At 63.7% G+C, this 113185-nt stretch carries 104 protein-coding genes, 5 tRNA genes, 1 other RNA gene and 4 pseudogenes (1 of these 114 cut by a window edge); 59 read left to right on the top strand and 55 right to left on the bottom strand.

The annotated features are described in order from the left end of the window. Positions 1-1703, bottom strand: partial view of a sensor histidine kinase gene (locus YP76_RS06480; RefSeq protein WP_046762797.1) — the 5' portion only. The gene continues 10 nt to the left of window position 1, outside the view; 1703 of the gene's 1713 nt are visible here — the first part of the coding sequence; the start codon lies at positions 1701-1703; its stop codon lies off the left edge, out of view. 203 nt (positions 1704-1906) lie between these two features. Between YP76_RS06480 and YP76_RS06475 the strand changes: the two genes are divergently transcribed. Then, positions 1907-2380, top strand: coding sequence for an Lrp/AsnC family transcriptional regulator (locus YP76_RS06475; protein ID WP_046762796.1), 474 nt, complete (start codon positions 1907-1909; stop codon positions 2378-2380). Between the two features lie 161 nt (positions 2381-2541). Here YP76_RS06475 and YP76_RS06470 read toward each other — a convergent pair whose 3' ends face one another. Together YP76_RS06470 and YP76_RS06465 are read right to left on the bottom strand one after the other, a co-directional pair. Next, positions 2542-3813, bottom strand: coding sequence for a tetratricopeptide repeat protein (locus YP76_RS06470; RefSeq protein ID WP_046762795.1), 1272 nt, complete (start codon positions 3811-3813; stop codon positions 2542-2544). A 106-nt stretch (positions 3814-3919) separates the two neighbouring features. Further along, positions 3920-5200, bottom strand: coding sequence for a hypothetical protein (locus YP76_RS06465; RefSeq protein WP_046762794.1), 1281 nt, complete (start codon positions 5198-5200; stop codon positions 3920-3922). 275 nt (positions 5201-5475) lie between these two features. Here YP76_RS06465 and gyrA point away from each other — a divergent pair, with 275 nt between their 5' ends. After that, positions 5476-8172 carry a DNA gyrase subunit A gene (gene gyrA, locus YP76_RS06460; RefSeq protein ID WP_046762793.1) on the top strand — a complete coding sequence of 899 codons (2697 nt, stop codon included), beginning with the start codon at positions 5476-5478 and terminating at the stop codon, positions 8170-8172. Continuing rightward, entirely contained in the window at positions 8169-8516 is a 348-nt protein-coding gene (locus tag YP76_RS06455) for a DUF952 domain-containing protein (protein ID WP_046762792.1), read from the top strand. The genes gyrA and YP76_RS06455 overlap by 4 nt, the downstream gene beginning before the upstream one ends. Positions 8517-8543: 27 nt before the next feature. On the opposite strand, the gene YP76_RS06450 is transcribed toward YP76_RS06455, so the two are convergent. Continuing rightward, positions 8544-9035, bottom strand: coding sequence for a hypothetical protein (locus YP76_RS06450; RefSeq protein ID WP_046762791.1), 492 nt, complete (start codon positions 9033-9035; stop codon positions 8544-8546). A 97-nt stretch (positions 9036-9132) separates the two neighbouring features. After that, positions 9133-10241, bottom strand: a pseudogene (locus YP76_RS06445) (glycosyltransferase). A 55-nt stretch (positions 10242-10296) separates the two neighbouring features. On the opposite strand from YP76_RS06445, the gene YP76_RS06440 reads away from it, so the two are divergent. From YP76_RS06440 to YP76_RS06410, 7 genes are all read left to right on the top strand, one after another. Then, positions 10297-11151, top strand: a complete 855-nt coding sequence (locus YP76_RS06440) for a lysophospholipid acyltransferase family protein (RefSeq protein ID WP_046763251.1) — start codon at positions 10297-10299, stop codon at positions 11149-11151. 10 nt (positions 11152-11161) lie between these two features. Next, complete coding sequence (locus YP76_RS06435; protein ID WP_046762790.1) at positions 11162-11815, top strand: phosphoribosylanthranilate isomerase; 654 nt, start codon at positions 11162-11164, stop codon at positions 11813-11815. Between the two features lie 81 nt (positions 11816-11896). Then, positions 11897-13165, top strand: a complete 1269-nt coding sequence (trpB, locus tag YP76_RS06430; protein ID WP_046762789.1) for a tryptophan synthase subunit beta — start codon at positions 11897-11899, stop codon at positions 13163-13165. Next, complete coding sequence (gene trpA, locus YP76_RS06425) at positions 13162-13992, top strand: tryptophan synthase subunit alpha (protein WP_046762788.1); 831 nt, start codon at positions 13162-13164, stop codon at positions 13990-13992. The genes trpB and trpA overlap by 4 nt, the downstream gene beginning before the upstream one ends. Further along, a complete protein-coding gene (gene accD, locus YP76_RS06420; protein ID WP_046762787.1) occupies positions 13989-14840 on the top strand; it encodes an acetyl-CoA carboxylase, carboxyltransferase subunit beta in 852 nt (283 codons plus the stop codon). The genes trpA and accD overlap by 4 nt, the downstream gene beginning before the upstream one ends. A gap of 19 nt (positions 14841-14859) precedes the next feature. Further along, complete coding sequence (locus tag YP76_RS06415) at positions 14860-16182, top strand: bifunctional folylpolyglutamate synthase/dihydrofolate synthase (protein ID WP_046762786.1); 1323 nt, start codon at positions 14860-14862, stop codon at positions 16180-16182. Positions 16183-16250: 68 nt separating this feature from the next. Next, on the top strand, positions 16251-16691 hold the full coding sequence (locus YP76_RS06410; RefSeq protein WP_046762785.1) for a DUF6628 family protein: 441 nt from the start codon (positions 16251-16253) through the stop codon (positions 16689-16691). Here YP76_RS06410 and YP76_RS06405 read toward each other — a convergent pair. Continuing rightward, on the bottom strand, positions 16676-17992 hold the full coding sequence (locus YP76_RS06405) for an AmpG family muropeptide MFS transporter (RefSeq protein ID WP_046762784.1): 1317 nt from the start codon (positions 17990-17992) through the stop codon (positions 16676-16678). The genes YP76_RS06410 and YP76_RS06405 overlap by 16 nt on opposite strands. 170 nt (positions 17993-18162) lie before the next feature. After that, a complete protein-coding gene (locus YP76_RS06400) occupies positions 18163-18621 on the bottom strand; it encodes a response regulator (protein WP_046762783.1) in 459 nt (152 codons plus the stop codon). A gap of 161 nt (positions 18622-18782) precedes the next feature. On the opposite strand from YP76_RS06400, the gene YP76_RS06395 reads away from it, so the two are divergent. After that, positions 18783-19697 (top strand): pseudouridine synthase, encoded by a 915-nt coding sequence (locus YP76_RS06395; RefSeq protein WP_046762782.1) that lies wholly within the window; start codon positions 18783-18785, stop codon positions 19695-19697. 88 nt (positions 19698-19785) lie between these two features. Continuing rightward, positions 19786-20331, top strand: a pseudogene (rsmD, locus tag YP76_RS06390) (16S rRNA (guanine(966)-N(2))-methyltransferase RsmD); the annotation flags it as partial. A gap of 90 nt (positions 20332-20421) precedes the next feature. On the opposite strand, the gene YP76_RS06385 reads toward rsmD, so the two are convergent. Then, positions 20422-20871, bottom strand: coding sequence for a globin domain-containing protein (locus YP76_RS06385; protein ID WP_046762780.1), 450 nt, complete (start codon positions 20869-20871; stop codon positions 20422-20424). A gap of 164 nt (positions 20872-21035) precedes the next feature. Between YP76_RS06385 and YP76_RS06380 the strand changes: the two genes are divergently transcribed. After that, positions 21036-21500 carry an RrF2 family transcriptional regulator gene (locus YP76_RS06380; protein WP_046762779.1) on the top strand — a complete coding sequence of 155 codons (465 nt, stop codon included), beginning with the start codon at positions 21036-21038 and terminating at the stop codon, positions 21498-21500. Here the strand turns inward: YP76_RS06380 and YP76_RS06375 are convergent. Both YP76_RS06375 and YP76_RS06370 read right to left on the bottom strand, forming a co-directional pair. Further along, entirely contained in the window at positions 21481-21921 is a 441-nt protein-coding gene (locus YP76_RS06375; protein WP_084733088.1) for a Fe-S oxidoreductase, read from the bottom strand. The two genes, YP76_RS06380 and YP76_RS06375, sit on opposite strands and share 20 nt — an antisense overlap. A gap of 133 nt (positions 21922-22054) precedes the next feature. Continuing rightward, a complete protein-coding gene (locus YP76_RS06370) occupies positions 22055-22450 on the bottom strand; it encodes a GFA family protein (protein WP_046762778.1) in 396 nt (131 codons plus the stop codon). A gap of 103 nt (positions 22451-22553) precedes the next feature. Between YP76_RS06370 and YP76_RS06365 the strand changes: the two genes are divergently transcribed. Both YP76_RS06365 and YP76_RS06360 read left to right on the top strand, forming a co-directional pair. Further along, on the top strand, positions 22554-24830 hold the full coding sequence (locus YP76_RS06365; RefSeq protein WP_046762777.1) for an ATP-dependent helicase: 2277 nt from the start codon (positions 22554-22556) through the stop codon (positions 24828-24830). After that, the gene (locus YP76_RS06360; RefSeq protein ID WP_046762776.1) at positions 24827-25306 is read left to right on the top strand and encodes a GNAT family N-acetyltransferase; all 480 of its coding nucleotides are present in this window, start codon (positions 24827-24829) and stop codon (positions 25304-25306) included. Before YP76_RS06365 ends, YP76_RS06360 begins: the two co-directional genes overlap by 4 nt. A 141-nt stretch (positions 25307-25447) precedes the next feature. On the opposite strand, the gene YP76_RS06355 is transcribed toward YP76_RS06360, so the two are convergent. The 3 genes from YP76_RS06355 to YP76_RS06345 form a co-directional block, all read right to left on the bottom strand. Next, positions 25448-25523, bottom strand: a tRNA-Ala gene (locus tag YP76_RS06355). A 99-nt stretch (positions 25524-25622) separates the two neighbouring features. Beyond that, positions 25623-25698 (bottom strand) — tRNA-Ala (locus YP76_RS06350). Between the two features lie 89 nt (positions 25699-25787). Continuing rightward, positions 25788-26123: a TIGR02300 family protein gene (locus tag YP76_RS06345; protein ID WP_046762775.1), complete on the bottom strand. Its 336-nt coding sequence runs from the start codon at positions 26121-26123 to the stop codon at positions 25788-25790. A gap of 149 nt (positions 26124-26272) precedes the next feature. Here YP76_RS06345 and aroA point away from each other — a divergent pair, with 149 nt between their 5' ends. From aroA to YP76_RS06310, 7 genes are all read left to right on the top strand, one after another. Beyond that, positions 26273-27613, top strand: a complete 1341-nt coding sequence (gene aroA / locus YP76_RS06340) for a 3-phosphoshikimate 1-carboxyvinyltransferase (protein WP_046762774.1) — start codon at positions 26273-26275, stop codon at positions 27611-27613. Then, the gene (locus YP76_RS06335; protein WP_046762773.1) at positions 27610-27861 is read left to right on the top strand and encodes a CBU_0592 family membrane protein; all 252 of its coding nucleotides are present in this window, start codon (positions 27610-27612) and stop codon (positions 27859-27861) included. Before aroA ends, YP76_RS06335 begins: the two co-directional genes overlap by 4 nt. Then, complete coding sequence (locus tag YP76_RS06330) at positions 27858-28493, top strand: (d)CMP kinase (protein ID WP_046762772.1); 636 nt, start codon at positions 27858-27860, stop codon at positions 28491-28493. Before YP76_RS06335 ends, YP76_RS06330 begins: the two co-directional genes overlap by 4 nt. 171 nt (positions 28494-28664) lie before the next feature. Continuing rightward, a complete protein-coding gene (gene rpsA / locus YP76_RS06325; protein ID WP_046762771.1) occupies positions 28665-30377 on the top strand; it encodes a 30S ribosomal protein S1 in 1713 nt (570 codons plus the stop codon). A gap of 166 nt (positions 30378-30543) precedes the next feature. Then, entirely contained in the window at positions 30544-30831 is a 288-nt protein-coding gene (locus YP76_RS06320) for an integration host factor subunit beta (protein ID WP_046762770.1), read from the top strand. Positions 30832-31125: 294 nt separating this feature from the next. Then, positions 31126-31211: transfer RNA gene (locus YP76_RS06315), tRNA-Leu, on the top strand. Positions 31212-31266: 55 nt separating this feature from the next. Continuing rightward, positions 31267-33051: a cation:proton antiporter domain-containing protein gene (locus YP76_RS06310; RefSeq protein WP_046762769.1), complete on the top strand. Its 1785-nt coding sequence runs from the start codon at positions 31267-31269 to the stop codon at positions 33049-33051. Here YP76_RS06310 and YP76_RS06305 read toward each other — a convergent pair. After that, positions 33048-33983, bottom strand: coding sequence for a glutaminase (locus tag YP76_RS06305; protein ID WP_046762768.1), 936 nt, complete (start codon positions 33981-33983; stop codon positions 33048-33050). The two genes, YP76_RS06310 and YP76_RS06305, sit on opposite strands and share 4 nt — an antisense overlap. Positions 33984-34425: 442 nt before the next feature. On the opposite strand from YP76_RS06305, the gene YP76_RS27630 reads away from it, so the two are divergent. After that, a complete protein-coding gene (locus YP76_RS27630) occupies positions 34426-34797 on the top strand; it encodes a hypothetical protein (protein ID WP_157035686.1) in 372 nt (123 codons plus the stop codon). Between the two features lie 144 nt (positions 34798-34941). Here the strand turns inward: YP76_RS27630 and alaS are convergent, their stop codons facing one another. The 3 genes from alaS to YP76_RS06285 all read right to left on the bottom strand — a co-directional run bounded on the left by alaS (position 34942) and on the right by YP76_RS06285 (position 41131). Beyond that, positions 34942-37608 carry an alanine--tRNA ligase gene (alaS, locus tag YP76_RS06295; protein ID WP_046762766.1) on the bottom strand — a complete coding sequence of 889 codons (2667 nt, stop codon included), beginning with the start codon at positions 37606-37608 and terminating at the stop codon, positions 34942-34944. Between the two features lie 63 nt (positions 37609-37671). Further along, positions 37672-38931, bottom strand: coding sequence for a M24 family metallopeptidase (locus tag YP76_RS06290; RefSeq protein WP_046762765.1), 1260 nt, complete (start codon positions 38929-38931; stop codon positions 37672-37674). 37 nt (positions 38932-38968) lie between these two features. After that, on the bottom strand, positions 38969-41131 hold the full coding sequence (locus YP76_RS06285; RefSeq protein ID WP_046762764.1) for a malate synthase G: 2163 nt from the start codon (positions 41129-41131) through the stop codon (positions 38969-38971). A gap of 93 nt (positions 41132-41224) precedes the next feature. Here YP76_RS06285 and YP76_RS06280 point away from each other — a divergent pair, with 93 nt between their 5' ends. From YP76_RS06280 to YP76_RS06265, 4 genes are all read left to right on the top strand, one after another. After that, positions 41225-42148, top strand: a complete 924-nt coding sequence (locus tag YP76_RS06280; RefSeq protein WP_046762763.1) for a LysR family transcriptional regulator — start codon at positions 41225-41227, stop codon at positions 42146-42148. 10 nt (positions 42149-42158) lie between these two features. Continuing rightward, positions 42159-44426, top strand: a complete 2268-nt coding sequence (locus YP76_RS06275; protein WP_046762762.1) for an NADP-dependent malic enzyme — start codon at positions 42159-42161, stop codon at positions 44424-44426. A 52-nt stretch (positions 44427-44478) separates the two neighbouring features. Continuing rightward, the gene (locus tag YP76_RS06270) at positions 44479-45156 is read left to right on the top strand and encodes a L,D-transpeptidase family protein (RefSeq protein ID WP_046762761.1); all 678 of its coding nucleotides are present in this window, start codon (positions 44479-44481) and stop codon (positions 45154-45156) included. A gap of 118 nt (positions 45157-45274) precedes the next feature. Continuing rightward, on the top strand, positions 45275-46471 hold the full coding sequence (locus tag YP76_RS06265; protein ID WP_084733060.1) for an MFS transporter: 1197 nt from the start codon (positions 45275-45277) through the stop codon (positions 46469-46471). Between the two features lie 18 nt (positions 46472-46489). On the opposite strand, the gene YP76_RS06260 is transcribed toward YP76_RS06265, so the two are convergent. The 12 genes and pseudogenes from YP76_RS06260 to YP76_RS06210 all read right to left on the bottom strand — a co-directional run bounded on the left by YP76_RS06260 (position 46490) and on the right by YP76_RS06210 (position 56396). Further along, positions 46490-47020, bottom strand: a complete 531-nt coding sequence (locus tag YP76_RS06260) for a hypothetical protein (protein WP_046762759.1) — start codon at positions 47018-47020, stop codon at positions 46490-46492. Further along, on the bottom strand, positions 47007-47390 hold the full coding sequence (gene hisI, locus YP76_RS06255; RefSeq protein WP_046763249.1) for a phosphoribosyl-AMP cyclohydrolase: 384 nt from the start codon (positions 47388-47390) through the stop codon (positions 47007-47009). The genes YP76_RS06260 and hisI overlap by 14 nt, the downstream gene beginning before the upstream one ends. A gap of 65 nt (positions 47391-47455) precedes the next feature. After that, a tRNA-His gene (locus YP76_RS06250) sits at positions 47456-47532 on the bottom strand. A 278-nt stretch (positions 47533-47810) separates the two neighbouring features. Next, complete coding sequence (locus tag YP76_RS06245) at positions 47811-48083, bottom strand: HU family DNA-binding protein (RefSeq protein ID WP_013846598.1); 273 nt, start codon at positions 48081-48083, stop codon at positions 47811-47813. Positions 48084-48260: 177 nt separating this feature from the next. Then, the gene (gene lon / locus YP76_RS06240) at positions 48261-50657 is read right to left on the bottom strand and encodes an endopeptidase La (RefSeq protein ID WP_046762758.1); all 2397 of its coding nucleotides are present in this window, start codon (positions 50655-50657) and stop codon (positions 48261-48263) included. 129 nt (positions 50658-50786) lie between these two features. Beyond that, positions 50787-51110 carry a YbaB/EbfC family nucleoid-associated protein gene (locus tag YP76_RS06235; RefSeq protein ID WP_046762757.1) on the bottom strand — a complete coding sequence of 108 codons (324 nt, stop codon included), beginning with the start codon at positions 51108-51110 and terminating at the stop codon, positions 50787-50789. Next, positions 51107-52716 (bottom strand): annotated as a pseudogene (locus YP76_RS06230) (DNA polymerase III subunit gamma/tau). The gene YP76_RS06235 and the pseudogene YP76_RS06230 overlap by 4 nt, the downstream one beginning before the upstream one ends. 105 nt (positions 52717-52821) lie before the next feature. After that, positions 52822-52919, bottom strand: an RNA gene (ffs, locus tag YP76_RS26915) — signal recognition particle sRNA small type. Between the two features lie 67 nt (positions 52920-52986). Then, entirely contained in the window at positions 52987-53889 is a 903-nt protein-coding gene (gene blaSGM / locus YP76_RS06225; RefSeq protein WP_408640431.1) for an SGM family class A beta-lactamase, read from the bottom strand. A gap of 30 nt (positions 53890-53919) precedes the next feature. After that, positions 53920-54255: a 2Fe-2S iron-sulfur cluster-binding protein gene (locus YP76_RS06220; protein ID WP_046762755.1), complete on the bottom strand. Its 336-nt coding sequence runs from the start codon at positions 54253-54255 to the stop codon at positions 53920-53922. An 18-nt stretch (positions 54256-54273) separates the two neighbouring features. Next, positions 54274-55362, bottom strand: a complete 1089-nt coding sequence (locus tag YP76_RS06215; protein WP_157035685.1) for a cysteine desulfurase family protein — start codon at positions 55360-55362, stop codon at positions 54274-54276. Further along, positions 55359-56396 carry a cysteine desulfurase family protein gene (locus tag YP76_RS06210; protein WP_046762753.1) on the bottom strand — a complete coding sequence of 346 codons (1038 nt, stop codon included), beginning with the start codon at positions 56394-56396 and terminating at the stop codon, positions 55359-55361. Before YP76_RS06210 ends, YP76_RS06215 begins: the two co-directional genes overlap by 4 nt. Before the next feature lie 141 nt (positions 56397-56537). On the opposite strand from YP76_RS06210, the gene YP76_RS06205 reads away from it, so the two are divergent. Next, positions 56538-57194 (top strand): alpha/beta hydrolase, encoded by a 657-nt coding sequence (locus YP76_RS06205; protein ID WP_046762752.1) that lies wholly within the window; start codon positions 56538-56540, stop codon positions 57192-57194. 135 nt (positions 57195-57329) lie between these two features. After that, on the top strand, positions 57330-58415 hold the full coding sequence (locus YP76_RS06200; RefSeq protein ID WP_046762751.1) for an HPP family protein: 1086 nt from the start codon (positions 57330-57332) through the stop codon (positions 58413-58415). On the opposite strand, the gene YP76_RS06195 is transcribed toward YP76_RS06200, so the two are convergent. Continuing rightward, complete coding sequence (locus tag YP76_RS06195; RefSeq protein ID WP_046763248.1) at positions 58412-58609, bottom strand: hypothetical protein; 198 nt, start codon at positions 58607-58609, stop codon at positions 58412-58414. The two genes, YP76_RS06200 and YP76_RS06195, sit on opposite strands and share 4 nt — an antisense overlap. A gap of 102 nt (positions 58610-58711) precedes the next feature. On the opposite strand from YP76_RS06195, the gene rpiB reads away from it, so the two are divergent. From rpiB to YP76_RS06175, 4 genes and pseudogenes are all read left to right on the top strand, one after another. Beyond that, the gene (gene rpiB / locus YP76_RS06190) at positions 58712-59149 is read left to right on the top strand and encodes a ribose 5-phosphate isomerase B (protein WP_046762750.1); all 438 of its coding nucleotides are present in this window, start codon (positions 58712-58714) and stop codon (positions 59147-59149) included. Between the two features lie 11 nt (positions 59150-59160). Then, entirely contained in the window at positions 59161-60474 is a 1314-nt protein-coding gene (gene glyA / locus YP76_RS06185) for a serine hydroxymethyltransferase (RefSeq protein ID WP_046762749.1), read from the top strand. 6 nt (positions 60475-60480) lie between these two features. Beyond that, positions 60481-60942, top strand: a complete 462-nt coding sequence (nrdR, locus tag YP76_RS06180) for a transcriptional regulator NrdR (RefSeq protein ID WP_013040447.1) — start codon at positions 60481-60483, stop codon at positions 60940-60942. Positions 60943-60949: 7 nt separating this feature from the next. Further along, positions 60950-61662, top strand: a pseudogene (locus YP76_RS06175) (RNA methyltransferase); the annotation flags it as partial. 39 nt (positions 61663-61701) lie between these two features. On the opposite strand, the gene YP76_RS06170 reads toward YP76_RS06175, so the two are convergent. Further along, complete coding sequence (locus YP76_RS06170; RefSeq protein WP_046762748.1) at positions 61702-61998, bottom strand: chorismate mutase; 297 nt, start codon at positions 61996-61998, stop codon at positions 61702-61704. A gap of 177 nt (positions 61999-62175) precedes the next feature. Here YP76_RS06170 and rpsD point away from each other — a divergent pair, with 177 nt between their 5' ends. Next, entirely contained in the window at positions 62176-62790 is a 615-nt protein-coding gene (gene rpsD, locus YP76_RS06165; protein WP_046762747.1) for a 30S ribosomal protein S4, read from the top strand. 68 nt (positions 62791-62858) lie between these two features. Here the strand turns inward: rpsD and YP76_RS06160 are convergent, their stop codons facing one another. Then, on the bottom strand, positions 62859-64841 hold the full coding sequence (locus YP76_RS06160; RefSeq protein WP_046762746.1) for an alpha/beta hydrolase family protein: 1983 nt from the start codon (positions 64839-64841) through the stop codon (positions 62859-62861). Positions 64842-64962: 121 nt separating this feature from the next. On the opposite strand from YP76_RS06160, the gene YP76_RS06155 reads away from it, so the two are divergent. Further along, the gene (locus YP76_RS06155) at positions 64963-66618 is read left to right on the top strand and encodes a M28 family metallopeptidase (protein ID WP_046762745.1); all 1656 of its coding nucleotides are present in this window, start codon (positions 64963-64965) and stop codon (positions 66616-66618) included. A gap of 516 nt (positions 66619-67134) precedes the next feature. Here the strand turns inward: YP76_RS06155 and YP76_RS06150 are convergent. Then, on the bottom strand, positions 67135-68358 hold the full coding sequence (locus YP76_RS06150; RefSeq protein WP_014082638.1) for an IS256-like element ISSpwi2 family transposase: 1224 nt from the start codon (positions 68356-68358) through the stop codon (positions 67135-67137). 567 nt (positions 68359-68925) lie between these two features. Between YP76_RS06150 and YP76_RS06145 the strand changes: the two genes are divergently transcribed. From YP76_RS06145 to YP76_RS06130, 4 genes are read left to right on the top strand one after another with little or no spacing between them, the layout of a single operon-like run. Then, on the top strand, positions 68926-69909 hold the full coding sequence (locus YP76_RS06145; RefSeq protein WP_046762744.1) for an agmatine deiminase family protein: 984 nt from the start codon (positions 68926-68928) through the stop codon (positions 69907-69909). 9 nt (positions 69910-69918) lie between these two features. Beyond that, the gene (locus tag YP76_RS06140; protein ID WP_084733087.1) at positions 69919-70263 is read left to right on the top strand and encodes a DUF3147 family protein; all 345 of its coding nucleotides are present in this window, start codon (positions 69919-69921) and stop codon (positions 70261-70263) included. Between the two features lie 10 nt (positions 70264-70273). Further along, a complete protein-coding gene (gene aguB, locus YP76_RS06135; RefSeq protein WP_046762742.1) occupies positions 70274-71122 on the top strand; it encodes an N-carbamoylputrescine amidase in 849 nt (282 codons plus the stop codon). A gap of 48 nt (positions 71123-71170) precedes the next feature. Further along, positions 71171-71461 (top strand): putative quinol monooxygenase, encoded by a 291-nt coding sequence (locus YP76_RS06130; RefSeq protein ID WP_046762741.1) that lies wholly within the window; start codon positions 71171-71173, stop codon positions 71459-71461. On the opposite strand, the gene YP76_RS06125 is transcribed toward YP76_RS06130, so the two are convergent. Further along, positions 71451-72104, bottom strand: coding sequence for a uracil-DNA glycosylase (locus tag YP76_RS06125; RefSeq protein WP_046762740.1), 654 nt, complete (start codon positions 72102-72104; stop codon positions 71451-71453). The genes YP76_RS06130 and YP76_RS06125 overlap by 11 nt on opposite strands. A 23-nt stretch (positions 72105-72127) precedes the next feature. On the opposite strand from YP76_RS06125, the gene folK reads away from it, so the two are divergent. The 7 genes from folK (at position 72128) to YP76_RS26515 (ending at position 81066) form a co-directional block, all read left to right on the top strand. Further along, positions 72128-72640, top strand: a complete 513-nt coding sequence (folK, locus tag YP76_RS06120) for a 2-amino-4-hydroxy-6-hydroxymethyldihydropteridine diphosphokinase (RefSeq protein ID WP_046763247.1) — start codon at positions 72128-72130, stop codon at positions 72638-72640. Between the two features lie 45 nt (positions 72641-72685). Then, a tRNA-Lys gene (locus tag YP76_RS06115) sits at positions 72686-72761 on the top strand. A gap of 208 nt (positions 72762-72969) precedes the next feature. Next, on the top strand, positions 72970-74223 hold the full coding sequence (locus tag YP76_RS06110) for a tyrosine-type recombinase/integrase (protein WP_046762739.1): 1254 nt from the start codon (positions 72970-72972) through the stop codon (positions 74221-74223). Between the two features lie 525 nt (positions 74224-74748). Beyond that, positions 74749-76515, top strand: a complete 1767-nt coding sequence (locus YP76_RS06100) for an SIR2 family protein (RefSeq protein WP_046762737.1) — start codon at positions 74749-74751, stop codon at positions 76513-76515. Then, a complete protein-coding gene (locus YP76_RS06095) occupies positions 76512-77171 on the top strand; it encodes a hypothetical protein (RefSeq protein ID WP_046762736.1) in 660 nt (219 codons plus the stop codon). The genes YP76_RS06100 and YP76_RS06095 overlap by 4 nt, the downstream gene beginning before the upstream one ends. Continuing rightward, entirely contained in the window at positions 77168-79600 is a 2433-nt protein-coding gene (locus YP76_RS06090) for an AAA family ATPase (protein ID WP_046762735.1), read from the top strand. Before YP76_RS06095 ends, YP76_RS06090 begins: the two co-directional genes overlap by 4 nt. A 125-nt stretch (positions 79601-79725) precedes the next feature. Continuing rightward, positions 79726-81066 carry a hypothetical protein gene (locus YP76_RS26515; RefSeq protein WP_052757330.1) on the top strand — a complete coding sequence of 447 codons (1341 nt, stop codon included), beginning with the start codon at positions 79726-79728 and terminating at the stop codon, positions 81064-81066. Between the two features lie 96 nt (positions 81067-81162). On the opposite strand, the gene YP76_RS06080 is transcribed toward YP76_RS26515, so the two are convergent. Further along, positions 81163-82386 (bottom strand): DUF7674 family protein, encoded by a 1224-nt coding sequence (locus YP76_RS06080; RefSeq protein ID WP_046762734.1) that lies wholly within the window; start codon positions 82384-82386, stop codon positions 81163-81165. 601 nt (positions 82387-82987) lie between these two features. On the opposite strand from YP76_RS06080, the gene YP76_RS26510 reads away from it, so the two are divergent. Continuing rightward, entirely contained in the window at positions 82988-83662 is a 675-nt protein-coding gene (locus YP76_RS26510; RefSeq protein WP_198147438.1) for an FRG domain-containing protein, read from the top strand. A gap of 9 nt (positions 83663-83671) precedes the next feature. Then, positions 83672-84295 (top strand): hypothetical protein, encoded by a 624-nt coding sequence (locus tag YP76_RS26505; RefSeq protein ID WP_157035684.1) that lies wholly within the window; start codon positions 83672-83674, stop codon positions 84293-84295. A 51-nt stretch (positions 84296-84346) separates the two neighbouring features. On the opposite strand, the gene YP76_RS06070 is transcribed toward YP76_RS26505, so the two are convergent. From YP76_RS06070 to YP76_RS06060, 3 genes are read right to left on the bottom strand one after another with little or no spacing between them, the layout of a single operon-like run. Continuing rightward, positions 84347-87676: an error-prone DNA polymerase gene (locus YP76_RS06070; protein WP_046762733.1), complete on the bottom strand. Its 3330-nt coding sequence runs from the start codon at positions 87674-87676 to the stop codon at positions 84347-84349. Beyond that, a complete protein-coding gene (locus YP76_RS06065; protein ID WP_084733058.1) occupies positions 87673-89214 on the bottom strand; it encodes a DUF6504 family protein in 1542 nt (513 codons plus the stop codon). The genes YP76_RS06070 and YP76_RS06065 overlap by 4 nt, the downstream gene beginning before the upstream one ends. Beyond that, entirely contained in the window at positions 89138-89866 is a 729-nt protein-coding gene (locus YP76_RS06060) for an ImuA family protein (protein ID WP_046762732.1), read from the bottom strand. The genes YP76_RS06065 and YP76_RS06060 overlap by 77 nt, the downstream gene beginning before the upstream one ends. Positions 89867-90005: 139 nt before the next feature. On the opposite strand from YP76_RS06060, the gene YP76_RS06055 reads away from it, so the two are divergent. Next, positions 90006-90665, top strand: a complete 660-nt coding sequence (locus YP76_RS06055) for an SOS response-associated peptidase family protein (RefSeq protein ID WP_046762731.1) — start codon at positions 90006-90008, stop codon at positions 90663-90665. A 34-nt stretch (positions 90666-90699) separates the two neighbouring features. Here the strand turns inward: YP76_RS06055 and YP76_RS06050 are convergent, their stop codons facing one another. Next, a complete protein-coding gene (locus YP76_RS06050; RefSeq protein ID WP_046762730.1) occupies positions 90700-91242 on the bottom strand; it encodes a TetR/AcrR family transcriptional regulator in 543 nt (180 codons plus the stop codon). A gap of 85 nt (positions 91243-91327) precedes the next feature. On the opposite strand from YP76_RS06050, the gene YP76_RS06045 reads away from it, so the two are divergent. Further along, positions 91328-92083, top strand: a complete 756-nt coding sequence (locus YP76_RS06045) for an oxidoreductase (protein WP_046762729.1) — start codon at positions 91328-91330, stop codon at positions 92081-92083. 112 nt (positions 92084-92195) lie between these two features. On the opposite strand, the gene YP76_RS06040 is transcribed toward YP76_RS06045, so the two are convergent. Further along, positions 92196-92822, bottom strand: a complete 627-nt coding sequence (locus tag YP76_RS06040) for a hypothetical protein (protein WP_046762728.1) — start codon at positions 92820-92822, stop codon at positions 92196-92198. Positions 92823-92932: 110 nt separating this feature from the next. Between YP76_RS06040 and YP76_RS06035 the strand changes: the two genes are divergently transcribed. The 3 genes from YP76_RS06035 to YP76_RS06025 all read left to right on the top strand — a co-directional run bounded on the left by YP76_RS06035 (position 92933) and on the right by YP76_RS06025 (position 95635). Further along, positions 92933-93931, top strand: coding sequence for a hypothetical protein (locus YP76_RS06035; RefSeq protein WP_232307467.1), 999 nt, complete (start codon positions 92933-92935; stop codon positions 93929-93931). A 128-nt stretch (positions 93932-94059) separates the two neighbouring features. Then, on the top strand, positions 94060-94980 hold the full coding sequence (locus YP76_RS06030; protein WP_046762727.1) for a DUF4238 domain-containing protein: 921 nt from the start codon (positions 94060-94062) through the stop codon (positions 94978-94980). Positions 94981-94990: 10 nt separating this feature from the next. Then, entirely contained in the window at positions 94991-95635 is a 645-nt protein-coding gene (locus YP76_RS06025; protein ID WP_046762726.1) for an SOS response-associated peptidase, read from the top strand. A gap of 13 nt (positions 95636-95648) precedes the next feature. Here YP76_RS06025 and YP76_RS06020 read toward each other — a convergent pair whose 3' ends face one another. After that, positions 95649-95876, bottom strand: a complete 228-nt coding sequence (locus YP76_RS06020; RefSeq protein WP_046762725.1) for a hypothetical protein — start codon at positions 95874-95876, stop codon at positions 95649-95651. A 133-nt stretch (positions 95877-96009) separates the two neighbouring features. On the opposite strand from YP76_RS06020, the gene tnpA reads away from it, so the two are divergent. The 3 genes from tnpA (at position 96010) to tnpC (ending at position 98406) form a co-directional block, all read left to right on the top strand. Further along, a complete protein-coding gene (gene tnpA / locus YP76_RS28595) occupies positions 96010-96375 on the top strand; it encodes an IS66-like element accessory protein TnpA (protein WP_046763243.1) in 366 nt (121 codons plus the stop codon). Further along, positions 96372-96725, top strand: coding sequence for an IS66 family insertion sequence element accessory protein TnpB (gene tnpB, locus YP76_RS28590; RefSeq protein WP_046762724.1), 354 nt, complete (start codon positions 96372-96374; stop codon positions 96723-96725). Before tnpA ends, tnpB begins: the two co-directional genes overlap by 4 nt. 154 nt (positions 96726-96879) lie before the next feature. Continuing rightward, a complete protein-coding gene (tnpC, locus tag YP76_RS06005) occupies positions 96880-98406 on the top strand; it encodes an IS66 family transposase (protein ID WP_046763242.1) in 1527 nt (508 codons plus the stop codon). Positions 98407-98415: 9 nt separating this feature from the next. Here tnpC and YP76_RS26910 read toward each other — a convergent pair whose 3' ends face one another. The 6 genes from YP76_RS26910 to YP76_RS05970 all read right to left on the bottom strand — a co-directional run bounded on the left by YP76_RS26910 (position 98416) and on the right by YP76_RS05970 (position 106521). After that, positions 98416-99234: a DarT ssDNA thymidine ADP-ribosyltransferase family protein gene (locus tag YP76_RS26910; protein ID WP_084733057.1), complete on the bottom strand. Its 819-nt coding sequence runs from the start codon at positions 99232-99234 to the stop codon at positions 98416-98418. Beyond that, positions 99225-100217 carry a macro domain-containing protein gene (locus YP76_RS26500; RefSeq protein ID WP_232307466.1) on the bottom strand — a complete coding sequence of 331 codons (993 nt, stop codon included), beginning with the start codon at positions 100215-100217 and terminating at the stop codon, positions 99225-99227. The genes YP76_RS26910 and YP76_RS26500 overlap by 10 nt, the downstream gene beginning before the upstream one ends. A 433-nt stretch (positions 100218-100650) precedes the next feature. Continuing rightward, positions 100651-101136 carry a lytic transglycosylase domain-containing protein gene (locus tag YP76_RS05985; protein ID WP_046763240.1) on the bottom strand — a complete coding sequence of 162 codons (486 nt, stop codon included), beginning with the start codon at positions 101134-101136 and terminating at the stop codon, positions 100651-100653. A gap of 56 nt (positions 101137-101192) precedes the next feature. After that, on the bottom strand, positions 101193-104135 hold the full coding sequence (mobF, locus tag YP76_RS05980; protein ID WP_046762721.1) for a MobF family relaxase: 2943 nt from the start codon (positions 104133-104135) through the stop codon (positions 101193-101195). After that, the gene (locus YP76_RS05975; RefSeq protein ID WP_046762720.1) at positions 104132-106222 is read right to left on the bottom strand and encodes a type IV secretion system DNA-binding domain-containing protein; all 2091 of its coding nucleotides are present in this window, start codon (positions 106220-106222) and stop codon (positions 104132-104134) included. Before YP76_RS05975 ends, mobF begins: the two co-directional genes overlap by 4 nt. Then, positions 106219-106521, bottom strand: a complete 303-nt coding sequence (locus tag YP76_RS05970; RefSeq protein ID WP_046762719.1) for a hypothetical protein — start codon at positions 106519-106521, stop codon at positions 106219-106221. Before YP76_RS05970 ends, YP76_RS05975 begins: the two co-directional genes overlap by 4 nt. A gap of 457 nt (positions 106522-106978) precedes the next feature. Here YP76_RS05970 and YP76_RS05965 point away from each other — a divergent pair, with 457 nt between their 5' ends. Further along, positions 106979-107218, top strand: a complete 240-nt coding sequence (locus YP76_RS05965; RefSeq protein ID WP_046763239.1) for a hypothetical protein — start codon at positions 106979-106981, stop codon at positions 107216-107218. Between the two features lie 94 nt (positions 107219-107312). On the opposite strand, the gene YP76_RS05960 is transcribed toward YP76_RS05965, so the two are convergent. The 3 genes from YP76_RS05960 to YP76_RS05950 form a co-directional block, all read right to left on the bottom strand. After that, positions 107313-107528, bottom strand: coding sequence for a hypothetical protein (locus YP76_RS05960; protein WP_046762718.1), 216 nt, complete (start codon positions 107526-107528; stop codon positions 107313-107315). Positions 107529-107834: 306 nt separating this feature from the next. Next, positions 107835-108122, bottom strand: a complete 288-nt coding sequence (locus YP76_RS05955; protein WP_046762717.1) for a hypothetical protein — start codon at positions 108120-108122, stop codon at positions 107835-107837. A gap of 65 nt (positions 108123-108187) precedes the next feature. Continuing rightward, on the bottom strand, positions 108188-108508 hold the full coding sequence (locus YP76_RS05950; protein WP_046762716.1) for a DUF736 domain-containing protein: 321 nt from the start codon (positions 108506-108508) through the stop codon (positions 108188-108190). A gap of 362 nt (positions 108509-108870) precedes the next feature. Between YP76_RS05950 and YP76_RS05945 the strand changes: the two genes are divergently transcribed. Beyond that, on the top strand, positions 108871-109101 hold the full coding sequence (locus tag YP76_RS05945; RefSeq protein WP_046762715.1) for a hypothetical protein: 231 nt from the start codon (positions 108871-108873) through the stop codon (positions 109099-109101). Then, entirely contained in the window at positions 109098-109499 is a 402-nt protein-coding gene (locus tag YP76_RS05940; RefSeq protein WP_046762714.1) for a thermonuclease family protein, read from the top strand. Before YP76_RS05945 ends, YP76_RS05940 begins: the two co-directional genes overlap by 4 nt. Here the strand turns inward: YP76_RS05940 and YP76_RS05935 are convergent. The 5 genes from YP76_RS05935 to YP76_RS05915 all read right to left on the bottom strand — a co-directional run. Beyond that, positions 109496-109957 carry a MucR family transcriptional regulator gene (locus YP76_RS05935; RefSeq protein WP_046762713.1) on the bottom strand — a complete coding sequence of 154 codons (462 nt, stop codon included), beginning with the start codon at positions 109955-109957 and terminating at the stop codon, positions 109496-109498. The genes YP76_RS05940 and YP76_RS05935 overlap by 4 nt on opposite strands. 126 nt (positions 109958-110083) lie before the next feature. Beyond that, positions 110084-110548, bottom strand: coding sequence for a hypothetical protein (locus tag YP76_RS05930; RefSeq protein WP_046762712.1), 465 nt, complete (start codon positions 110546-110548; stop codon positions 110084-110086). A 65-nt stretch (positions 110549-110613) separates the two neighbouring features. Continuing rightward, on the bottom strand, positions 110614-112437 hold the full coding sequence (locus tag YP76_RS05925; protein WP_084733056.1) for a ParB/RepB/Spo0J family partition protein: 1824 nt from the start codon (positions 112435-112437) through the stop codon (positions 110614-110616). An 86-nt stretch (positions 112438-112523) separates the two neighbouring features. After that, on the bottom strand, positions 112524-112985 hold the full coding sequence (locus tag YP76_RS05920) for a DUF2958 domain-containing protein (RefSeq protein ID WP_046762711.1): 462 nt from the start codon (positions 112983-112985) through the stop codon (positions 112524-112526). Further along, the coding region (locus YP76_RS05915) for a zincin-like metallopeptidase domain-containing protein (protein ID WP_269748619.1) at positions 112982-113185 on the bottom strand (204 nt) is incomplete at its 5' end. The genes YP76_RS05920 and YP76_RS05915, both read right to left, overlap by 4 nt.

The following is a 113185-nucleotide window of genomic DNA, read 5'->3' as shown; positions in this document are numbered from 1 at the left end:
CCCACTGCATCACCGGTTTCGGCCATGGCAGGCACGGCAAGCAGGAACCGCCCCGGCTCGATCTCAAGCGCCCCGCCGCATCCCGCAGCCAGGCTTCGGATCAGCCGCAGGGAAAAACCCAGTCCCAGCAAAGGGCCATCCGCCCAGTTTCCATCCGGCATATAGCCCGGATCGAGCAGCCGCTCCTCCTCCATCCCCGCCAGGCTGGACGGCCTGTCGATCGCCAGCACGACCCGTCCGTCGCCCCCGTCGGGCTGATACCAGCACGTCCCGGTCAGCGCCTCACCGGCCGGCGACACCGAAATGACGGTGCGCAGCAGATGCTGGACCATGCGCTCGCCCTGCACCGGGTCGATCCGGACCATCGGCAGGCCGCGTGCCATGGCGATGTCGATCTGCGCGCCATCCCCCTGTTCGCGGAAGCGCGTCGAGACCTGCGTCACCAGCAGCGCCGGATCGACGGCCCGCGGTGCTGACGTCCCCTCGCCGCGCGACACGCGCGCCGCCAGATCGAGATCGTCGAAGGCCGACAGCAAATGCCGTGCGTCCACGGCGATCTTGCCCGCCATGTCGCGATAGGCTTCGCCGGCGGGACCGAAAAGCTCCTGCTCGATGATCTCGGCAAAACCCAATATCGCGTTCAACGGCGTGCGCAGTTCATGCACCAGTTGCCGGATCGAGTCGGCAGAAAGGCCGGCAATCGACACCGGCTCCACTTTCGGCTCGGCTGCCACTTCATGTAGATAGGGCCGCCGCGCCTGCCCGCGATAGCCCTGGAAACGGCCCGAACGCGGATCGAAAAAGGGCGTGGCCGACAAACGCCATTCGCCCGCCATGGTGCCGCCGACGATCATGTATCGGCCGTTCTGGAATCCGCTGCGCCGCATGAAGGCGCCCGCGACATGGCCATCCGGCCCGCTGCCGCCCTCCAGCGCCGTTTCGTTGAGGGCCAGCCCGATCAGCGCCGCGCGCGGCCCTTGATCCACCCATATGATCGTACCGGCCGCATCCGTTTCGAAAGCGAAGGCGCGCGGTCCCACGGCTTCCTCGCGCCGCGGCGCCTCGGTCGGTTCTCCGGCCCGGCGCGCACTGGTGAAACGTGCGATCCGGTCGACCAGATTGCGAATCTGGCTCTGATCCTCTCCCGCTTCCTCTGTCTGGACGCTCGCCCGCGCTTCCTCCGCTGCGATGGGCGAAGGCGCGATCATCGCCTCCGTCAGCAGCATATCCTCCTGCTGCTCCACCTCGACCGCGCTGGTCAGCACCAGGTCGGTCGCGCCAAAGGCCTCCAGCCCCTGAAGCGTCGCCGCGCCCAGATCGCGCCGCGCGCGCAGCACCCCGCGCGCCGTCGGGGTCAGTCGCGGCAGCATCTCCACCCATGCCTCGTCCGGCAGTTTTGCGCGGGACATGGCCGCCGCCGCAATGGCCGGCCGGTCGCTCGCGAAGAATTCGACCAGCGTAGGCGACCGCAGCCGCCCGCCCAGTTCCACCACCGTCGCGATGCGCTGCGTTTCCGACAGTTTCGGCAGCAGCGCGGTCATGCGCTCCAGCAGCGCCGTCCGCTCGGCCGGGGACATGATTTCCCGGCCATGACGGTCATTTTGCGCCAGCAGATCCACGCATTGCCGCCACAGCGTCACGGCGCCAAGGCCGCTCCTGCTTTCCGCGGCGAGAACCGTCTGCATGAGATCGTTGAAGCGCACCCATATTCCCCATATTGGCCCCCGGCGCAGCGCTGAAAAACCATTCGCCGAAGGGATCGTTACACAGGGATAATGCTTCCCGGCCCAAAGGGGAAGGGGCGCGAACGGGTTCTTATCTGAACGTCGCATAGTGGGACAATTGCATTGTCCTGAAATATTATTATGGTAACGCCATATTAACAGGCAAGGAAATAAGCGGAATAATGGCCGGCCCTAATATCGACGATATCGACCTCCAGATCCTGGGTGAATTGCAGGGCGACGGCAGGATGACCAATGTGGAGTTGGCCCGAAAGGTGGGGCTGACCGCTCCTCCCTGCCTGCGTCGTGTCCGCGCGTTGGAGGAAAGCGGCGCCATCAATTCCTATCACGCCGTCGTGAACCCCTCGATGCTGGGATATACCATCACGGTCTTCGCCATGGTCAGCCTGAAAAGCCAGGCCGAAGCCGACCTCAAGGCGTTCGAGGATCATATCGCCACCCTGCCCGAAGTCCGGGAATGCTACATGCTGAACGGCGAAATCGACTTCATCCTGAAGGTCGTGGCGAAGGATCTTCAGAGCTTCCAGCAATTCCTGACATCGAAACTGACCCCCGCGCCCAATGTGGTGAGCGTGAAGACATCCCTGACGATCCGCACGTCAAAAAGCCTGCCGGGCGTGCCGCTTCCGGTCTGAAAATGACGCCAAGGCTGGATCAGTCGAACGTTGGCGTGCGATCAATCACGCCAACGGAGGCCGGAGCCTCAGGATCGCATGTCATCTCCTGAGATACCGGCTTTCGCTGACGTGACGAAAAATCGCCCAAGGCCCTCCAGGACCATTGGCATGCCTTGCCTTCAGCTCGCTGGCACGGCAATCGGCTTGAACGCCGTCTTCCGGCTCTGCTGATCGACCCAGACCGACCAGAAACCCGCGACATTCGCCCAGTTGCCCGTCGTCACCTGGCCCAGCGCCGCTTTGGCTCCGGCCAGATCGCCCGAACGCGCCAGCGCCACGCCCAGACGCGCATTGCCCTTGGCCGTGTCGACCCCGCCCTTGGCCAAAGCCAGCCGATATTGCTCGACCGCCTGCGGATATTGCCCCAGCGAGACATAGATATCCCCCACCGTCATCGCGGCAGAGCCATCCTTGGCCGATGCCGCCTTCTTCGCCGCAGCCGGCAGGCCAGCGATCTCCTTGACCGCCTTGGGCGTCGCGGTCTTCATGAGACCCGCCGTGACCGCCTGTGTCGGGGTGAGCTTGCCCGCCGAGCGTCCGGCCACGATGATCGCCTTGGTCTCGGCGCTATATCCCGTCTTGTCCGCCAATTGCGCATAGGCCTGGTAATCGCGCTCGCTCGCCATGGCGCCATTGGCCGCCTGCAAGCGATAGAGGTCGAGCTGCACCTGGGCGTCCATGCCCGGCGCCGTCAGGTAATTGGCGAGCGCCGTCCGCCATTCTCCGGCCGAATCATAATGGCCCAAACGTTCGCGATAGAGCGCACCGACCTCGCTCCAGTCCCCCGCCTGATAAGCCATGGAGATCGCCCGGTCATACCAGGCCGCCGGGACCGGCTGTCCCGCCGCCCGCTGCCGAGCCAGCGCCTCCTGTACGAAGCTGCGCGCCTCCTTCGCCTTGTTCCTTCGCAGTGCGATGTCCGCGCGCAACATGGTCGCATCCATCGGGTCGTAACCCAGCGTCTTGGCGTAATCGAGCTGGGCATTGGCGTCGTCATAATTGCCGACGATGAAGGACAGATAGCCCGCGACATAGCGCAGACGCGGCATGTCCGTCTTGGGCACGGAGGCGGTCTTGAACATGTCGTTCAGCGCCACCCGCTGCGCCTGCCGGTCGACCTTCAGCACCGCCAGCTCGAACCGGAGCCCGGCCGCCACATAATTTTCGAAATCGCTGACCGGCATCAGCCCGGAGATCTGCGACTGCGCGGCCGCGACATTACCCGCCTTGATCGCACTGTCCGCCGCCTGCGTCGCCGCGCGGAAACCGTCCGACATCTCGATCGCCGGCCCCACCGCGACCGGTTTCTTGGCAAAGGCCGGCGTCGCAGCGAACAGCGCCGCCCCCGCCAATAGGCCACAGGTCAAAATTGAATGTCGCATCATGGCCATGTCAGCCATCCCCCTTGTCGACCGGTGCGGACCGGCGCGTCATCATGTTCAAAACAGGAAAAGGCGCGCCATCCCCATGGACGGCGCGCCATAACCAACTGAAAAATCAGGCCTTGGTGGCGAGATAGGCAAGCCACAGGTCGGCGATCTGCTTGCGCGAACCGGCCTGCACCGACTGGAACGCCGCCTTGGCCGATACATTGTCGCCACCCAGCGCCTTGGCGATGCCCATGCGGGTGTTGATCTCATCGGCATCGACACCACCCTTCTGCTTGGCGAGTTCGAACATCGCCGACGCCTTGGCATAGTCGCCATAGCCCAGATAGGCATCCGCCGTCGCCGCCGCGATCTTGCCATTGGCGGCCTTCTTGGCGTCAGCCTCCGCCGAACCCAGCGAGCCCTTGTCGCCCGCGATCTTCGCCACGGCCGGCTGATACAGGTCGCCGCCCTGGCTGGCGTTCAGCACGCCTTTGCTGCGGCCCGCGTCGATCGCGGACTTCACTTCGCCGTAAATGCCGGTCTTCGACGCCATTTCGGCATATTCCAGATAATCCTGCGCCAGCACCAACCCGCCGGAGGTCGCCATCAGGCGCAGCACATCCAGATTTTCACGGTTGGAGATGTTCGGATTGGCCTGCTGGAACAGGCGGACCAGCGTCCGGAGGTTTTCGCCATTGGGGGCCGCCTGATAGGCCTGCTTCGCCCATTCGGTGACTTCCGGCAGCTTGGCGGTCGCGGCGCGGCTGACGCCGATCTGATACCATTGCGCCGGCACCTGTCCACCCGCCGCCTTGGTCGCGTCCGCCGCGGCCTTCAGCGCGGCCAGCCCCTGCTGGTTCAGGCTGCGCTGCGGTTCGACGGAGGGATTGGCCGTGCCCGCCTTGCCGAAATAGGCCTGGGCCAACGTCACATTCACCGCCTCGGCCTTGTAACCGGCGGCGGCCGCCGCCTTGGCGCGCGTAATCGCCAGATCGTAATTCTTCGCCTGCAACGCCTGGTCGGCGGCCACGGCGTTGAACTGGCCGGCCTGTTCCGGCGGGGTCAGGCCGCTGTCCAGCATCTGGGTCAGCGCCTCGCTCTGCATCGCCGCATCCTTGCTGGTGATGGAGGTGTTCAGCTTGATCGCGCCGATCTGATATTTGTCGTCATTCGACTTCGCCTTGCTGTCGGCATCCGCCAGCGCCGCCTTGGCGCCTGCGAAATCCTGCTTCTCGGCAGCCTGCTGCGCGGTCTGGAGCGCCTTCACCACGTCGGGCGACACGTTCAGCTTGGGCGCGCTGCCCTTCTTCTCTTCCTTCTTGGCCGCGAAGGCCGGAGCCGAAACGGCGCCGCCGGCCAGCGCGAGAGTCAGCGCGAGCGCCACGGGTGTAACAAAACGCATGTTCATCTTCTCCTCTGCGCCCTGGGGACAGGCGGCCCTTGTGTAACGCCGATTAGGGGGCGGCGCGTGAATAACGTTTGAACAGCCTATATGCACCAGTTGACCGCCTGTCAGCCCCAAGGAACGGATCACACGAAACAATCTGGCGCACCGATCATGCGCTTCATGGCCCATACCGTTCGTTTTCGTCGCGTGCGCGCGTGCGCGCGAGGGGTGACAATATTGTTTCGCTCCGCTAGTGCATGGTCGACAACATACACTCACCAAAAAAGAGAATCGATTTGACCGACGAGACTGCCCTCGCCGACCCCTCGGACATCAGCCCCATCTCCATCGTCGACGAGATGAAGGCGAGCTATCTCGACTATGCCATGTCGGTCATCGTCGCCCGCGCCCTGCCGGACGTGCGCGACGGGTTGAAGCCGGTGCACCGCCGCATTCTCTTCTCGGCCCATGAATCGGGCTTCACCCACAACAAGCCCTATCGCAAATCGGCGCGCATCGTCGGTGACGTGATCGGTAAATATCACCCCCATGGCGACAGCGCGATCTATGACGCATTGGCGCGCATGACCCAGGACTGGTCGATGCGCGTGCCGCTGATCGACGGCCAGGGGAACTTCGGTTCCATGGACCCCGATCCGCCGGCCGCCATGCGCTACACCGAAGCGCGCCTCGCCAAGGTCACGAACGCGCTGCTGGACGATCTCGACAAGGACACCGTCGACTTCCAGCCCAATTACGACGCCTCGGAAAGCGAGCCGCAGGTCCTGCCCGCGCGCTTCCCCAACCTGCTGGTCAACGGCGCGGGCGGCATCGCGGTCGGCATGGCGACCAACATCCCGCCGCACAATCTGGGCGAAGTGATCCGCGCCTGCCTCGCCTATATCGACAATACGGGCATCACCATTGACGAGCTGATCCAGATCGTCCCCGGTCCCGATTTCCCGACCGCCCCGCTGATCCTCGGCCAGTCCGGTGCGCGCAGCGCCTATCATACCGGCCGCGGCTCGATCATGATGCGCTCGCGCCACGAGATCGAGGAAGGACGCGGCGACCGCCGCTCCATCGTCCTGACCGCCATCCCCTATCAGGTCGGCAAGAACGGCCTGGTCGAAAAGATCGCCGAAGCCGCCAAGGACAAGCGGATCGAGGGCATCAGCGACATCCGCGACGAATCGAGCCGCGAAGGCGTGCGCATCGTCATGGACCTGAAGCGCGACGCCACCCCCGAAGTCGTCCTGAACCAGCTCTGGCGCAATACCCCCGCCCAGTCGAGCTTCCCGGCCAACATGCTCGCCATTCGCGGCGGCCGCCCGGAACTGCTCAACATCCGCGACATCATCGAGGCGTTCGTCCGCTTCCGCGAAGAGGTCATCACCCGCCGCACCAAATATGAGCTCAACAAGGCCCGCGACCGCGCGCATATCTTGCTGGGCCTCGTCATCGCGGTCACCAACCTCGACGAAGTCGTCCGCATCATCCGTGGCTCGGCCAGCCCGGCCGAAGCCCGCGAAACCCTGCTCGCCCGCGAATGGCCGGTGGCGGAGATCGCGCCTTACTTGAAGCTGGTCGAAGCCATCGAGACCGAGGCGTCCGGCGACACCTATCGCCTGAGCGACACGCAGGTCCGCGCCATACTCGACCTGCGCCTGCACCGCCTGACCGCGCTGGGCCGCGACGAAATCGGCAATGAACTGGCGGAACTCGCCGCCGCCATCGCCGAATATCTCGCCATCCTGGGCGACCGCGTGAAGCTCTACGCGGTGATGCGCGAGGAGTTCGAGGCGATCGAACGCGACTTCGCCACCCCGCGCCTGTCGGAAATCACCGCCGCCGCCGACGGCATCGATGACGAAGACCTGATCGAGCGCGAGGAGATGGTCGTCACCGTCACCGTGCAGGGCTATATCAAGCGCACCCCGCTCGAAAGCTTCCGCGCCCAGGCACGCGGCGGCAAGGGCCGCTCCGGCATGGCGACCAAGGATGAGGACGCCGTCACCGAACTGTTCGTGACCTCCACCCACACGCCGGTCCTGTTCTTCTCCACCGCTGGCAAGGTCTATCGCCTCAAGGTCTGGCGCCTGCCCGAAGGCGGCCCGGCCACGCGCGGCCGCCCGATGGTGAACCTGCTCCCCTTAAGCCCTGGCGAGACGATTCAGACCGTCCTGCCGCTGCCGGAGGATGAGGAAAGCTGGAAGGACCTGCACGTCATGTTCGCGACCGCGAACGGCACGGTCCGCCGCAACAGCATGGACGCCTTCGCCAACATCCCGTCGAACGGCAAGATCGCCATGCGCTTCGACGATGAAAGCACCGACCGGCTGATCGGCGTGGCGCTGCTGACCGAAGAGGATGACGTCCTGCTCGCCACCCGCCAAGGCAAGGCGATCCGCTTCCAGGCGACCGACGTGCGCGAATTTCAGAGCCGCACCTCGACCGGCGTGCGCGGCATGACGCTCAAGGGCGATGATGAAGTGATCTCGCTCTCCGTCCTGCACCGTGCTGGCATCAGGGATCAGGAAGAACGCGACGACTATCTCCGCTTCGCCCCATGGAAGGCGGAGAAGGAAGGTTCGCCGCAGATGAGCGAGGAACGCTTCGCCGAACTACAGGCGAAGGAGCAGTTCATCCTCACCGTCTGCGCCAATGGCTATGGCAAGCTGTCCTCGGCCTATGACTATCGCCGCACCGGTCGCGGTGGTCAGGGTATCACGAACATCGACAATATCGGCCGCAACGGCCCGGTCGTCGCCAGCTTCCCCGCGACACAGGCGGACCAGTTGATGCTCGTCACCGATCAGGCGAAACTGATCCGCATGGGCCTCGACAGCCTGCGCGTCATCGGCCGCAGCTCGGCCGGCGTGCGCCTGTTCAACGTGTCCGACGACGAACATGTCGTCAGCGCCGCGAAGATCGAGGAAAGCGACGAAGCCGAAGAGGCAGGGGAAGCTGGTTTGGATATTGGGGAAGCGTGACCGACCTCTTCGCCTACAAGATCCTGACCAAGGATCAGTATGACCAGCTCAAGACCGACGGCGTGTTCAAGGGCGCGCCCGTCGATCTGGCCGACGGCTACATCCACATGTCGACCCGCGAGCAGGCGGCTGAAACCGCCGCCAGGCATTTCGCGGGACAGGACAATCTGGTGATGGTGATGGTCGACCTCGCCCCCTTCGGCGACGCGATCAAATGGGAGGAGTCACGCGGCGGCGCCCTCTTCCCCCATCTTTATGGCGATCTCCCCCTCAGCGCTGTGGCGGGCAAGGTCGTCCTGCGGCTGGACGAACAGGGCGAACATCTCTTCCCCGCGGGTTTCTGACCCGACAGGACGCCGCAAAAAGGCCGGTCAGCCAGCCAGAAGCGTCGCGGTACAGGCCGAACTGCGCCGCCGGAGGATCAACAGAACGTCATCGAGCAACCGGCCCGGCGCAGACCGCGCTTCGGGCGCGGCATTGTTGAGAAACATCCGGGCGGATCGATGGGACAGCGGCGGCGCCCATCCCTGCTCCGTGCGCTCGACATAGACATTCTTGACGACGTACAAAGCCTCGATCAGACGACGCTCATATTGCGGAAAAAGACGCCGGTCCCCAGCGATGGCCAATGCCCTGATCTTGCGCTTGTGCAGCCAGAACAGCACGCTTCGCGTCAGGCCAGGACGCATATTCATCAACCCGATATGCACGGACCACAGGATGAAGAGAAAGCATTCACGGCTCGTCTCCTCCGACACCGCCCATCCCTCGCGATCGAGAATGCTCCGGATTTCCTTTCGAAGCAGATCGACCTGATCTTCGACCAGTGGCGGCATGCGTCGCCACAAGCGCACAATGTTCATGGTTACTCCCGGCGTCGCGTCGAGCCATCGCACGTACAAAAATGCCGGGCGAATGCAAGCGCTCCGGCGTTCTGGCACGACGAACCGCCGAAATCCGCTATTCCACCTTCATCATCCGCACGACCTTCCCGCCCCTCACCCAATAATCAAACCCACCCCACCTGATCCGCCGCGATCCAGCCGCCACCAGTTGCATCCCCCAATGCGCCCAGCATACCGCAAAGGGCGCCAGCACATCCCACCATAGCGACCGCCGTGCTGCCCGCGCCTGCCCCGGCTCCACAACGCCCGCGATAATCCGCCACCGCACCAGCGCCCGCCCCACGGCCGCACCATAACCCACGGCCACAGCGACCCAGCCACCCCAGCCCAGGGCCCAGACCCAACCGAGCGCCTGCACCCCCACCACAACACAAGCCACCTTCCACATGCCCGCACTGTTGGTCAGGATATGCCGATACTGCCGCACGCCGAAGGCCATCGCCCCGCGCCCCGCCAGCGGCGAAGCCACCAGCAAGTCCCGCACGGGCCGCAACCGCAGCTTCGCCCGCCATCCGGCCAGCCCCATCGCCATGTCGTCGGACAAGCGCCCCGCCAGAGCCGCATCCAGATCCAGCCGCTCCGCCACCTCCCGCGTCAGCGCCATGGCACCGCCCCAGGGCATCGTCGCACTCGCAGCCCGCGGCAGGGTCGCAAGCTGCATCTCCACCGCCCCACCAGCGCGGCCATCGCGCTCGCCTCGGGCAGGAGCAACCGATATCCGGTCACGATATCCGCCTTCCCTCGCACCAGAGGAAAGAGCAATCGCCCAACCAGCCTTGCCGGAGGCTCGATATCCGCGTCCACGAACACCAGATAGCGGTCCCCTTCGCGCAAGGCCCGCAACGCCGCCCGCAATTTATGGACCTTCTGCCCTTCATCGCTGGCCACCCCGGCACGAACGATCTGCGCCCACTCCCCCTCGCGCGCGGCCAGAGCCTCTGCCGCCGCGCATTCGCCCGAGGTTGCGATCAGCAGCCGGAATCGCGCCGTCTGCGCCTTCATCCGGGCGATCAACGCCGCCCCGCCGTCCCAATCGTCCCGCACCGACAACAGCATGACGACGCCCTCGGGTGCTTCCTCCTGCCGGTCCACCGGCAGATGCCGCCAATAATTCAGCACCCCCAGCAACGTCAGCGCCTGAAGGACCAGCCACAACCAGATCATCGCCAATTTCCAAGCCCTTTACCGCCCCGCCCGCTGCTGTATGACGGCAGGCGCGATGCTCTCCAACCCCTTTCTCTTCACCCTGCTCCGCATCCTTCCCGCATCCCTCGCCTCATGGCTGGGCGGCTGGCTATCGGCGAATGTCGCCCGCAAGACCATGAAATTGCGCGACCGGCGGGCCCGCGCCAATCTTGCCCTGCTCCGCCCCGATCTGGACGAACCCACCCGAGAAGCGATGCTCACCCGCCGCTGGCTCAACCTCGGCCGCACGATGGCGGAACTGACCAATATCGACCGGCTGATCGACAACGGCCATGTCACGGTGGAGGATGCGGAGGGCTATCGGCAAGTTCTCGATGGTCCTGGACCGATGATCGCACTGGCGGTGCATCTGGGAAATTGGGACCTGCTCGCCGCCCATATCAAGGCATCCACCGATCGCCCCGGCCTCGGCATCTACGACCCGCCCGAAAACCCGGATCAGGCCGCCATGCTCAAGCGCGCCCGCTCCAGCTACATGGGCGAAGCGATCACCGGCGAAGGTGCCGCCCGAGGCATCCTCAAGCATCTCACGACCAAAGACCGCGCCACCCTCTACATCCTGCTGGACGAGCGCCGCGACCGGCAGGTCTGGTTCCCCCGCTTCGGCCGCGATCTGCCGCCATCGGGCAATCTTTCCGTCGCGCTCCGCCTCGCGCGCAAGGTCGGCGCAACGTTCCTTCCCTTCTACATGGTTCGCACCCAGGGGCCGCACTTCCGCGTCCACTGGCACCCGCCGCTCGACCCTGCGGCATTGACCGACGATCAGATCCTGGATCAGATCGACGTCTTCCTCGGCAAGGCCTGCATCGATCATGCCGACCAATGGCTGGCGCTCCACGACATGGACCTCAGCGCGCCAACCGCCTAAAGCGCCCGCCATGCTTCAATCGACGTCCCGACTCGCCATCAAGATTTGCGGCCTTTCGACGCCGGACACCGTGGGTGCCGCCATGCGCGGGGGCGCCACGCATCTGGGCTTCGTCCATTTCCCCAAAAGCCCGCGCCATGTCGAAGCGGACCAGTTGCGCGCCCTCGCCGCGCCGGTGCCTGCGCATATCGAGCGTGTCGCCGTCCTCGTCGATCCAAGCGATGAAATCCTGACCGAACTCTCGGCTACCCAAGCCCTCACCGCGCTCCAACTGCACGGCAAGGAAAGCCCCGAACGCGCGGCCGCCATCCGTCAGCGCTTCACCATCCCGGTCTGGAAAGCCATTTCCGTCAAGACCCGCGCCGACATAGACGCCGCCAAGGCCTATAATGGCGCCGCCGACTTCCTCCTCTTCGACGCCAAGACCCCGGAAGGCGCGGCGCTTCCCGGCGGCATGGGCCTGCGTTTCGACTGGACGCTGCTACGCGGCGCACCCCTTTCCACGCCCTGGGGCCTCTCGGGCGGCCTTGGCATCGACAATGTGGCCGAGGCCATCCGCATCACCGGCGCTCCGCTGGTCGATGTTTCCTCCGGCGTCGAAAGCGCGCCGGGCATCAAGAGTGTGGACAAGATCATGGCCTTCTGCAATGCGGCGTCCTCATGAGGCAGCACAGCAGCACACGATGGCGTTGATCACTTCCCTACCCTTGAGAAGTGACCCATATTGCCTGACGAGATTGATCCGATGACCGATAGCATAACGCCGCCTACCACCTTGGCCAACAGCCTGCGCTCGCAACCCGACGCTTCCGGCCATTTCGGCCCGTTCGGCGGCCGCTATGTCGCCGAAACCCTGATGCCGCTCATCCTGGAGCTGGAGAAGGTCTATAAGGAAGCCCGCCAGGACCCGGCCTTCGACGCCGAATTCACTGAATTGCTGCGCTCCTATGTCGGCCGCCCCAACCCGCTTTACTATGCCGAGCGGCTGACCGAAGCCCTGCGCGCCGACGCCGCGCCGGGCCCAAATGGTCAGAAAAGGGGCGCGAAAATCTACCTGAAGCGCGAAGAACTGAACCACACCGGCGCACACAAGATCAACAATTGCATCGGCCAGGCGCTGCTCGCCCGCCGCATGGGCAAGAAGAAGGTGATCGCCGAAACCGGCGCCGGCCAGCATGGCGTCGCCACCGCGACCGTCGCCGCCCTGTTCGGCATGGAATGCAAGATCTTCATGGGCGCGAAGGACGTGGAGCGGCAGAAGCCCAACGTCTTCCGCATGAAGCTGCTGGGTGCGGAGGTGATCCCGGTCGTCTCCGGCTCCCAGACGCTCAAGGACGCGATGAACGACGCCCTGCGCCATTGGGTGTCGAACGTCCACGACACTTTCTACATCATCGGCACCGCGGCGGGCCCGCATCCCTATCCGGAACTGGTCCGTGATTTCCAGTCGATCATCGGCCGGGAAGCGCGCGAGCAGATACTGGAGATCGAAGGCCGCCTGCCCGACATGCTGATCGCCCCGGTCGGCGGCGGCTCCAACGCCATCGGCCTGTTCCACCCCTTCCTCGACGATGCCGAGGTCAAGATGATCGGCGTCGAAGCGGCGGGCGAAGGTTTGGCTGGCAAGCACGCCGCCTCCCTCGCGGGCGGCAAGTCCGGCATCCTGCACGGCAACCGCACCTATCTGCTTCAGGATGAGGACGGCCAGATCACCGAAGCGCACAGCATCTCCGCTGGCCTCGACTATCCCGGCATCGGCCCCGAGCATAGCTGGCTGCACGAGATCGGCCGCGTCGACTATATGCCGATCACCGACGATGAGGCGCTGGCCAGCTTCCAGAAACTCTCGGCGCTCGAAGGCATCATCCCCGCGCTCGAATCCGCCCATGCGGTCGCCAGCGCGGAAAAGGTCGCGCCCACGCTCGACGCGGACCAGATCATCATCGTCAATCTCTCCGGCCGTGGTGACAAGGACATCTTCACCGTCGCCAGCGCCCTGGGTGTGGAAATATGACAACTGACCGCCTTTCCGCCCGTTTCGCCGCCTGCAAGAGCGCAGGCCGCGCCGCCCTCGTCACCTTCGTGACGGCGGGCGACCCGACCGTGGCCGATACCCCGCTTATTCTCGACGCACTGGTAGAGGGCGGCGCGGACATCATCGAGCTGGGCATGCCCTTCACCGATCCGATGGCCGACGGCCCGGCGATCGAACTCGCCAACCTGCGCAGCCTCGGTTCCGGTACGAAAACGAAGGATATCTTCGCCCTCGCCACCGCCTTCCGCACCAAGCACCCGGACACACCGCTGGTCCTGATGGGCTACGCCAACCCCATGCTGGTGCGCGGTTCCGAATGGTTTGCCGACCAGTGCAAGGCCGCAGGCGTCGACGGCGTGATCTGCGTCGACGTGCCCCCAGAGGAAGATGCCGAAATCGGCCCGGCCCTGCGAGCAGCGGGCATCCACCTGATCCGCCTCGCCACCCCGACCACCGACGCAGCCCGCCTGCCCGCCGTGCTGAACGGCGCCAGCGGCTTCCTCTACCATGTCGCCGTCGCAGGCATCACCGGCAAGCAACAGGCCGCCCAGGCCGCCGTCGAACAGGCCGTAGCCAGGCTCAAGGCCGCCACCGACCTGCCCATCGCGGTCGGCTTCGGCGTGCGCTCCGCCGAACAGGCCGCCGCCATCGGCCGCGTCGCCGACGGCGTGGTCGTAGGGTCCGCCATAGTCGACATCATCGGCTCGCACGGCGACGCCGCCGCGCCCTTCGTCAAGGATTTCGTCGCCGCCCTGCGCGGCGCGCTCAACGCCAACAGCCCTCATTTCCGGGAGACCGCAGCATGAGCTGGATCAACCGCGTCCGCAAAGCCATCCCCTTCATCGCCAAGAAGGAAACCACGGTCGAGACGCTCTGGCACAAATGCCCCTCCTGCGCCGAGATGATCTTCATCAAGGAGTGGGAAGACAATCTCTCGGTCTGCCCCCGCTGCGACCATCACGGCCGCATCGGCCCGTCCGAACGCTTCGAACATATACTCGACGCCGGATTCATCCTGCTGCCGACCCCGCATGTGCAGGAAGACCCGCTCAAATTCCGCGACTCCAAGCGCTATCCCGACCGCATCAAGGCCGCCCGCGCCTCGACCGGCGATCAGGATGCCCTCATCAACGCGCGCGGCGCGATCGATGACGTGCCGCTGGTCATGGGCGTGCAGAATTTCGCCTATATGGGCGGCTCCATGGGCATGGGCGTCGGCGCCGCCTTCATCCAGGGCGTCAACGAAGCCATCGCCCATAAATGCCCCTATGTGATCTTCACCGCAGCGGGCGGCGCGCGCATGCAGGAGGGCATCCTCTCCCTCATGCAGATGCCCCGTTCCACCGTGGCCATCCAGAAGCTGCACGCGGCGGGCCTGCCCTATATCGTGGTCCTGACCGACCCTACCACCGGCGGCGTCACGGCGAGCTATGCGATGCTGGGCGACATCCAGATCGCCGAACCCAACGCCCTGATCGGTTTCGCCGGCCAGCGCGTCATTGAAAGCACGATCCGCGAAAAGCTGCCCGACGGCTTCCAGCGCGCCGAATATCTGCTGGAGCATGGCATGCTCGACATGGTCGTCCACCGCAGCGAGTTGCGCGACACGCTGGCGAGGGTGATAGGCTACCTCGCCCCGCGCGCCGCCGCCTAAACTCGCCAGGAAAGCGCCGATGGCCGACCACGCCGTCTCCGACGATCCGGGTGTCCAGACCCAGCTCGATCGCCTCGCGACCCTGTCGCCGGGCGCCGACATATTGGGCCTGGAGCGCATTACCTCGCTCCTCGACCGCCTGGGGAACCCGCACCGCGCGCTCCCCCCCGTCTTCCACGTCGCGGGCACCAACGGCAAGGGATCGACCTGCGCCTTCCTGCGCGCCGCGCTCGAAGCCGACGGCAAGAGCGTCCACGTCTTCACCTCGCCCCACCTCGTGCGCTTCAACGAACGCATCCGCATCAACGGCAAGCTGATCGCCGACGAAGCCCTCGCCGATTATCTCTCCCGCGTCCTCGATGTGGCGGAGGGGATCGGTGCCAGCTTCTTCGAGGTCACTACCGCTGCGGCCTTCCTCGCCTTCTCCGAGCATCCCGCCGACGCCTGCATCATCGAAGTGGGCCTTGGCGGCCGCCTCGACGCCACCAACGTCATCGAAAAACCGGCGATCTGCGGCATCGCCCAACTCGGCCTCGACCACCAAAGTTTCCTGGGCAACACCCTCAAGGAAATCGCCGCCGAAAAGACCGGCATCGCCAAGCCCGGCGCCCCGCTGGTGACGCAGCGCTATGCCGACTCGCTTTTCCCCGTGATGCTGAACGCCGCCGCGCGCAACCGCACCCAATGGCTGGCCATGGGCGAAAATTGGGACGCGGTGGCTTATCGGGACCGTCTCCATTATCGCGACGATCTCGGCCGCCTCGAAACCCCGCTGCCCCGCCTTTCCGGCGCGCATCAGGTGCAGAACGCCGGCCTGGCCTTCGCCATGCTCCGCCATCAGAGCGTCCTCCCCGTCAGCGAAGCGGCGCTGAAAGCCGCTCCGCTCTGGGCGCATTGGCCCGCCCGCCTGCAACGGCTCGACCACGGCCCGCTGCTCACCCCGCTGCCGCAATCCGCCGAAGCCTGGCTGGACGGCGGCCATAATGCCGGGGCGGGCGAGGCCATCGCCGCCTTCTTCACGCCCGAGCGTCTGGAAGGCCAAAAGCTCCAGCTCATTATCGGCATGCTGTCGAACAAGGATATGGACGCCTATCTCGTCCCTTTCGCGGGCCGGATCGCCCATATCCACGCCTTGCCCGTACCCGGCCACGACCATCACCCGCCGGAACGCTTCGCCGCCATCGCCGACCTGTGGGGCATCCCCTGCAACGCACACGACAATGCAACCGAAGCCGTGGCCGCCATCGCCGCGCAGTCCCATCCCGCGCCCAAGCTGCTGATCGCGGGATCGCTTTACCTAGCGGGCGAAATTTTGCGGTTGAACGGGCAATATCCCGACTGAAACAACTTGCGATTGACTCGCAATAGCGTATCCTTGCCTTCCAACGACAAAGGCAAAGGTATCCGCGCATGGCCATTGGAGAGCCCGTTTTCCTCGATCAGCCCCGCCCGATCCCCGGCGGCTATGGCAACCGGCTGTTCCTCTATGTCATGCGCCGCATGGCGATGGCGGGCGTCGACGATGCCCATGCCGCCAATGCGATGCTGGGCGCTTTCGGCCGCAGCTATCGCCGCCCGCTGGTGCTGATGCGCGCGATGATGCTGGAACTCGCCCGCACCTCCAGCCGCAAGATATTGATCGCCCCCTGCTGCTGTTCGCGCATGACGACCGATGAAGCGTTGATGATGAAGGCCATCGGCACGGCCCGGCGCAGCCCGCGCACCGCCTATGACGATGTCGCATCCCTGCTCGGCAACGATCACGCTTTGGGCGCCCTCACCTGCCTGCAAGCCGTCGCGCAGGCCCATAGCGACCTCGGCCGCCCGCTCGACCTCTACGCGGCGGGCTGATCGCTCGCCGCGCTGCCGACGCTGGCGTCGATCAGACCCGCCCGCATCATCAGCCAGAACAGGATGATACCTGGCAGGGAAATCACCGTGGTCAGCAGATAGAAATCGACATAGCCGAACCGCTCGATCATCGCACCCGCCGTCGTCCCGGTCAGGAACCGCCCGACGATGCTCGCCGCCGCCGAGATCAGCGCATATTGCGCGGCGGTGAAGCGCAGGTCGCACAGGGCCGAGAAATAGGCCACCACGGTCACGCCACCAATGCCGCTGGCGAAATTCTCGAAACCGATGGCTCCCGCCATGCCCCAATTGCTCTTGCCCAACGCGGCGAGCAGCGCGAAACTGAAATTGGACACGCCCATCAGCAGCAGGCTGACCAGCACCGACCGCTTCATCCCCATTCGCGCGTACAGCACGCCGCCGACGAAAATCCCGATCAGATAGGCCCAGAAACCGATCCCCACGTCATAGATGGCGATCTCGTCATTGGTGTAGCCCATATCGTCGAACAGCAGGCGGAAGGTCAGGTTCGCCAGCGTATCGCCGATCTTGTGCAGCAGGATGAACAACAGCACCAGCCACGCCCCGCGCCGCCGGAAAAACTCCACCAGCGGCCCGGCGATCGACTGCCACACCTCCCCCATGCCGCGCCGCGCCGTCGGTTCCCGGTGCCGCTCCGGCTCGCCCAGCACCAGCCCGGTCAGCATCGCGGGCAGAGCGAAGACCGCACAGGCCAGATAGGCGCCATGCCATCCGATCCGCGCCGCCAGCACCAGCGCCAGCGCCCCCGCCGCCACCGACCCGATGCGCCAGCCATATTGCGACATGCCCGATCCGACACCCAATTGCTCCGGCTTCAGGGTCTCGATCCGATAGGCATCGATCACGATGTCGAAGGTCGCGCCCGCCACCCCGACCAGGATCGCCGCATAGGCCGTCTGCAACAGGCCCGTGGCCGGATCGACCAGCGCCAGATTGGCCACCGCCGCCATCACGAACAGCCCCGCGACGATCAGCCAGGAAACCCGCTGCCCCAACCGGCCGATGATGGGCAGGTGCACGCCGTCGACCACCCAGGCCCACAGAAATTTCAGATTATAGACGAGAAAGGCCAGGGTGAAGGCCGTCACCGCCTTCTTGTCGATCCCGTCCTGCGCCAGCCGCGTCGTCAGCGTCGCGCCGATCATCGCATAGGGAAAGCCTGACGATATGCCGAGAAAAAAGGCCCCCAAGGGCGCCTTCTGAACATAGGGCTTCACCGCATCCAGCCAGCCCGCCGAACCCTCTGCGATCTCAGTCATAAATGCGGCAAGCCCCCGATGGTCATTCCCGCATCATATGACCAAAGCCCACCCAAACAACCACCCCAAAAAACCTTCTCCCTTGAGGGAGAAGGATAGGCAGGCTCATTCGCGCAGCGAGTTGGGCGGAGTTGGATGAGGAGGATCGCCCCTCTCGGCCAATATCACCCTCACCCCACATCCCCGAACAGATGCAATCCTTCCGGAAACCGCGGCAGCGTCTTGCCGCGCAACAGGGCATCCACAACGGCAACCGCCGCCAGCAGGTCGCGCGGCGCATAGGGCTTTGCCAGACAGCCCAGGGCCACCTCCTGCGCATCAACGGGGCAGGCGCCGGTCACGAAGAGTACCGAAACCCCTCTTCCGCTGGCGAAGCGGGCCAGATCGATGCCCGTCCTCTCGCCGTGCAGCGTCACATCCGCGATCACCAGATCGACATTTTCGTCCTCGATGACGCTGACGGCATGGGTATATTCGTCGACGGTCGCGGCCACGCGATAACCCGCCATCTCCAGCACATGCTCATTGTCGAAAGCGACCAGCGGCTCATCCTCGACCACCAGCACGCTGCGAATGGCCTTCCGGCGTCCCTTCGCCCCGACTTCCCCTTTGACCAGTCCGAAAAACATTTGCCGATCCGCCCCATTTGCGCCATTCAGCCGACCAACGTGCAACCCCCGAAACGGGTTTCTTATCGTCCCGGCACACAGGCGCAGGGACAGCACTATTCGTCAATTATCTGGCTCCCCGCATATGGGAATGCCATCCCGTTTTGAAAAGGAACGCTTCCGTGGAACCGCCGAAAAAATCTGGACCGCCGCGACGGTCAGGCCCCGGCGGCCCCAGGCGCCCGACCGGCACTCAAACCGCTCCCGGTTCCCGCCCCGCCCGTCCGCCTTTCAGGAAGGCGAAACCGGCCTCCGCGAAAGCCGCAAACCCGCATCCGGCCCGCGCCGCCGCAGCCGCCAGCGGCAAGAACGAGCCGCAGCGCATCGCGAAACTTCTCGCCCGCGCCGGTGTCGCATCCCGCCGCGAGATAGAGCGGATGATCGAGGAAGGCCGCATCACGCTGAACGGAGAGGCAGTCACGACCCCGGCGACACTGCTCGCCTCGCTCCATGGCGTGGCGGTGGACGGCACCCCCGTCGCGGCCCCTGCTCCGACGCGCCTCTTCCTCTTCCACAAACCCACGGGCTTTCTCACCACGGAGCGCGACCCGCGCGGCCGCCCGACCATCTATGACAAGCTGCCCGCCGACCTGCCGCGCGTCATGCCGATCGGCCGGCTCGACATGACGACCGAAGGGCTGCTGCTGCTCACCACCGATGGCGAATTCAAGCGTCAGATGGAATTGCCCTCGACCGGCGTGCCGCGCACCTACCGCGCCCGCGCCTTCGGTGAAGTCAGCCAGAACCAGCTTGAAGACCTGTTCGACGGGCTCGAGATCGACGGCATCCGCTATGGCCGGATCGAGGCCAATCTGGAACGCCGCACCGGCCGCAACCAGTGGATCGAAATGACCCTGACCGAGGGGAAGAATCGCGAGGTCCGCCGCGTGCTGGAACATCTGGGGCTCCAGGTGAACCGCCTGATCCGCACCAGCTACGGCCCATTCCATCTGGGCGAACTGGCGTCGGGTGCGGTGGAGGAAGTGCGCCAGCACGACCTCATCGTCTTCCGCAAGAGTTTGGGAAAGGCTAGTTAGGAAGCCCTATCCCCTGTTGGCGCTGAGCGTCCCTCACCTCCGTTCGCCCTGAGCCTGTCGAAGGGCTTTTCTTCTTTCCAAGACGAGCCAACCCATGAGAATCATCGCAGGCCAATGGCGCGGCCGCCCCCTCACCGCCCCGAAGGGCGATACCACCCGTCCCACGGCGGACCGCACCCGCGAAACGCTCTTCTCCATGCTGCTGAGCCGCATCGGCTCGTTCGAAGGGCTCAGCGTAGGCGATTTCTTCGCCGGTTCCGGCGCGCTCGGTTTCGAGGCCCTCTCGCGCGGCGCGGCAAGCTGCATCTTCGTGGAACAGGACCGCACCGCCCTCGACGCGATCCGGGCGAACGGCGACAAGCTCGGCCTTCGCCCCGACATCCGCCAGAGCAGCGTCCTTTCCCTCGGCCCGGCAGCCAAGCCGCTGGACCTCATCTTCATGGACCCGCCCTACAATAGCGGCGCGGGCATGGTGGCGCTCGACAAGCTCAGCCGCCTGGGCTGGACCGGCCCGGCCACCTGGATCAGCATCGAAACCGGCCGCCGCGAGGATGTGGAAGTCAAAGGCTTCACCACGCAAGCCACCCGCGACGTCGGCAAGGCCCGCCTGACCCTCCTGAGAGAAACGGCCTGACTTGAGGAACCCGTGCTCCTGCGAAGGCAGGAGCCCAGTTCCAAAGCCCGATCCCTGCTCCTGTCCTTGCAGAAGCAGGCTCCACTGCCATCACGCCGCCTCAGCATCCTCATAGGCCTGCGCTTCCTTGCCGATCAGGATATTGGCAAGAAACCAATAGGCCTGCCCCCAGGCGTTCAGCACGGCATCGGTCGCCACCTCCGCGCCCAGCACGTCGCGGATCGCGGGCAGCAATGCCTCGGCCACCTTGGGATAATGTTCCGCCTTCACCCCGGTTTCGACATGGCGCTGCACCATCCGCGCGACCGCGCCGTCCAGCGCCTGCAACTTGTCGATATTCTCGGCATAGCCCAGGATCGCCGCCGCCAGCCGCTTGGGCTGCTCGCCGCTTTCCTGCGCGGCCTGGTCGAACATGTCCTTGATCGATGCATCCTGAAACAGCCGCGCATACATGGCCGTCGTGATCTCCACCCCATGCTTGCGCAGAGCGGGGGCGGTCGCCTTGACGATGGCAATGGTGTCTGCGGTCAACTGGGTCATTTATGCACCTTTCCTCAATGGTTTCGGGCCGCGCCAGACCCGCCGGCCAAAAAGCCGCGCCGGACAAGGGGGACTCGATAAAGATGCATTTACTTTGCATGTTTAAAGATGTAAATAGAATGAATGTTTGAAAATCAACCGCCGCGCAATTAACGATTACATTCATGCAATTGACCCGCCACACCGACTATGCCCTGCGCGTCCTGATCCATCTCGCGGTCGCTCCCACCGGCCGGGCGACCATCCCCGAAATCGCGGATGCCTACGGCCTCTCGCGCAATCATCTGATGAAGGTCGTTCATCATCTCGGCCAAGGCGGTTTCCTGGACACCCAGCGTGGGCGCGGCGGCGGGTTCGTCCTCGCCCGTCCCAGCGACGCGATCAAATTGGGCGAGGTCATCCGCCACACGGAACCCGACATGAACATGGCCGATTGCGGCTCCTGCGCCATCCGCGCAGCCTGCGGCCTGTCCGGCATATTGCGGGAAGCGACCGCCGCGTTCCTGGCCGTACTGGATCGCCACAGCCTGGCTGACGCGGCGCGCGACAGAGCCGGGCTGGCGGCGCTCATCGCCGCCTTGCCCGGCCCAGGTTCGGGACCCGGCGCGGTTACCGGCGCTTGCGCATAGCCCTCGGCGCTTCATTCCGGTTCATGCAGCTATCCTGCACGGTCTTGCTGCACAGTGGATAGTCCTTCTGCTCGGTTGGCGGCGGCGTCATATTGCCGCCCACCGTCGCAGGGTTGGCGGACGTTCCCACCGGCGCCGACGGATCGCGCGGAACGCCGGCCGGCGCCGGCTGCATCCCCGTATCCGGCGGCACCGCACCCGTGGGCTGCCCAGCGTTGGGATCGGCACCGGAGGGCGGCGTTGCGGGAGTCGCCGGGGCGGCCGGCGTTGCCGGGGTCGCGCCCTGCTCCGGCGGCGGCGTATCGGTAGCGGGAGGCTGTTGCGATGCCGGCATGTCCTGCGCCATCGCTATTCCGCCAGCACCGGTGCCAAAACACAGCAAGGCCGCGCCCGCCAATAGGATCGATTTCATCGGGATCATCCTTTCCTTGTTCTTCACCCCGTTCTGCCGCTTGGGCCAGGGGGAGAACCGGACTCGTGACGCCAGCGTTCCGGCCACGGAGACGAACCGTGGCGCACGCGCCGTCAGACGAACCCGAACGACCCGTGCTCCGTCAAACCTCTGGATAGCGATCGAATTTCGGCAGTTCATGCGCCGCCGCCATCCAGGGCGCAGCTTCCGCATATTGGACATGAATGGCTGGCGGCAGCGCGGCCTGGTCGTCCAGGGTTGCGGTCTGGATATCCACCATGCCAGGAAAGACCTCGGAATTGCGATAGAACAAGCTCGTTCCGCATGTTCCGCAAAATTGCCGCATCACATTTTTCGATGACTGATAGGTCACCGGCTTGCCCCGTACCATCACCATATTCTCCGGAAACAATGCCCAACCGACCATATGCGCACCCGTACTCTTCCTGCAGTCGGAACAATGGCAAAGCGCGCTATAGGCTGGCTCGCCCTGCGCTTCATAGTGAATCGCCCCGCATCGGCACCGCCCCGTGACCATGGCCTTTCTCCTTGCATGATTCCCTTTTTGTTCTCATAAACGACCGCCTGATGCAAGGCCGACCACCCTTGCTCCTCCCGTCCCCAGACCTTAGTTGATGACCATGACCCTGCCCGCTCCCTCGCCCGATGATCCCGCCTATCTCCAGGGTCTCAACGAACCCCAGCGGGAGGCCGTGCTGACCACCGAAGGCCCGGTATTGGTCCTCGCGGGTGCGGGCACGGGCAAGACCGCCGCGCTCACCGCCCGTCTCGCCCATCTCATCGCCACCCGCCGCGCCTATCCGTCGGAAATCCTCGCCGTCACCTTCACCAACAAGGCGGCGCGGGAAATGCGCGAACGTGTCGGCCGCATGATCGGCCCGGCCGTGGAGGGCATGCCCTGGCTTGGCACCTTCCACGCGATCGCCGCCAAGATGCTGCGCCGCCACGCCGAGCTGGTCGGCCTGCAATCCAATTTCACCATCCTCGACACCGACGACCAGCTTCGCCTGCTGAAGCAACTCATCCAGGCTGAAGGGATCGACGAAAAGCGCTGGCCTGCGCGTCAGCTCGCAGGCCTGATCGATCAATGGAAGAACCGCGGCTGGACTCCGGAGGAAATCGGCGCGGGCGAAAGCGAAGGCTATGCCAATGGCCGCGGGCAGAAGCTCTACGCCGCTTACCAAGCCCGCCTGCGCGATGTTAATGCCTGTGATTTCGGTGACTTGCTACTGCATATTCTGACGATATTGAAGCGCCACCGGGACGTTCTGGAAAGCTATCAACAGCGCTTCCGCTATATCATGGTGGACGAATATCAGGACACGAACAGCAGCCAGTATCTCTGGCTCCGCCTGCTCGCCCAGCAGCGCAAGAACATCTGCTGCGTGGGCGATGACGACCAGTCCATCTATTCATGGCGCGGTGCCGAAGTCGCCAATATCCTGCGTTTCGAAAAGGATTTTCCCGGCGCGAAGATCGTCCGCCTCGAACAGAATTACCGCTCGAATCCGCACATACTCGGCGCCGCCTCCGGCGTGATCGCGGAAAATGGCAACCGCCTCGGCAAGACTCTCTGGACCGAGATCGACGTGGGCGAGAAGGTCCGCATCATCGGCGTCTGGGACGGCCCTGAGGAAGCCCGCCGGGTGGGCGATGAGATCGAATCGATCGAACGCAGCGGCCAGTCGCTGGACGAGGTCGCCATCCTCGTCCGCGCCCAGCACCAGACCCGCGAATTCGAGGACCGCTTCATCCAGATCGGCCTGCCCTATCGCATCGTCGGCGGCTTCCGCTTCTACGAACGCGCCGAAATCCGCGATGCGCTGGCCTATCTGCGCCTCGTCAACCAGCCCGCCGACGACCTCGCCTTCGAACGGATCGTCAACGTCCCCAAGCGCGGCCTGGGCGACAAGGCGGTCGAAAAACTCCACCGCCTCGCCCGCGCGGAAGCTATCCCGCTGGCGCTCGCCGCCGCGCGCATCCTCGACACCGATGAGATGACGCCGCAGGCCCGGCGGTCACTGGGCGCCTTCATCGGCGACCTCGCCCGCTGGCGCGACCGCGCGGCGCAGCTTCCCCATGCGGAACTCGCCCGGCAGATATTGGACGAAAGCGGCTATACCGCCATGCTCCAGGCCGAACGCACCACCGAAAGCGCGGGGCGGCTGGAAAATTTGAACGAACTCACCCGCGCCATGGAGGAATATGAGACGCTGGGCGCATTCCTCGAACATGTGTCGCTGGTCATGGACAATGAGGCGCAGGCGGACGAACGCAAGATCACGATCATGACCATTCACGCCGCCAAGGGGCTGGAATTCGACACGGTGTTCCTGGCGGGCTGGGAAGAAGGCATTTTCCCCTCCCAGCGCGCGCTCGACGAAGGCGGGTTGAACAGCCTGGAGGAAGAACGCCGCCTCGCCTATGTCGCGCTCACCCGCGCGCGGAAGCGCTGTATCATACTCCACGCCGCCAACCGCCGCATCTATGGCCAATGGACCAGTTCCATCCCTTCCCGCTTCGTGGGCGAACTCCCGCCCGAACATGTCGAGGAGGAAAACAGCATGTCCGGCGGCGCCTCGCTCTGGCGCGCCAACTGGTCGGAACGTGCCGACCCCTTCGCCAATGTCCAGCGCGGCAGCGGTCGCGGCCCGGGCTGGCAACGCGCCCAGCAAAGCGGCCAGTTCGTAAAAGAACCTGTCCGGATCGTGGAAGCCCGCGCATCGGCGGTGTCGCTCGGCAACAAGGGCCGCGACGACATGAGCATAGGCCTGCGCGTCTTCCACCAGAAATTCGGCTACGGCACCATCGCGGAAATCGAAGGCAACAAGCTGGAGATCGATTTCGAAACGGCGGGACGGAAACGGGTGATGGACAGCTTCGTCCAGCCTGCATGAGCGACGGCTGGATGCCGATGCGCGAGGCCGACCTTCCGACGGTAAAGGTCATTTCGGATGCTGTCCACGGCGCTTATACCGAAGATGAAGCCATATATGCGGAACGGCTGGCGCTTTATCCGTCCGGCTGCCTGATCCTGCGAAGCGAGGGCCAGCCCCTCGGCTATCTCATCGCCCACCCCTGGCGCAGCGAGCAGCCTCCCACGCTCAACATGCGGTTGGGCGGCATCCCCGCCGATGCCGACGTCTATTATCTTCACGACATCGCCCTTCTTCCTTCGGCCCGTGGAACGGGCGCGGGAAAGAGCGCCATGGCCAAGGTGGTGGAGCAGGCCAGGACAGAAGGCTTTGCGGCGATTCGCCTGATGTCGGTCAACGGCGCGGACAGCTTCTGGTCGTCGCGGGGCTTCGTGCGCCTGCCGGATGCGTCGGCATCCTATGGCGACGCATCCGTCTTCATGGAACGCAGGCTGTAGGGCACACCCCGCCTTCGTCGGACCGGAAGGGTAAGATTCGGCGGGCCGACGACAGGAAGATTGCGGCAACATGCCAGTCGCCACTCGCTACAAGGGCATCTTCCACGAAAGTCCGTGCCCACATTCTCGATTTTGGACAATTGGTGGAGCCTAGCGGGATCGAACCGCTGACCTCCTGCATGCCATGCAGGCGCTCTCCCAGCTGAGCTAAGGCCCCATCATGTTGCGGCGTGATGCCGCATCCCAATGGATCAGACCATGTCCGGTGTGACACCGCCGGCCGAATGACGGGAGTTTTCCGGTAAAACCGAAAAACTGGTGGAGCCTAGCGGGATCGAACCGCTGACCTCCTGCATGCCATGCAGGCGCTCTCCCAGCTGAGCTAAGGCCCCGTTTTCCAGTGTCGGCGCCGTTGGGGCGGCGCCTTGCGAGGTCGCTGCCATTAGGTGGCGGCGACCTCCTTGGCAAGCACAAAATTCAATTAATTGTCGTCCTCGCCATCGTCGCCGCCGGCATCGACGCCCAGGTCGTCGTCACCGCCCAGATCGACGTCATTATCCGGCGAATCGCCGTCATCATCCACGTCCAGATCCAGGTCCAGATCGTCGTCAGCCGTTTCGATCTCGCCATCGGCGGTTTCGATGACCTTCTTGGGCGCTTCCTCATAGGGCAACGGCTGCTTCGACTTCAGCACCGGCTCGGGCTCCCAGGCCGTACCGCAGTTGATGCATGTGACAGGGTCATCCTTGCCCAGATCGTAGAAGCGCGTGGCGCATTTCGGGCAGGTACGCTTCGTGCCCCATTCAGCCTTGACCATGTCCGGCCTTTTCCTTCTCTTGCGAGTGCTCAGAACAGATATTACGCGGCACGACTGGGTCGCCCGCGAAGAGACGGCGCCTTGCCATAGCGAAACCGCCCTGTCAAAAGCCGGGCGCATTTTTTCAAGTCTTACAGACGGATTTCCCCGTGACCGCTTCTTCCGACCAGCCGCACCCCAAGACCTTCACCGCTGCCCCGGCCCTTTCCGGATCGATCACGGTGCCGGGCGACAAGAGCATTTCGCACCGATCGTTGATGCTCTCCGCGCTGGCCGTGGGCGAAAGCCGCGTCGAAGGCCTGCTGGAAGGAGAGGATGTCCTCGCCACCGCCGCAGCGATGCGGGCGATGGGCGCCGAAATCCGCAGGGATGAGGGAGGCATCTGGCACATCCACGGCGTCGGCGTCGGCGGCCTGCTCCAGCCCCAAAGCGCGCTCGACATGGGCAATAGCGGTACGTCGACCCGCCTGCTCATGGGCCTTGTCGCCAGTCATGCGATCACCGCGACCTTCGTGGGGGACGCCTCGCTCAGCAAGCGCCCCATGGCCCGCGTCACAGAGCCCCTGTCCCGCATGGGCGCCAGCTTCACGACCAGCCCCGGCGATCGCCTGCCGCTTACCATGCGCGGCGTCTGCCCGGCGGTGCCGCTCGACTACCGCCTGCCCGTCGCCTCGGCGCAGGTGAAATCCGCGATCCTGCTGGCAGGCCTCAACGCCCCCGGCATCACCCGCATCGTCGAACCGATCCCGACCCGCGACCATAGCGAACGCATGCTCAAGGGCTTCGGCGCCGACCTCGACATAGAGGTGGAGGCCGACGGCACCCGTATCATTACACTCAGGGGCGAAGCCGAACTCCGCCCGCAATCGATCACTGTGCCGGGCGACCCATCCTCCGCGGCCTTCCCGATGGTCGCTGCGCTGCTGGTGCCGGCCTCGAAGGTGACGATCGCCAATGTCGGCCTCAACGCGACCCGCGCCGGTCTTGTCGACCTGCTCCGCGAGATGGGCGGCGACATCGCCATCGAAAATCCCCGCGAGGTCGGTGGCGAGCCGGTGGGCGACCTCGTCATCACCGCCTCCGCGCTCAAGGGCATCGAGCCCGATCCGGCCAACGCCCCCTCGATGATAGACGAATATCCCGTCGCCTTCATCGCGGCAGCCTTTGCGGCAGGGCGCAGCGTCTTCCGCGGCCTTGAAGAACTGCGCGTCAAGGAATCGGACCGTATCGCCACCATGGCGACGGGCCTGCGCGCCATCGGCGTCACCGTAGAGGAACTGGAGGACGGTATCGTCATAGAGGGCAGCGGCGGCGCGCTGCTGACCGGCGGCGGACCGATCGCGACCAAGCTCGACCACCGCATCGCCATGAGCTTTGCGATCGCCGGCCTGGTGTCGAAAAACGGCGTCACCATCGATGACATGCGCCCGGTCGCGACGAGCTTCCCCGGCTTCACCGCCCTGCTCGAATCGCTGGGGGCCATGGCATGACCTTCGACTTCGCCAATGCCATAGGCCTGGTCGGCAGCGGCCTGATGGTCGTTGCCTATGCCTATAGCAACATGGCGAAGACGTTGAATTTCACCCTCTTCAACCTGCTGAATCTGGTCGGCGCGCTGCTGCTGATCTACTCGCTGACCGTTCATTTCAACGTGGCGTCGATGGCGCTGGAAATCGTCTGGGCGTTCATTGCCCTGATCGGTCTCGCCAAGGCGCTGCGGAAAGGCAAAGCATCATGATCATCGCCGTCGATGGCCCCGCCGCATCGGGCAAGGGCACGATCGCCAAGGCGCTGGGCCGCCATTATGGCCTCCCCGTCCTCGACACCGGACTGCTTTATCGCGCGGTCGGCCTTGCCGTCCTGAAAACCGGCGGCGATCCCGATCATGAAGCGGACGCCCTGGCCGCCTGCTCCTTCAACGATGGCGTCCTCGCCGACCCCGCGCTCCGCAGCGAGGCGGTCGGCTCCCTCGCCTCCCGCGTCTCGATCCACCCAAGCGTCCGGCAGGCGCTGGTGAAACGACAGCGCGACTTCGCCACCCAACCCGGCGGTGCCATCCTGGACGGGCGCGATATCGCGACGGTCATCGCCCCCGATGCCGACGCCAAGATCTTCGTCACCGCCAGCGTCCACGTCCGTGCCCAGCGGCGCTATGACGACGCCCTGTCTCATGGCGGCCATCCCGACATGGACAGCCTGATCGCGGACATCCAGGCCCGCGACACCCGCGACATGAGCCGCGACCATGCTCCATTGCGTGTGGCCGATGGCGCGGACTTGCTCGACACCAGCAATTTGACTATAGACGCCGCCGTCCAGCAAGCCATTGCATTGGTGGATGCCCAGTTGGAACGTCGGCGCAACGCCTGACGCGATGCCGGGCGCCGGGGTTTCCCAGGCGCCCTTTTCGCTTATCCACGGGTGTCGACTCGCCATGGCCGAAAGGATGTTCGTGCGGCAATCCGGCCGTGCGGACTGTTTGGCCTCAAAGACCACCGGACACAACCGGTAGGCCAGCAATGACGAGTGAAGGACTACAACATGGCCTCTACGGCATTCCCCTCGCGCGACGATTTCGCCGCGCTTCTCAATGATTCCCTCGGTGGCGAGGATGGCGGCTTCGAAGGTCGCGTCGTCAAGGGCACCGTGACCGGCATCGAAAACGATATGGCGCTGATCGACGTCGGCCTGAAGTCGGAAGGCCGCGTGCCGCTGCGCGAATTCGCCGCGCCCGGTCAGAAGGCTGACCTCAAGGTCGGCGACGAAGTCGAAGTCTATGTCGACCGCGTCGAAAACGCCCATGGCGAAGCCATGCTGTCACGCGACCGCGCTCGCCGCGAAGCCGCCTGGGACAAGCTGGAATCCGAATTCACCGAAAACGCCCGCGTCGAAGGCGTCATCTTCGGCCGCGTCAAGGGCGGCTTCACCGTCGACCTGGACGGCGCCGTGGCATTCCTCCCTGGCTCGCAGGTCGATATCCGCCCCGTGCGCGATGTCACCCCGCTGATGGACATCCCGCAGCCTTTCCAGATCCTGAAGATGGATCGCCGCCGCGGCAACATCGTCGTGTCGCGCCGCGCCATCCTGGAAGAAACCCGCGCCGAACAGCGCAGCGGCCTGATCCAGACGCTGGCCGAAGGTCAGATCATCGAGGGCGTCGTCAAGAACATCACCGACTATGGCGCGTTCGTTGACCTGGGCGGCATCGATGGCCTGCTGCACGTCACCGACCTGTCGTACAAGCGCATCAACCACCCGAACGAGATGATCAACATCGGCGACACCGTCCGCGTGCAGATCATCCGCATCAACCGCGACACTCAGCGCATCAGCCTGGGCATGAAGCAGCTGGAAAGCGATCCGTGGGAAGGCGCCAGCGCCAAGTACCCCGTCGGCGCCAAGCTGTCGGGCCGCGTCACGAACATCACCGAATATGGTGCGTTCGTCGAACTGGAGCCGGGCATCGAGGGTCTCGTCCACGTTTCGGAAATGTCCTGGACCAAGAAGAACGTCCACCCCGGCAAGATCGTTTCGACCAGCCAGGAAGTCGACGTCATCATCCTGGAAGTCGATCCCGAGAAGCGTCGCATCTCGCTCGGCCTCAAGCAGGCTCAGAACAACCCCTGGGACAGCTTCGCCGAACGTCACCCGATCGGTTCTACCGTTGAGGGCGAAGTCAAGAATGCAACCGAATTCGGTCTGTTCATCGGTCTGGATGGTGACGTGGACGGCATGGTCCACATGTCCGACATCGCCTGGGGTATTTCGGGCGAGGACGCGCTGGCTCTGCACCGCAAGGGCGAGACGGTTCAGGCCGTCGTTCTCGACATCGACATTGAGAAGGAGCGTATCAGCCTCGGCATGAAGCAGCTCGAGCGTGGTGGCCCGGCCGCTGGCGGCACGGCTGCTGCGGCTGCCGGCCTCAACAAGAATGCGATCGTCACCGTGACGGTTCTGGAAGTGCGCGACGGCGGCCTGGAAGTCCAGGCTGGCGAAGACGGAGCCGCCGGCTTCATCAAGCGCAGCGACCTCGGCCGCGACCGCGACGAACAGCGTCCGGAACGCTTCCAGGTTGGCCAGAAGTTCGACGCGATGGTCACCGGTTTCGACCGCGCCAAGAAGCCGACCTTCTCGGTCAAGGCGATGCAGATCGCCGAAGAGAAGCAGGCTGTCGCACAATATGGCTCGTCCGACAGCGGTGCTTCGCTGGGCGACATTCTGGGTGAAGCCCTGAAAGCCAAGAGCGAAGGTTAATCTCCTTCGGTATCTAACTTAAGTAATAGAGCCCGCCGGAACTTGTCTCTGGCGGGCTTTTTCTATTCCCAAAATGAGAAAGACCTACCGATATTGGCTGATTGTCAGCAGCTTTGGGATTCATTATAAATAAACCGGGAACCAGAAGGGGGAGTCTGGAGGACCAATGATACGCTCGGAACTGATACAGAGACTGGCTGAGGAAAATCCAACCCTCAACCTCCAGGAAGTCGAAAGGATCGTCGATCTCTTCTTCAAGGAGATTGTCGACCGCCTTTCCAACGGCGGACGTGTGGAACTGCGCGGCTTCGGCGCGTTCACCACGCGCGCCCGCGACGCGCGCACCGGTCGCAACCCGCGGACCGGTGAGCAAGTCCCGGTCGACGCCAAGCGCGTTCCCTATTTCAAGCCCGGCAAGGAAATGCGGGAACGGCTGAACGTCAAGGCCATCTAGACCGTTGACGGACCTTGATGGAGGGTAAGGAGGAAATGTCCGGATCGAAAGGAGGCGGACGCCTCGTTTCGAGACGCCTCATCTTGCTGAAAGACCATTTTGAACCCGTTCCTATCACTGGGCGACGATCTTGGCTGAGCCGCCCTCGGCGAGATTTGCGCGATGTTCCAGCGGTTTCGAATCGCATGCACCAGCATCTCGGGGCCTTGGCACAGGGGGTCGATCGGCGCCGTCGTTCAACTTCAACCATATCTTGACCTGTGCCCTATTAGCCTTCAGGGGATGTCTGCCCAAGCGGACGTGGCGAAATCGGTATACGCAGCGGACTTAAAATCCGCCTCCCCCTGGGAATGCGGGTTCAAGTCCCGCCGTCCGCACCAACGCATTCCTCGCCTTAACGCTGGATATCGGCGGCGATTGCCGCAATGATCGGTCATGGCCGACGCGATCAATCCACAAAGCTTCAGTGATTCCCTGGTCATCCTGGGTGCGGCGGGACTGGTCATTCCCGGCTTTGCCCGGTTCCGGATCAGCCCCGTCATCGGTTTCATCCTGGTAGGACTGGCGGTCGGTCCATCCGGACTGGGCGCGTTGGTCAGCCAATATCCGTGGCTCTATCATGTCACCATTTCCAACAGGGCAGCCATTGAACCCTTTGCGGAACTCGGCGTCATATTGCTGTTGTTCTCCATTGGACTGGAACTCAGCTTCCGGCGCCTCTGGACCATGCGGACGCAAGTATTCGGAGTAGGTGCCGCAGAATTGATCGGCGGCGGTACATTGATCGCCGCCGGGCTTTACATATTGGGCCAATCCCCCGCGGGAGCATTTGGCCTGGGGCTCGCGCTCGCCCTGTCATCAACGGCGGTGGTGCTTCCTATGGTCGGGACGCAAAGCGCGGTCGGCCGTGCCGCCTTTTCCATGCTGCTTTTCGAGGACCTCGCGCTCGTCCCCATCATCTTCATGCTGGGCGCGCTTGCACCATCGGTGGCGGCCAGCCCCGATGGTCCGTGGAGCGAACTGGCCGATACATTGCTCAAGAGCGGCATCACCATTGCCGTCATGCTGGTTCTGGGGCGCCTGTGCCTGCCGCACATCTTCCGCCAGGCCGCACGCACCAAAAGTCCCGAAGTCTTTCTCGCCGCCAGCCTGCTGGTGGTCATCGTCTCCAGCCTCGCTACATCGATCGCAGGTCTGTCCCCGATCGTCGGCGCCCTCCTTGCCGGCCTGCTGATCGCCGAAACCGACTATCATGGTGAGGTTGAAGTGATGACCGCCCCGTTCAAGGGCCTTGCTCTCGGGGTGTTCCTGATCACCGTCGGCATGGGGCTCGATGTGCGGGTCATCCTCGCCAATTGGCCGAGCCTCATATTGGCTGTGGCGGGCGTCGTGCTCGCCAAGACGATCGTCACCGCCGCGCTGCTCTACATTTCCGGGGCGCGAAAGGGTGTTGCCCTCGAGGTCGGCGTGCTGATGGCCAGTCCGTCGGAAACCACGCTGATCGTGCTTTCCGCGGCGGCCGCCGCGCAATTGATCCTGCCCTCGACGGCCACATTCTGGCAGATCGTGACCGCAATCGGCCTCACCATAACCCCGCTTCTGGCGCGACTGGGGCATGATATCGCCCGCCGGCTGGAAATGGCGCTGGGCGAAGAGGCCGTGGAAGTCAGCGAGGACCATGCCGAAGCCGCCGCCGTGGTCATCGGCTTCGGCCGGGTCGGGCGGATGGTCTGCGACCTGCTGGTCCTGCACAAGCAGCGGTTCATCGTCGTCGAATCGGACCCCGATGTCGTCGCGGAGGCGCGGCGTGACGGATACCCGATCCTGTTCGGCGACGTATCGCGAACCGAAATGCTGGACAAGCTGAGGCTGGGCCACGCCCGTGCGCTGATCCTGACCATGGACGATCCCGTGCTGTCCGTACGTGTCACCAAGCGGGTGCGGGGTTGGGTGCCGGATCTGCCCGTCATCGCCCGAGCGCGCGACACCGATCATGCAGCCCAGCTCTACAAGGCCGGGGCGAGCGATGCGGTGCCGGAAACACTGGAAAGTTCGCTCCAGCTTGCCGAGACGGCGCTCGTCGACCTGGGGGTCGCGATGGGACCGGTGATCGCTTCCATCCACCAGACTCGCGAAGACTTGCGGATGGGGATCAAGGAGGCCGCCCAACTGGAAACCGCGCCGAAGCTGCGGCGGTTGCGGCCGGATGAGGTGCCTTAAAGTTCATTCGGCGGGCTGAAGACGGACCAGCCGGTACGGCGCGCCAGTTCTTCCAGCGCCAGCGTTCCAAGCTGGCTGTTGCCATTTTCATTGAGGCCGGGCGCCCACACCGCGATCGAGGCACGGCCGGGCACGATCGCCAATATGCCGCCACCGACTCCGGATTTGCCCGGAATGCCCACGCGGAAGGCGAAATCGCCGGATGCGTCATAATGACCGCAGGTCAGCATCAGTGCATTGATGCGCTTGGCGCGGCTGGAGGAAACGACCCGGCCACCTTCGGGGTGCCGGCCGTCGAGCATCAGATAACGGCCCGCCAGAGCAAGCTGACGGCAGCTCATCTCGATCGCGCATTGATGGAAATAGCTGCCCAGCACCAGATCGGCCGCATGGCGGACATTGCCGAAGGCGCGCATATAATTGGCAAGCGCCATGTTGCGGAAACCGGTCGCGGTTTCGGAAGCCGCGACGGTTTCATTGATGGCGATGCTGTCATCGCCCGCCAGATAGCGCACGAACCGAAGCATTTCGCCAATCGCCACGCGCGGTTGATGACCGCCCAGATTGACGTCGGCAACGACGATGGCGCCCGCATTGATGAACGGGTTGCGCGGGATGCCCTGTTCCTGCTCCAGTTGGACGATGGAGTTGAAGGCATTGCCGGAGGGCTCCCGCCCCACCCGCTCCCAGAGTTGGTCGCCGACCTTGCCGAGAGCAAGGGTCAGGGCGAAAACCTTGGAAATGGACTGGATCGAAAAGCCTGTGTCGGCGTCGCCGCCGGCGATCAGGCGGCCATCGGCGGTGGCGACGGCGATACCGAACTGGCCGGGATCGATCTTGGCCAATTCAGGAATGTAACTGGCGACCGTGCCGCGATCCTCCCGGTCCGCTGCATGAGCGACGATTTCGGAGAGTATGGCGGGCAGGTCCATGGGGGTATGATCAGCTTTTCCGGACAGGATCGGGCATCATCAATGACACGGTTAGCGGCATAGCGCATGGCCGGTCCCGTAGGACAGGCTTTTATATCATGAAGGCCCGGCGGTTGGGACGAGCTTCCGTTCCGAGCAGCTTCATTGCCGTTTTTCCGGCCGTTTTACGCCAAAGTTCACAGTGTATGCGCGCGCGTGCCCGCGCGCGCGTATGCATGGTGGTGCGTTTTTTTTAAAGAGCGATGCGGCATAATCCTGTGGGTATGGAATAGGACAGACAAAATGCTGTCCTCCTGAAGAAAATAGGATGCTTTTCGAGAATGCTGTAGCTTTAGGGCCACGGATGATCCCTAGCCCATCATCTAGGCACCGATCCGATCATTAAAGCGAGGTCTGAAAACGACCACTTGCAGACTTTTAGGCATGGTGTGAAAATGCCTAGATGCGGACATTCCTTTTACCCTTCATCGCTTTAACATCTTGCGGATCAGGACCGATAAAAATCGCTGCGGATCGGTGCTGGACTGTATCGGCCGGCGATCAGGTGGAAGGCACAGCGATACTTCATGCCTATGCTGAGCAGGGTTGCATCGAATGCGGCGCCTATCTCACCTCCGATCAGTGCCCCGGAACAACCGATTTTGCCACAGCCAATGAAGCCGTCGATGGGGCGTATGACAGAATTGTTCATACCTCTCGCCCTGACAAAAACGGGTTTATCGAGCAAAAGGTGCGTTTGTCTGGTCAGGTCATCGCAAACGGTGCGACGGGAAAACCAATGATCCAAGCTGAGCGCTTAGAATTGCTTGAATAGCGCCATTCGCCTCCAAAACCGGACTATCGCCAAACCACCCCATTGCAGCGTTCCCTATATTCGCTTCGCTCACAGCGCTGCCCTGCGCCCTGAGAGAGTGGTGAGTGCCTCTCTTCCAGAGCCAGAGGAAAGTTATGGTATGACTTATGCCGGAACGTTGGCGAGGGTGGCCTTGACCGCTTCGATCGCGGCATGCGCCTTGTCACCTTCGGGCCCGCCGCCCTGGGCCATGTCGGGACGGCCGCCGCCGCCCTTGCCGCCAAGGGCCTCGACGCCTGCGCGGACGAGGTCGACGGCACTGATGGTTCCCACCAGGTCGTCGGTAACGCCGACCGCAATGCTCGCGCGGCCATCGACCACGGCGAGCACGGCAGAGACGCCGCTGCCGAGCGTCGTCTTGTTCTGGTCGACCAGGCCGCGCAGTTCCTTGGGGTCGAGGCCTTCGATCACCTGACCGATGAAGTTGATCGCGCCGACCTTTTCCGGGCCAGCGGCCTGAGCGGAACCGCCGCCGCCGAGCGCCAATGCCTTCTTCGCTTCAGCCAGTTCGCGTTCGAGCTTGCGGCTCTGTTCGACCAGTGCGGCGATGCGGGCGGGGACCTCTTCCGGCGTCGTCTTGAGCGCGGCGGCCGACTGGCGCAGGCGCTCTTCGCGGTCGGAGAGCCAGAGGCGCGCCGCTTCGCCGGTCAGTGCTTCGATACGGCGGACGCCGGACGAGACGGCACTTTCCGAGATGATCTTGAGGATCGCGATGTCGCCGGTAGCGCGGACATGGGTGCCGCCGCACAGTTCCACCGAATAATTGTGCCCATTATCCTGACCGTCGCCCTTGCCCATCGACAGGACGCGGACTTCATCGCCATATTTTTCGCCGAAGAGGGCCATGGCGCCTGCGGCGATCGCGTCGTCCGGGGTCATCAGGCGCGTGGTGACCGCTTCATTGTGGCGGATCTGCTCATTGACCTGGCTTTCGACCGCGGCGATCTGGCTATGGGTCAGCGCCTCCGGGTGCGAGAAATCGAAACGCAGGCGTTCCGGCGCGACGAGGCTGCCCTTCTGCGTCACATGCGCGCCCAGTTCGTTGCGCAGCGCGGCGTGCAAAAGATGCGTGGCGCTGTGGTTGGCGCGGATGCGGTCGCGGCGGTGGGTGTCGACGCTGAGATGCACCGTGTCGCCGACCTTGATCTTGCCCGCGCCGACCTTTGCCTTGTGGGCGTGGAGGCGGCCCAAGGGCTTGGCGGTATCTTCGACGTCTGCGACAAGGCCAGCCTGCGAACTGATCGTGCCGGCGTCGCCCATCTGGCCACCGCTTTCGCCGTAGAAGGGCGTCTGGTTGGTGATGATGGTGACTTCATCGCCCGGCCCGGCGGCGTCGATGCGGGCGCCGTCCTTCACCAGCGCGAGCACTTCACCCTCGCCCACGGTCGCGGTGTAGCCGATAAACTCGGTGCTGCCGGTGCTTTCTGCGATGTCGAACCAGATTTCGTCCGACGCCTTTTCGCCCGATCCCTTCCATGCGGCACGGGCGGCGGCCTTCTGCTCGGCCATCGCCTTGTCGAAGCCGGTCCGGTCGACGCCGAGGCCACGCGAGCGCAGCGCGTCTTCGGTCAGGTCATAGGGGAAGCCGTAAGTGTCGTAGAGCTTGAAAGCGGTTTCGCCCGGCAGCGTGCCGCCTTCCGACAGGTCGGTGGTGGCTTCGTCGAGCAGCTTCAGGCCGTTTTCCAGCGTCTTGCGGAAACGGGTTTCCTCGCGCAGCAGCGTTTCCTCGATCAGCGGCTGAGCGCGGACCAGTTCCTGATAGGCGCCGCCCATTTCTGAGACGAGGCTGCCGACGAGGCGGTGCATCAACGGTTCCTTCGCGCCGATGATGTGCGCGTGGCGCATGGCGCGGCGCATGATGCGGCGCAGCACATAGCCGCGGCCTTCATTGGCGGGAAGCACGCCGTCCGCGATCAGAAAGCTGGTCGAACGGAGGTGGTCCGCAATGACGCGGTGGCTGGCCTTGAACTCGCCATCGATGGCGGTTTTCGTGAGCGCGCCCGATTCCTCGATCAGCGCCTTGAAAGTGTCGGTGTCGTAATTGTCATGGACGCCTTGCAGCACCGCCGCGATGCGCTCCAGACCCATGCCGGTGTCGATGCTGGGTTTGGGCAGTTCGCTGACGATCTCATTCGCTTCCTGCTCATATTGCATGAAGACGAGGTTCCAGATCTCGACGAAGCGGTCGCCATCCTCCTCCGGACTTCCCGGAGGGCCGCCCCAGATATGATCGCCATGGTCGTAGAAGATTTCCGAGCAGGGACCGCAGGGGCCGCTGTCACCCATCGCCCAGAAATTATCCTTGGTGGGGATGCGGATGATCCTGTGCTCAGGGAGCCCGGCGATCTTCTTCCAGAGGTCGAAGGCTTCGTCGTCGGTGTGATAGACGGTGGCGGTGAGTTTCTCCGCCGGAATGCCCCATTCCTTGGTCAGCAGGGTCCAGGCGTGGGTGATCGCCTGTTCCTTGAAATAGTCGCCGAAGCTGAAATTGCCCAGCATTTCGAAGAAAGTGTGGTGGCGCGCAGTGTAGCCGACATTGTCGAGGTCGTTATGCTTGCCGCCGGCGCGGACCGACTTCTGGCTCGACGTCGCCTTGTTGTAGGGGCGGGATTCGAGGCCGGTGAAGACATTCTTGAACGGCACCATGCCCGCATTGACGAACATCAGCGTCGGGTCGTTGTGCGGCACCAGAGGCGCGGACGGAACGATGGTGTGGCCGTTGGCCCCGAAATAGTCGAGGAAGGAGCGGCGAATGTCGTTGGTCGAGGTCATGCGGGCGATTTAGTGGGAAGCGCTCCAACGCACAAGCGGGGCTTTTCGTCGTTTATGGGAATATCAGTCGATGGGGTTCTCGATTGAGGCAGGCGGCCGGGAAAACCAGATGGGGCCGGTGGCGCCCATGTGGAAGCAATCCTCCAGTCGGATGCCCATGACGCCGGGCAGGTAAAGGCCCGGTTCGTTCGAGAAGCACATGCCTTCGCCGAGCGGCATTTTCTCGTCATGGACGAGGTTGACGGGCTCGTGGCCCTCCATGCCGATGCCATGGCCGGTGCGGTGGGACAGGCCCGGCAGTTGGTAGCCGGGGCCGTAGCCGAGGCTCTCATAATAAGCGCGGACGGCATCATCGACCGTGCCCGCGGGCGCACCGATTCTGGCGGCGGCGAAGGCGATTTTCTGGCCCTGGGCGACTTCGTTCCAGACCTTGCGTTGCTGGGGCGTGGGGGCGGCGGCGTGGATGAAGCTGCGGCTGATGTCGGATTGATAATCCTCGACCGTGCAGCCGCAATCCATGAGGACGACTGCGCCGGGCGTGACCTTCTGGGGCTTGCCGCTGCCATGGGGATAGGCGGCCGCTTCACCGAGCAGGATGAGGTTGAATTCGGTCTTGCCGCCCAGCGCCGTGGTCGCGGCGTCCATCAGCGCGGCAATGTCCTGGCGGGACATGCCGGTCTTGATCCGCGGATAGGTCCAGCGATAGGCGGCGAGCGTGACGTCGGCGGCCTTTTGCATCAGGGCGATTTCGGCGGGCGTCTTGCGCATGCGCAGGGCGCGGGTAACGGGATCCTTTTCGATCCGGGCCTGCGGGAGCGCGGATTGAAGGCCGTCGACGGCGAAATAGCGGACGCTTTCCTCTATGCCGATACGGGATTGGGCGAGGCCTTTTTCTTTCAGATAGGCGGCGATGACGGCATAGGGGCTTTCATGTTCCTGCCAGACGCGGGTTTCCGCTTCGATGCCGAGCGATTCGTCGACCGAGGGGCGTTCGAAAAAGGGGCAGACGATGATCGGCGCGCCCTCCGCCGGGATGATGGCGGCGGTCAGGCGCTCGCTGCGCCACCAGCGCACGCCGGTATAGTAGATGAGGCTCGCGCCGGGTTCGACGATGAGGGCCCCGATATTCCGGGCGCGCATGGCTTGCTGCGCACGGGCGAGGCGGGCGGCGCGTTCTTCGCGGCCGATCGGGATGACATCGGTCGTGAGGGGCTTGAGCGATTCGGCAGCGCGTTCCTGCGCGAAGAGACGCGGGCTGGCGAGGAGCAGGCCGGTGAGCGCTGCGCCCTGCTGGAGAAGGTGACGGCGGTGGAGAAGAGGCATGGGCTTTTGGTGCCTCTTCCCCACCGGATTGGCAAGATCAGGCCGCCGCCTTGGCCAGTGCTCGATATTTGTGGAGCAACGGTTCGGTATAGCCGTTGGGCTGCGCGACCCCTTCGAACACCAGGGCGCGGGCGGCCTGCCAGGCGAGGCTTTCCGGATGGCCGCTCATCGGCCGGTAGAGCGGATCGCCCGCATTCTGGGCATCGACCTTGGCGGCCATGCGGGTGAAGGCGGCGTCGACCTGTTCGCTCGTGCAGACGCCGTGGAGCAGCCAGTTCGCGATATGCTGCGAGGAAATACGCAACGTGGCGCGGTCTTCCATCAGGCCGATGTCGTGGATGTCGGGAACCTTCGAGCAGCCGACGCCCTGGTCGATCCAGCGGACGACATAGCCGAGGATGCCCTGCGCGTTATTGTCCAGTTCCTGCGCGATCTCCTCCTCCGACCAGTTGCGGCCCTGCGCGACCGGGATGGTCAGGAGCTTGTCCAGAGGCGCGATCGCTTCCATCTTCCGCTCGGCCTGGCGGGCGAAAACGTCGATGCCGTGATAATGGGTCGCGTGCAGCGTGGCCGCCGTCGGGGACGGAACCCAGGCGGTGTTGGCGCCGCTCTTGGGATGGCCGACCTTCTGGTCCAGCATGTCGGCCATGCGGTCGGGCGCGGCCCACATGCCCTTGCCGATCTGGGCGCGGCCCGAAAGCCCGCAGGCAAGGCCGATCTGGACGTTGCGGTCTTCATAGGCCGTGATCCAGTCGCTGCTCTTCATCTCGCCCTTGCGGATCATCGGACCGGCGCGCATCGACGTGTGCATTTCATCGCCGGTGCGGTCGAGGAAGCCGGTGTTGATGAAGACGATGCGGTCCTTCACCGCCTCTATGCAGGCGGCGAGGTTGGCCGAGGTGCGGCGTTCCTCGTCCATGACGCCGACCTTCAGCGTGTGGCGGCCGAGGCCGAGCAGGTCCTCGATCGCATCGAACAGCCGGTTGGTGAAGCCGACCTCTTCGGGGCCGTGCATCTTGGGCTTGACGATATAGATGCTGCCGGCGCGGCTGTTGCCGCCTTCGCGCTTCAGGTCGTGCAGGGCGATCAGCGTGGTGACGATGCCGTCCAGAATGCCTTCGGGCGCTTCCTGACCGTTGGCGAGCAGGACGGCGGGCGTGGTCATCAAATGACCGACATTGCGGACGAAGAGCAGGCTGCGGCCCGCCAGTGTGAAGTGGCCGCCGTCGGGCGCGATATAGCCGCGGTCGGGGTTGAGGGCGCGGGTCATTCGCCGGCCGTTCTTCTCGAACGTGTCGGTGAGGTCGCCCTGCATCAGGCCGAGCCAGTTGGAATAGGCGGCGACCTTGTCCTCCGCATCGACGGCGGCGACCGAGTCTTCCAGATCGCAGATCGTGGTCAGCGCCGATTCCAGGATGACGTCGGCAATGCCTGCCGGGTCGTCCCTGCCGATCGGGTGGGAACGGTCGATGACCAGCTCGATATGCAGGCCATTGTGCCGCAGCAGGATCGCCTTGGGTTCTGCCGGATCGCCGCTATAGCCGACGAAACCGTCCGCCGGCCGCAGGCTGGTCGCCACGACACCATGCCCTTCCCGGAGATGCAGGTGCAGTTCGCCGTTCCAGACATGCAGCCGGACGATGTCGGCCCAGCCTGCATGCCCCTTCAACGGAACGGCCCGGTTCAGGAAATCCTTCGCCCAGCCGATGACCTGCGCGCCGCGTTCCGCATCATAGCCCTTGCCCGTCGCCGTGCCGGGAATCGCGTCCGTGCCGTAGAGCGCGTCATAAAGGCTGCCCCAGCGCGCATTGGCCGCGTTCAGCAGGAAGCGGGCGTTGAGGATCGGGACGACCAATTGCGGTCCGGCGAGGCGGGCGACCTCATCGTCGACATTCTCGCTGCCGATCTGGAAGGGCGCGGGTTCGGGGACGAGATAGCCGATCTCGCGCAGGAATCCCTGATAGGCCGCGCCGTCGATGGGCTGCCCTGCCCTTTCCTGATGCCAGGCGTCGACCTGTGCCTGGATCGTGTCCCGCTTGGCCAGCAGGGCGGCGTTTTCCGGGGCGAACTGCGCGAAGATCGCGGCGGTGCCCTGCCAGAAAGAGGCCGCTTCGATCCCCGTGCCGGGAAGAGCGCGCTCCTCGATGAAGCTGGCAAGCTGCTGCGCGACCTTCAGGCCTGCGCGATCGGTCATGGTCATGAGGTCATCTCCTTTGGGGCGGGACCATAGACGGATTGCATTATAGCGTGTAGACGCCATTATTGGAATTCAGACTTTCTTCTGGTGAAACAAATGATGGACCCGGATTATGACCTGTTCGCGACCATCGTGGACGAAGGGGGCATGGCGGCGGCGGGACGGCGGCTGAACATCTCGCCCGCCATGGTGTCGAAACGGCTGGTGCGGCTGGAGGACCGGCTGGGGACGAGGCTTATTCACCGGACCACGCGGCGGCTGGCTCTGACGCCCGCTGGCGAACGGCTGCATGAGGATCTGCGCGACATATTGGCGGCACTGGATGAAGCGGAGCGCCGCGTGTCCGGCACGTCGGCGGAGGCGGCGGGAACGCTGAGGGTGACGGCGCCGACATCCTTCGGGCGCATGCATGTCGCGCCCTGGCTGGAGCGGTTCCTGGACGCGCATCCCAAGGTGCGGATGCGCATCGACCTGTCGGACGATTATGCCGACCTGCTGGCGACGCGGGCGGACCTGGCGATCCGCATCACCGCCGATCCGGGACCGGGGTTGTCCGCCCACCGACTGGCGACCAACCGGCGCGTCCTGTGCGCGGCGCCGGCCTATCTGCAACGGTTCGGAACACCGGAAAGCGTTGCCGATCTGCGCAGGCATCGCCTGCTCGCGGCGGACGGACAATTGCCCTGGCGGCTGAGCGGGCCGGCCGGATCGATCGCGGTCGAGGGCGTCAGCCATGTCCGCACCAACAGCAGCGAGATGGTCCGCGAACTGGCGATGGCGGGCGTGGGCATTGCGCTGCGATCCCTGTGGGACGTGAGCGACGCGCTGGAGCGCGGCGATATCCGCCAGATCATGCCCGATCATGAAGGGTCGGCGGACGTCGGCCTCTATGCCGTGCACCTGCCGCAGAGCAATCCGCCCCTCGCCATCACCGCCTTCGTCGATTTTCTCATCCAGCTCTACGCCCCCAGCCCCCCCTGGGAGCGCTCCACCATTGCCCCTCCCGAAAAGCAACTCTAAGGCCCCTGTCATGGACGAAAACACCCGCCGCGCCGCCCTGGACTATCACCGCTATCCGCAGCCCGGAAAGCTGAGGATCGAACCGACCAAGCGCATGGTCAACCAGCGCGATCTGGCGCTGGCCTATTCGCCCGGCGTCGCCGCGCCCTGCGTCGACATTGCGCAAGACCCCGAAAAGGCGATGGACTATACCGCGCGGGGCAATCTGGTCGCGGTGATCTCCAACGGGACGGCGGTCCTGGGGTTGGGCGCGATCGGCGCGCTGGCGTCCAAGCCGGTGATGGAGGGCAAGGCCGTGCTCTTCAAGAAGTTCGCCGATATCGACGTGTTCGATATCGAGGTGGACACGACCGACCCGGAGAAGTTCATCGAGGCCGTCGCCCTGCTGGAGCCGACATTCGGCGGCATCAACCTGGAGGATATCAAGGCGCCGGAATGCTTCGCCATCGAGGCGGCGTTGAAGAAGCGGATGAACATTCCCGTCTTCCATGACGACCAGCACGGCACGGCCATCGTGGTGGCGGCGGCGGTGCGCAATGCGCTGGTGTTGCAGGGCAAGACGCTGGCCGACGCCAAGCTGGTGACATCCGGCGCGGGTGCGGCGGCGCTGGCCTGCGTCGACCTGCTGGTGTCGATGGGCCTGCCGATCGACAATGTGACGCTGACCGACAAGGATGGCGTCATCCATTCGGAGCGCGAGGGCATGTTGCCGAACATGGCCCGCTATGCCCGCACCACCAATGCGCGCACCCTGCCCGACGTGCTGCCGGGCGCAAACCTGTTCCTGGGCCTGTCCGCGCCGGGCGTGCTGAAGCCGGAATGGCTGCCGTTGATGGCGCCCAATCCGCTGATCTTCGCGCTCGCCAATCCGGAGCCGGAAATCCGCCCGGAGGCAGCGCGGGAGGCGCGGCCCGACGCGATCATCGCCACGGGCCGCTCGGACTATCCCAATCAGGTCAACAATGTCCTGTGCTTCCCCTATATCTTCCGGGGGGCGTTGGATGCACGCGCGACCGAGATCAACGAGGCGATGAAGGTCGCCGCCGCAGATGCCATCGCCAATCTCGCCCGCATGCCCGCCCATGACAGCGTCGCGCAGGCCTATGGCGGGCGCAAGCTGGTGTTCGGGCCGGACTATATCATCCCCACCCCCTTCGACCCGCGCCTGATCGCGGAGATCGCCTGCGCCGTCGCCAAGGCGGCAATGGATAGCGGCGTCGCCAAGAAACAACTCGACCTTGAGGTCTACAAGCGGCAGTTGATGCAGCAGAATGCCCGCTCGGCCCAGCTCATGCTGCCGGTGTTCGAGGCGGCCCGGGGTGCCCAGCGCCGCATCGCTTATGGGGAAGGCGAGGATGATCGCGTGCTGCGCGCCATTCAGGACGCGCTGGACGAAGGCATCGTCCGCCCGGTGATCGTGGCGCGGCGGCGAATCCTGAAGGAAAAGCTGCCCAATCTCGGCCTTCGCTTCGAACTGGACCGCGACGTCGAGGTGATCGATCCGGAAACCGATCATCTGCTGATGGGCGAATTGGTCGAGGGCTATCGCGCCGTCGCCGCGCGCAAGGGGGTGTCTGGCGCCGAAGTAGTCCGCCATGTCTATCGCCGGCCCAGCGTGACCGCCGCCATGTTGCTGCGCACCGGGCGGGTCGATGCGGCGCTGGTCGGCGGCAACAGCGACTATTGGGGTGAAGTGGAACATGCGCTGCGGATCATCGACCGCACGCCGGGCAACAGCCGCGTCTACGCGCTGTCGGGCCTGATCCTGGATGCGGGCGCGCTGTTCATCACCGATACCCATATGGTGCCCGATCCGACGCCGGAACAGATCGCCGAAATGACGCTGCTGGGCGCGACGGAACTCAAGCATTTCGGTTTGACGCCCCGCGTCGCGCTGCTGTCCCACTCCAATTTCGGGGCGTCGCATTCGCCCAGCGCGCGCAAGATGCGCGAGGCGTTCAAGCTGGTGAAGCAGGCCGCCCCCGAATTGATGGTCGATGGCGAAATGCACGCCGATGCGGCGCTGAGCCAGGGCCTGCGGGAGCGGTTGATCCCGGATTCGCGGTTCGAGGGTTCAGCCAATCTACTGGTCATGCCCAATCTGGATGCGGCGAACATCACGCTCACGGCCTTGTCCGCTTCATCCAGTTCTCCGACGGTCGGGCCGATGCTGGTCGGTCTGGCCCAGCCGATCCACGTGCTGACACCCGGCGTGACGGCGCGCGGCATCCTGAACCTGACCGCCATCGCGGCGGCGGAGGTCGAGCGCGAGGGCTGAAGCCTTAACCTTTTTCTGCCATGAGCCGCCCAAAGATCGCTAAGGACGGTTCATGGCAGGACGGGTTTCGACCGGAGTGAAGCTGGCAATCGGGGGCGGCGCGGCCGCCGTGCTGCTGTTGCTCGGCCTGTCGATCGGGCGTGGGCGCGACCTGGAGCCCGGAAAGCCGGACCAACCCACGACCACGCGGACCGTCGCGAAGCAAGCCCAGCCGAAGCAAGACCAGCCGGTCGAACGCACCCGTGCCCAGCCCGTCGCGGTCGATCCCCATGCGCTGATGGTGAAGCGCGTCCTGCCGATCGACGGCCCCTTCCGCCATGGCGATTATGTCTGGGACGAGGGCGGCGCGCCAGCGACCGGGCCGGTCATCATCACCGTCGACCTCAAGGCGCAGACATTGTCCGTCTTCCGCGCAGGCTATGAGATCGGGTCGGCGGTCATCATCTATGGCGCGGACGACAAGCCCAGCCCGCTCGGCGCCTTTCCGATCATCCAGAAGGATGCCGACCATTACAGCCGCACCTATAACAATGCCCCCATGCCCCACACGTTGCGGCTGACCAGCGACGGCGTGGCCATCCATGGCAGCGACGTGCAATGGGGCAATGCCACCCATGGCTGCATCGGCGTGCCCAAGCCGTTCGCGAAAAAGCTGTTCGGCGTGACGAAGCTGGGCGATCTGGTGGTCATCACCAATGGCAAGAGGCTGGACACGAGCCATGCAAGCTGAGTTGCGGCACGCGCTGACGCAACTGCGATAAAATCATGCCGTCTTCGGCTTGATTTTGCCAGGTAACGCTATCATGTGCAGGCCTTAACCCCTATCGCATCGCAACATGGAGCAGCCGATGGCGCAGGCCGATCGTGCGGTTCACCCCGCTCTCGTCATTCTTGCGCTCGCCATGGGCGCCTTCGCCATCGGCACGACCGAATTTGCGGCGATGAGCCTGCTGCCCTTTTTCGCGGGCGACCTGCGGATCAGCGAGCCGATGGCGGGCCATGCCATCAGCGCCTATGCATTGGGCGTGGTGGTCGGCGCGCCGGTCATCGCCGTGCTGGGCGCACGGCTGCCGCGACGGACGCTCTTGATCGGGCTGATGGCCCTGTTCGCGATCGGCAATGGCCTCAGCGCCCTTTCGCCCGACTACACGACCATGCTGATCTTCCGCTTCCTGAGCGGCCTGCCCCATGGCGCCTATTTCGGCGTGGCGGCTTTGGTCGCCGCGTCCCTGGTGCCCAGTGACCGGCGCGCGCTGGCGGTGGCGCGGGTCATGACCGGCCTCACCGTCGCGACCGTGATCGGCGTTCCGGTGGCGAACTGGCTGGGACAGGCGCTGGGATGGCGCTGGGGCTTCGGCGTCGTCGCGCTGCTGGCGGTGATCACCATGACGCTGGTGGCGCTCTACGCGCCGCGCGATGCCGGCGATCCGCAGGCCAGCCCGATGCGGGAACTGGGCGCCTTCAGGGAACCGCAGGTGGTGCTGACGCTGCTGACCGGGGCGATCGGTTTCGGCGGGTTGTTCGCGGTCTACACCTATGTCGCGTCCACCATGATTTCCGTGACCCATGTGTCGGAGCGGCTGGTGCCGCTGGTGCTGGCGGTGTTCGGTATCGGCCTGACGATCGGCAATCTGGTCGCGGCCTGGGCGGCGGACCGGGCGCAGAGCCGGACAGCCATCATCGTGCTGCTGTGGAGCGCCGGATCGCTGGCGCTATTCCCGCTGATGGCGGGGAATATCTGGAGCCTGTCACTGGTGATCTTCCTGATCGGCGCTGGCGGCGGTCTGGGCAGCGTGTTGCAGACGCGGCTGATGGACGTGGCGGGGGATGCGCAGACGCTGGCGGCGGCAGCGCATCATGCCGCCTTCAATCTCGCCAATGCGCTGGGGCCCTGGCTCGGGGGGATGGCGATCGCTGCGGGCTATGGGCTGACCTCGACCGGGTGGATCGGCGCGGCGCTGGCATTGGGCGGGCTGGCGATCTTCCTGTTCACACTGGGCCTGCATCAGCGGTCGATGCGACTGGCGACCGTTCCCTGCGAATAGATGGCGGCCCGCTTCCGGTTAATCGGCCTGACAGAGTGGACCGCCGCTGCTGTCGCGTAACTGCAAGGCGGATGCGACATCGCTCGTCACGCGCGGGAAGCTGACGCCTTCCAGCGTCCCCCGGCCCTTGCAGACATCCGCGCATTTCATGTCGACCACGCCGGGCAGCGATATCTGGTCGCCGTCATATTGGGCCACCACGATGCAATGATCGCTGCGGGAAAAGCTGAGGATCAACTTGTCGCCCGCGCGGCGCGCCGATCCCCTGCCCACGCAGCTTTGATCCTCGCCGAAGGTTGCTTCCAGGCCGAAACGATAGTCGCCATTCTTCGCCGGGATCACGCAGAGGGCGTCGCGGCCCGCCTCATGGGTGCGTTGGTAGAGGCCGATGGCCGGGATTTTCGCGGCATCGGCGATCACGCCGGTTTCGATGGCCGCGCGTTCGAGCCCCGAACTGGTCTGGACGCCCGTTTCATGCCGCTCAGGAGACGCAGCTTCGCGCTGGCATGCGGCGAGCAGGAACAGCGCGCAAAGGCTAGTCAGCCGCATCGGCGCTCGGCTCAACCGGCGTCAGGCCGTCCGGGCCGATGTGGCGGAAGAAGCAGGACCGCGCGCCGGTGTGGCAGGTGGGACCGGCCGGGACCGCCTTCACCCAGACCGCATCCTGATCGCAATCGATGCGGAGATCGCGGACTTGCAGCATGTGGCCGGAGGTCTCACCCTTCTTCCAGAGCGACTGGCGGCTGCGCGACCAGAAATGGGCAAGGCCCGTGTCGACCGTCAGCTTCAACGCCTGCGCATTCATGTGCGCGACCATCAGCACCTCGCCGCTGTCCACATCGGTCACGACGGCGGTGATCAGGCCGTCCCTGTCATATTTGGGATTGAGGGTCAGCCCCATGTCGCGCGCATCATCCATGGAGGCGCTATAGAGCGCGCCGGGCTTCATGCGAAGCCCTGATTATCAAGGGATAAGAGAGAAAATGGGGCGATCGACGGGATCCGAACCCGCGACCTCCGGTACCACAAACCGGCGCTCTAACCAACTGAGCTACGATCGCCACAGGGGCGTTTGCCCCGAGAGAAGGGCCACATATGCGGCCCATACCCCGCCGTCAAGCGGCCTGATCGGAGAAAATGGCGCGAGGCAAAAATAAAAAAGAAAAGGGGCGAAGAGCTGGGCGCCCTCCCCCCTTTTCCAACCCTTCAAATCAGCGCGCGCCACGGGAGTCTCAACTCCCTGCTGCTGCGCCATTCTCTCCGTAAAACTTTCGCCAACCGCGATGCCGGCTCTGGAAACTGGCAAGGGCGCCCGTGCAGAAGAGCGCCCTTGAAACTCTTAGTTAACCGAGTCCTTCAGGCCCTTGCCGGCCTTGAACTTGGGCTGGGCCGAAGCCTTGATCGTCATGGTTTCGCCGGTGCGCGGATTGCGGCCGGTAGAGGCCTTGCGCTGCGAAACGGAAAAGGTGCCGAAACCGACCAGGCGAACTTCGTCGCCCTTCTTGAGCGCCCCGGTGATCGCGTCGAAAACGCCTTCGACGGCCTTGCTAGCGTCGCTCTTGCTCAGGCCGCTGCTTTCAGCGACCGCGCCGATAAGATCCTGCTTGTTCATGCCTTGGGAACCCCCTTCTAGCTGGTTGGATAAGTTTAGGAATCGCGGCGTAGGCGCGGCAATAAGGCCCAGCTTTCGGGGCTTGTCAAAGGGAAAGCGGCGTCAGCGGCTACTCAGACAAGATTTTAAGCCAAAACCTCGTCGAACAACCGCCGAACGCCGCTTTCATCACCCAGATCAATGCCGGATGGAGGCTTCCCCATCCCGGCCCTGCGCCGGACTGGGTTGGGCAGCGAGATCATCTTCCTCCGTCCAGGCGATCGCCTCCGGCTTGGAGATCAGCGCGCGGGCCAGCACCTCATCGACATGGGACACCGGAACGATCTCCAGCCCTTCCTTGATATTGGCCGGGATCTCGGCGAGGTCCTTCTCATTTTCCTGCGGGATCAGCACTGTCTTGATACCGCCGCGCAGCGCCGCGAGGAGCTTTTCCTTGAGGCCGCCGATCGGCAGCACCCGCCCGCGAAGGGTGACTTCGCCGGTCATCGCCACATCCTTGTGAACCGGGATGCCGGTCAGCGTCGACACGATGGTCGTCACCATGCCGATGCCCGCCGACGGACCGTCCTTGGGCACCGCGCCTTCGGGAAGATGGATGTGGATGTCCTTGCGGGTGAAGATGCTGGGCTTGATCCCGTAACCGGGCGAGCGCGCCTTCACGTAGGAGAAGGCCGCCTGAACGGACTCGTTCATGACCTCGCCCAGCTTGCCGGTGGTCCTGATCGCGCCCTTGCCGGGCACGGTCACCGCCTCGATGGTCAGCAGTTCGCCGCCCACCTCGGTCCACGCCAAGCCCGTCACCGCACCGATCTGATGCTCTTCCTCGCCCACACCGTGGCGGAATTTCCGCACGCCGGCATAGTCCGCCAGATTTTCCGGCGTGATCGTCACCTTCGCATAGGCGCCTTCGAGGATCTTGCGCAGCGCCTTTCGGGCGAGGCGCGCCACCTCCCGCTCCAGCGTGCGGACGCCGGCTTCGCGGGTATAATAGCGGATGAGGTCGCGGACCGCTTCCTCGGTGACTTCGAACTCGCCTTCCTTGAGGCCATGGGCGTCGATCTGCTTGGGCAGCAGGTGCCGCTGGGCGATCTCGACCTTCTCATCCTCGGTATAGCCCTCGAGCCGGATGATCTCCATGCGGTCGAGCAAGGGCTGCGGCAAATTCAGCGAGTTGGCGGTCGTCACGAACATCACGTCCGAAAGATCGACATCGATCTCCAGATAATGATCCTGGAACTTGCTGTTCTGTTCGGGGTCCAGCACCTCCAGCAGCGCGGAAGCCGGATCGCCCCGGAAATCCTGACCCAGCTTGTCGATCTCATCCAGCAGGAAGAGCGGGTTCATCGTCCCGGCCTTCTTGAGGTTGGTCACGATCTTGCCGGGCAGCGAGCCGATATAGGTCCGGCGGTGGCCGCGGATTTCCGCTTCGTCGCGCACGCCGCCCAGCGACTGGCGTACGAATTCGCGGCCCGTGGCTTTCGCGATGCTACGGCCAAGCGAGGTCTTGCCGACGCCCGGAGGGCCGACGAGGCACAGGATCGGCCCCTTCAGCTTGTTGGTGCGCGCCTGAACGGCCAGATATTCGATGATCCGGTCCTTGACCTTCTCCAGCGCGAAATGATCCTCGTCCAGGATCGCCTGCGCCTTTTTGAGGTCGGTCTTGACCTTGCCCTTCTTGCCCCAGGGCAGGCCGAGCAGCACGTCGAGATAGTTGCGCACGACCGTCGCTTCGGCGGACATGGGCTGCATGCCCTTGAGCTTCTTCAGCTCAGCCGTCGCCTTGGCGCGGGCTTCCTTGCTGAGCTTGGCCTTGGCGATCTTCTCGGTCAGTTCGGCAAGCTCGTCGCCTTCCTCGCCTTCGCCATTGCCCAGCTCGCGCTGAATCGCCTTCAACTGCTCGTTCAGATAATATTCGCGCTGGGTCTTCTCCATCTGCCGCTTCACGCGGCCGCGAATCTTCTTCTCGACCTGGAGCACGCCGAGTTCGCCCTCCATGAAGGCGAAGACCATTTCGAGGCGCTTGACCGGATCGGCCTCGACCAGCAGCGACTGCTTGTCGGCCACCTTGACGTTGATGTTGGCGGCGATCGCGTCGGCCAGGCGGCCCGCATCCTCAATCTCGCGCAACTGCACCGGCGTTTCGGCGGGCAGCTTCTTGTTGAGCTTGGCGTAATTTTCGAACTGCTCGGCCACCGAACGCATCAGCGCGGCGGCTTCCGGCCCTTCGGCGGCCAGTTCCTCGACCTCGGTCACATCGGCAACCATATGGCCATCGGCATTGGCGATGCCGCCAAGCCGGGCGCGCTGCTTGCCCTCCACCAGCACGCGGACCGTGCCGTCGGGCAGCTTCAGCAATTGCAGGACCACGGCTATGACGCCGGTATCGTAGAGCGAATCCTGACCCGGATCATCCTCTGCGGGGTCGAGCTGGGAAACGAGGAAGATTTCCTTGTCGCCTTCCATCGCCGATTCGAGCGCGGACACGCTTTTGTCGCGGCCTACGAACAGCGGCACGATCATCTGCGGGAAGACGACGATGTCGCGCAGGGGAAGAAGGGGATATTGCGTAGTCATTCACTCTCCGGGGTGTTCATTCCACCCAGTCATGCGGTTCATCGCCTTTATGGGGATGCTCGTCGCATGGTTCAATCATGCCTTATCGATCCGGAATGATGAATAAGGGCTGATCTGCCACAGTTTTGATCAGAAAGGCAGCTTGAAGCCGGGGGGCAGCGGCAATCCGGCGGTCATCTTGCCCATTTCGGCGCTGGAAACTTCATCGGCCTTTTTCCGCGCATCGTTGAAGGCGGCGGCGATCAGGTCCTCCAGCATCTGCTTTTCCGACACGGCCAACAGGCTGTCGTCGATGGAAACGCCGGTGATGCGCCCCTTGGCCGAAGCGCGGACCTTCACCAGGCCGCCGCCTGCCGCGCCCTCCACCTCGATCTTGTCGAGATTGTCCTGCGCGCGTTGCAGTTCCTCCTGCACGCGGCTCGCCATGCCCAATATTTCGTTCAGATCCTTCATTGCTCTGCACTCCATTGTTCAAGCTCATCGCTGAGCTCGGCATCGGGGAAAGCGGCCATCGCCGCCTTGACCACCGGGGTTTCCATGATGTCCGCGCGGGTCTCCGCCGCCTTGCGCATCTCCTGTTCCAGCAGGGTCGGCGCGGCGGGCCTTCGACCGGGGTGACGCGCCAGGCCGTTCCGGTGACCTCGCGCAGGGCCGGGGCCAGTCGTCCGGCGAAATCCGACGGCAGCGAAGGCGCCGGCACATAGTCCAGTTCCGGAGGGGTATAACGGACAACGCCGACGCAATCATGCAGTTCCTGCGCGAGCTGCCCCTTGCCGCGCTGCCAGAAGGCTTCGATCAGTTGCTCGAAGCTGGCGGGGAGTTGAGTGGCGGGCGCGCCTGACGTCGCCGCCGCTGCGGGCGCCTGACCGGCGGTGGCAGCAGGAACACCTTCGCGCAGCAGGCGGGCGATCTCGCCCGGATCGGGCATGGTCGCCGCGTGCATCACGCGCAGCAGCGCCATTTCACAGCTTTCGATCGGGAGCGCGGCGCTCGCGACCTCGTCATGGCCCTTGAGCAGAAGCTGCCAGAGGCGGTGCAACGGCGGGAAACCCAATTGCGAGGCCCAATCGGCCAGCGCTTCGCGTTCCTCGGCGGACTGGCCAGGATTGGCGATGTCGCGCCCCGCCTTGACCAGCGTGACGGCATGGACCAGTTCGAGCAGCCCGCGCATCAACGACAGCGGCTCGACGCCCAGCGCATATTGGTCGCGGACGGCACCGAGCAGTGCGCCGGTGTCACCCTCCAGCAAGAGCCCCAGCAGACGGCGGGTCGATCCGCGATCGGACAGGCCCAGCATCTCGCGGACCTGAGCAGCGGTGACCATGGGCGCGCCTTCGCCCATTTCCGCATGGGCGATCGCCTGGTCGAGGATCGAGAGGCCGTCGCGGGCGGAGCCTTCGGCGGCCTGCGCGATCAGGGCCAGCGCATCGGGCTCGGCGGCGACCGATTCCGCCTCGACCACATGGGCGAAGTGGGAAGCCAGCAGTTCCGCCGGGATGCGGCGCAGGTCGAAGCGCTGGCAACGCGACAGGACAGTCACCGGCACCTTGTTCACTTCGGTCGTGGCGAACAGGAATTTCACATGCGCGGGGGGTTCCTCCAGCGTCTTCAGGAGCGCGTTGAACGCGTTCTTGGACAGCATGTGGACTTCGTCGATGATGTAGATCTTGTAGCGGGCCGAGACGGCGGCATAGCGCACTGCCTCGATGATCTCGCGCACGTCGTCGACGCCGGTATGGCTGGCGGCGTCCATCTCCACCACGTCGATGTGGCGGCCTTCGGCGATCGCCATGCAGGGTTCACAGACCCCGCAGGGATCGATCGTGGGACCGCCCTGCCCGTCCGGGCCGATGCAATTCAGCGCCTTGGCGATCAGGCGGGCGGTGGAGGTCTTGCCCACCCCGCGCACGCCCGTCATCAGGAAGGCATGGGCCAGGCGCCCGCGACGGATGGCATTGCCCAGTGTCTGGACCATGGCATCCTGCCCGATCAGTTCGCGGAAATTGCGCGGGCGGTATTTGCGCGCGAGGACGCGATAGGGCTGGGGTGAATCGGACATTCGGTCAGTCTAGCGGCTTGGAGCGAGGCTGTCGAAGCCGGAAAGCCTTTGAAGGGCGGGATTTGTTTCGCCGCCGGATGCGACCGGCCGACGCCGCGATCATGTGGAGGTGGGAGCCGGAACGACCCGCAGCGAAATCACTGTGGCTGCTTCCGTCAGGACCTGACCAGGTTCGCGACGACTACGTCCGCCCGACTCCCGGCGCGGCATATGGCGAAAGGTGCAAGGGAAGGCAAGGGCCTAGAAGATCGACTTCCGGCGAGGCGGATTTCATTCGAGTCCCGTTTTCTGCGCCTTTCTAACGAAATCCAGGGCTGCGCGGGCGGTTTCGGCGATCGCGGCCTCGGCCCCCTTGGCATCGACGGTGGGCCGGTCGAGATAGATGGCGAGGATATATTCCTCGCCCGAAGGGGCCTTCACCAGGGCGACGTCATTATAGGCCGTACCGCAGCTTCCGGTCTTGCTGCCGGAAATCCAGTCCTTGGGAAGGCCCGCCTTGATGCGGTTGCCGCCGGTGGTGCTGGCATTGAGCCAGCCGCGCAGCTTTTCGGCGCTTTCCGGCTTCAGATCACGGAAGATCAGGCGGCCCATCAGGCCCGCCATGGCGGCGGGGCTGGTGGTGTCGCGCTCGTCACCCTCGGCATTTTCATTGAGAGCCGGCTCGGTGCGGTCGAGGCGCGTCACCATATCGCCGTGGGCGCGGACATATCGGGTAAGGCCTTCAGGGCCGCCGATCATCGGGAGCAGCAGGTTCGCGGCACTGTTGTCGCTGACTTCCACCGCGGCGGCGGCCAGCTCCTCCATCGACATGCGGCCGCGCTTGGCGTTCTTCCTGACGACCGGGGCATAGTCGAGGAGGTCGGCCTTGGTGAAGCTGATCTGGCCTTCGAGCCCGAATTTGCCGCCTTCCGCGCCCGTCAGGACGGCGGCGGCGAGCGGCGCCTTGAAGGTCGAGCACATGGCAAAGCGCTCATCCCGGTTGAAGCCCAGGATCAGCGCCCCCTTGCTGTCGACCAGCGCCACGCCCAGGCGGCCGCCGGTTTCGGCCTCGATCTCCTTGGGATTGCGAACGGATTTCATCGCCGATTCGCTGACCATGTAACGTGGCGCGGGCGGCAGAAGCGACTGGCGCGGGGTTTCCTGCTGCGCCGACGCCGAGGCCGCGAGCAGCAGGGACGCGAGAATCAGGCGCTTGGGCAAAATTCACATCCCCTGCATATTGTTGAATTCGCCGGGAATGCGGACCGTCAGGCTTTCAAGCTTCTCATCCAGCACGATCTGGCAGGACAGGCGACTGGTACGGGTCGCGGCGGCGGCGAGGTCGAGCATATCTTCCTCATCCTCGCTAGCCTTCTTGAGCTTCGCGAAATCGGCGGCATCGACGATCACATGGCAGGTGGAGCAGGCCATCTGCCCCTCGCAGGTGCCTTCCAGCGGTTGGCCGGCCGCCTGGGCGACATCCAGCAGGACCGATCCCGCCGGCGCTTCGACTTCCTGCTTATGCTCTCCATCCGCACTGATGAAGACTACCCTGGTCATGGTGCGACGTTCCCCGATTTACGGCGCCGACCTTTCGGCTGCCTCATTCACTATCCCTGCTGCATCCTCCAGTTCGGCCAGCGTCGTATACCGGCCGAAGCCGATTCGCACCGATCCACGCGCCTCGGCGTCTGACAGGCCGAGTGCGCGAAGCACATGGCTAGGCCGCCCGGACCCACTTGCGCAAGCGCTGCCAAGCGAAAAAGCGACATTGCGGCAATCGGAGAGCAATCTTGCGCCGTCGACTCCCGCCCGGCGGAGGTTCAGATTGCCATGATAGCGCCGATCCGCGCTGCCGTTGAGCGTCCATCGGGAAAAGAGGGCGCGGGCGGCTGTCCAGAGCGATTCGACATGGGCGCTGTCGGTTTCCGCGCGCTCGCGCATCAGACGGGCGGCAGCGCCGAAACCCGCGCAGAGGGCAGGCGACAGGGTGCCGGAACGCAGGCCCCCTTCCTGTCCGCCGCCATGGATGATGGGGGTCAGGGTCACGCCATCCCGCAACCAGAGCGCGCCAATGCCCTTGGGCCCATGGATCTTGTGGGCACTGATCGCGATCATGTCGCATGAGTCCGGGATGGGCACGCGGCCATAGCCCTGCACCGCGTCGCACAGGAACAGCGCGCCCGCCCTATGCGCGAGGTCCGCGAGCTCGGCGATGGGCTGGATGACACCGATCTCATTGTTCACCAGCATCGCCGCGACCAGCGCCACGCCGGGGCGGATGGCCCTGGCGGCTTCGTCCAGGTCGACGAGGCCGTCGGTGCCCACGGGGAGGATGGTGATGTCGCGCCCTGCCCTGCCCTGTGCCTCGACCGTGTCGAGGACGGCGGCATGTTCCGTCGCGATGGTGACGATGCCGCCGGGCGGGGCGCCCTGGATCGCCATGTTCAGCGCCTCGGTGGCGCCGGAGGTGAAGAGGAGACGGCCGCCTTCGGGCAGGAGCTTGAGGATTTCGGCGCGGGCGATTTCCACCTGCGCGGTGACGGCACGGCCCAGGCGGTGCGGGCTGTGGGGGTTGGCGAACTGGTCGCGGAGCAGCGGGACCATGGCGTCAAAGGCTTCGGGCGCAAGAGGCGTGGTCGCCTGATAATCGAGATAGACGGTCATCGGGCGCGGGCCGCCATGCGGGTCCATTGGGCGATGAAGCGATCCATGTCGGCTTCGCAGGTGCCGGGGCCGAAACTGACGCGGATGACTTCGCCCGCCTGCGCTTCGTCCCAGCCCATGGCGTGGAGCACGTGGCTGGTCTTGAGCGAGCCGGAGGAACAGGCGCTGCCCGCCGAGACGGAAATGCCCACAAGATCGAACTGGATGAGTTGGGCGCGCGCGGAGACGCCGGGCATACGGTAGCTGGCGATGGTCGGGATGCGCGGCGCATCACGGGCGACGATCTGGCCGCCCGACGCTTCGATCGCGGCATCGAGTCTGGCGCGGAGGGCAGCGGCCCGGGGAAGCCAGTCGGTGCGGGCTTCGAGCGCCGCGGCCATGGCTAGAACGGCCGGAAGATTCTCGGTGCCTGCGCGATAGCCCTGTTCCTGACCGCCGCTGGCATGGATGAGGGCGAGATCCTTGATGAGCAGCGCGCCTATGCCCGGAGGACCGCCGAACTTGTGCGCGCTGATGGCGATCATATCGGCGTCGGGGAGCGGGAGCTTGGCGGCGCTCTGCGCGCAGTCGGCAAAGAGGATCGTGCCCTGACGATCCATTTCCTTCAGGGGCTGGATGACGCCGGTTTCGTTGTTGACGTGCTGGACAGCGAACAGTGCCTCATCCAAAGGGCGACCGAAGGCGATGCGGCCTTCCGTCGTCACGTTCAGCCTTTCGGCTCGTGGGGTGACGCGCAGGACCGAATCATGCTCCACCGGCGAGGTCAGGATGCGCTTCGCCTTGGCGCGGGTCAGGCCGATGGCGATGGCTTCGCTGGCGCCGGAGGTGAAGATGATCGGCCCGTCCCACCCCAGCGCACCGCCGATCCGGCGGCGGGCATCCTCCAGCGCGGCGCGGGCGGCCCTGCCGTCGCCATGCGGGCTGGAGGGGTTGGACCAGCTTTCCAGCGCCGCGACCATCGCGGCCTTCGCCTGGGGCAAGATGGGCGTGGTGGCGGCATGATCCAGATAGAGACGGTCGGAAGTGCGGCCCAAGAAACACTCATTGATTGCGGAAATGGTGGCGACTTCTATATAGGCGGTCTGTCGCGCAGCGCCAGCATATGATGCTGCGCCGTCTCCATTCGCGGCTCGCCCTGTTTTGGGGTTGGGCCGCCCAGAACCATAACAGGTGCCATGCCCGACGTAATCTTTCCCGGTCCCGAAGGTCGCCTCGAAGGCCGCTTCAGTCCCCCGCCCCGCCCCCGCGCACCGGTCGCGATGATCCTGCATCCCCACCCCCAGGGTGGCGGCACGATGAACGACCGCATCACACAGGCGCTCTACAAGACCTTCGTGCGGCGCGGTTTCGCGGTGTTGCGGTTCAACTTCCGCGGCGTAGGGCGCAGCCAGGGCACGTTCGACAACGGCATTGGCGAACTGTCCGATGCCGCCGCCGCGCTCGATTGGGTGCAGAGCTTCCATCCGGAGGCGCAGACGACATGGATCGCCGGCTTCTCCTTCGGCGCGTGGATCGGCATGCAGTTGCTGATGCGGCGGCCGGAAATCCGGGGCTTCATCTCGGTCGCGCCGCCGGCGAACATGTATGACTTCTCCTTCCTGGCGCCCTGCCCTTCCTCGGGCATCATCGTGCAGGGGACGGCCGACGAGGTCGTGACCGCCAGCGCCGTGCAGAAGCTGGTCGACAAGCTGCGCACCCAGAAGGGCATCACCATCCATCATGACGAAATCCGTGGCGCGAACCACTTTTTCGAGCATGAGCTGGAGCAGTTGATGAAGTCGGTCGACAATTATCTCGACATGCGGTTGTCGCCGGATTCGCCGATCCGTTGAGTTCGGCCGGGATTTAAGAGAATGAGGGGCTGCTGCGGCGGCCCCTTTTCTTTTGCGGCGCGGCAAGCAGATATTGAAGCGCCGAAGAAAATTCGCGCTTGGCCTGAAAGATCAGCCGCCTTAGCGGCGCCCGGCATGAGCGAACCAAAGAATGACGTCCGCCTGATCTGGAGCCGCTATTACAGCGCCTTCATTCCTGCACCGGCAGGGCCGGGCTTTCTGGACCGGTTGAAGGCGGCGAGCGGAGCCATTGGCGGGATCGCCGTCACCGGCCTGCTCTGCGGATTGATGCTGGGGAACGGGATCGCCCATCCGCTGCTGGTGGCGCCGATGGGCGCTTCGGCCGTGCTGCTCTTCGCTGTTCCAGCCAGTCCGCTGGCCCAGCCCTGGCCGGTCCTTGGCGGCAATGTGGTATCGGCATTGGCTGGGATCACCGTGGCGAAGCTGATCTCCGATCCGACGATCGCGGCCGCGCTGGCGGTCGGATTCGCGATTGGAGCCATGTCGCTCTTCCGTTGCCTTCATCCCCCGGGCGGCGCGATTGCGCTATCGACGGTGCTGGGCGCCACCCATGGCGCGCCAAGCTACCTGTTCGCCTTCATACCGGTGGCGGTGAACACGGCGCTGCTCGTGGCCGTTGCGATCCTGTTCCATCGCATGGTGGGGCATAATTACCCCCATATCGTGTCGAAGGCGCCCAGTCCCCACGACACGAGCGACCCCGCTCCCCTGCTGCGCACGCCGTCGGAGCAGGATGTCGAGGAAGCACTGCGCGCCTATGGCGAGGCACTGGACGTCGATGCCGCCGACTTACAGGCCGTCCTGCACGATGCGGAGATGCGCGCAGCCGAGCGGACCCATGGCCGGCTGCGTTGCGGCGAGATCATGTCGCGCGACGTGATCTCCGTACGGGAAGGCCAGCCGGTGGCCGAGGTGCGGGAATTGCTCCATGACCGGCGGCTGCTGTCCTTGCCGGTGCTGGACAATGGCGGGCGCGTGCATGGCGTGGTGGGCCCGCTGGACCTCGCACGACAGGGTGAGCGCGCGCGTGACATCGCTTCGGCACCTTATGTCGTGCATGTCGATACGCCGGTGGCGGCTCTGCTGCGTCCCTTGACGGGTGGAAAGCGGCGCGAGGCGATCGTGGTGGATGACGACCGGATGCTGCGCGGCCTCATCACCCAGACCGATCTGCTGACCGCCTTGGCACTCCGGGTTTAACGGCCGCCGTTTTCCAGCATGGGAAGATCCGGGCCGGGAATGGCGGTGATGGCGACATTGGCGAACATCACCAGCCCCGCGACGATCATCAATGTACCACGCTTGCGGTCGCGTTTCTTCACGACGGCGTAGATGCCGCCCCCGGTCAGCGCCATGCCCGCCAGCATCAATATGGATAAAATCGTGCCTGCCATGAGGCAGGCCATAGGTTGGCAGGTGGACGGTGGCAATATTGCAGCGCACCCCCTAATAGGCGCGAGAACGAATCACCTTTTGCGTGACAGGACAACTTAGCCGTGAAAATAGCCCTCGCTTCCGATCACGCCGCCGTCGATCTGAAGGCGGAACTCGCAGACTGGCTGCGCTCCGAAGGCCATGAGGTCGATGACCTGGGTCCGGCAACCGCGGACCGCGTGGATTATCCCGATTTCGGTTACAAGCTGGCGACAGCCATGGCATCGGGCGCCGCCGAGCGTGGCATTGCGCTGTGCGGATCGGGGATCGGTATTTCGATCGCCGTCAACCGCAACCCCGCCTGTCGTTGCGCACTGGTTTCGGAACCTCTGTCGGCGGCGCTCTCACGCGAGCATAATGACGCCAACGTCCTTGCCCTGGGCGCGCGCCTGACTGGCGTGGACATGGCCAAGGCCTGCGTCGCCGCCTTTCTTTCCACCGAATTCGGCGGTGGCCGCCATGCTGGCCGCGTCGAGAAACTGTCCCAGCCTGCGCTGTAAGGAGACTTTGCATGAGCACAGCCACCCTCTCCCCCCTGTCCGAAATCCGTTCGGAAGGCTATTTCACGCGCAGCCTGGCCGATGCCGATCCGGCGGTCTTCGCGGGCGTCACCAGGGAACTGAAGCGCGAGCAGAACCAGATCGAACTGATCGCTTCGGAAAATATCGTGTCCAGGGCGGTGCTGGAGGCGCAGGGTTCGGTCTTCACCAACAAGTACGCCGAAGGCTATCCGGGCAAGCGTTACTATCAGGGCTGCGCGCCGTCGGACGAGGTCGAGCAACTGGCCATCGACCGGGCGAAGCAGATCTTCAACTGCGGCTTCGTCAATGTGCAGCCCCATTCGGGCGCGCAGGCGAACGGCGCGGTGATGCTGGCGCTGACCAAGCCGGGCGACACCATCATGGGCCTGTCGCTCGACGCCGGTGGCCACCTGACGCATGGCGCCAAGCCCGCGCTGTCGGGCAAATGGTATAATGCCGTGCAATATGGCGTGCGCGAGGACACGCATGTCATCGATTATGACGCTCTGGAAGCGCAGGCGATCGAGGCCAAGCCGACCCTGATCATCGCTGGCGGTTCGGCCTACCCGCGTCACCTCGACTTCGCGCGGTTCCGCGCGATCGCGGACAAGGTGGGTGCGCTGCTGATGGTCGACATGGCGCATTTTGCAGGGCTGGTGGCCGGTGGCGCGCATCCCACCCCCTTCGGCCATGCCCATGTCGTGACCACCACCACGCACAAGACCCTGCGCGGTCCGCGTGGCGGCATGATCCTGACCGATGACGAAGCCATCGCGAAGAAGATCAATTCGGCGGTGTTCCCCGGCCTTCAGGGCGGGCCGCTGATGCATGTGATCGCGGCGAAGGCGGTGGCTTTCGGCGAGGCGCTGCGTCCCGAATTCAAGACCTATGCCCAGGCGATCGTCACCAATGCCCAGGCGCTGGCGGGCAAGCTGGAGCAGCGCGGCTTGGCCGTGGTGTCCGGCGGCACCGACACGCATCTGGCGCTGATCGACCTGCGCCCCTATGGCATTTCGGGCAAGGATGCGGACGAGGCGCTGGAGCGCAGCTTCATCACCTGCAACAAGAATGGCGTGCCGGGCGACCCGTTGCCGCCGACCAAGACCAGCGGTATCCGCGTGGGTTCCCCCGCGGGAACGACGCGCGGGTTCGGAGTGGCGGAATTTGAAGCCATTGGCGACATGATCGCGGACGTTCTGGAAGGGCTGCGCGATCATGGTGAGCATGGCGACGCCGCCGTGGAAGCCAATGTGCGCGAGCGCGTGTCGGCCCTCTGCGCCCGTTTCCCGATCTACGAAGGGTAAGACCGCTTGCGCTGCCCTTTCTGTGCCCATGACGACAGTCAGGTGAAGGACAGCCGCCCGACCGAGGATGGTGCCGCCATCCGCCGCCGGCGGCAGTGCGAAGCCTGCGGCGCGCGCTTCACCACATTCGAGCGGATACAGCTCCGCGACATATGGGTGGTGAAGAGCGAGGGGCGCAAGGAAGCGTTCGACCGCGACAAGCTGGCGCGCTCCATCGGGATTGCCTGCCGGAAACGGCCGATCGATCCCAGCCGTCTGGAAAAGCTGATCTCCGGCATCCAGCGGCAATTGGAAACCAGCGGCGACGGCGAAGTCCCGGCGCGGGCGATCGGCGAGATGGTGATGGAGGGGCTGAAGCGCCTCGACAGCGTCGCCTATATCCGCTTCGCCAGCGTCTACAAGGATTTCACCGACGCACGGGATTTCGAGGATTTCGCCTCGACCGTGAAGGAAGTCGGCAGTGACTGAGGCTGCGGCCACGCCGCCCGTCATCGTTCTGGTTCGGCCCCAGCTCGGCGAGAATATCGGCAAGGCGGCGCGGGCCATGCTGAATTTCGGGCTGACCGAAATGCGGCTGGTGTCGCGCGGGATGGCTGGCCCAATCCCGATGCGGGGCCTTCCGCGGCTGGTGCCGATGTGGTGCTGGACAAGGCCGAGGTTTTCGAGACGCTGGCCGATGCGGTGGCCGATTGCGCCCATGTCTATGCGACGACGGTGCGCAAGCGGGGCGTGACCAAGCCGGTCGTGACGCCGGACGAGGCCGCAAGGGAAATCCATGCCGCTTCCGGGCGCTGCGCCTATGTGTTCGGGCCGGAACGGTCGGGGCTGGAGACCGAGGATGTCGCGCTCGCCCGCAAGATCCTGACCGTGCCGATCAATCCCGAATTCGGGTCGCTCAATCTGGCGCAGGCGGTGATCCTGTGCGCCTATGAATGGTCGAAACAGGCCGGGCTGGAGCAGCCGACCGTGGTCGATCTGGGCGAACCGGCGCCACAGGCGGAACTGGAGGGGATGATCGGGCAGTTCGAGACATTGCTCGAAGGCGCCGGCTATTTCTTCCCGCCCGACCGTGCGCCCGCAACCAAGCGGACACTGCGCAACCTGCTGACCAAGCCGGGCTGGAACCATCTGGAGGTGCGGACCTTGCGCGGCGTCCTGTCGGCTCTGGGCAATCCGCGAGCCCGCTAAAGGTCGAACGATGCGCCAGGGCTCCTGCCCTCGCGCACGTCAGCCCTTGAGGCTGTCGAACTCCGCCATCTCATAAGCGATCGAAGCTTCGACCAATCGATCCCACAGCTCGGCAATCACGTCGGCGGGGGCACCGAGCCGTTCGGCTTCGGCGCGGACATTTTCGATGACCTCAGCCTTGCGGGGCTCGTCGCGCACGGCCGCGCGTGCCGGCTTGATCCGGGCGGCGGCGCGCATATGGGCGAAGCGCTGGTCGAGCAGCGCGACAAGCTGACGGTCGATTTCGTCCACCCCTGCGCGGACTTCGGCCATGGTGGTATAGCTTTCGGGATTCATGGCCCCGCTGACTAAGCCCGGAAACAAGCCCTGTCGAGGGTTGACATGGCGTCATCGCTTCGTCATAGGCGCCGCTTCGCGATTGGCCCCGCATCCCGGTGAAGCGGTGGCCCTGCCCCCTTGCGGCAAGCAGGCGATGACCGGGAACAACGTAGTTAGCAAATCGAAGGATGGAATATGTCGAAGCGTTCCAGCGCGAAGTACAAACTCGACCGCCGCATGGGCGAGAACATCTGGGGTCGCCCCAAGAGCCCGGTCAACAAGCGTGAATATGGCCCCGGCCAGCACGGCCAGCGCCGCAAGGGCAAGATGTCCGACTACGGCATCCAGCTGCGCGCCAAGCAGAAGCTGAAGGGCTATTACGGCGACATCACCGAGAAGCAGTTCAAGAAGAGCTACATCGAGGCCGCCCGCATGAAGGGTGATACCGGTCAGAACCTGATCGGCCTGCTCGAGCGCCGCCTGGACGCCGTGGTCTATCGCGCCAAGTTCGCGCCGACCATCTTCTCGGCCCGCCAGATCGTTTCGCACGGCCACATCTATGTGAACGGCGTGAAGTGCAACATCGCCAGCCGCCTGGTGAAGCCTGGCGACGAGATCACCCTGGGCAAGAAGGCGCAGGAAATGGCGCTGGTCCTGGAAGCGCAGAGCCTGCCCGAGCGCGACATCCCCGACTATGTGTCGCCCGATGGCGCCGCCAAGGTCACCTATGTCCGCGTTCCGTCGCTGGACGAAGTGCCCTATCCGGTGAAGATGGAACCCAATCTGGTCGTCGAATTCTATTCGCGCTGATCGGCGGCGAATATCGAAACAGGGAAAAGGGGCGGTCCCATCGGACCGCCCCTTTCTTTTTTTGCCGGTCAGGGGTTGGCGGGCGGCAGGTGAAGGGCGTCGCGCAGGAAGCGGTCGGCACGGTCGAGCATCTGGCTTCGCACCTGACCATCGACCAACTGATGGTCCAGCCCCTTATATTCGACCAGTTCGACCGACTTCCCCTTGCCGCGCAGCCGCGATGCCATCAGGCGGGATTCGGACACGGATACATTCTGGTCGAGATCGCCGTGGAACAGAAGGACCGGCGCGGCGAAGACATCGGCGTGGCGCGCGGGCGAACCAGCCTGCGCCACCGACAGATCACCGAACATCGCCTCCAGCGTGCCGGGGCTGAGATCGCTTTTCCATTCGGCCTGCAGGTCGCCAAGGTCCGTCACAGGAGCGATGGCGACGATCGCCTTGAAGAGTTGCGGATCCACCACCGCGGACTGAAGCGCGGCATAGCCGCCATAGGACCAGCCCACGATCGCCAGCCGGGACGGCGCCGCAATGCCCTGCCCGATCAGCCATTTGCCCGCATCGTTGATGTCCCCGATCGATTGCTGCCAGGATTTGAACCCGCTGCCGCCCAGCCATTCCGTCCCGAAGCCCGTCGAACCACGGAAATTGGGCTGAAGCACGGCATAGCCCTGATGCGCGAAAAACTGGGCCAGCCAGTCGAAGCCCCATTCGTCCCGCGCCCAGGGACCGCCATGCGGCATGACGATCGCCGGCAGCCCCTTGCCATCGCTGCCGGGCGGCAGGGTCAGATAGGCGGGAATGGCTGTGCCGTCCGACGCCGGAAAGCTGATCGATCGGACCGGGGACAGCTTGTAGCTCCCTAATGCGGCCTGCATCGGGGCGATCTCTGCCAATTGCCTGGTCTGCTTGTCGAACAGATAATATTTGCCGGGATCGACGTCGCTGGTGGCCAGCAGGACCAGCTTGCTCTCATCCTCGCTACTGTCGACAAAGGTGACGAGCGGCGCATCGGGAAGCGCCTTTGCCAGGGCCGCGGCGAATTTCTTGAGCTCCGGATCGAACATCACCGAATGGCGGCGGTCCGTGACCCAACTGACGCCGACCACGCGCCGATGGCGGCCGATGCGGATCAGATCGTCGACATCGACACCGGGCTGCTCGAACACGAGTTCCTTCTTCATGCTGCCGTCCAGGCTGATGCGATAGATACCCTCCCGGCCGTTCACCGCCTCGCTGCCATAGACGACGTCCAGGGCGGGATCGACAGAAGCGGCCTGGAACCCGCTGGCGACGATGCCGGAAACCGATTGCGTCGAAAGCGGCAGCCATTCCCGGCTGTCCTTCTTGCGATAGAAATAATCATAGCGATGACCGCCATAGCCCATATTCGTCGTCGGACGCGTCACCATGATGCGGACATTGCCATGGCCGTCGGTGATGTAGTTTACCGCATTGCCACGCGGCGGCTCGACCGCGGTACGGGCCAGGCTATGCGTATTCACCCGCTCTACGCCAAGCCCCTTGCGTTGATCGGCGTTCAGCTTGCCCGTAGTCGTTTCCGGCAGATAATAGCGGTCCATCAGAACCGTATCCTCTCCATCCTTGCCCCAGTCGATGATGTCGCCGCCCGCCAGGACGAAGCCCAGCTGATCGGAACGGCCGCGCGCGCTGACTATCTTGAGTTCGCCGCCATCGGCATCGACTGCCAGCATCCGCGTCCATCCACGCTTTTCGCCATAGATCGAACTGATCATGTAGGCGTTGCAGACGATCCTGCTGTTGTTCGACCAGGCGCAGCCGAACAGCCGGTCTTCCTTGCCGTCCGACACGAGTACCGGCTTGGGTTCGGCACTACCGTCGGCGCGGACGACGGACACGACCGAACCGCGCCCCGCCAGCGGTTCGACCAATGCCAGCGACCTTCCATCGGGCGAGATGCTGACATCGATGACCGGACGCGATCCGAAAGCCTTGGCGGCATCGCTTTGCGCATGGGCCGGCGCGGCAAGTGCAACCAATGGCAAATAATTCAGAAACTTCAATTGCATGAAAACTCCCCCCAATGGGGGTCAGAAATATATACGATCGTAAAACTGTCAACGACCCATGCTTGCCGGGCCCGTCGCGGGGTGTCATCATCGCACCGGTCCCCCTGTCGAGGTTCCCCCGATGCGCTTGTCCTTCACCCAGATCACGCTGCCACTCGTCACGCTGTCCTGCGCCCTGTCCGCCTCCGCCGCGTCATCCGCCGATGGCCCTTCGATCGACACGATGAAGGAGGTGGTGAAGGAAATCTCCTCCGACGCCTATGAAGGGCGGGCGCCGGGAACCGTGGGTGAGGAAAAGACGCTCTCCTATCTGGTCCGGCGGTTCGAGGCGCTGGGGCTGAAGCCCGGCAACAAGGGAAGCTGGTTCCAGGACGTGCCGCTGGTCGAGATCGATGCGAAGAATGTGTCGCCGCTCCGTTTCAGCGGCGGAAAGACAGTGGTTTCCGCGGATTATGGGCCGGAAATGGTCATCGCCACCTATCGCACCGGCCAGTCGCATATCGAGATCAAGGATAGCCCCGTGGTCTTCGTCGGCTATGGCATCAACGCGCCGGAGAAGAAGTGGAACGATTATGCCGGCGTCAATGTGAAGGGCAAGACGGTCGTCATCCTGGTGAACGATCCCGACTATCAGAACCCGACGCTGCGCGGACCGTTCAGCGGACGGGCAATGACCTATTATGGCCGCTGGACCTACAAGTTCGAGGAAGCGGCGCGGCAGGGCGCGACGGCGGCGATCATCGTGCATGACACGGTGCCCGCCGCCTATGGCTGGAATGTCGTGCAGTCGAGCTGGACCGGGGCGCAGCATGTCGCGGACAGTGCCAATGGCAATGCCGATCAGTCCGCCGCGATCGGCTGGATGCAGAAGGACAAGGCGGCGGCGCTGATGGCGAGCGCGGGGCTGAACCTCGACACGCTGATGGCGGCGGCGAAGAAGCGCGGATTCAAGGCGATGCCGCTCAAGGGCGTGAAGGCCAGCGTCTCCTTCGACAATGCCGTTCGCAAGCATAGTTCGAAGAATGTCGTGGCGCTGCTGCCCGGCAAGACGCGACCTGACGAATATGTGCTCTACGCCGCGCATTGGGACCATCTGGGCCATTGCAAGGCGGCACCGGACGGGGATGACATCTGCAATGGCGCCATCGACAATGCCACCGGAACGGCGGCGCTGGTGGCCCTGGCGGAGGCGAACATGAAGGCCGGGCCAACCGATCGCAGCCAGGTCTTCCTGGCGGTGACGGCGGAGGAATCGGGGCTGCTGGGGTCGGCCTATTATGGCAATCATCCGGTCTTCCCGCTGGGACAGACGGTGGGCGGCGTCAATATGGACGCGCTCAGCATGGCGGGGGTAGCGAAGAATGTCGTCGTGATCGGCAAGGGCAAGTCGCAGCTCGACGCTTATCTGGACAAGGCGCTGGCCGCGCAGAAGCGGGTCGCCAGTCTGGAGCCCACACCGGAAAAGGGCTTCTATTACCGCTCCGACCATTTCAGCTTCGCCAAGCATGGCGTGCCGATGCTCTATTTCGAGGGTGGGCAGGATCTGGTGAAGGGAGGCCCGGCTGCGGGCGCCAAGGCGGCCAAGGATTATGAGGAGCATCGCTATCACGGCCCCAAGGACGAATATGATCCCAAATGGGACTGGAGCGGCGTGAAGGCCGACCTCAAGCTTTACTATGATGTCGGGCGGGCGCTGGCCAACACGACCGACTGGCCCAATTGGATGCCGGGCGACGAGTTCCGGGCTATCCGTGACAAGAGCCGGGCGGGGAAGTAACGGTTTTCGGGCATTTTTTGGGGAAACACGCCCCGAAGTTCACACTGTATGCGCGCGCGTGGCTGCGCGCGCATGTGCGTGAGGGCGCGATTGGCCGGACGTTTCAAAGAGCGATGCGGAGATAGGTCGGGCGGCGCGGAATAGGACAGGCAGAATTCCGCCTCGTTGGAGAAATAGGATGCTTTTTGAACCACTTGTTGCCAATTTGACACGCATCATGAGCGCCAGGTTCCCGTTGATGATCCTATCGGTGGAGGGTCTTAAGGCGACAAGTTTCAGGCGTTCACAAAAGCCAAGTCATAGACCATCGACAGTGAAAATCTTTCCCCAGTCTTCGGCCAGTGCTTCAAGTTCGAGGGTGCGGTAGGCCGCGTGGTCCGATAGGCACATATCGCGAGCGAAGCGGTGGAAAGTGCCACCCTCGCTTAACGCTGCCTGCATTTCACAGTCAGTGCTATTCCAAGCATCCCAGTGCGGGAGTGTCAGGATTTCCGTGTGCGGGCGGGCGGTTGATCATCAGGCCGCCATGGCTCTGATGAAACGTTCGCCGAAGATCACGGCAAATTGCGCCTTCGCCATGGTCCACTCACGTGGTGGCATCTTCCACTCTTTCTCCGACCGATTCAAGATCAGATAGAGCAGCTTGGTGGCGGCCTCGTCGCTGGGGAAGTGTCCCCTGGCCCTGACAGCCCGCCTGAGCTTCGAGTTCAAAGCTTCGATCGCGTTCGTGGTGTAGATGATCCGGCGGACCTCGTCGGGGAACGCAAAAAACGGGATCACCTCGCCCCAGGCGCGCCGCCAGCTCTGGCCGATGGCGGGATAGCGCTGCCCCCAAGGGCCAGCCTCAAATGCCGTCAGCGCCTTTTCGGCGGCATCCGCGTCGGTGGCACGGTAAATCTCCTTAAGCGCGCTGGCGAGGTTCTTGCGGTCCTTCCAGGAGACGAAGTCCATCGAGTTGCGCAGCAGGTGAACGATGCAGGTCTGGACGATCGCATCGGGGAACACTGCGGTGATCGCATCGGGAAAGCCCTTCAGGCCGTCAACGACGGCCAGCAGGATGTCTTCGACGCCACGGTTGCGAAGCTCGTTCATCACCCGAAGCCAGAACTTGGCACCCTCATTCTGCTCGAGCCACAGGCCGAGCACCTCCTTTGCGCCGTCGGCGCGGACGCCCAGCGCAATGTGGATCGCCTTGTTGCGCACCATGCCCTCGTCGCGGATCTTGACCCGGATCGCGTCGAAGAAGACCAGTGGGTAAACCGGATCGAGCGGCCGCTGCTGCCAAGTGGCGACCTCATCGAGCACGGCGTCGGTCACCGTGCTGATCAAATCGGGTGAGACGTCGATGCCGTAAAGATCGTGCAGGTGCCTGGTGATCTCGCGGGTGCTCATGCCGCGCGCGTACATCGACACGATCTTGTCGTCGAAGCCGGGAAAGCGGCGTTGATACTTGGCGATCAACTGCGGGTCGAAGCTCGACTGGCGATCGCGCGGTACGTCGATCGCCAACTTGCCGGTGTCGGTCATTACCGTCTTCCGACCGTAGCCGTTGCGCATGTTGCCGGCGCCGTCTTCGCCAGCGAGGTGGTGATCCATCTCCGCATTCAGGGCACGCTCTGTCAGCGCCTTCTTCAGCGAATCGAGCAGACCGCCCTGCTCGAAGGCGGCACTGGCAGCGCCGCCCGCCAAAAGCTGATCGAGAAGCTCATTCGGTATGGCAGGCTCTTTGCGTCGAGACATAGTGGGACTCCCTTTTTACCCATTATGCCCGCCCGCACACGGAAATCCTGACAGTCCCCCCAGTGCTTTTCACTCTCAGCTAACAGAGCAATGAGCCGGTCTGGCGAATGAAAGTTCGCAGAAACCTGTTGCGCGGCCATAAGTTGCTTTGCAACTGTCGCGCGCCGAGCTTCCCACGCCAAACGGGAAAATGTCGCACAATCGTTCATCGCTCTCTGATAGGTTCCATGCTCATTTTCACAGATATCTAATGCGCGGCGCACACAGCCCAGGGGATCAGAGAGTGCGCGGCGTGCCTCTGTAAGACACTCCCCGACTACTGCCTTGGCGCTGGCACGGCCATAGTCGTCTATCCATCTGTCAGGGTTGGTGGCCAAAGCCGCAACGAGCAATCCAACAGCCACGCTCATGAATGCCCCCTACTTCACTATGGTAGGTTGCATTATCGACACATAAGCGGCCAGTCCGCAATCCACCCAAATCAGCCATTCCTCATAATGCCTCTGGAATGCGTAGCGCGATCCTGTAGAGGGCGCGGTGGATACCCCGCAAACAGGAGCCAAGCCCATGACTTTCCGTATGCCAGCCGAATGGGCGCCGCATGACTGGACCTGGATCGGCTTTCCCACCAATCCCGATGAGTGGCCCGGCGCGTTCGACGAGGCCCGGCGGCAGATCGCGGATTTCGCCAGTGCGCTCCATGCCGGGGGCAAGGGCGAGGACGTGCGGCTGGTGTGCGCCCAAGAGAGCGATGCGGAGGTCGCGCGCGGGCTGGTGGCGCCGGGCGTCTCCATCGTCGTCCAGAAGCTGGGCGATGTCTGGCTGCGCGACACGGCGCCGATCGCGGTGAAGCGGGGCGCGGAGCGGGCGCTGGTGGATTTCGGCTTCAATGGCTGGGGCGGCAAATATCAGATGCCGGGCGACGAGGATATCGGGGCGCGGCTGGCGGCGATGACGGGGCTGCCGACTTCCACCCAGCATTGGGTGTTCGAAGGGGGAGCGGTCGATACCGACGGCACCGGGCTGTTCGTGACGACCGAGCAATGCCTGCTCCATCCCAACCGCAACCCCGAACTGGACCGGGGGAAGATCGAAACATTGCTCGCCGGATCGCTGGGGCTTTCCGACATGCTGTGGCTGGGCGATGGGCTGCTGAACGACCATACGGACGGCCATGTCGACAATCTGGCGCGCTTCGTGGCGCCGGGCGTGCTGGCTTTGCCTGAAGCGAGCACCGACGACGATCCCAATGCGGCGATCTATGCCGATGCGCGGGCGCGGGCCAAGGCCTTCGGGGTCGAGGTGGCGGCGATCCCCTCCCCCGGCCGCGTGGTCGTGGACGGAGAAATCATTCCGGCGAGCTACATGAATTTCACTATCGGCAATGCCGCCGTCATCGTGCCCATCTATGGCCAGCCCAATGATCAGGCAGCTCTGGATGCGTTCAAACCCTTCTTCCCCGGCCGGGAGATTGTCGGATTGCGCAGCGATGCGATCCTGTCGGGTGGCGGCAGCTTCCATTGTTGCAGCCAGCAGATGCCGTCGGCCTGAATGAGCGCGATGCTGGCGCTGCGGGCGCTGATCTCCGGGATCATCATCGCCATCGTCTCGGTGGTGTCGCGGCGCTATCCGGGGCTGGGCGCGCTGATCGCGTCGCTGCCGCTGATTTCGGTGCTGGGGATGATCTGGCTGTGGAACGACCGGCCCGACGCGGAGAATATGGCCCGCCATGCCGAGGCGACATTCTATTATGTCATCCCCTCCCTGCCGATGTTCCTGTTGATCCCGATGCTGCTGCGGCGGGGCGTTGGCTTTGGTCCTGCGCTGATCGCGGGTTGCGTGCTGACGATCCTGCTCTATCTCCTGACCGTTGCCATTGCCGCCCGGATGGGCATTCGTCTTTAGGGTGTTATCGATGACCAAAGTTACCGTCGCCGCGCTCCAGCTCGCCTTTTCCGACGACCGGGCGGACAATATCGCCATGGTCGCGGGCCATGTCGTGAAAGCCGCCGCGCGGGGCGCGAAGATCGTCCTGCCGCCCGAACTGTTCGAAGGCCCCTATTTCTGCAAGGTCGAGGATGAGGCGCTGTTCGCGGGCGCCCTGCCGCTCGACGAGCATCCCGCCGTGCAGGAAATGCGCAAGGTGGCGAAGGCGGAAGGCGTCTATATTCCGACCAGCTTCTTCGAGCGCGACGGGCATCATTATTACAACTCGCTCGCCATGATCGACGATGAGGGCGAGATCATGGGCGTCTATCGCAAGAGCCATATTCCCGACGGGCCGGGCTATGAGGAGAAATATTATTTCCGGCCCGGCAATACGGGCTTCAAGGTGTGGCCGACGAAGTTCGGCACCATCGGCGTCGGCATATGCTGGGACCAATGGTATCCCGAAACCGCCCGGGTGATGGCGCTGATGGGGGCGGAGATGCTGTTCTATCCGACGGCCATCGGTTCCGAGCCCTATGATGCGGACCTCGACACCAGCCGCATGTGGCGCCGCGCGATGATCGGCCATGCCGTCAGCAACTGCATGCCGGTAATCGCCGCGAACCGGATCGGCGAGGAGGACGGGCAGAAATTCTACGGCCACAGCTTCATTACCGACCAGTGGGGCGATTTCGCCGCGGAGGCCGATGCGAAGGACCATGGCGCGCTGGTCGCCACGCTGGACCTGGAGCAGGCCAGGACGCATCGCGCGGGCATGGGCTTCTTCCGCGACCGGCGGCCGGAACTTTATGCGCGGATCGCCCAAGATATCTGACAGGCAGCACATCTGATAAGCAGGACATCCGACGACAGGAGAGAGACGATGACCGTTGCCCGCCACTATATCATGCACGCGAAGGAAGGCATGGACGCGACGCTGGAAACCGCCCTGCGCGCGATAGCCGATGCGGTTCGCCCCCTGCCCGGCTGCGAAGGCGTGGAGATGCTGCGGGACCTAGGCAATGAACGCCGCTTCGTCCTCATCGAGCGATGGGCCGATGTCGACGCGCACAAGGCGGCGGGCGCGATGCTGGACAAGGGGCTGATCGCGCCGATGATGGCGGCGCTCGACGGACCGCCGGACGGGGCCTATCTCGACTATCTCATCCGCTGATCGCCAGCGCCCGGGCGAAGACCGCCTCGAACATCTCGGCCGTCAATCGCCCGCTATTCTGGTTGTAGCGCGAGCAGTGATAGCTATCGATCACGATCCGCCCGTCGGGCATGCGATGCTCGGCCAGATGGGCGAAGCGGGCCTTGGGCAGCTTGCCGCCCAGCGCCTTGACCGCCGACTGGTGGGCGATCTGGCCCAGGGCGATGAAGACGCGGGCGTGGGGCAAGGCGGCAACGGCCGGTTTCAGGAAAGCCCGGCAATTGCGGATTTCCTCCGGCAGCGGCTTGTTCTGCGGCGGCAGGCATTTGACCGCATTGACGATGATGATGTCGCGCAGCGTCAAGCCGTCATCGGGCCGGGCCTCGTAGGTTCCTTCCGTCAGGCCGAATTTGCCGAGCGTGGCGAACAGCAGGTCGCCGGCGAAATCGCCAGTAAAGGGGCGGCCGGTGCGGTTGGCGCCCTGCTTGCCGGGCGCGAGGCCGACGATCGCGATCCTGCCCATCGGATCGCCAAAGGACGGGACCGGCGCATTCCACCATCCGGGATGCTCGGCCCGGCACTCCGCGCGCAGGGCGACCAGGCGGGGGCAGAGCTGGCAATCATGGGGCGGCTCTGTATGCGGTATGGGGCTTTCCAGCGTCATGAGGACCCGATAGGCGCAGCATGATGGGGAAGACAAGCACTCGTCACCTTTATGCGCTTGCGCTGGGATCGAACCGGCCGCTGTCGGCACGACGCACGCCTGCACGGCTGCTGGGGGAGGCTGTGGCCGGGATCGCCGCCTTGGGAAACATCCGGGCGGTCGCTCCCCTGCTGACGACGCCGCCCATGGGGCCTTCCCGGCGGGTTTTCGCCAATGGCGCGCTGTTGCTGGAGAGCATCTTGCCGCCGGATGCGATGCTGCGGCGCTTGCAGGACATCGAAAGGCAATTGGGCCGGCGGCGGTTCCGGCGATGGGGGGCGCGGAGTGTCGATATCGACATCATCCTCTGGTCCGGAGGGCGCTGGAACAGCCGGTCGCTGCATATCCCCCATCCCGCTTTCCGGGAGCGCGCCTTCGTGCTGACACCGCTTGCCGGGATCGCGCCGGACTGGCGCGATCCCGTTTCCGGGCACTGCGTCCGGCATTTGCGGAGCCGCCTGCAAAAAGCGACACCAATAATGCGTTCAGGTGGTTGACCAGCCGCATCGTCGCCACTAGTGCGTGCGAACCTCAGGACATGAGGGCCCTTAGCTCAGTCGGTAGAGCAACTGACTTTTAATCAGTAGGTCGCTGGTTCGAATCCAGCAGGGCTCACCAACAGCATCGCCTCTCAGAAGATCGCAAACCCTAGCATTTCCGGGATTTTCGGGCCGCTTCGGCGGCTGCTGTTGCGATGACTGGCGTTGCCACATGGGAAGAATCCGGGACTACGCAGGACATGGAATGACAGGGATGGACGCCTGTTGTGCCCGAATTGTGCCCGTGAAATTTAGCCTGTCATCGCGCCGAATCTGTCGGATGGCATATGACACAGAAGCACAATCTCACCCCTACAATCGTGGAAGCCCTTCTCTCTGGCACTCTGAATGATCCGCGGACTCCAGGCTTGTATGTCGAGGCCCGAGCCGGGCGCGTTCGGGTAAGTCGGGTCTGGAAATATCGTCGCCGCATTCCTGGCAAGACATCCTTCTACAAAGCGACGCTTGGCTCATATCCGGCTCATAGCATCGCGGCTGCTCGAGAATGGGCTACTAGCCTTAATTCGAACATTGAGCAGGGTATCGATCCTGCCGAGGCGCAACGCATTCAGAAGGCCAACCATATGTTGGTCTCTGACGCGCATGCCCTCTACATCGCGCATGTCAAAACTGGAGCACTCCGCAAGTTGAAGCCCCGAACCATCAAGGAAAAGGAGTATATCTGGACGGCCTTCCTCAAGGACGCGCTTGGACAGCGGATCCTGCAGGAACTGACCGCTGACGACCTGTGGGTGTTGGTCTTGAAAAAGGGCAAATCGGCGCCTGTGCAAGCCAACCGGCTGGCAGCCGAATTGAAGGTGTTTATGAAATGGTGTGCCGGTAGGTCGGGCTGGGAAGCAGGTATCAGGCTGACAGAAAACAGGGCTGTGACGCTGGACGCCTACTATTTTCCGACCAAGCCCAAATCGCGTTTCCTATCCCATGATGAGTTGGGGCTGTTCCTCAGAGCTGTCGCTCAGGAGGAACGTTTCTATCTCAGAGCCTTACTTCTCATGCTTCTGACTGGATGCAGGAAGCTGGAGGTCGTTGAGGCACCTAGCGCCGAGATCGATGGTACGGTCTGGACTATACCTCCTGAACGCACAAAAAATTCCTGCGCCCACCGCATTCCGCTTGCTCCTTGGACGTTGTCTTTGACCCAGACCAATGAGGCTTGGCTTTTCCCTTCTGACCGCCTTGAGAACAGACCAATGAAATGGGGCTGGGATAAGGTGATCGCGCGCGTCCTCAAACGAATGAGTGAGATAGGTGAACGATCCATCCCCCGGTTCACCCTCCACGACCTGCGACGTACAATGCGTTCGAACACGAAGCGGCTAAAAATTGATGTGGAGACGGCCGAAGCTATGCTGAACCATAAGAAAAAGGGCCTTGAGGAGATATACGACGGGTATGATCTCTTCGAAGAAAAGAAGGATGGATTTGCCAGATGGGAACGTCTCATCGTCGATATTGCGATAAAAGTCGGCGTGACTGAGCCCCTCTTCATTCCCGATGAACTCACGGCCTTTGAGGCATAACATCACGCTAGTCTCTGTTACCACTTCCCCCCGAGAGAAAGGGTTGCTGACTGGTCGAGTTTATGACCGTCCACGAAGCTATGTCGGTTTTCAGGCTTGCCAGCGAACAATAGCCGCTGGCAAGCTTTTCTGCCGACGGGTGAAACGATGCATTTCCTGAGCCCTGTTCGTTCCTCCTGCCTTTTATTGAAGGCATCTTCCACGACGCGCACGACCTTTTGATGTAACAGAGTGACCCGTCCGCCTGTTAAATGCACGAAAATTATCCATGCAGCGCTCATGGACGCGGCAACCTGGGGCTCGATGATTGGCTGCAGGCAGGACATTGCTGCCGGTCATTGGCACCCCTCTCAACGTCTGATTACGCCAAGGCCGGTCATGCTATAACCCCGTATGCATTCGACGTATCGCATACTTTCAGTCAATCGAGGAGCGATTGTCATCTTGCTGGACAAGGCTGCGAGAACGAATAGTGTTGGGTGCGGGTCGGCCTACCTCACGCCGCCTAGGGGGAGATGAAGCCGCGTGGCGTTGGTACCGACAGCCAGTCAAATAACCGTGCCTGAGGTCCTTACAAAGTTCGGAGCCGAGTTTGAAGCGGTTGCGAACGCGGTGGAGAATGGCGAGTTCGCGCTGTGGGTTGGATCGGGGATTTCGCGCCGGGCGCCAAACCTCGGCAACTTGATCGAGAGCGCGTTCGATTATCTGCGCGAGGGCGCCATCGATCCGGCTCGAGCGGCGGCGTTTATGCCTGCGTTTGAGGAAGCGCTTGGACTGGCTGAGGTGCCGGCGGTGAGCGTCAAGGCCCAATATAGTAAGCCCCTTGCAACTTGGCCCGAGCACGACGCGATTATCGACCGTCTATGGAACAAATACTCCCGCGTCCTGGAGATTCCGATTGCCGGGCATCCGGCTGATTTCATCCTGTGGGACGCGATCGATATTAGAGCCGCCTTCGACAACCCTGAGCCCCCGGCTGCCGAACATCTCTGCATGGCAATCCTGATCATGGAGGGCGCCGTTCAGGCGATCGCCTCGGCCAATTGGGACGGGTTCATCGAGGCAGCGGTTGACCGTTTGAGTGGCGGCGTGCCGGGCTATCTGCAGGTGGTGGTCGATCCGGGTCAGCTGCGTGGTCCGGTTGGTCGCGCGCGGCTACTCAAATTTCACGGTTGTATCGTCCACGCGACACGCGAGCCGCTTGTCTTCCGGCGGTTTCTGACCGGTAGTCACACCCAGATTCAGGGCTGGCCAGAGGAGCCGGAATTCGCGGCGATGTGCCAAGCGGTGGTCACGCTCGCGACTTCGCACAAGACAATGGTTATGGGTCTTTCCATCCAGGATAATAATCTCCAGACGCTCTTCACGAGGGCAAGGGTAACCCACGCCTGGCCATGGCCGAGCGCGCCCGACGCTCCGGCGCATATCTTTTGCGAGGATCGCATCCAGCAGGGACAGCGTGACGTGCTGCGCTTGTCTTACGGTCAGGCCTATAATGACAATCCGGCTGCTGCGCAGGACGCCACGCTATTGCGGGCCTGGGGAGAGACGGTATTGATCGCGCTCGTGCTGAAGCTGCTGACGGACAAACTTGGACGGCTGATGGACCTGAGTCTGGCGCAATATGGCAAGGGCGCGATCGCTACGGCGCTCACACCTGCGCTGACCGCGCTTGAGCACGATATCGCCGCATTGGCGGTACCTGCTGCGGGAGAGAAGTGTCGGACCTCCTTCGTCAATCGAGGTATCAGCCTCTGGTCTAGGGCGCTGGCCTTGTTCCGGAATGGCGCCCTCCCCTCCAACCCTGAGTGCTATGAGGCACTGTGTAGCTCCACGCCCAATCTAATTGCGGCTGATCCCAACGCCTTGGGCATGGGGCTTGGCAAATTCGGCATTGCGTTGGCGCTCTTGCAGAACGGCAGCATGGACGGACTTTGGGAGTTGAAAGCACCGACGGTCGCCAGCCTCGAAGGCGGCGCGCTGGCGGCGCGTGCGCTGCACGCAGGCGGTATCGATCGCCCCGTCTTTGTCGTCAAATCGGCGACGGAAGCGATCACATTACAGAGCCAGGGCGCATTCGCGAACGACAATGCCGTCGTCATTCATGGCGACGATGCCTGGAGGCAAATGGGTGGCCTATCCGGTCCAACTGTGAGCCCGCGGCGTGTCAGCACGGCGCCAGGCCGGACCGGATCTCTGAGTAACACGCATGTAAGTCTTGGCGCCCTGCTCATGCGCTGCACCGATGCCGCAGAGCTACAACGGGAGTTTGTCGCGGAGATGATGCTGTGACGGTGCCGCTGGTCCAGGCTGTACGGGATCGTTTGCAGCTTGCTGGATATGTCGAGCTCGCAACCCCCTTCAAGATGGCTGGCGTCGATTTCGCGTTCACCGGCGCGATGCGCGGGCGCGGTGGGCGTGCGCTCGATCTCATCCTGTTCGTGGATACAAATACCGGCGATTTTGGCGATCGCGACGGTGCGCGCGTGCGGCAGCGCGTCGATGCCTTGAGCCGGGCGCTCGACGTAACTGGCTCTCGCTATGTCGTAACCGTGATCCTTGTCGGCGCCGTGCTCGCCGGGGGGATCGACGGTTTATCGGAGACGTGCCGGGTCCTCCATGTCGAGGGGATCGTGTTGGATGCAGAAGGGAAGCCGGATGGCGATCTGGCAAGCGAGCAGTTGGACGATCGTATCAGGGTGCTGCTGCCGTTGACACTGCCAGCGGCGGTTCCTGACGCATCTGACGGTAAGCCCGCCATGGATCAGTTGGAGCGGGTGCTACCCAAGGGGACGGAAAAGGCTCTTGTCGATGCGGTTATCGCGGCGTCGGCGAACGGCGAACAAGCGGTCACCGAAGCGGTCGCCAAGGTGATCAACGAGGCATTCAAGCCGGAGCCTAAGCCGACACCAGAGACGACACCGGACAACGGGGCCGATCCGCTATGAGCGAGCTTCTCCTCAAGAGTTTGGAGGTCAACAACTTCCGCAGCATTCGCGGTCTGGTTCATGCACCGCTCGATGCGAAGGTGGTGCTGGTCCATGGCGAGAATGGCGCCGGCAAGACCAGCCTATTGTCTGCGATCGAGCTAGCCCTAACCGGCCGGGTTCAAGCGCTGGAGCGCGCCGATCCGGCCTATGTGAAGCAGCTGCTGCATCGGTCCGCAAGCGAGGGAAGCGTGGCGGTCCAGACGTTGCGCGATGAGTTGGTGCACAGCTACAAATCGTTGCTCACACTCGACGGCGTGCAGTCCACCGCGGCGCTGGAGCTACCCAAGGCTAATTTCTTCAGAGAGCGCGCCTTTTTGCCGCAAGCGTTGCTTGGTCAGCTCCTTCAAATCTACCAGGAAGCGGGAAGTGACGCTGGTTCCCCGTTGGCCCAGTTCGTGGGTAATTTGCTCGGGCTCGATCGTCTTGACGCGCTCGAGGCTGGCCTCAAGCCACTGGCTGATGTGCGAAACGTTCGAAAGAATGTAGATAGTTGGCCCGAAGCCGAGAATGAGAAGTCTCGGCTCGATCGGCTAATCGCAGATCATGGTCGGGCGCGTCAGGGCATTCAGACGCAGATCGACACGGCCTTAAGCGAACTCCGCCAGATCGTCGCCGATTTAGCGCTCGAGCTCGTGGTGGGCGAAGCGAGCCTCGATGCGGCGGAGGCGGCCATACAGGACGAGGGCGACACCGGAGCCTTCGCTGATCTGTCGGATCAGCGGCGCAGATTAGGCGCGCTGAGTAGAGAGGTTGAGTCCGCGCAACTCAGCAGTGGGACGCTGCCGCCTGCCGCGCCGGAAGATGCAAATAATGCGAGCGAGAAATTCCAGAACTGGCAATATGACCATGGCGATCGGATCAACGCCTTCCGCGACCGGGTCCAAGGACTGTTTTCAGACCTGTCGCTGGAAAGTGATCCCCAGGTTGCGGCGCAGACGAGCTTTAAACGCCTTGGCACCGAGCAAAAGCAGCTCTCGCAACGGGTAAATCAAGCGCGCGCTGATCTTTCGCGACTGACCACGGCGCGGGATGAGCGGGTCGTTGCAGCTGGCCAGCGCGACACGATCGACGAAGAAGTCGGTCGCTTGTCGAGCAGCGCCGGCAGTCTTGGATCGGCATTGGCAGAGCTCACCGCGTTCATCACGGATGAAACCTGTCCGGTATGCGATCGCGATTTCGGGCAAGTGAGCGCGGTCCCCCTGAGTGAGCATGTCCATGTGAAGGTTCGAACCTTGTCGGCTTCGGCGGAGCGGTTGCTGACCTTGGGGCGAACGCGCGGCGAGGTGCAGGTGACGATCGAACGGCTCGACCGGGAGATCGAAATGATCGGTGCGCGTCAACTCGGCGAGGAAGCGCTGGCGGATTTGGATCGGCGGCTTGCGGCGGTTGAGGCGCTGACCTCGGAAGTCACCAGTCTCACCGAGGTTTTGGCAGAAGGCAGTCGGCTGCGCTCGCTCGATGTAGCCGCGCGACGGACGGTGAGCGAGACAAGATCCCGCGACGTAGCGTTGGAGTCGGCACGCCAGACGCTGAGCGACTTCGCACTGTCGATCGGGGCGGATCCGGTAACGGATGGCGAGACGTTCGAGGCAGGCTTCGCCCGGCTTGACGTTATGTTGAGTGACAAGGCCTCAGGGCTGGACATGAGGCTGGCGAAGCGCCGGCGCGGTGGCGACCTCATTGCGACCTTACGGTCGTTGCTCCAGCGTCGGCAGGAAGAGGACGCCCGCAGTAAAGTCGATTTCGCCGCGTGGCAGCGCCTTGAGAAACAGCTTGAGGCAGCTCAAGGGCTGCGCGACCAGGGCAACGGGATCCGCAACGCCGTCGACACGGTCCGCTCGGCGATCATCCGGCGGGAGTTCAACGATCGCTTGAACAAGGTGTGGCGCGATTTGTTCGTGCGACTCGCCCCAGGTGAGCCGTTCGTCCCTGCCTTTAGCATCCCTGAGGATTCTACGCAGAAGCTGCAGCCGAAGCTGATCACGCGACACCGCGACGGTGGCGATGCGGGCGGCACGCCGGGCGCAATGCTCAGCGCCGGCAATCTAAACACGGCGGCGCTGACTCTGTTCATCGCGCTCCATCTGTCCGTACCAAAGGAGCTTCCCTGGCTCATCCTCGATGATCCGGTCCAGTCGATGGACGATGTCCATATCGCGCATTTCGCGGCGCTGCTGCGGACCTTGTCCAAGGAGCATGGGCGGCAGGTGATGATCGCAGTGCACGACCGCCAGCTTTTCGAATATCTCAAGCTCGAGCTGAGCCCGGCGTTTGTCGACGACAGCTTGCTCACTTTGGAATTATCGCGCGGGCCGCGGCGAGACACGGTTTGTATTTCCCAGCGCCATTCATTCAAGGAAGAAACCGCACTGCTGGCAGCAGCTTAAGCGCTAGGGCTTGCAAGAGCTATGCTCACCAGATTTCCGCTGGCATTTTGCCCCCTCCACGGTCGCCATTCGGCGGTGTCTGAGATAGCGATTAGCCCTTCAATCCTTAGGTCGGAACAAAGCTAATGATGGTGGGTCGGCGACGGAAGCCGTTCTTTGAAATAGTACGGCTGCTCCGTGCGATTGAAGCGGATAGAGACGATTTTGCGTCGGTCAAAGCCCTAAATCTCCTCGTATTGAAGGAGATTATTCGCGCAGAGCGGAAGCAGGATGAGCATCGCGCTGCGCACAAGGAACTGTACCGGCAGTTGAAAACAGGTCGCGGATCGAAGGAAATCAGCAAGGCGCTCAGGACAAAGATCAAGCGCACAGCTGGGTTTATCGACCGGTACGCCAAGCAGATCTACATCTGGAAATGCTGTGGGGATGCGCTCGCGTTCCTCTATCTGGACAAGTTCGCGATCAAGCACGCCTACTATGACACGGACCGCTTCGTCGTAAAACGCGATGCAGGGATGATCCGTGGCAAAGAGGGATTGGCTGGCGAGTTAACATGCCTATTCAGTGCCCTTGAACATCGGGTGCCTGCAGTCCTTTCCGACATCACCAACACGATCCGCTATGGCGATGTTTGTCTGCTCGGTTCTTCCGATCCCGTGCCTATCGAGGTGAAAAGCAGCCCGAAGCAAAGTGGTCGAGGTAGGCGGCAGGCAGAGAAGATGGCAAAGCTGCGCAGCTTCTTGGAGACTGATCGTGCGGTCGGCTACCGAGGAGCGCCTGGTGAGACGAAGCGGCAAACGGTCACCCTCCCTGAGCGCACTAATGTCGAAGCGCTGAACGAGTGCATCGCTGAAGCCAAAAAGACAGGCTTTGCGATTTTTCGTCCGGAGCCGGGCATGGCATACGCGGTAATGGCTGGAGGGCGGACCGACTACGCAGCGATCTTTGAGCCACTCGCTCACGAACGGTGCGTTTTCTGGACCCTGAACAGCGACAAGAATGACTTTGCATGGGCGCCCTACACGCCTTTCATCCTCACCATCCACGAACCCCAGCACCTCTTAGATTTTATAGAGGGAAACATCTTTATCGTCGTCGCGGCTAGTATGGACGAGCTGTGCAAGCAGATGACCGCGCCCGGCTGGCAAATCGAGTTCGACCCAGCGAGCGATTATGCTCTTCATTGCGTTCACGAAGCCGGGGCCGTGGTTGGCATCTCTCAGCAGTTGGTCGCGCGTGTTGCGTATGAGTTCGTATCGCTGTCCTGGATCGCGGACAGCCAGAGAGAGGGTTTGGAGTCGTCCAGAGCGATGATGATGGATACCTACGGTCCGTTCCAACAGGTCGATGTCGAGCAGATGCACAGTTACATGTTTGGTGAGCGTCGTTGGCTTCGCAGCGATTCTGAGGTGCTATTTGTGCAAAAACCGTCTGCTAGACTAGAGAATGATGCCCAACCCAACTGACTAAATCCGCGACATCCTGCCGTTGGCGGCACGATTGGGAACGTCCGGTTACGCTGACACCGGTCGTTCGTGGATGCGCTTAACACCGGCGATCGCCTAGCGGTTCCTAGAGCGCATTCGATCCAGCAGTTGGTCATAGGTGCGGATGACGAGCTGCGGCGTTTCCATCTCCATGCGCCGGTATTCGAGCGCGGAGATCCGCGGATCGATGTGCTGTTTTTGACCGATAACGAGAATCATCCGCGGACGATAGAGATTAAGGCCATAGCGCTGCGCAATCCTCGTGCGATTGCCCTCTTCTTCGAAATAAGCCTCGTAGGTGCGCAGCTGTGCCTTGGCGCGATGGACGGTCGCGGTGAAATCCGGCCGATTCTTCATGTAGGATGTGATCTTGTGCTGCGGCCGCTTCAACTCGAGCAGGTCGCAAAAACCTCCCTGGTCGTGGGGTTCGAGCACGAAGTCGGGTATCAGATCGCCATGACCTGGTGTGCTGAGCACCATATGGGGATGAGCAGCCTTGTACTCGTCGCGGATCAGGAAATCGGGATAGGTTTCGAAGAAGCGTTGAAGATCGCGCTCCTTTGCCAGCGGACTGTTGATCAGCTCCTCGAACTCGTTGATCGCACCGCTAAGGAAGCGCCCGAAATGGGCGATGCGACTGAGAATCTGATGAGGATTGTTGTTGCCGTCGGCGAAGCGGTAGATCTCGTCATCTGCAAAGGCGAACAAACGCAGCGCGCCGTCGACGAGGCCGAGAGCGACCATGTCGCTGGCGCCTTGCGGCTCTCCGCGCGGAGCCCCGACCGCGCGGCGAAATTCGTTGGCGGCCGCGCGACGCGCCTGGCCTCCGGTGGTATAGTTACCCGGCTTTTCGTTACTCGATATGTTGCCATCCGGACCATAGAGGGCCCACCACCACTGCCGGTCGTCCATCTTTTCCGCGCGAAGCATGTAGCCGTGAAGCTCGGCGGTGCAATCGTCACTGAGATCGCCTTCCCACAGGGGCTCGTAGGGACCGCTCTCTCCGGCCATCGCCAGCACGTCGGCGCGCGTTTCGACCGCCCAGTCGGGCCAGCCTTCGGTCTTCTGGTCCTTGAGGGGGGCGACGAGCTTAGTATCGAGCGCGTGCTTCAGCAGCTCATTCGCCTCACGATACTGATCGACGATGACCGCCATTAGGCGATCCGCATCCGCTTTTTCGCCCGTGCGGACCAAGGTTCTCAGATGCAGCAGGACGACATCGACCTCCGCATAGATGTCCTGCTTCTGACGATTGATGCGGTCGCGCAGTTCTGGGGCAGCTTCCTTGATTGCCTTCACAAAAGTGCTGCGATGAGCAGATCCGTTCACCCCGACCCCGCATTCTGTTTCCCTTTACGCAAGATCGGACAGCATTCGCGCAAAGCAAGATAAAAAAGGCGGCCGGCTCGGCCGCGCTTCGGTCGGTACGCAGATCTTGCCGCGAATGCCCGCCCCGGCGGCGGGATGTGGCCCCTATGGGTGTCGCTCCAACAGGTTTGCCAAAACCAACGATGGCTTCCGGCCGGGCGCAATGCGCGGAATGAAAGGTAGATTCGGCGGGAGCGCCCCCAATGCGACGACAGCCGGACCGACACCGACTTGCCGATAGCCCTGTAGCGCCGGAGCCTTCGCGGGTGATTGGAATTCAGGCAGCAGGATGCCATCCACGTTCGGCCAATAGGACCGGACGTTCAGCGCAGACGTATTGAACGACCGGCATTGGTCGGACGGCAACCCGATGGAAATGGGAGCTATCTCCATATCTCGTATCCAAACAGGAAACTGGGGTATCGGCCACTTACTGACTGTTGCTAGGCATGAATTTGAGACCGATCATTTGGCTGATAGGCTAATCCAAGCCGGCGAATGGCAGGTGTGTCGGCGGTAGAAGGTGGTGGCGTTGCAAAACATCAAGGTGAACAATCTCGTCGAATTGAAGGAGTGCCTCGCCGCCTTCGGCAAGAATGTTCTATTCCGAGGTCAGACAGAACATTTTGGGACACCCGAACACCCATCTGCGACGACATCGTTTGATCGTCATGGCTGCATCCCCTCAGAAATGCTGCGGTGGAGCCGGTATGCCGACGAGGTGCTCGGGGCTTTCACAGGAGAGCACTCCAACCTGCCGCTGAGCCAAGCGATCCTGCAACACTACGGATTTAGGTCGTTCTACCTCGACTGTTCAGACCAACCTGCCGTGTCGGCATGGTTCGCTGGGAACCGGTATTCGGACGAACCAAGCGTGGAGCTCTGCGAGGACTGTGACGAGCGCCCCTTGTTTCTGCGCAAGAAAATGGCGAGCTACAATGCCGCTGATGGTGTCGGTCATCTCTATGTGCTCGATCGGGCGGCTTGCGAGAAAGTTGGCCTGACCGACCTAACCGCGATCGCCATCGAGGGCGCGCGAACGCGCGCCGGCGTCCAGAGTGCCCACCTCCTCGGACCGCTGCGGAATACACCACTACCGGTCGAGTGCTTCTTAGTGCATATCGAAGCGGATTGCGCTATTTTCCGCGAATTCGCGGCCGAAGCCGGCCTCGTCTCGACCGATAGCGTGTTCCCTCCGTCCACCTAGGACCCAATCTTGGACGCCCTACTCAGTCTTCCATGGATTCCGATACCAGGCATAGCCAATCCGGTGGGTGATATCCCGGCTTTCCGCCGCGGGATCGAACTGCCCGAATACGACAACAGTTTCGTCAAGATTGCCTCACCGGCGGTGGCGTTCTACCGCGGCGGAAAGGTCGAGGATTTCTTCGACGAGGTCGATGGTTTCTCCGGCGGGATTGGAGTCCAGGTCCCCGAAATCACAATGTTTGGGTCGCCAGATCGCGGTTTTCCTCGCATTTATCCCAATGTTCTAGCTATGTTGCAGAAGCACGGGGGTGCCATCTTCGAGGTCCCCATGCTGGTCAAGTTTCCTCAGCACGCTGGCGGCCTTTTCTACCAGAAGGGCCTCGCTCTCGACCTAGTCGGATCGGACCTCGTTCATGTGGGCGCTTTAATGGTGAGCCATCCTGGCCAAGAGATCGATGCCGCCGGTGTAACTCGCGGCTGGTTCCACCGTGTCGGCGAGGACGGCATCTGGCGGCGCGAACCACATAACGACGACTGCCCATGTGGGACCGACTGGCCGCACGAGCGGCATATGGCCTCGCTGTACATCGTGGAGCATCTTCTCGCCGAGCCAGCCGAGTTCGATGAATGACGGAACGCCAAACGGCCTTCCGTGTGGAGGCAAGCATTTCCGAAAAATGGCCTATCTGAAATCCCGCGTCTTGATCTTGATGCCTTCGGTCGGCTGGCCGGGTATAATGCCCGACCCCAGGCGCAGGTCCGGATCGAACATGTCGCGGGGCGCGCGCCCGAGCGGCCGGTTCGCCCGATCACGCGGATCGGGGGCCATGGGACTGCGCACGATATCGGCGCGCGCCACCTGATAGACGCTGGCCACATCCTCACGCCGGCCGACGCTGGCCAGCATCGGCGACAGGTCCTCAAGGCGCTGGGCGATGACGTGGATGACCTCGCCCTCCTTCTGGACCTGGCCGCGCACGCCCATCATGCTGGCGCCGAGTACGATGCGACGGCTGGCCTCGAACAGCTTGGGCCAGACGATGAGGTTGGCGACCTCGGTTTCGTCCTCGAGCGTGATGAACATCGTCCCCTTCGCCGATCCCGGCTTCTGCCGCAGCAGGACCAGGCCGGCGAGGTTGATCCATCGGCCGTCGCGGATGTCCTTGAGGGCGGCGCAGGTCACCATCTTGCGGGCGTTCAGCTCGTCGCGGAGAAAAGCGAGCGGGTGGGCGCGCAGCGACAGACCGACAGAGCGATAGTCCTCCACCACCTCCTCACCTTCTCCCATCTGGGCCAGCACCACCTCCGGCTCGATCGCCTCGGGTCGCAGCTTGCCCGCCCGATCGTCGGCGGCGGCGAACAGCGGCAGAGCCTCGGCACCCAGACCCTTCACCTCCCACAGGCCTGACCGGCGGGTGAGGTTCAGCGATCCGAAGCCGCGCGCATGGCCGATCCGGTCGAGGGCACGCCCGCTGACGACGGCGCGGCGCTGGATCTCCTCGACCGAGGTGAAGGGCTCGTCGCCCCGGGCAAGGACGATGGCGGCGCCGTCCTGGTTGCTGAGCTCGCGGGCGTAGCGCAGCCCGATACGGACGGCGAGATAGCGGCCGCCGGTCGGCTCGAGCGTGCAGTCCCATCGGCTGTGGTTCACGTCGATGGGGCGGACCTCGATGCCGTGGTTGCGCGCGTCCCGCACGATCTGGGCGATGGCGTAGAAGCCCATGGGCTGGGCGTTCAGCAAGGCGGCGCAGAACACGTCGGGGTGGTGGCACTTCATCCAGCTGGACGCATAAGCGATGAGGGCGAAGGAAGCGGCGTGGGATTCGGGGAAGCCGTAGCTGCCGAAGCCCTCGATCTGGCGGAAGGTCTGCTCGGCGAACTCGCGCTCGTACCCGCGCCCGATCATGCCGTCTATCAGCTTGTCCCGGAAGTGCGACACGCCGCCAGTGAGCTTGAAAGTGGCCATCGCCCGGCGGAGCAGATCGGCCTCCGACGGGGTGAAGCCGGCGCATTCGATGGCTACGCGCATCGCCTGCTCCTGGAAGAGCGGGACGCCCAGCGTCTTCTCCAGCACGCGCCGCAGCTCCTCGGTTGGATAGGTGACGGGCTCGAGCCCGGCCCTCCGCCGCCGATAGGGATGGACCATATCGCCTTGGATCGGACCGGGACGCACGATCGCCACTTGGATGACGAGATCGTAGAATTCGGTGGGCTTGTGGAGTGGCAGCGACGCCATCTGGGCGCGGGATTCGATCTGGAAGACGCCCAGCGTGTCGGCGCGCTGGATCATCCGAAAGGTCGCGGGATCGTCATGCGGGATGGACGCCAGGTCCATGGCGATGCCCTTGCCGTCCTCCAACAGATTGAAGGCACGGCGCATGCAGCCGAGCATGCCGAGGCCAAGGACGTCGACCTTCATGAAGCCGAGGGCGTCAATGTCATCCTTGTCCCATTCGATTATCTGGCGGTTGGCCATGGCCGCCGGCTCGATGGGGACCAGTTCATCCAGCCTTCCGAGGGTCAGGACGAACCCGCCCGGATGCTGGGAGGTGTGGCGCGGCGTGTTGATCAGCTGCTTCGCCAGCTCGAGCGTGAGCGCCAGCCGGCGATCGGCGGTGTCGAGGTTCAGTTCCTCAGCGTGCCTGGCCTCCACGCCCTCCCGGCTCCAGCCCCACACGGAGCTGGCCAGCCCGGCGACGACGTCCTCGGTCAGCCCCAACGCCTTGCCGACCTCGCGCACGGCGCCGCGGGCGCGAAAGCGGGAGATGACGGCGGTCAGCGCCGACCGTTCACGGCCATAGGTCTCGTAGATCCACTGGATCACCTCCTCTCGGCGCTCATGCTCGAAGTCGACGTCGATGTCGGGCGGCTCGCGCCGTTCGGCCGACACGAAGCGTTCGAAAAGCAGCTCTGACTTCACCGGATCGATGGAGGTGATGCCCAGCACGAAGCAGACGGCGCTGTTCGCCGCGCTCCCGCGCCCCTGGCAGAGGATGTCCTTCGACCGGGCGAAGGCGACGATCGAGTGGACCGTCAGGAAATAGGGGGCGTAGGCGAGGTCGCCGATCAGCTTCAGCTCATGCTCGAGCTGCTGGCGGACGTTGGCAGGCACGCCATCGGGATAGCGGCCGGGCGCCTTCTCCCAGGTCAGCCGCTCCAGCTCCTGCTGCGGCGTCAGCCCACTCTCCCCGATCTCGTCGGGATAGGTGTAGGTCAGCTGGCCAAGGTCGAAGGTGCAGCGCCGGGCGATCTCGACGCTCCGCCGCAGCGGTGCGACGTCGCCGAGATAACGGCGGAACAGCCGCTCCATCTCCTCTCCGCTCTTCATGTGCCGGTCGGCGAAGCGCTCGCGCCGCCGGCCCAGCGTGTCGACCGTGCACTTTTCCCTGATGCAGCTCACCACGTCCTGAAGCATCCGTCGGTCGGGGGAATGATAGAGCACATCGCCGGTCGCGACGGTCGGCACCTTGGCCTTCGCCGCCATGGTCGCCAGGTCGCGCAGGCGGATCGCATCCCTGGGGCGCCGACGGATGGACAGCGCCATATACGCCCGGTCGGCAAAGATGGCGGCGAGCCTGTCCAGTGCCTCCTCCGTCGCAGCGTCGGCGCGGTCCGGAACGAGGATGCCGATGACGCCCTCGGCCCAGTCCGCCACGTCGGACCAGTGCAGATGGCAGGCACCCTTGCCGGCGTTGCCCTTGCCGATGCTGAGCAACCGGCACAGCCGTGAATAGGCCTCACGGTCGGAGGGGTAGACGAGCAGCGACGTGCCGCAGACCAAGTCTAGCCGGCAGCCGACGATCGCACGCACGCCCGTGACCTTCTGCGCATCCCAGGCGCGGACCGCGCCGCCGAAGCTGTTGCGGTCGACCACGCCCAGCGCCGGCAGGCCGAGGACGGCGGCGGCGGAGAACAGCTCCTCCGGGCTGGACGCGCCGCGCAGGAAGGAGAAGTGCGTGGTCGCCTGCAGCTCGACATAGCCCACGCCGTCGAGGGGATCGTCGTCGGTCATGCGAAGGCGCCATGGATGAACCAGCGCATCGGGCCGGTAGCGGGATTCTCGCCGTCGCCCAGCCGGAACAGCCAGTAGCGTCCGCCCTTCTCGGTCTCGACCTGGAAATAGTCCCGGACGGCGAGCGGCGTGTCGGCCTCATGGCCCGCCTCACGCCACCATTCGCCATGCAGGCGCTCGGGCCCGTCGGCCTGGGTGATCCGGTAGCGACGGCCGCGCCAGACGAACATCGCCGGCGGGCTGTCGGGAAGCGCGGCCATCACGTCGACCCGCTCCGGCGGCTCGATCGTCCGCGCAGGACGGGGCAGATCGTCGGCCCACGCAATGGTGGCGGGCGCCGACATGGCAGGCGTCACTCCGACCTCCCGCTCGGGCATGGCGCTCTCGCGCGGGATGGCGCGATAGAGCGCCCGAGCCCCGAAACGGTTGGCCAGCGTGTCGACGATGGACGGCAGATCGGGGCCGCGCCGATCGCTCTGGAGGGTGGTGCCGATCTGGGTGGCGCCCATCGGCTGGACGAGGCTGGCGACCAGCGACATCGCCTCGATGCCGAGGCCGGGATCGACCGTCTCGATCTTCTGCGACAGCAGCTTCGTCATGTGCCGGACATCGCGGGTGGGCTTGGCCGTGCCGACACGCACGGCCGGCCGGTGACCGTCGACCCGCTCGAAGTGGAGGTCCAGCCGCCGCGCCCCGATGCCGCTCTTCGTCATGACTGCGGCGATGTCGGCGGACAGGTCGCCGATCACCTGTGCGATCGCGTCCGCCGTGCCGACGGGCTCCAGCAGCCCCCGCCGGACGCGGGGCATGTCGATAGGGAAGATTGGGTCGATGGGCTCGGGGATTTGGCCCATCGCCTGATCCAGCCGCTTGTAGAGCTGGCGGCCGAAGCGCTTGGCCAGCGGCGCGCGCGGGGCGGCGATCAGCTGCTCGATCCGCTCGAACCCCATGCGGCGCAGCTCGTCCGCGACGCCCGGTTCGATCCGGAGCGCGGCCACGGGCAGGATCGACATCGCCTTGCGGGTCTGCCCGGCTTCCACGATGTTCGGTCGTCTGGACGGCACGAAGCGGGCGACCGCATGGGCACAGCCCGCCGTGTCGGCGATCGCGCCCTGACAGGCCATGCCGGAGCCAGCGATGCGGCGCATGATGTCCTTGAGCAGCGGCACCTCGCCCTCGAAGAGATGGGCGCAGCCGGTGATGTCCATCCAGATTCCGTCGGGCGGATCCGGCGCGACCACGGGCGAATAGAGCCGCCCGGCCCAGAGCGCGAGGCGGCGCAGGCCTTCCAGATCGCCATCGGGATCGGCGTCCACCACCTCGATCTCGGGTGCCAGCGACCGGGCGCGCGTCACCGTCATGCCGGGGAGGATGCCGAGGCGGCGCGCGGCGCCATCCACGGCCGCGATCACGCGGCGGCCATGTTCGGGAAGCGCTGTGACGAGGGGAAGCGGCTCGCCCTCAGGCGGCGTGCCGGTCTTCCGCCTGACGCGGTCCGTGGGCCACGTCGGGAAGAAGACCGATGCGACCCGTCTCATCGCAGGCCTCCACCGTCCAGAGTTGGGGATCGCCGCCGCGGGCGCGCTCGAGTTCGAGCTGCCAGCGCGGACGGCCGAGGCTGGGAATGCCGAGCTGCTCGCTGGGCGCCGCCGTCACGCGCCACCGCGTCAGTGCCGCCGTGCCGCTGGCGACGTCGTCGATAGGCGCGGCGCGCCGGAACACGAATGCCGGAACGCCCGACTGCTCGGCAGCAAGCTGGAGGCGCCGGGACGCGGTGAGGGTCGTCTTCTTCAGCTCGCCGACCACGCCGCCGAGGCCCGCATGGCGCAGGCATTCCTCCATGGCGATGAGCACGTTCGTGTCGCTGCCAGCCTCGACATAGATCACCCTGTCGGGATCGAGCCCGGCCAGATGGAGGGCAGGAGCGAAAAGGTCGCGCCAGCGCAGGCACCAGAAGACCGGCCCCTCGCATCGCGCGAGGATGCCGGCCAGGAAGACGGTCGCGGCCGCATCGTCTGCAAGCTCGGGACTGCCCGCCACCTCGTGCAGCGCCCCGGTGGTGATCCCGCCGGCGGGCAGATGCCGGTCGATGGCCTCGATCCCGAACGGCAGGGCCGGATGCCGCGCGCACGCGCCCTCGATCAGCGCGATGCGCTCACGGAGATCGGCAAGGACGGCGGACTGGTTCATGGGACTCGGGATACGCGGCTCGTGGGGGATTCGTTCCCTATTCGTTCGCTCCAATCCGGGTCGGGAGTCAATGGCCTATCGTTCATGATCCGTTCCGTGGTAGAACAGGCCTTCGCCGAGTCCATCTGGAGCCTGTCCCATGTCGAGATTGCACACGGTCAGGGCTGGCCCCGCGGATATCGCGGCTCATTTCGGCATCGACCCCGTGCAGCAGGTTTATATCCCCGACGAGACGGTCGAGGGGCTGCCTGGGCTGATCGTCTTCGAGAAGGGCGGGAAGCGGATCCTCAAGTCGGTCACCTGGGGATTCCCGCGACTGACGAGTGAGATGCGCGAGCATGGCGAGGATCCGGGCCGCGTCGGTATGGTCGCCGATCTCACCAACCCGATGTGGGATCAGATTGTGGTCGAGCCGCGCTACCGCTGCCTGATCGTCCTGACGCACTTCGCCAATCCGGCCGGCGAGAAGGGTGCGAAGACGCGCACCTGGTTCTCGCTGAAGAACGAGCCGATCATGGCCTGGGCCGGCTTCTGCCGGAACCTGCCCGGCGAGGGGCCGGTCTATGCCGGCATGACGATGGAGGCGAACGACGTCATCCCGCCGACGAATGACCGCATGCCCGTCCTGCTGAACCCCCATGAATATGACGAGTGGCTGCGTGGCAGCATCCAGGACGTCATCCGCTTCCAGTACCGGCCGCCGTTCCCGGGGGAGCGGATGGTCGTGCAGCCGACCAAGGATCTGTGGCGGAGCGGATCGCCACCGCCGGATGCGGCGCGGCAGATGGCGATGATCTGATCGGGACCAGTTGAGATCAGGGTCGATCCGCCGGTTACGCCAGAATCGTGTTCGCGATCGTCTCGGACAATCGGTCGACGCGGGACGCGAATGCAGGCTGGTCGCCGAGCCACGCGAGTGACGCCATCAAGGCGAACAGGTCGATGCCATCGATGTCGGTCCTGGCTGCTCCCGCCTCCTGCGCACGCTCCAGCAGGAGCGCGCCAGCCGAACGGACTGCCGTGCAAGAGGCATGAAGGGCGGAATCATGATCGTCCAGCGCTGACGCCATGAGATCGACCACGCCGCCGAAGGTGCGCGTGAACGCCACCCCCTCCCGGAACCAGGTTGCGAGCGCATCGGCCGGAGAGGTCGTCGCCTGCAGCTGCTTCGCCTTCTCCGTCAGTGCATCGAGGTCGGTGCTCAGCAGTGCCTCGAGCAATGCTTCGCGCGTGGGGAAGTGGCGATAGAGCGTGCCCATGCCGACTTCCGCACGGCGGGCGATGTCCCGCAGCGAGGCGTCCGCTCCATGCTCGATTACCGCCTCCCGCGCGATCGCGAGAAGGCGGTCGTAATTCTTTTTGGCGTCTGCGCGCATGACGATCCTTGAAAAACGGAGCACCGCTCCGAATATATGGAGCACTGCTCCGATATAGGGTGCAGATGCAATGGAAGGAACCCATATGTCTACGAAACTTGATCTGTCCGACGAGTTCGCTGGCCGGCGTGCGCTGGTGACCGGCGGCACGCGCGGGATCGGTGCGGCGATCGCGCAGCGACTGCTCGATGCCGGGGCGCGCGTCGTGGTCGTCGGCCGCTCGCCCACGGACACCACGCCCACAGGAGCGACGTTCGTCGCGGGCGATCTGCTCACCGAAGCTGGAACGAGAAATGCCGCAGCCCAGGCGCTCGAGGTCCTTGGTGGCCTCGACATACTGATCAACAATGCCGGGGGGTCGAAGGCCTTCCTGGGCGGCTCGGAGTCGATCCCTGACGAGGAGTGGCAGCGGGACATCGCCCTCAACCTGCTGGCGGCCGTGCGCATGACCAATGCGGTTCTACCCACGCTACGGGCGTCGAGCGCCCCGTCCATCGTCAACATCTCCTCGACGGCAGCGACGATCGCATTTCCATTTGACGTACACTACGGCGCCGCGAAGGCCGCGCTGGACTATTACTCCCGCACCCTGGCAGTGGAACTGGGCGAGAGCGGCATACGCGTGAACGTGGTGACGCCCGGGCCGATCTCGACTCCCAACTCGGACGAACTTCGCAAGCAGTTTCCCATCAAGGACGATGAGTGGAAAAACTATGTGCCACTGGGCCGCATCGGCGGGACGGAGGATATAGCAGAAGTGGTTGCGCTACTGGCATCGGAAAGGGGCAAATTCCTGACCGGCGTAAATTACCGGGTGGACGGGGGCATGACGGCGCGTTGACGCGACGAACGTGCGCCGCTGCTCCCCACAGAGGGGCAGTGGCGCCGCGTCCTGCGTGCGCGGCCGCGAGCCCAGCCCGGAAGGGCAAGCCCTTCGGCATTGCCGCTTAAGATTAGCTCGTCTTCAGCTTGCCCTTGACCGCCTCGACCTTCGACACGTCCCATTCCTGCTTCAGGATGTCGGCCATGTGCCGCTCCAGCCGCTCAGCGATCACAGCGTGCTGCGCCTTGCTATTGGGCCCCGCCTGGTCAAGCGCATCGAGGTCGTTGTGGATCTGGCGGTCCTTTTCGTGCTTGTCGATACCGGTAGGCGCCGGCCCCCGTCCCGCCGGATTCAATCGCAAGCGGACACCGCTCCTGAGTTGGTCCACCTTCTGCCATATCACTTCCTCGTCCCTGGCTGACGCCCGGAGCAGCGCGGTCAGTTCGGTCACGACCTCCCTCAATTCCGAACGCCACTTCGCCCGCTCGGCCGTGACCGTCTGGACCAAGACCGTCTTAGCGTTCGTATCGATTGCGGCACTTGCCGAGATGCTTGCGACGTCCAGCGCGTTCCGGCGGGCACTCGTTTCGGCGCGGCGTGCCTTCAGATAGCCAAAGATTGCCGTCAGGATCACCCCCCCAGCAGTCATGATCGTTCCGAGCGTTTTGTCGAACGTCAGCGACGAGACCAGCCCCGCTGCTGCTACGATAGACGACACAACAACCGTCAGGTCCGAACGGTCAAATTCCACGGCCATGCATGCCCCTTCCAATGCTCCAGCGCCATCCAATATAGGTTCGCCACGAGCGGCTGACATCAGGCAGCTCGCCAGTGACGTGATGGATCGATGATGAGGCGCAATTCGTGATGCCGGATGACAAGAAACGGTCCATGGAGCTGAGATTTACAATGACCCGAGCGCCGGGGAAGCCATGGATCATCTGGCCTTGGTCGCCGCACATTCCCACCATGTATTTTCTCGACATCAATGCGATGGACGTGATCAAGAAGTCGGCGAACAACCGGCCTCTCGACGCCCGCAAAGTCGCGCTGCTTGCAAGGCTTCGCGACATCGACCGGCCAGGCAACAAGGTTTCCTGCCTGCTCGCCCTGATGGAGAAGGTGAACGATCGAAGGGGTGCGCTTTCAGATACCCAGCTAAGAGCGGAGATCCAAAAAGACGTGGCTTTGGTTCGCAGCTTTTTCGCCAACGCTAAGCCCGGCGATCCCGACACCTTCCATCTCGATTACTTCGATGCGGCCAGGGGCCTGTTGGTCGAACAGGACGAGCCAAACTACGTCAGCTTCCTGAAGGCGGCGAACGACATCCACCGGCTTGCTTCCATCGTCTCGCCGAGGAAGCGCTTCGACAAGGCCAAGCAAGTGATCTCGACCGCAGACGCACTGGGCATACACAAGGTGCACCCACTCGTGGTTCTCTGCCTAGCCTGCATCTACGGGAATCCGGATGCGCGGAAGGTAATGAAGTTCAAGGCCGATCCACAGGATTACGAGGTGGAGAACGTGCTGGCGGACGTCATGACGATCGGCAGATTCCTCGGTCATCAGATCGAGCTGGAGAAGCTGGGAGCTCAAGGCGAGTCGAGTGTGCGGCGCGTCGAATACATCACCGATGACGCGGGATTGGCAGCGGTCCTAAGGTGCTACCGCGGTAGCTCGATCAGCTATGCCGATCTCGAAACTCATCAGCAGATCCGAACAACCGGCAGGATGGAATTCGCGGACCTCCTTACCGAAATCAGCCATGCAGGCGGGCCGCTTGCCGACCCTGATGATCTGGCGTCTGCTGGTCCAAGCGAATACGCCCGCATCTGCAAACTTCTACTCGCAGCACCGCCGCGATAGAACGACGAGCAGTAACGTCGACCATCGATCGCTGACGCAAGAGCCACTCTGCCGGCACCGGTGAGCATCCTCCATTTGCCATAAGGCAACAACTATCATTTTTAAGCGGACGCCGGCATACCCGCACTATGAATATGCCCCGCAATCATCATTACATTCCGCAGTTCTGGCTGAAGCGTTTTTCGCATGACGGTAAATCGAAGTTAGTCTGGTCCTACGATTGGGAGTCCGACAAGATCGACGAACGGTCCGTAGCGATGCTGATGGCTCAATATGATCTTTATACGCAATCGACGGCAGCAGGCCCCGACGTAAGTCTTGAAACTGGCGAAATGGGCATTGTCGACAATCAAGGGGCGGAGCTGTTTCGCCGCATTGATAATGGTGATCGAAGTCTGGAACTTCGAGAGAATATGGCGGATTTCTTTTCTGTTATGGCATTGCGCCACCCCAGTACGGTAAATCGTTACCCCTCAGCCGCAGCCGGGCTTATCCTGAACATCCAAGAATCCTTGGAGGTGGCAAATCAGTGCGGCGATTTCATCAATTACATGGCGTCACTCGGCGTACCTGACTTTTCAATTTCACCTGCGGAGTTTGCGCAGCTGAAGGCCGCGACCCCACAAGCACGTGATCTCATTTTCGGAAGGCTATTTGATTCGCTCCTTGCGACGGGCGGCGATCCGAACATGCCGTTTTCCGATGTAATCACAGATCAATCCGGGCGCGAGATTTTGAAGAAGCGCTTGCTGAATATGAAATGGGTTCTACGCCGATCGAAGGGAGCCGACCTTGTGATCGGTGACACCGGCATCGTATTCGAGCGTGGTGAGAGTGATCTGGGTTGGAAGATTGTTTTGTCGCCGGACCTCGCGCTTTTGATTACCAAGTCTGATTGGCCGGTTCCATCTCTCATCGAAGATGGAACATTCGAGTCATGGGAAGTAAGCAGTATCAATGTCGAAACTGCTGCTCGATCACGGCGCTTACTAGTAGGCGGAAGCAAAAGCGCCGTAGCAGCGATTGCTCAGCACCTCAGAGGGGGATAAGCTCGGCGCCATGTGCAACCTTTATACACAGCGGTTGAGCGCGGCAGAGGTCGCCGCCCATTTCGGCGTCGAAAATCCGGTAGCATCCAATGCCGGAGACGAGGTCTACCCTGGCGCACCCAGCGTCGTCGTACGGGAGGAAGCAGGCGCCAGACTCATGCAGTCCATGACATGGGGCTTTCCGGTACGGCTGAAAACCATGGCGCCCACCTCAAAGCCAAAACCGGTCAACAACGTCGCAGACCTTACGAAGCCAATGTGGAAGGGGATCACGGGCAAGCCGCACCTGCGCTGCCTGATTCCTCTGACGGCATTTGCAGAGGCAGAGGGTCCGCAGGGAGCGAAGACGCGGACCTGGTTCAATATGATCGGAAAGCCGATCTTCGCGTGGGCCGGTTTCTGGCGTGAAAGCGCTGAATGGGGACCCGTATTTACGGGCCTCATGACCGACAGCAACGACGCCATTTGCCCCGTCCATGACCGTATGCCCGTGCTGCTTCACGAGCAGGAATATGGCGACTGGCTCCATGGCTCCTTTGACGACGTGCAGGCGTTCCAGAATCGGACGTTCCCAAGCGAACTTATCGCGATGACGCGCACAGATGAGCTATGGGTGAAACGCAAGCCGACGGCAGGCCAGCAGACACTCCTTTAAGAGCAACGAAAAATCAGAACAGCGCAGGCTGAAGCGGAATCATGGCTTCATAAGCGAGGTGGCCATCGATCTCGACGCGCACACGATAAACGCCATCATCGAAATGGTGCTGGTAGATCCATCGCCCTTCGGCTGGCGTGGCCTGCAGGTCCGCATCCGCAAAGCGAGCGACCTCCGCTCCCCATTGGTTCCAGACAGACATTGAGATGGCGACGCCGCGACCATCGAAACGGCGGTTCATTGGTAAGCGGTCAAAATCCCCCACATTTTCAGAAGCTCCGAGGTTGGTAGTTTCGTCGCAATGAACGGCGAGGTTACCAGTGAGTGATGAAACTGATTTCGAAACATGTTTCGAAACGAGCGCCCCGGGTCAGGTGCAGCGGCTTGACGTGATCGAAAGCCCGCGGGGCAAGCGGCACTGGACGCCCGAGGCGCGGGCGCAGATCATCGCGGAAAGCCTGGAGCCGGGTGCCAATGTGTCAGCGGTGGCGCGCCGCCACGGGCTGTTTCCCCAGCAGTTGTACACATGGCGGCGCGGATTGCGGGAGCGCGCGGAGGCGATGACCTTTGTGCCGGCAATGGTCGAGCGCGGGAAGGTCGACGAGCTGTCCAGCGCGGCAGTGCCACCAGTCAGCGGCCAGATCGTCGTCGAGGCAAGCGGGCTGCTGATCCGTATCCCTCCCGACGTGAGCGCGGATCACATCGAGCGGGTGTTGTTGGCCGCGCGGGTGAGCGCGTGATCATCCCGCCCGGCCCCCTGAAGGTACTGGTCGCAACGCAGCCCGTGGACTTCAGGAAAGGAATGGTGGGCCTTGCCTCGCTGGTCGAGCGCGAGCTCAGGCTCGATCCCTTCTCAGGTATGCTGTTTATCTTCCGGGCGCGCAGAGCGGACCGGATCAAACTCCTGGTCTGGGACGGCACTGGGCTGGTGCTGGTGACGAAGCGCTTGCACGATGGGAAGTTCCGTTGGCCACGCCCGGGAGACGGGGTGATGAAGCTGTCAGCGGCGCAAGCCTCGGCGTTGATCGAGGGGTTGGACTGGTCGCGTGTGCACGTGCCGCGCGTGCCCAAACCGATCCATGCGCAGTAGGCCGCATGCCTGATTCTGCTTGGCGCAAGGCTGTTCCTCGCGAGGCAAAATCCGCTAGAATGCAGGCGTGGCGGCGCATCCAGAACTCCCCGCAGCGACCGGCGCAGAAGCCGGATACGACGAGCTTCCCGACGACGTCGAGCAGCTCAAGGCGATGCTGCTGGCCGAGCGCGCCCGCGCAGCGCGGCTCGAGCAGATCCTCAAACTGATCAACCGCACGACCTTCGGCAAGCGGTCGGAGAAGCTTTCTGCCGATCAGCTCGCACTCGCGCTGGAAGACCAGGCCGTGGCCCTTGGTGAGGCCCAGGGCCTGCAGGATAAGACGGACGAAGAAACCGAGCGTCATGGCCTCGTGCCTCGCAAACGCCGGTCCGCCGACACACAACGTGCATCGCTGCCGGCGCATCTGCCGCGCTTCGAGGTGGTGATCGAACCCGACAGCCTGGAATGCGCCTGTGGCGGCGCGCTGCACAAGATCGGTGAGGACCGTGCGGAACGGCTCGACATCATCCCGGCGCAGCACCGCGTCATGGTGACGATCCGGCCGCGCTATGCGTGCCGGTGCTGTACCGATGGCGTACACCAGGCTCCGGCACCGGAGCGCGTGGTGCCAGGCGGCTTGCCGACCGAAGCGCTGATCGCCGATGTTCTCATCAACAAGTACTGCGACCACCTTCCGCTTTATCGCCAGTCGAAGATCTTCGCGCGGCAGGGCATCGAGATCAGCCGCGCCACGCTGGCCAACTGGGTCGGCCGGGGCATTGCGGCGCTGCAGCCGATCGTCGACCGGATGCGCGTGGATGCACTTGCACGATCACGGCTGTTCGTCGACGAAACCACCGTCAAGGTGCTGGCACCGGGGACCGGCAAGACCAAAACTGGCTACATGTGGGTCATCGTCTGTGACGACCGGGCCCATGGCGGTGCCGATCCGCCGCTGGCGCTTTACACCTATATGCCTGGCCGCGGGGCCATGTGGGCCAGACAGCTGTTGGGAGCCTACCAGGGCATCCTGCAGGTTGATGCATGGCAAGCCTACGACCAGTTCGGCAAAGATGACCGCGCCAATGCTGGCGTCTGGAAATCTTACTGCTGGGCACACCTGCGACGTAAGTTTGTCGACGCGGGCAGTGATGCGCCGATCGCACAGGATGCGTTGCAGCGCATCGCCAGGATCTACGGCATCGAAAAGGACATCCGTGGTCGCCCGCCCGAGGAACGCCTCGCTGTACGGCAAGAACGGAGCCGTCCGCTGGTCGAGCAGCTCCACGCCTGGTTCACCGCCATCAGCCCCCGCGTCATGGCTGGCTCGGCGACAAGCGACGCGATGAAATATGCGCTGAAACGTTGGGCGGGCTTCACCCGGTTCCTCGACGACGGGCGGATCGAGCTCGACAACAACTCCGCCGAACGTGCCATCAGACCAGTGACTCTTCAGAGAAAAAATGCGCTCTTCGCAGGCCACCAGCTCGGCGCCGAAAACTGGGCGGCGATCGCCTCGCTGGTCGAAACCTGCAAGATGCTGGACCTCGAGCCCTACGCCTACCTCTCCGATGTGCTCGCCCGGATCATCACCCGATCCGACACGGATCCGATCGACGACCTGCTCCCGTACAACTGGGTCAATACAAACGCCGGACAAACCATGTTCGAAATGAGCAACATCGTCACCGCTGCTTGATCACCGAAATTACATCGCCAAACCCGCCACGGCCGCTCCACCGCCACGTGGGGGATTTTTACCGCTTACGTTCATTGTGAATACGAGGCCGTCCGACTGCAGCCCTATCTCCTGGATGAAGCTATAGCGCTTCTCGAACACCCGAAGCGCCTCAGACACATAACAGCGCTCGGCCCAACGCGCCCGATGCGGTCCCAGCAAATGAAGCAAGGTGTCGCGCTCAGGATCGGATCGGAGAAAAACTGCCCGAAGGCAGGGCTGAAGCTCCAGCGGTGACGTTGGCAAAACTTCGGCACATCGATGAGCGATGATGCTATCATCGCCGCCAGTTGGCCCCTCATGATAGACCTTATCGAAGGGGATGCGGGCAAAATAGGCTTCACCGTCGCCGGGCTCGGCACCACCGCGCTGCATGTTTCGGTCACAAAACTGCGTTCCGGGCGCAGTCAGAACGCGCTGCGCATCGAGGATGAACATGACCAGCATCGGTGCGTGGGTTTCGTCACCAAAACGGCACTCACCCGGCTTTCGAATGCCTTCAATGTTGAATTGCGTTGGCGTTCTGGGACGAAAATAAAGCCGCACCCGATCATGCGCGTGGTCGCGCGCTGCATTGACGTCTCGGGCGGCAACATCGCGCGGCCTCGGGTTGGCAGCATCATTTCGCGAACGAAGCATCCCGGATGAAAGTATGGAAACCGCGTTCTCAATCGGGGCGTGATGAAACAGGCAGTCCGGCCAATGGCGCCGGTAATTATACCAGGGCTGATTAAGCTCGGCCTGCCAGCGCGCAATGTGCGCCGCTGCGGCCTCGTGACTCAGTGCCATGCAAAACTAGGCTGCCCGCCCGCCGGATTTACCGAGGAAACGGCGCGGGGTGCCGGCGCTCGTTCCACCGCCAGTTCAGACCGGCTCGCGCCCTTCCTTTGAATTTCTATCGGACGATTGCCCGGCAGAAGACTGAGCAATGTAAGGATATGCGGACCAGCATCGCCAGCCGTCCAGCCTGCCCGATCGCTCGTCACGACACCCGACTGAAGTTCCAGCCAAACACCGCGCAATGCCTCTTCCTCAAGCTCCCAGCGATGTCCATCAGCCTTGATTTCCAGCACCCCTGTCGACGGCATAGCGGCACGAAATGGCTGGGCACCGTCAAGATCAACCAATTGGTCGCCACCAGCGGCGACGACGTCATTCAGCGAACGCAGGAAGGATTCGAACGACACGCCGCCATCGCTGGCGCGCCGCACGTTCATAGCGATCGATTCCAGATGCTCCGGAAGGCCGATGTCCTTGGTGAAATCGTGGACATAGACCTTAATCGGGAGGCCACCGAGATACTGCTCCATCAGAGGCCGCACCTCGTCCCAATCCAGATTGCCATTTCCGCAACCCAGTTTCGGGAATGATATCTCCGTGATCCCCTGCGCTTCGTAGGCCGAGACGAACTTCTTCAGCCCTGCCTCTACCCAATCGATCTTCGACGGATGCCGCCAGTGGACCTTGGTCGGGAAATTGAGCACCCAATTGCTCGATCCACGCCAGAGCCAAAGCTTTCCAGGCTCGAGCAGATGATCGTCGCAAATCCGCTTATAGGCAGCAAACATGGCGGGTTCACGTTCTTTGAAAGCGTGCGCGAGCCCCTTGCCCATCACGCCGACGCAATTCACCGTGTTGACGAGGGTTTGAGCGCTCGATTCGAGCAAGCTCGTGCGCCGGTAGATCAGCATTGTGCAGGCAGCGTAAGACGAACCAGAATCATGCACGCTCCTCACAAACAAGAACAAAGATAGAACTTCTATAGCGAACACTGATAGAAATGTCTATCCAACCTACTCTCGTGGCATTCCCCCAACCTGCATGTCCAATCCCCCCGCTCGGCGCAGCCGCCGGACATGCTTCTCCCGGAACATTGGGTTCGAGGCGCCGCCAGGAACACCTTTTGCTGCCATTGCGCACACCCATCAGGGCACCGATCGCGAGTTCGATTTCCATTGCGGGTGGATCCATAGCGATTTGCGATGCACGGCCCGACCCTCAAGCCAATCCTCAACCTCTTCCTTTTTGAACAGCGGCGAACCGGCGGGACGCATCTCCGTCGGAAAAGATTCATCCCGCTTGGCGCGCAACCTGTTCAAATGGCGCACGGACATGCACGCGTAATCGGCAAATTCTTCGAGGGTCCAGACGGGACGCTCCCAATAATTCGGACGCAACGTACGCATCGTGGTTGGGTCCTTAGGATTATTGTTTGGAGATGGAGGCGGCGAACACATCCTCGCCGAACCGGAGCCTCAGCTTCCCGACCACGCTGGCGGTGTATCGACGTTGCCTCCAGGCAGTCGGGCTATGATAGACGCCGACAGCCTTCCAGAAATCGCCGGTCGTCCTCAGAGCCGACAGGAATATCCAGCGCGCGGCCTGGGCGTTGAAACAGGGATCATAGCGCAACCAGTATCGGACATGGCCCGGAGGCCGATCGAGCATATGGGCGATACGGGGCACCCACCAGCTGTTGATCTGGAGCGGTCCGAGGTCGTGAGTCCCATTGCTGTTGAGCACTTCTGCCCCAATCCAGCCCGCCTCCTGATCGCGCAGGCCCCAGAGAGTACGCTCCAGCCAGAGTTTCCCACCAGCGGCCTGTTTCACGCAGCGCGCCACTTCGGCCTCCCCCCGCCTGTCTGTCGTTGCGGCAGAGGCGGGAGACACCGATATGGCCAGTCCCGTCATAATGAGGGCAAGGCAAAGAGAATGCGGCCACCCGGCGCGCACGCAAAGGATCGCTGTCATCTTTCTGGTCCTTTGTTGGGAGTATGTTCGGCGCCTCTGAAAGCCGGCTGTGCGGCTTCGGACGCCCTGTCCGTATCACCACGGCGGGGCTCCGAAAGGCTCTGGAGATAGCGGTCGAGACTGGCCGCGATCCTTCCCGCGCGCGCGGCCAGATGCTCGCCAAGATTGCGTGGCTCGTCCGGCAAACGGCGACTTAGTGCCCGGTCCTTGCGAGCCTCCCGATCGGACCGCTGTTGTTCACGGTCGGCACGAAGGCGGTCGCCATGACGTTCGTCAAATGGCGCTCGGGCATCCTTGTCGAGCCGACCCAGCCCCTCCAGCGAGGACGTCTTTTCGCCCGACCGCGCCATGAGCTTTTCGGCCAGCTTTTCCGGGTCTTCCGTCCAGAGCTTCACCCCGAAGCGCGCTCGGGTAATGGCGGTATAATAGTTCTGCCCGGTCACCAGCGGAGAGGCGACCGGCGCGAGGACATAAGCGCGCGCATAGGTTTTCGACTGAGCCGAGTAGACCGTCTCCGCATAGCCATGGTCCCAGGTCTTGTGAGTGGCAAGGTCCACCTGGCTGACGCGCCCGCCGCGATCCCATCTGATCGTCGCGACGCCCTGATCGATCCGCTCGACCGTGCCGCGTTCAGCATTTTTGAGATCGAGATCCTTGTTCACAAGCCGCCACTGGATGCGGTCGCCGGTCGCGAGATTGCGTTCCTCCCGGTTGAAGACGTTCACCGTTCGCGCGCGGGTGAGGCGAGGATCCCACCGGATTACCCGCCCCTGCTCATCGACCAGCCTGACCATCTGCCGACCGTTCGGATCGCGGCCCATCCCCAGCACGCGATATTCGGTGTCGCGCGCGATACCGCTCTTGCCGAGATCCTGCCCGAAGGTGACAACCTGGCCGCCGGAATAGAAACGCGCCGCCTGCTTTTCCGCGTCGGTCATCCCCGCCGGGGTCAGGATGGAGAGGCGATGCTCCTCGGCCGCAAGGGCGCCCTCCACCTTCAAGGCGTCCCGGATCCGACTGTTGACGATCAGGCGCGTGGCGTTGTCGAGCACGAGAATATTGGTGGTGGCGCGGCTGTCAGCGCTGAGCCGGGTCCAGTCCCGAACCAGCCCCTTGGCGAGGTCCTCCGCCGTCCCGCCGCTCGCCACCTTGTCGAGCGCCGTCAGGGAGGCGGCATAGTCACCGGAGCGCGCCGCCGTCACGGCCATCTTCATGGCACGAGTTTCCTGACGGACGGATTCGGTGAGCTGCGCAGTCGGCAGCCCGAGGCGCTGCATCAACCAGAAGGCCTTGCCCTGCTCGACCGCGCCGGTCTGCCTATTGTCGCCAAGAAAGATGACGCGGGCACCGCTTGCCCGGCTGATTTCCAGCACGCGCAAGGCCTGGCGGGTGCCAAGTTGCCCTGCCTCATCAAGCACCAGCACATCGGACGGGGTGAGTCCCCTGCCCCCGCTTGCCAGGAGGCTCGCAACCGTGCGCGATGTGATGCGGGCACTGTCGCCAAGATTGCCAGCGGCCGATGAGGTTGGAGCCAGAGCCGTGAATCGCGTCCCCGGTTCCGCTGCCACCTTCAGCACCCCAACCAGCGTCGATTTGCCCGCGCCGGCAACGCCGTGGACAGCCGTCAGCCGGTCACGCGAGGTCGCGATCTCCACCAGCGCCTGTTCCTGCTCAGGCTTGAGGCCGGCCCCCTCCAACACCGCCAGCAGGCGATCCGCTGAGGCGATCGGGCGGGCATCGTCCATTCCAAGCAGGATATGCCGGGTGAGCGCCTGTTCGGCCCGCGCGGTCTTGCGGGTGGTGCGACCACGAGTGAGGATCTGATCGCCGGTCTGCTCATGGGTCGCGAAGAGTTTGCGCCGTTCCTCATGCGCATCGAGCTGGGGCCGGACATCCTGCGCCCGCACCTCGCCGACATGGGCGGCAAGCCCGGCGCGCAATATGGCACCATAGTCGTTGACCGCCTCACGGGTCTCGGCCTGTTTGATCCCGAAAAGGGCCGCGCGCGCCGCCGTCGCGGCATCCACCTCCAGCGGACCGGCCTCCCGCGAGCTGGCCTCCTCGCGGAGCTGATCCAGCGTCACGGCATGGCTATGGGAGCGTCTCTCCCAATTCTGATGCAGGGTCGGAAGGTCCGTCTTCTCCTTGGCCCGGCGCGTTGCGTAAAAGGATTCCCGGCGCGCTGCCTGCCCGGTCAGCCCATGCTCACGCGCATGGTCATCAATCTGCTCGGCGCGCTGGGAGAAGGTGCGGATCAGATCATACGGCACGCCCCCGATCTCGAACAGGCCGGTGCGCGGATCATCGGCGATCTGCCATCCCTGTTCCCTCAGATCGAAGGCCAGCGCATTGCGATAGACCTGCCCCGCCGCCATCTGCGCCGCAAACATGGCGCGGGATTCAAGGCTCGCCATCCGGGCTTCGGGCTCATGGTTCGTCATGTTCATGACGACGACATGGGTGTGGAGATGCGGGTCGAGTTCGCGGCTTGCATGCTCCGTGAAGCGCGCGAAGATCAGCCGCTCGGTCGTCTCATGGACGATCTCGCCCTCCTCCCTGCGGCGAAGACCGGCATGTTCCTCCAGATAGGATAATGCCGCCGTCACGGCCTTTTCATGGGCGGCGATGATCCGCTCGTCGCCGGTCAGCAGCGCCATGATCGACACCGACTTGGGCGCATTGACGGCAAAGTCCCAGCCGGGGTGATGGTCAATCGCGCCATCTGACAGGCGGCGCCCGAGCTGCTGACCGGCTATCTCGCCGGCCAGCAGGGACTTGAACAAATCGGGCTCGACGGGCATGCCCTCGATACCGAGATCACGGGCGATCGCGCCGCCCCATTCACTATGCTCGGCATCGCCCTTGGTGTAATAATCGCCCACCGTATAATAGCGGGCAATGTTGGCGGGCGTGCCCTTGAGGCGGCGCGGATGGATCATGCCGGCTTCGCCTTATTGCGGTTCCCGTCGCGTCGGCCATGCTGCTTCAGCCCCGACCCCGAAGGCTTGCCGAGCAGTTCGAGCTGCTCCGGTTTGATGGGAGGCGTTTCGGGCTCGGGCGGCAGCTCCGCTTCGCTTTGCTCCTCACCCTCGGCTGCATCCGGCTCGGCTTGACCATCGCTATCGATGGGAAAGATTTCCGGCTCCGGACTGACGACCTTCTCCTCCGCATCGAAATCCAGTTCCGGCTCGCGCGGTTCTTCCACCTCGCGAGGCTCATCCTCCTGGACTTTCGGTTTGGGCTTCCGTTTGGGCGGTGCTGGCGGCGGCGCCGGTGGTTCCGTCAGGGCCTCCACGGCAAGGCGAAGAGGCGCGCCCGACTTCTCGACAAAGCCCGCCGCGATCGACTTCACCCCGTTGAAGCTGTCTTCGAACCGCACCACCGGCAGGCTGCGACCGAAGCGGAGATAGCCGCACAGATTGGGGAGGTTCGTGACCTCAGTATGCATGACGAGCGGGCGCGTAACCTGCATGCGGGAGAGGTTCACGCCGTCCCGCATATCGTTCACGCCATAGGACATGCCTTCGTTGGCTTCGACCTGTTCGACCTGCCCCAGATTTTCCGACACATGCTTGGCAGTGGGGGTGTCATTGGCCCGGAGCGCGACCCAGGTGGAGCAGTAGCCGGTGATGGCGGCCGCATCCTGAATGCCATAGGTCGCCTCCAGCTGCGGATAGCTCTGGAATCCCAATATGCCGCATCCGCCATATTTGCGGGCGCGGGCCAGAAAGTCGGAGAGCGAAGGCAGTTTCTGGAGCGTCGGCAGCTCGTCGATCACGCAGTAGAGCCGTCGGTCGCGATCCGGTGCGAGGCTCATGATCGCGCTGATGGCAATGTCCAGCCAGACCGTGATGAGGGGGCGGAGCGAGGGAAGCTGGTCCGCCTTCACAGTGATGAAGAGCCAGCTGTCGTCATCCTCATTCGTTACCCAGTCACGGATGGAAAGGCCGTCGGCGGTATCGTCGAGATAGGCGAAGCTGCGCATGACCGACGCCAGTTCCGCCTGCACGCCCGCCGATGTGCGCTCCCCTTCCTGACTAATGAAGGCCGACGCCTCAGTGCCCTCCACGAAGGTCGCGAGATCCTTCAGCTTGGAGCGCACCAGGATGTCGAGGAGGATGGAGACGAGGGTGCGCTCGGTCCGCGCCAGCTTCTTGAGCACCGCCACCAGCGTGCCCCGTGCGGCCTTTGCCCAGAAGGGATCGCCGGTCTTGTCGGGGATCGTGGACTCCGCAATCTGGTCGTAATGATAGTCCTGCGGCACATCGACCCAGGGGGTCCAGCTGTCGCTCCGACCGTCGAGCGGATTGAGGAGCACGTCCTTGCCCGGCCGGTAGAATTTCTCGACGAAGGTGCCGGCGGTGTCATAGACGATGGCCCGGCGCTTCTTCTCCCGGATGCCCTCCAGCATCTTCACGATGATGTTGGTTTTGCCCGTACCGGGAGCGCCGCAGATGAGAATATGCTCAGGTTCAAAGGCGTCAGGCACGGCGACGCCGCCGATCGAGAAGCTCCCCTTCTTCTGCCCCCAGAGCGCGCGTCTGACTTGCCGGACCGTTCCAAACCGCGCCCCGCGCAAGAACTGGTTGGAGCCCAACCCCCTCCCCGTCCGGGTGAAGTAGAACCAGGCCCAGAAGAGCATGGCGAGGGCGAATGCGCCGGAGAGAAGCGCCCCATGGAGAAGATAGCGCTCGAAGGCCGCCAGCGTTTTATGGGCCAGTCCCGATGCCATCAGCGCGTTCGGCGTGGTCCAATATTGGGCGCCGGCCTGCGTCTTGAATAGGATGGGCGTCTGGTTGCCGGGCAGCGTATCGCCCATCATGAGGGCGGTGCCGATCTTCACCAGCACATAGCGTTCATAGTCGCTGGACTTCTCGCAGGCATACCAGATGATGCCGCCTATCCAGATGACGAAGCCTGCGAGACAGGTCTGGTAAAAGACCTGCGTCGTCATGCGGACATTGTGGACGATTGCCTGGCCGCCGCGCGTCCAGCTGCCCAATGTGTCGTGCCGGAAAATGCTCATGCGCGATCCTGCTCGGGATCGAGCAGCCCCCTTTGCTTGAGGAGGCGGCGGGCATCGGCAAGACCCTTTTGAAGGACGGATGGCGAGTCCGCTTCGACCAGCGCGGCGAGCACCGCAAGGGTCTGGATGGCGGTGGCGTGAAGTTCATCGAAACGGGCGTGGATACCCGACGGATCGGCGCCCTCGAAACGCTCGAGGACATCCCTGATGAAGGCCGATTGAGTAGCGCCGACGCTCCGCGCCTGATCGAGCAATCGCCCGTACAGGCCGTCGTCAAGACGGATGGTGATACGTGCCATGAGCGGTTCCTGTCCGCCCCTGGCAAGGGATGAAGCGACGCTCTTATAGCAGAATCGCCATGCTATCTCAACAACTTAGGGCGTCAGACGCATTTGATCCTCTAAACCGGGCAAACTCAGACACTTAGTTCATCGCCTTCGCCCGCTTGTCCGACATGTCAGCCATTTAGTGACGCGCCGGCGGACAAAGGCGGACGGCTCGAACCCCAGCATTCCAGCGGGTTTCAGACCCGCAGCACCCGTGCGTACGGTGCATTACATTCGGCAGAGCCGTGAGTGCCCCCTTCCGCAGCGTGTTCACGCTGCGTCATCCCCCGTGCCGGAAGGCGCGGCCCACCCCGGTCGAGGCACTTTCTTCCACTCTCCCTTTCTTGTCCGGCGCGATCTTGCAGGTCGTCATGTCGCTCCCCACAACGGGTCTGTGACGGGCAGACCATTCAGCAGAAAAGGAATGGATATGCCAAAACTGACCGAACGCGAGCGGCTTGCTGAGATGGAGCAACGCCAGCGCAAGATGACCGAGGAGATAGAGCAGCAGCGGATTGCCGTACGCGCTCGATATGCTTCCATTGTGACCGACCTGCCGGTGGAGGATTTTACCGAGAAGGAGTTCCGCGACGCACTCCAGCTCATGCTCAAGTCGGGACCAGCTACCGCCCTCCAGCTCCTCAAGGCTCCCTCTTCGCGGACAGGCTGACCGACCGGCTTGCGCGGACATGGGGGTTCGATGCCCCCATGTCCGCCCCGCTACAGGAGGAAAGCGGGAGGACCTTGCGGCCCTCCCTTCTGCCTTAATATTCGTCGATGACCTCGCCCGGGATGGTGAGGACGATGCTCTCGATCATCTCCTCGGTGAGCCAGGCATAGTCTCCCTCGTCGATGGCGATGTAGCCCCGTTCCGTATCCCGGAGGATGTGCTGGTCGAAGTAGCTGCTGGCGGCGCGGCGTTTGGCCGTCAGGAGGGCGTCGAGATAGGCATCGGTGTCGCGGGCGGTCATCGTCTGCATCGGTCATCTCCTTGAAGTCGAACTGACGCGAGGCGGCGGCCGGACCGGCTAGATCGGGTCAAGGATCGGCGGCGCCAGCCGACGACCGCGCAGCGGGCGGTGGGGGAACCGATTTTGTTGGTGGCGCCCGCAGGGCGGCACCGGCAAAATTGGGGGGACCGCCGATCCTTGAGGCGGTCGACGGCGGTCTGGTATCATGGGACAGCTGTGAGAGAGTGGGTGTGGGGTCAGGCAAGGCGTAGCGACGCACGAACCGACGGGTTCGTGCGGCACGCGAGCGAGCCGGGATGATGCCCTGCCCTTGTATCAGGGATGCCGGCCACAGGGGCAGCAATCCTCCTCGATGTCGGTCAGGCTGCACCTTGGCCGATCATATGGCGACTGACCGCCCGACCCATGCTGATAATAGGCTTCATCTTCGAGGCTGGATCGGTCGACCCACCAACGCTTCCCGATGTCGTCCGACGCAGAGGGCAGATCGATCTCGCCGGTGCTGATCGCCTCCACGGCCTCGTCAAAGGAGATGGCCTCGACTTCGATGACGGTCGATTTCTCGACACGCAATGTCTGTGTGACGGTGATCCTGAAGAGCATGTCGCGTCTCCTGAAGAGGGGATGGATCGGAACCGCATGGGAGTGCGATCCCGACCCGGTCCGGCTCAGTTGCCGGGGTTCCAGATGATGGCGTAGACGTCCTCGTCGTCCTGCCCCGCCGCGCGGCCGAGATTGGCGTAGAGGGTGTTCGGTCCCAGCTCCGGCGCCGCCATGGAGAGGCGGACATATTCGCGCTGGCTGACCTCGCCGGTCCGGATCCAGCCGCCGCCCAGTTCGACGCCGCCGGACATGACCCGATAGTCGGGCTGTTCGCCCACCTTGCCCCGGTTGGGAATGATCTGGACCTCGGCGCTGACCGAGAGGGTGCGGATCGAGCCCTTGAAGCTGCCATCCGACTGACGCTGCACATGACCGATAGCTGACATTGTTCATCTCCTTTGCGTTTCCGCCCGACCGCTTGCCGGGCGATGGGCGGACCAAGGGATGACTGAAGGCGATCCCGGAACCGTCAGGCCGAAGCGTCAGCGAAGGACCCGGACTGGAGGACTGATTTGGAGCGCAGCGACCGCGAGGAGCATGGCTCTGCCATGCGGGGAAATCAGTCTGGAAGCCGGGTTGCAGGGGTCGCCGGTCGTCCCAGGTCATTCGCCCCGCACCGGCCCAGCGGTGGACGCACGACAGAGGTGACAGGTGCCGCTTCGATGCTCATGGTGACAGGCAGGGCTTGCGACGAGGCGATGTCGCTTGCCTCTTTCGCCGCCGGTCCCGATGCGCCAAGGGGTGCGGCATGGGGGCAGACAGCACAGACAGGGACGATGGCCGGATCGATGCGTTGATCGGCAGGCTCGCGCCGGAGCCGGTATGCGATGACTGCGTCGCGGAGCGCCTCGGCCTGGCCACGGAGCCGGTGACGCACCGCGCCCATGCGCTCGCGGGCATAGCGGGCTATCAGCGCGCCGGGGCGTCCTGCACCCTCTGTGCCACGGTCAAGGTGACGACCCGGCTGGTGCGCCGATGACAGGTCTGATCCGCAACCTCAGCTGTGCGCTCGCCCTCGCAGCCCTCACCGCCGCAGCGCCTCCGACGACGGGCAAAGTGGCATGGGTCATCGATGGCGATACGGTCCGGCTGACGAGCGGCGAACGCATTCGTATCGCCGATATAGACGCCGCCGAGACCCGCAAGGATCAGGCGAAATGCGCCGCCGAGATCGAGACCGGCAAGGCTGCGACCCGAAACGCCATCGACCTGCTCAAGGGCAGGACGATCAGCATAGTCCGGGTCGGCCGCAGCTATAATCGCACCGTCGCCCGCATCTCCCTCGGAGACCGGGACGTCGGTACGATGCTGATCGCCAAAGGGGTGGCCCGGCCATGGCTGAGACATCAGCCCAAGCCGGACTGGTGCTCCGCCTAGACCTTCTTGCGGGGTGCGCGCGGCGCTTTTGCGGGCTTGACCGGCTCAGCCTTGGGCTTCCTGCCCAGACCAATGGTCATGGCAAGATCGCGGCGCTGGGCGGCATAATCGGGCGCGACCATCGGATAGTCGGCGGGCAGCTTCCACTTCGCGCGATAGTCGTCGGGGGTCATCTGATAGTGGGTCATCAGGTGACGCTTGAGCATCTTGAGCTTCTTGCCGTCCTCAAGGCACACGATGTGATCGGGCTTAACCGACGCGCGGATCGATACGGCGGGCTTCTGCTCTTCCACTGGCGCGGCAACAGTCGAGCAAAGCCCGGCAAGGGCACCATGGACCTGAGCGATAAGACCAGCCACGTCGCCCACGCCAACGCTGTTGTTGGACAGATGAGCGGCGACAATATCTGCCGTCAGGGTGATGAGATTATTATCCGGCGCGACCGTATCTTCCGTCATGCTTCACTCCAGGGGGATGAATGCTTCTCCTTTGGCATAGGCAGTTAAGAAACGATAGCCGCGCGGACGGCGCCCCATGGGGCGCGGCCGCGCGGCGCGATTTTTTCCGGCACGGGCGATGCAACGTCAGGGGGCAGCGCCCGAAATCTCACCCTCGACCCGAAGCGGCGGCACCGGGAAATCCCCTGCGACGAAATATGCCTGTATGGCCTCATAGCTGCCCAATTCGCGGACCTTTTCGCGCCCGATGAGCAATTCATCCTCATCATCGGCACCATAAGCGCAGGGCTCGCCCTCGCCTGTGAAGACGAGGCGCTGCGATCCCCATTGGCTGCAATAGCCCCCGCACCAGCGCACGAACGGCAGGCCCTTGTCGATGCACCATGACTCCAGCCGGTCGAACCGGCCCCATGCGGCATATTGGTCATAAAGGCTCAATGCTTCGCCGATGGCCCGCTGCGCTGGGTCAAAGGGTTCGCCCTCCCATTCGGTGCGCAAGTCATAGGACGCGATCATCTCGATGAGCAGGGCATAGTCCGCCGCGCTCACATTTCCTCCGATGACAATGGACGCTGCTGTGCGGTCAACCATCACACTCTCCCTATTCCCGAAAGGCAAAAGAGAAAGGGCGACATCGTGATGCCGCCCTTTCCTCGTCATGCAGCGAGGCGCTGCTCCTCTTCGCCGCCATCGGTGGCAGGCGCGTCGCCCTCCTCTCCGATATCGATTTCGAGTTCGGGCAGGTCCGTCTCTTGCCCCTCCTCGACCTCCGGCTCCTTGGTCGCCTCGGCATGGGCACGGACCATCGCGACCCCGCCCCGGTCGGTATAGGCAGAGGGCGGGAAGCGCATCCAGCGCGGCACCCAGCGTTCGCACCGCTTGCGCCCATCGGTGCCGAGCAGATAGTTCTGGATGATCTCTTTCAGGGTCTTGGTCTTCTCGGTGGCATTAGCCTGCGCCACCGTCGGCCCGGCCACCTCCTCGACCATCGCGACGAGCAATTGCTTGTCGCGGAGCAGTTCGAAAAAGGCGTCGTCCGCTTCCCACCATGTCGCCATGTCGATGCCCAGCGACAGGCCGATGAGTTCGACGGCAACGCTTCCCGTCCGCAGCGTCTCGCCCATGATGAGGGCGACAAGCCCCATCACCGCCTCGTCTGGCATAGCCATAAGCCGGGTGAGCAGAGGCCCTATATCGGCGCTGTTGTGGGTGAGGCTGGGATCATCGGCGTCGAACCCCATGGCCTGCAAAATGTCGCGCTGCTGCTCCCGGAAGAAGAAGCCGCCGGGCGAGCGTTCAATGCTGTCCTTGGTGGCTTCCTTCTGGATGACAGGTTCCTCGGGTCGCAGTTGCCAGTTCACCGAGCCGGTGATGGCGTGGGCGACCAAGAGACGCAGCGCCAGCCCCGGCGAGGCCAGCAACGCGGCACGGGCAGCATGAAGGCGGTGCAGGTCGACATAGGAAGCGAGAGCGCTGGAGAGTTCCGGGCGGGCAATCTTGATGCCCGCTGCCACCTTCTCGCCCTTCTCGATCCGTCTGGCCTCCTTCTCGGTCACATAGCCCTCGTGGAAGATGACCTCACCATTGGTGCGGACTTCGACATAGACCCGCCCACCCTTGCGCTTGGGAGCCTTTTGATGCTCCCAAGACCGGAAATGGTCGCCCGTCTCCATGATGACGACCTCGCCCCAGCCCTCTTCGCGATAGGCTTCGTCCTTGCGCGCAATGGCGGCAATCTGGGCGATCCAGAACTGATCGCGATCCGCGAAATAGCCCCCCTCGCCAAAGAGGTCGGCCACAACCGGCCCGCCTGCCTGCTCGGTATCGAACAGAGCATATTTGACCGGCACGGACACGCCGCCGAACAGCCAGTCTTTCAGGTTGGAACGGATGGGCGCATGGGCGTCCGGATCGTTCCACAGGGCGAGCCAGTCGCGCTGCTGGCTCTTGGTCGCAAGGGTCAGCTGCCGGATGGTAGGGGCGTCGATTTCCTCCTTCCGGTAGAGGGTACGGATGCGGGGCAGGAGATTGCCCAGCGCGAGGATGCGCTTCACGCGGAGTTCGGGCAGGCCGAAAGTCGCGCCGATATCGTCGGGGGTGCGGCCCTCTTTCACGAGACGGACGAAGGCTTCCCACTGGCTGACCTCGTCGGGATCGAGCCGGGCCAGATTTTCGATCAGCGAGGCTTCTACGGCGGCGGCATCGTCGCCCGGCTCCATGATGGCGGCAGGCACCATCACCGGCTCGCTATCGCCTGCCTCGCGCCGTTCCTCCGCGACGAGGAAAGCACTGCGGCGGCGGCGATTGCCCGCAATCACTTCATATCGTTCGCCATCGTCCAGCGGACGGACGAGGATGGATTGCAGAACGCCGCGCGCCCGGATGGACGGCAGGATATCGCTCACGTCCGGTTCCTGACGCGAACGCATATTCGCCTTGGCGACGACCAGCTTGTCTATGTTCAGAAAATCGAGTTTCATGGGTACACACTCCTATAGTGTGCCGGTCCGTCGCTTTTCACCGGGACGGCGGACCGGCTTTTGGGAAAGCGGCTGCGAGCCGCACGTCATCCGTCCGAATTGTCGTTCGTCTCGGGCGGATTTTCGTCTGAGGCCGGAGCCTCGGATGGGGTTGGCGACGTGGATCGGACGATGTCCGCAATCACGAACTGGGCGTCGATAATCGATCCGGCGATGCGGGCGGCATTGGCCCATGCCGAGAGGGGGAAAAGGCCCTCGAACCCGATATCCCGCTCGATGCGCAGCCCGTAGGGCAAACGCACGCTTTCAATCTCCATGAGGGAGAAGGAGCCGAGTTCCGGGCAACCGAAGCCAAGGTCCGCCAGCCCGAACAGCGTGTCGCCATCATCGTCCAGTTCGGTCGCCAGCCATGTCGCCGCGCCCACCGGGTTGAAGAATTTGACGACGGGCACGCAATCGGGCTCGCGGCGGCCTTCCTCCTGCGCGCTACGGCGGGCCAGACTGTTGGCGCGCAGCGCCTCCTTATGCTGGGGTTCAAGGAGGATCATGCCGCCCTCCGCAGTTCGAGGGCATCCATATGCCGGGCGAGAAGCCAGTCAGCGGCTTTGCTGGCCTGTCCGGCGGCGCGGAAGATGGCGCGATTATCGTCGCGCAGTACTTCCAGCCATGAGCCGATATAGTCGGCGTGGCGCACGGTCGGCATGATGCCCAGCGCCGCGCAGAGAAAGGCCGATCCCATTTCGGCGAC

The sequence above is a fragment of the Sphingobium chungbukense genome, assembly GCF_001005725.1.
GTDB lineage: Bacteria > Pseudomonadota > Alphaproteobacteria > Sphingomonadales > Sphingomonadaceae > Sphingobium > Sphingobium chungbukense.
The sequence above is the reverse complement of the archived record's forward strand: the minus strand, read 5'-3'. Positions and strand labels throughout refer to the sequence as shown.

What these genes read in the sequence shown, in the direction of transcription:
- YP76_RS06475 (WP_046762796.1), top strand. Translation starts at nt 1,907, where the DNA reads ATGGCCGGCCCTAATATCGACGATATCGACCTCCAGATCCTGGGTGAA.
- YP76_RS06470 (WP_046762795.1), bottom strand. Translation starts at nt 3,813, where the DNA reads ATGGCCATGATGCGACATTCAATTTTGACCTGTGGCCTATTGGCGGGG.
- YP76_RS06465 (WP_046762794.1), bottom strand. Translation starts at nt 5,200, where the DNA reads ATGAACATGCGTTTTGTTACACCCGTGGCGCTCGCGCTGACTCTCGCG.
- YP76_RS06450 (WP_046762791.1), bottom strand. Translation starts at nt 9,035, where the DNA reads ATGAACATTGTGCGCTTGTGGCGACGCATGCCGCCACTGGTCGAAGAT.
- YP76_RS06440 (WP_046763251.1), top strand. Translation starts at nt 10,297, where the DNA reads ATGCTCTCCAACCCCTTTCTCTTCACCCTGCTCCGCATCCTTCCCGCA.
- YP76_RS06435 (WP_046762790.1), top strand. Translation starts at nt 11,162, where the DNA reads ATGCTTCAATCGACGTCCCGACTCGCCATCAAGATTTGCGGCCTTTCG.
- trpB (WP_046762789.1), top strand. Translation starts at nt 11,897, where the DNA reads ATGACCGATAGCATAACGCCGCCTACCACCTTGGCCAACAGCCTGCGC.
- trpA (WP_046762788.1), top strand. Translation starts at nt 13,162, where the DNA reads ATGACAACTGACCGCCTTTCCGCCCGTTTCGCCGCCTGCAAGAGCGCA.
- accD (WP_046762787.1), top strand. Translation starts at nt 13,989, where the DNA reads ATGAGCTGGATCAACCGCGTCCGCAAAGCCATCCCCTTCATCGCCAAG.
- YP76_RS06415 (WP_046762786.1), top strand. Translation starts at nt 14,860, where the DNA reads ATGGCCGACCACGCCGTCTCCGACGATCCGGGTGTCCAGACCCAGCTC.
- YP76_RS06410 (WP_046762785.1), top strand. Translation starts at nt 16,251, where the DNA reads ATGGCCATTGGAGAGCCCGTTTTCCTCGATCAGCCCCGCCCGATCCCC.
- YP76_RS06405 (WP_046762784.1), bottom strand. Translation starts at nt 17,992, where the DNA reads ATGACTGAGATCGCAGAGGGTTCGGCGGGCTGGCTGGATGCGGTGAAG.
- YP76_RS06400 (WP_046762783.1), bottom strand. Translation starts at nt 18,621, where the DNA reads ATGTTTTTCGGACTGGTCAAAGGGGAAGTCGGGGCGAAGGGACGCCGG.
- YP76_RS06385 (WP_046762780.1), bottom strand. Translation starts at nt 20,871, where the DNA reads ATGACCCAGTTGACCGCAGACACCATTGCCATCGTCAAGGCGACCGCC.
- YP76_RS06380 (WP_046762779.1), top strand. Translation starts at nt 21,036, where the DNA reads ATGCAATTGACCCGCCACACCGACTATGCCCTGCGCGTCCTGATCCAT.
- YP76_RS06375 (WP_084733088.1), bottom strand. Translation starts at nt 21,921, where the DNA reads ATGATCCCGATGAAATCGATCCTATTGGCGGGCGCGGCCTTGCTGTGT.
- YP76_RS06370 (WP_046762778.1), bottom strand. Translation starts at nt 22,450, where the DNA reads ATGGTCACGGGGCGGTGCCGATGCGGGGCGATTCACTATGAAGCGCAG.
- YP76_RS06365 (WP_046762777.1), top strand. Translation starts at nt 22,554, where the DNA reads ATGACCCTGCCCGCTCCCTCGCCCGATGATCCCGCCTATCTCCAGGGT.
- YP76_RS06360 (WP_046762776.1), top strand. Translation starts at nt 24,827, where the DNA reads ATGAGCGACGGCTGGATGCCGATGCGCGAGGCCGACCTTCCGACGGTA.
- YP76_RS06345 (WP_046762775.1), bottom strand. Translation starts at nt 26,123, where the DNA reads ATGGTCAAGGCTGAATGGGGCACGAAGCGTACCTGCCCGAAATGCGCC.
- YP76_RS06335 (WP_046762773.1), top strand. Translation starts at nt 27,610, where the DNA reads ATGACCTTCGACTTCGCCAATGCCATAGGCCTGGTCGGCAGCGGCCTG.
- YP76_RS06330 (WP_046762772.1), top strand. Translation starts at nt 27,858, where the DNA reads ATGATCATCGCCGTCGATGGCCCCGCCGCATCGGGCAAGGGCACGATC.
- rpsA (WP_046762771.1), top strand. Translation starts at nt 28,665, where the DNA reads ATGGCCTCTACGGCATTCCCCTCGCGCGACGATTTCGCCGCGCTTCTC.
- YP76_RS06320 (WP_046762770.1), top strand. Translation starts at nt 30,544, where the DNA reads ATGATACGCTCGGAACTGATACAGAGACTGGCTGAGGAAAATCCAACC.
- YP76_RS06310 (WP_046762769.1), top strand. Translation starts at nt 31,267, where the DNA reads ATGGCCGACGCGATCAATCCACAAAGCTTCAGTGATTCCCTGGTCATC.
- YP76_RS06305 (WP_046762768.1), bottom strand. Translation starts at nt 33,983, where the DNA reads ATGGACCTGCCCGCCATACTCTCCGAAATCGTCGCTCATGCAGCGGAC.
- YP76_RS27630 (WP_157035686.1), top strand. Translation starts at nt 34,426, where the DNA reads ATGCGGACATTCCTTTTACCCTTCATCGCTTTAACATCTTGCGGATCA.
- alaS (WP_046762766.1), bottom strand. Translation starts at nt 37,608, where the DNA reads ATGACCTCGACCAACGACATTCGCCGCTCCTTCCTCGACTATTTCGGG.
- YP76_RS06290 (WP_046762765.1), bottom strand. Translation starts at nt 38,931, where the DNA reads ATGCCTCTTCTCCACCGCCGTCACCTTCTCCAGCAGGGCGCAGCGCTC.
- YP76_RS06285 (WP_046762764.1), bottom strand. Translation starts at nt 41,131, where the DNA reads ATGACCATGACCGATCGCGCAGGCCTGAAGGTCGCGCAGCAGCTTGCC.
- YP76_RS06280 (WP_046762763.1), top strand. Translation starts at nt 41,225, where the DNA reads ATGATGGACCCGGATTATGACCTGTTCGCGACCATCGTGGACGAAGGG.
- YP76_RS06275 (WP_046762762.1), top strand. Translation starts at nt 42,159, where the DNA reads ATGGACGAAAACACCCGCCGCGCCGCCCTGGACTATCACCGCTATCCG.
- YP76_RS06270 (WP_046762761.1), top strand. Translation starts at nt 44,479, where the DNA reads ATGGCAGGACGGGTTTCGACCGGAGTGAAGCTGGCAATCGGGGGCGGC.
- YP76_RS06265 (WP_084733060.1), top strand. Translation starts at nt 45,275, where the DNA reads ATGGCGCAGGCCGATCGTGCGGTTCACCCCGCTCTCGTCATTCTTGCG.
- YP76_RS06260 (WP_046762759.1), bottom strand. Translation starts at nt 47,020, where the DNA reads ATGCGGCTGACTAGCCTTTGCGCGCTGTTCCTGCTCGCCGCATGCCAG.
- hisI (WP_046763249.1), bottom strand. Translation starts at nt 47,390, where the DNA reads ATGGATGATGCGCGCGACATGGGGCTGACCCTCAATCCCAAATATGAC.
- YP76_RS06245 (WP_013846598.1), bottom strand. Translation starts at nt 48,083, where the DNA reads ATGAACAAGCAGGATCTTATCGGCGCGGTCGCTGAAAGCAGCGGCCTG.
- lon (WP_046762758.1), bottom strand. Translation starts at nt 50,657, where the DNA reads ATGACTACGCAATATCCCCTTCTTCCCCTGCGCGACATCGTCGTCTTC.
- YP76_RS06235 (WP_046762757.1), bottom strand. Translation starts at nt 51,110, where the DNA reads ATGAAGGATCTGAACGAAATATTGGGCATGGCGAGCCGCGTGCAGGAG.
- YP76_RS06220 (WP_046762755.1), bottom strand. Translation starts at nt 54,255, where the DNA reads ATGACCAGGGTAGTCTTCATCAGTGCGGATGGAGAGCATAAGCAGGAA.
- YP76_RS06215 (WP_157035685.1), bottom strand. Translation starts at nt 55,362, where the DNA reads ATGACCGTCTATCTCGATTATCAGGCGACCACGCCTCTTGCGCCCGAA.
- YP76_RS06205 (WP_046762752.1), top strand. Translation starts at nt 56,538, where the DNA reads ATGCCCGACGTAATCTTTCCCGGTCCCGAAGGTCGCCTCGAAGGCCGC.
- YP76_RS06200 (WP_046762751.1), top strand. Translation starts at nt 57,330, where the DNA reads ATGAGCGAACCAAAGAATGACGTCCGCCTGATCTGGAGCCGCTATTAC.
- YP76_RS06195 (WP_046763248.1), bottom strand. Translation starts at nt 58,609, where the DNA reads ATGGCAGGCACGATTTTATCCATATTGATGCTGGCGGGCATGGCGCTG.
- glyA (WP_046762749.1), top strand. Translation starts at nt 59,161, where the DNA reads ATGAGCACAGCCACCCTCTCCCCCCTGTCCGAAATCCGTTCGGAAGGC.
- YP76_RS06170 (WP_046762748.1), bottom strand. Translation starts at nt 61,998, where the DNA reads ATGAATCCCGAAAGCTATACCACCATGGCCGAAGTCCGCGCAGGGGTG.
- rpsD (WP_046762747.1), top strand. Translation starts at nt 62,176, where the DNA reads ATGTCGAAGCGTTCCAGCGCGAAGTACAAACTCGACCGCCGCATGGGC.
- YP76_RS06160 (WP_046762746.1), bottom strand. Translation starts at nt 64,841, where the DNA reads ATGCAATTGAAGTTTCTGAATTATTTGCCATTGGTTGCACTTGCCGCG.
- YP76_RS06155 (WP_046762745.1), top strand. Translation starts at nt 64,963, where the DNA reads ATGCGCTTGTCCTTCACCCAGATCACGCTGCCACTCGTCACGCTGTCC.
- YP76_RS06150 (WP_014082638.1), bottom strand. Translation starts at nt 68,358, where the DNA reads ATGTCTCGACGCAAAGAGCCTGCCATACCGAATGAGCTTCTCGATCAG.
- YP76_RS06145 (WP_046762744.1), top strand. Translation starts at nt 68,926, where the DNA reads ATGACTTTCCGTATGCCAGCCGAATGGGCGCCGCATGACTGGACCTGG.
- YP76_RS06140 (WP_084733087.1), top strand. Translation starts at nt 69,919, where the DNA reads ATGCTGGCGCTGCGGGCGCTGATCTCCGGGATCATCATCGCCATCGTC.
- aguB (WP_046762742.1), top strand. Translation starts at nt 70,274, where the DNA reads ATGACCAAAGTTACCGTCGCCGCGCTCCAGCTCGCCTTTTCCGACGAC.
- YP76_RS06130 (WP_046762741.1), top strand. Translation starts at nt 71,171, where the DNA reads ATGACCGTTGCCCGCCACTATATCATGCACGCGAAGGAAGGCATGGAC.
- YP76_RS06125 (WP_046762740.1), bottom strand. Translation starts at nt 72,104, where the DNA reads ATGACGCTGGAAAGCCCCATACCGCATACAGAGCCGCCCCATGATTGC.
- folK (WP_046763247.1), top strand. Translation starts at nt 72,128, where the DNA reads ATGGGGAAGACAAGCACTCGTCACCTTTATGCGCTTGCGCTGGGATCG.
- YP76_RS06110 (WP_046762739.1), top strand. Translation starts at nt 72,970, where the DNA reads ATGACACAGAAGCACAATCTCACCCCTACAATCGTGGAAGCCCTTCTC.
- YP76_RS06090 (WP_046762735.1), top strand. Translation starts at nt 77,168, where the DNA reads ATGAGCGAGCTTCTCCTCAAGAGTTTGGAGGTCAACAACTTCCGCAGC.
- YP76_RS26515 (WP_052757330.1), top strand. Translation starts at nt 79,726, where the DNA reads ATGATGGTGGGTCGGCGACGGAAGCCGTTCTTTGAAATAGTACGGCTG.
- YP76_RS06070 (WP_046762733.1), bottom strand. Translation starts at nt 87,676, where the DNA reads ATGACCGACGACGATCCCCTCGACGGCGTGGGCTATGTCGAGCTGCAG.
- YP76_RS06065 (WP_084733058.1), bottom strand. Translation starts at nt 89,214, where the DNA reads ATGAGACGGGTCGCATCGGTCTTCTTCCCGACGTGGCCCACGGACCGC.
- YP76_RS06060 (WP_046762732.1), bottom strand. Translation starts at nt 89,866, where the DNA reads ATGAACCAGTCCGCCGTCCTTGCCGATCTCCGTGAGCGCATCGCGCTG.
- YP76_RS06055 (WP_046762731.1), top strand. Translation starts at nt 90,006, where the DNA reads ATGTCGAGATTGCACACGGTCAGGGCTGGCCCCGCGGATATCGCGGCT.
- YP76_RS06050 (WP_046762730.1), bottom strand. Translation starts at nt 91,242, where the DNA reads ATGCGCGCAGACGCCAAAAAGAATTACGACCGCCTTCTCGCGATCGCG.
- YP76_RS06045 (WP_046762729.1), top strand. Translation starts at nt 91,328, where the DNA reads ATGTCTACGAAACTTGATCTGTCCGACGAGTTCGCTGGCCGGCGTGCG.
- YP76_RS06040 (WP_046762728.1), bottom strand. Translation starts at nt 92,822, where the DNA reads ATGGCCGTGGAATTTGACCGTTCGGACCTGACGGTTGTTGTGTCGTCT.
- YP76_RS06035 (WP_232307467.1), top strand. Translation starts at nt 92,933, where the DNA reads ATGCCGGATGACAAGAAACGGTCCATGGAGCTGAGATTTACAATGACC.
- YP76_RS06030 (WP_046762727.1), top strand. Translation starts at nt 94,060, where the DNA reads ATGAATATGCCCCGCAATCATCATTACATTCCGCAGTTCTGGCTGAAG.
- YP76_RS06025 (WP_046762726.1), top strand. Translation starts at nt 94,991, where the DNA reads ATGTGCAACCTTTATACACAGCGGTTGAGCGCGGCAGAGGTCGCCGCC.
- YP76_RS06020 (WP_046762725.1), bottom strand. Translation starts at nt 95,876, where the DNA reads ATGAACCGCCGTTTCGATGGTCGCGGCGTCGCCATCTCAATGTCTGTC.
- tnpC (WP_046763242.1), top strand. Translation starts at nt 96,880, where the DNA reads ATGCTGCTGGCCGAGCGCGCCCGCGCAGCGCGGCTCGAGCAGATCCTC.
- YP76_RS26910 (WP_084733057.1), bottom strand. Translation starts at nt 99,234, where the DNA reads ATGGCACTGAGTCACGAGGCCGCAGCGGCGCACATTGCGCGCTGGCAG.
- YP76_RS05985 (WP_046763240.1), bottom strand. Translation starts at nt 101,136, where the DNA reads ATGACGGGACTGGCCATATCGGTGTCTCCCGCCTCTGCCGCAACGACA.
- mobF (WP_046762721.1), bottom strand. Translation starts at nt 104,135, where the DNA reads ATGATCCATCCGCGCCGCCTCAAGGGCACGCCCGCCAACATTGCCCGC.
- YP76_RS05975 (WP_046762720.1), bottom strand. Translation starts at nt 106,222, where the DNA reads ATGAGCATTTTCCGGCACGACACATTGGGCAGCTGGACGCGCGGCGGC.
- YP76_RS05970 (WP_046762719.1), bottom strand. Translation starts at nt 106,521, where the DNA reads ATGGCACGTATCACCATCCGTCTTGACGACGGCCTGTACGGGCGATTG.
- YP76_RS05965 (WP_046763239.1), top strand. Translation starts at nt 106,979, where the DNA reads ATGCCAAAACTGACCGAACGCGAGCGGCTTGCTGAGATGGAGCAACGC.
- YP76_RS05960 (WP_046762718.1), bottom strand. Translation starts at nt 107,528, where the DNA reads ATGCAGACGATGACCGCCCGCGACACCGATGCCTATCTCGACGCCCTC.
- YP76_RS05955 (WP_046762717.1), bottom strand. Translation starts at nt 108,122, where the DNA reads ATGCTCTTCAGGATCACCGTCACACAGACATTGCGTGTCGAGAAATCG.
- YP76_RS05950 (WP_046762716.1), bottom strand. Translation starts at nt 108,508, where the DNA reads ATGTCAGCTATCGGTCATGTGCAGCGTCAGTCGGATGGCAGCTTCAAG.
- YP76_RS05945 (WP_046762715.1), top strand. Translation starts at nt 108,871, where the DNA reads ATGGGGGCAGACAGCACAGACAGGGACGATGGCCGGATCGATGCGTTG.
- YP76_RS05940 (WP_046762714.1), top strand. Translation starts at nt 109,098, where the DNA reads ATGACAGGTCTGATCCGCAACCTCAGCTGTGCGCTCGCCCTCGCAGCC.
- YP76_RS05935 (WP_046762713.1), bottom strand. Translation starts at nt 109,957, where the DNA reads ATGACGGAAGATACGGTCGCGCCGGATAATAATCTCATCACCCTGACG.
- YP76_RS05930 (WP_046762712.1), bottom strand. Translation starts at nt 110,548, where the DNA reads ATGGTTGACCGCACAGCAGCGTCCATTGTCATCGGAGGAAATGTGAGC.
- YP76_RS05925 (WP_084733056.1), bottom strand. Translation starts at nt 112,437, where the DNA reads ATGAAACTCGATTTTCTGAACATAGACAAGCTGGTCGTCGCCAAGGCG.
- YP76_RS05920 (WP_046762711.1), bottom strand. Translation starts at nt 112,985, where the DNA reads ATGATCCTCCTTGAACCCCAGCATAAGGAGGCGCTGCGCGCCAACAGT.